This is a genomic window from Ruegeria sp. HKCCD7559 (assembly GCF_013110575.1).
Lineage (GTDB): Bacteria > Pseudomonadota > Alphaproteobacteria > Rhodobacterales > Rhodobacteraceae > Ruegeria.
Genome location: NZ_WVQU01000003.1, coordinates 1 through 113,798, shown reverse-complemented (window position 1 = coordinate 113,798; position 113,798 = coordinate 1). Strand labels below are relative to the sequence as shown.

Genomic DNA, 113,798 nt, shown 5'->3' with positions numbered 1-113,798 from the left:
CTGCTGGTCTATGCCCACTGCGACACCCGGTCCCTGCATGACCTGACAACCTGGCTGGACCTGCACGGGAAGATCGGGTTCGGGACGCTGATGCTGGACCTCTATCCCAAGGGCCCTTTGGGTGATGCGGCTTATGACCCGGACACCGACCCCACAAATCTGCTGTGCTGGTTCGATGCAGGACCGTATCGCGCGCAGCGGCAAAGCCCGATGGGCAATCTGTGGGTGCAGGGTGGCGCGCGGGAACGTATTTTCTTTACGCAAACCCGGCAAAGATCACCCACGCTGAACAAGATCCCGCTGATGCGCTGGTCGCGGCGCTATGCCTATGTGAACTCATGCCATTCTGCCCTGCCGCGCCGCCTGAACGAAACCTATGATGGCCCGGGCGGCGATACCCCGTCGGGCGTGTTGCTGCACACGAAGTTCCTGCCGGACGTTATCGAGAAATCCAATACCGAAAAGCAGCGACGCCAACATTTTCATGATCCGGACCAATTCGGGCCATACTACGATGGGATAATCAACCAGCCGGACATGTGGACCCCACAATCGGTGCGCTACACCGGGTGGAGCCAGCTGGAACAGTTGGGTCTGATGAACGGCGGAGGCTGGGATTGAAAACGAAAACAAGGGCATCAACCGCACGTTTACAGTTTGCGGGTTTTAAAGACGTTGCGTCAGAAGATGCAAAGATGGCATAAACCGGTAATGCCATGTCGTGCCAACTGTCACGGCTGGTTCGGGGAAAGCTCGCGTTATAAAAAGGTTGGGCAGTCACGTGAGCCTGTTTGAGTCCTACAAAATGAGATTGCGGCGCAAGCGCCGTATTCTGCGCTGCCTCAAACGACGCCGCGAGCTCAAGCCAGTCAGCAACAACACACAGGCCATACGGCGTGATGATATCCTGCTGATGAGCGTTGTGCGGAACGAGAAAATTCGCCTGCCCTTCTTTCTTGAATATTATCGCAAACTGGGCATCAACCATTTTCTGTTTGTCGACAACAACAGCGATGATGGCAGTTTTGAATTTTTGAAAGAACAGGCTGACGTTTCGGTCTGGCGGACGACGACCAGCTACAAACGGGCAAGCTATGGTCTGGACTGGTCGAACTATCTGCTGCGCAAATACGCGCACGATCACTGGGTGCTGAGCGTCGATCCGGACGAATTCTTCATCTATCCGTTCTGCGACACCCGTCCAATCCGAGCCTTGACGGACTGGCTGGATGGCAGTGCCGTGCGCAGTTTTGGCACGATGCTGATCGACATGTACCCCGAAGGTCCGGTGGACGCCGACCCCTATGCCGAAGGTCAGAACCCGTTCGAAATCGCGCGCTGGTTCGATCCCGGGAATTACATGATCACCAAGAACCCCGAGTACAAGAACCTTTGGATTCAAGGGGGTCCACGGGCGCGCGTGTTCTTTCAGGACAACCCCTCCAAAGCACCGGCGCTGAACAAGATTCCGCTGGTAAAATGGAACCGGCGCTATGTTTATGTCAGCTCGACCCATTCGCTTTTGCCGCGCGGGCTCAACCAGGTTTACGACGAATGGGGCGGCGAAAAGGCCAGCGGGTCACTGCTTCATGCCAAGTTGATCAATACTCTTGGGGAAAAAGCCCGCGAAGAATTGCAGCGTGGCCAGCATTACCGGGGCTCGGGCGAATACAAGGCATATGCAACCCGGCTTGAGGACAAGCCTGTTTTCTGGTGCGAATGGTCCGAGGCCTACATCAACTGGCGACAGCTTGAGATCCTGGGCCTCATGTCGAAAGGAAACTGGGCATGAGCGGTCTGGGTATTGTCATGTTGGTTCATACTTCGCTGGACCGCGCCGAGCAGGTCGCACGCCACTGGACAGCAGCAGGGTGCCCGGTGGTCATCCATGTGGATCGCAAGGTGCCAGACACTGTTTTTTCCCGGTTTGTTGCGTCCTGTTCGAACAATCCATCGATCGTGTTTTCTGACCGACATCGCTGCGATTGGGGTGGCTGGGGTATCGTTGCCGCCTCGCAAAGCGCGTCCGAGTTGATGCTGGAGCGTTTCCCCGAAGTTCGGCATGTATTTCTTGCCTCGGGGGCCTGCCTGCCCTTGCGACCGGTTCAGGAACTGATCGATTACCTGTCAGACCGGCCGCGTGTCGATTTCATCGAAAGCGCGACGACATCCGATGTCAGCTGGACCATCGGCGGGCTGGATCATGAACGGTTCACCCTGCGGTTTCCGTTTTCGTGGCGCAAGCATCGCAAACTATTCGACGCACATGTAAAACTACAGCGTCTGATGGGCTTTCGCAGGAAAATCCCCGACGGACTGGTTCCGCATATGGGAAGCCAGTGGTGGTGCCTGACCCGCCAAACGCTGTCGGCAATCCTTCAAGACCCCAGGCGCAAGCTGTATGACAAGTATTTCCGTCATGTCTGGATTCCGGATGAAAGCTATTTCCAGACACTGGCGCGCTTGTATTCCACGCATATTGAAAGCAGGTCCCTGACGCTGTCCAAATTCGATTACCAGGGCCGCCCGCACATCTTCTATGACGATCATCTGCAATTGCTGCGTCGATCGGATTGTTTTGTCGCCCGAAAAATCTGGCCCCGCGCAGAGCGATTGTACCAGGCATTCCTGACAGATCAGGCCGGGGCGATGAAACCGGCAGAGCCCAATCCGGGCAAGATCGATCGCGTGTTTTCCAAAGCGGTGGAACGGCGAACTCGTGGGCGCGACGGGCTGTATATGCAAAGCCGGTTTCCCCGCCATGGCAGTGAAAACGGTCTGACATCGTCACAATATTCCGTATTCCAAGGCTTTTCGGAACTGTTCGAGGATTTCGAACCTTGGTTGGCCGCAACCACCGGGGCCAGAGTCCACGGGCATCTATTCGGGCCGGAACGCGCCGAATTTTCGCAAGGAGAAGCCATAACAAATGGCGCCCTCAGCGACAGTGCGGCGCTGCGGGACTATAACCCGACCGCCTTTTTGTCGAACCTGATCTGGAATACGCGCGGTGAACGCCAGTGTTTCCAGTTCAGCCCGCGGGACACTCAGGAAATCAACTGGTTTCTGGCACGGGACAAGAACGCTCAGATTTCGGTCATCACCGGCGCTTGGGCGATCCCACTGTTCCGGTCCAATATGAATTTCTCGGAAATCCGAAGTGAGGCGGCGCGCCTGCAACAAATTGAAACCAAGCAGCTGGAGGTGCTGACATCGGTCTGGACCAAGGCGCGGATGCGCAGTTGGACGCTGGCCGACTTCATTGAATCTCCGATGGATGCCTTGCTGGGCATTCTAGAAGAAATCGGCATGCAGCAGACCAGCCATCTGACCGAAGTGCCAACCATGGTCGAACTGTCCGGATTCGGGAAGTTCCTGCAAAACCTCAAGAATCAGGGAATGCACCCATATCTGATGGGTGATTTCCCGGCGGACGATGTGTTCGGTCGCCAGGAAAAGCCATACCGAAAACCGTATCTGGTGCAGTGATTGCCCATGTCAGCCCATTTTGATTACTTCGTGATTCTGGCCGCCATGCGCACAGGTTCGAACCTGCTTGAGGCCAACCTGAACGCGCTGGAAGGGGTCACCTGTCACGGAGAGGCGTTCAATCCGCATTTTGCGGGCAGCCTGAAATCCGATCGTCTGCTTGGCCTGTCGCTGGAAGACCGGGATGCGGACCCCGTACGAATGCTCAAGGCGATCAAATCAGCACCGGGTGACATCAATGGCTTTCGATATTTCGAAGACCATGACCCACGTATCCTGAAACCCATGCTGAACGATCCGCGCTGCGCCAAGATCATTCTGACCCGCAACCCATTGGACAGCTACCTGTCGCTGAAAATAGCACAGAAAACGCAGCAGTGGCTGCTGAAGAATGTGAAACGCCGCGTCGACGCGCAGGTTGACTTCGACGCCGACGAATTTTCGGATTACCTGAACCAGCTGCAAGACCATCAGCTTATGGTGCAACGGCACCTGCAAAAGACAGGCCAAACCGGGTTCTTCATTCACTATGACGACCTGACCGAGCTGGAGGTCATAAACGGGCTGGCTGCATGGCTGGGGGTTGAGGGGCGGCTGACCCGACTGGATGATACCCTGAAACCGCAAAACCCGGCGCCGGCTTTGTCCAAGGTCACTAATCCTGATGAACTGAAACAAGCCCTGTGCGATCAGGATCGGTTCGGATTGCATCGGTCAACAAGCTTTGAGCCGCAGCGCGGCGCGGCTGTACCGCTTTATGTTGCCGCTGCAAGGTCTCCTTTGATGTATTTGCCCATTCGGGGCGGGATAGAGCCTCTTATCGTGCAATGGCTGGCTGATCTGGACGGATGTCAGACCGACAAGCTGATCACGGATCGAAATCGCAAACAGGTCCGGTCATGGAAGCAGGGCCATCCCGGTCATCGGCAATTTACCGTCCTGCGTCACCCTCTGGCCCGGGCACATACGGCGTTTTGCAGTCATATTCTGAACACGGGACCGGGCAGCTATAAGATGGTGCGGAATTATCTTCGCAACCGGCTCAAGCTGCCGATCCCGGGGCAAGTGAGGGACAACAATTATTCTGTCGAACAGCACCGCGAAGCGTTTTCGGGCTTTCTGAACTTTCTGCGCCTCAACCTCAACGGGCAGACACCGGTCCGTGTGGACGGCACATGGTGCAGCCAGTCCAGGACGTTGGAAGGGATCGCATCCTTCACTCTGCCGGATCTGATTCTGAGAGAGGAGGATCTGATGACCGATCTGCCGAATCTGGCGCGCAGCATGGGGCATTCAAACCCGCCTCAGCCTGGCTCCTGCACACCGGATGAACCCTACGCTTTGCAGCTGATCTACGACAAAAACCTCGAAGCGCTGGCGGTTGACGCCTATCAGCGCGACTATGAAGCATTCGGGTTCAGTGACTGGGCGCCAAAAACGGCCTAAGGGCGCAGGGTTATCAGCGTACCTTTGTTAACCATCGCGTAAATCTCTTCGATTTCGTCATTCTTGACCGCGATGCATCCAGCTGTCCAATCCCGCTTCTTTTTTGCGCGTCTCCGCTCAGAACGCAAATTGGGTTCACCGTGGATGAAGATATCCCCACCCGGATCAACGCCCGCAGCCTTGGCTTTGGCGACATCCTGCGAGTTTGGATAAGAAATGCCCAGCGATAGGTGGTACCGGCTTCTGGGGTTGCGACGGTCGATCAGATAGGTGCCCTCGGGCGTTCTACCGTCACCGCGCTGGTTCTTCGTTCCATTCGGGGCAAACCCCAAATCGACGTCATATTCCTTAAGGATCTTTTCGTTGTGCAACAAGTAAAGTTTGCGCGTGCCCTTGTTGACCACCAAAGAGGTCACCTCGGGTCCGTTGTAAGTCAGAAATCTTGGGCCGCTAGAGGCACAAGCCGAAAGGCTCAGCGTTGCCAACGCGCCTAAACCGAATACTCGACGATCCATGTTTCACTGCCTGCTCTGCTTTTTTTCGATCATTATGCCAAAAATTGGAAAAACTGAAATCACATTTTGATGTTCGACTGCTCGGCCAGTCTACGTTCAATGCTTTCCAGCCGTTCCAGAACCTCGTCGCGATAGGCATCGGTTTTAACCTCATCCTCGGCATGATGGGCATCCTGCATCGAATTGACGATCAGACCCACCAACAGGTTCACCACCGCAAAGGTCGTGACCATGATGAAGGGAACAAAGAAGACCCAGGCATAGGGATAGACCTCCATCACCGGGCGCACGATGCCCATCGACCAGCTTTCCAACGTCATGATCTGGAACAGCGTATAAGCAGACAGGCCCAGATCGCCGAACCAATCCGGGAACGATTCCGAAAACAGCTTGGTCGAGATTACCGAACCGATATAAAACAGAATTGCCATCAGCAGAAACACGCTGGCCATGCCCGGAAGGGCCGAGATGAACCCTTCGACCACGCGACGCAGACGAGGCGCCACGGAAATCACGCGCAACACCCGCAGAATTCGCAGGGCGCGCAGCACCGACAGACCCCCGGCGCTGGGAACCAGGGCAATTCCAACGATCAGGAAATCGAATATGTTCCAGCCATTTGTGAAGAACCTGCGCCCGGTGGCAATCAGCTTCATGGAAATTTCAGCCACAAAGATCGCCAGGCAAAGCCTGTCCAGCGCCACGATCAAAGGACCTGCCAGTTCCATCAGGGTCGGCGATGTCTCCATCCCCAAAAGAATGGCATTGAAAATGATCACGGCCGTTATGAACCGCCCGAAAACGGGCGCTTCGATAATATTCAGCAAACGCTGTTTGGACCCCATGTGTCAGCTTCCCCAGTAAGATCAAGATGCGGCGTTCAGAACAAACCGCGCAGCGAGTTCCGTATGTGACGACCACCGAAATTGGTCAACGACCTGTACCCATTCAAGGGTGTAACCCGCGTTAACCAGCGTTTTTGCATCGCGCGCAAAGGTGACGGGATTGCACGAGACATAAGCGATCACCGGGCGTTGCGCCTGTGCTATCTCGTTTACCTGCGCTTCGGCACCGGCGCGAGGCGGGTCCACAACAATGGCGTCGAAAGATTTCAGCTCGTCCGGCATCAGCGGGCGGCGAAACAGGTCGCGGGCCTCGGTCGTGACGCGTTTCAGCCCCTGTGCCCTGCGCCAGCCCTGATCCAACGCCTCGATCATGGCGGCCTCGCCTTCAACCGCGTGAACTTCGGCGCTTTCCGCCAACGGCAAAGAGAACGTTCCGCTGCCTGCAAACAGGTCAGCGATACGTTTCGCACCCCGTGTAGCCTCGGAAACTGCCTTTGACAGAGCCTTTTCTCCGTCCTTTGTTGCTTGCAAGAAAGCTCCGGGGGGTGGCGTGACTCCGGCTGCTCCAAAGCGCTGAACCGGCGCATGCCGCATGGCAATAACCTCATCATCCCAACTGAGCCGGGCCAGCCCATGTTTCTCAGTCGCCTGCGCCAACGCCAGTTCCAAGGGGCCGTCCAGCGGCTTGCCACCTGTTACGGCCACATCCAGACCAGCTTCGGACAGTGTGAGCGTGACAGCCAGAACGCCCTTGCGGCTTGCGCCCAGGGTGGCCAGCGCCTCGGCCACGGGAATGGCCACGATCAAGGCCGGGTCAAGCAAGCGGCAATCGGGTATCTCGGTGATCGTGCCGGATGCACGACCGTGAAACCCCGCCAATGTGCCCTTTTTCGTGCGCCTTACGGCAATCGTAGCCCGCCGACGTGACCGTTCGGGCGATGTGTGTATCGGGCGCAGGGGTGCTTCGAGGTCCTGCGCCGTCAGCGCCTTGCGGACGACTTGCAGTTTCCAGTCGGCCACAAATGCATCGGATGCGTGCTGCAACTGGCAGCCACCACACGCTTTGTAGTGGCGGCAAGGGGCTTTGACACGGTGTTCGGACGGTGTCTCGACCCGGATATCGGTCAATTGCTGGCCAACAAGGGTGCCGCTGACGATCTCGCCGGGAAGGGTACGAGGGGCGTAAACAGGGCCATCGGCAATACCGTCGCCCTGATGTCCAAGCCGTGTGATTATGAATTGCTGCGTCATAAGAGGCCTGATAGCCGGGCTTTCGCAGCAAAAAAACCCTTATTCCGCAGCTTCTGCCTGAATGAACCCGCCCGACTGGCGGTGCCAGAACCGCGCATACAGCCCACCCAGGTCCAGCAGCGCCTCATGCGTTCCGGTTTCGGCGATCCTGCCCTCGTCCAAAACAACAATCCGGTCCATTTCGCTGAGTGTCGACAGCCGGTGCGCAATGGCCAGCACCGTCTTACCCTGCATCACCCGATGCAGCGCGGTCTGAATCGAAGCTTCAACCTCGGAATCCAGCGCCGATGTCGCCTCGTCGAGAACCAGAATTGGAGCATCTTTCAGAATGGCGCGCGCCAGAGCGATCCGTTGTCGCTGCCCGCCGCTGAGTTTCACGCCCCGTTCACCCAGATGAGCATCATAGCCTTTTCGACCATGAGCATCTTCAAGACTCAGGATGAAATCATGCGCTTCGGCCTTTTTTGCGGCCTCAATCATCTCGGCCTCTGAGGCGTCCGGCCGGCCATACAGAATGTTCTCACGAGCAGACCGGTTGAACATCGCCGTTTCCTGCGTGACCATACCTATCTGTCGGCGCAGGCTGTCCTGCGTCACCTGTGACACGTCCTGGCCGTCGATACGAATGGCGCCACTTTCCCAGTCATAGAGCCTGAGCAACAGTGAGACGAGCGTGGATTTCCCCGCCCCGGATGCACCGACGATGCCCAGCTTTTCGCTCGGGTTGACGGTCAGGCTCAAGTCCGTGACGCCACCGATATCGCGCCCGTAAGCAAAGCTGACGCCTTCGAAAGAAATCGACCCTTCGGTCACGTCAAGGTCCTTCGCCCCGCGCATATCTTCGACCCGGTCACGCCTGGCCAGCGTTTTCATCCCGTTTTCGATTTCACCGACATTGGCATACAGCCCCATCAAGGTGAAACTGACCCAACCGGTCATCTGAGCAATACGGATCGAAACCGCCCCGGCAGCCACGATATCCCCGGCGGTCGCCATACCGCCCTGCCACAGCCACAAGGTCGCGCCCAGCAGCAAGACAGGCAGGACACCGGCCAGTGTCATGAGGATGAACCGGAAACTCGCCGACAACTTGCCGAAATCCAGCGATTTTTCACGCAGATCCACCATCGATTCACGCGCCGCCTGATCTTCGAATTCCGAGTGGGCGAACAGCTTCACGGTTTTGATGTTGGTGATCGTATCGACCACCTGCCCGGACACCATCGCCCGCGCCCCGGCCCGCGCGGCGGAACGTTTGCGGATGCGCGGCAGATACCAGCGCACCAGCATGAAATACACAGCCAGCCATGCCGCGAAGGGCAGCATCACCAAAGGATGAATAGACCCTAACAAAAGCAAAGACCCCACCAGAGACGCCAGGGCAAACACAATCGCGCTGATCGTTTCCGACACGACCGAAGCCATGGCGTTCGATGTCTGCATCTGCTTTTGCGCGATCCGACCGGCAAAATCATCGTCGAAATAGGTCACTGACTGACCCAAGGTCCAACGGTTCAACTTGGCCAGAACCAAAGGTGTGATGTTTGGCATGACAATATAATTGTTCGACAAGGATGACAGGCCAAACAGGATCGGGCGAAGCAACATGAAGAAGGCGACCGCACCGAGGATCATCCACATATTAGAAGCGGTCAGAAAATTCTCGGGTCCGCTGGCGGTCGCCACATCAATCACGCGGCCCAGTATCCATGCCGTGACCGCCTCCATCGCGCCTGCAATGGCCGAGAAGAACGCCGCAACAAACAGCATCGGCCACGCCCCGGAAAGGCTCCAGCGGATGAACGCCCCCAACGTCTGCGGTGGGGGCGTTTCGGTGTTCCTGAACGGATAGATGAGGTCGGCAATCCTCATTCAGCGGCCTCCGGGTTCATGAAGCCACCAGATTGCCGCGCCCAGAATTGGGCGTAAAGGCCACCTTGCGCCAGAAGATCAGAATGCGTGCCTTCCTCGACGATACGGCCTGCATCCATCACCAGAATGCGATCCATCTGCGCGATGGTACTAAGCCTGTGGGCAATGGCGATCACGGTTTTTCCTTGCATCATGCCGTAGAGAGTTTCCTGAATTGACGCTTCGACCTCGGAATCTAGGGCGGATGTCGCCTCATCCAACAACAAGATCGGTGCATCCTTCAGGATCACCCGCGCCAGCGTCACACGCTGCCGCTGGCCACCTGACAGCTTCACCCCCCGTTCACCGACATGCGCGTCGTACCCGGTGCGACCCTGCGGATCCTGCAAATCGAGGATGAACTCATGTGCTTCGGCCTGTTTGGCGGCGGCGATCATCTGTGCCTCGGACGCATCCGGACGGCCATAGAGGATGTTGTCGCGCACCGACCGGTGCAGCAACGCGCTATCTTGCTGAACCATGCCGATATGGCTCCGCAGACTGTCCTGCGTGACATCCGCAATGTTTTGATCGTCAATCAGAATTGCGCCACGCTCAACGTCGTAAAACCGCAAAAGCAGCTTTACTAGGGTCGATTTTCCCGCGCCAGACCGCCCGATCAAACCAATCTTTTCGCCGGGCCGGACGGTCAGGTCGATATGGTCCAAACCGCCGGCCTCGCGACCATAGTGATGCGAGAGGTCGCGGATCTGGATCTCACCCTTGCTGAGTTGCAGTGGCTTCGCAGTCGGTGCATCAAGCAAATCGATGGGCTGGGCAATGGTCTCCATCCCCTCGGACACGATACCAAGTTGGCGGAAAAAGCTGGTCAGGGCCCACATGATCCATCCGGTCATGGCATTCAGGCGCAGGGTCAAGGCCGTAGCCGCCGCAACAACACCGACCGAAGCGCTGCCTTGCATCCACAAGGCAATCGCCCAGCCCACAACACCCACGATCAGCATACCGTTCAAAGTGACCAGAACGGCATCCATAATAGTGAAAATCCGCATTTCAATCTGAAATGTCCGACGGGTTTCCTCGATCGCCTCGCGGGCATAGTCCAGCTCTTGCGGGCCATGGGCAAACATTTTGACCGAATGGATGTTGGTATAGCTGTCCACCACCCGCCCCGTGACCGTCGAACGCGCATCCGAGGCCGCTTTTGACGCCGGACCAACACGCTGAACGGTCCAGCGCACCAGCATGGCGTAGAATCCGAACCAGATCAGCAGCGGGATCAACAAACGCGGATCCGCCGCATACAGCAGGATCGCCGCACCGATCAAATAGGCCAGCGAAAAGGAAATCGCGTCAAAAACCTGAAAGACCACTTCACCCGCCGCCGGAGGTGTCTGCATGATCCGGTTTGCAATCCGCCCGGCAAAGTCGTTTTCGAACCAGCCAACCGACTGACGCAACACGTGTTTGTGCGCACGCCAACGGATCAGCGTACCGAAGTTCGGCAAAATCGTATTGTTCAGCAGAAGTACGTCGACCAAATGCAGAAGCGGACGCAACAGCAACACAAAGGCTGCCATCAGCAGCAATTCCGTTCCGTGATTTTGCCAGACCTCTGCCGGCGTGCCGCCCAACAGATCCACGACGCGACCCATGTAGTAGATCAGCCCGATTTCAACACCCGCGACGATTATGGAAACCAGCGCCGCCCAGAAAAATACCCGAATAAAGGGCCGCGAATAATCCAGCATGAAGGGCCACAACCGCGTCGGCGGAGTGTCAGCCTCACGGTAGGCAACAAAAGGGTCAACAAGGTTTTCGAAATAGCGAAACATGGATAGTGCTCCGATTGAGCAGGAAAATAGACGTGCGAAGAAAGATGGCGCCTGAACACCACCCTTTACGGGGCAGGTGTCCCGGCTTTAGCCGAACCAGATCCCGTAATACATTCGCATTCCTCCATCCATGTGACAGGCGCACCTAAGCACAAAGGATCCGAGATGTCATCCCCTTTTGAGACTTCGCGCTAATGTGCCAGCAACTCTTCGCGTGACAGCGCAAAACCGGACGCGATCCAGCGTTTTTCCAGCTCGGCCAGCTTCTTGCCCAGCGCCGGGCCGGTGAAGTTGGGGATCAGATCTCTGGCCTGGACAGGGAAACGCGCTGCTGCGCCTGCATGCAGATCGCGCCGCAAATCTTCGGACCAGGGTTGTTCCAGAAAAGCGCAGCGCAAAAGCGTCTCGTGCAATCCCCCTTCATCGCCATAGCGGTATCCCAGTTCAGCAATACTGGTTGTGGACTGTGCTTCTTCACGCATCCTGATCAGGCGTTGCAACTGCGAACGGCTCAACCGCAATGTCGCGGCATCATCGGGCGAGGCAATGGCTGCCAGACGACGCACCGGATCGGGATCGGCGCCAGCCGCCTGTTCCAGCGCGATCAAAGGGGCCAATGACCGATCGTCCGCCCGCGGCAGCACCCGGGCCAAGACACCGGTACTGCGCATGGTCGCAACGGCGGGGGCCGGATCAGGCGATGCCAGAAATTTCAGCAGCTCTGCCCCGATCCGCTCGCGCGACAACGACTCCAGCCCGTCAAGATTGGCGCCGATGGCGGCCAGGGCATCGGGGTCGAAACCGCCATCCGGATCCCCGTACCAGGCGTGAAAACGGAAGTAGCGAAGCGAGCGGAGATAGTCTTCGCGAATGCGGTTCTCGGCGGTTCCAATGAACCGCACCAACCGGGCCTCGAGGTCGGGAAGACCACCCAGAGGGTCCAGCACGGTGCCATCGGGTTGGGCATAGAGCGCGTTCATGGTGAAATCCCGTCGCGCCGCGTCTTCTTCGACATGATCGGCAAATGCCACCACCGCGCGACGGCCATCGGTTTCCACGTCACGGCGGAAGGTGGTGACCTCGTGCGGGATGCCCGCGCTGACCACCGTGATCGTACCATGCTCGATGCCGGTCGGAATGGCCCTGAGCCCGGCGGCCTGCGCCAGCTCGACGATCTGCCCGGGCCTTGCATCGGTGGCGATGTCGATATCCGACACTGGAGCACCAAGCAGCGCGTTGCGCACGCATCCACCCACGAAAAGCGCCTGAGCCCCGGATGAGGTCAGGGCCGAACAGACCTTTTGCGTCGCTGGTTCACTGATCCAAGCTTCGTCAATCAGCATCATTCATTCACCCGTGCAGCAAGCCCGCGCAATATGCGGGCGGTCGCGCCCCAAATGTAATAGGGGCCGTACGGAACTGCGTAGTATCTGCGTCTCTGGCCGCGCCATCGGCGCGACTCGACCAGATAATTCTCAGGATTCAAAAGATGGGCAAGGGGGGTCGAGAAAACTTCGTCCACTTCGCCGGGTTCAGGCACGGGTTGGAACCTGTCCCGCAAAACTGCGACAACCGGTGTTACTGTGAACGAGGTCACGGTCTCATGCGTCGGCAGAAATCCCAGGATCTCGGGCATTTCAGGGGGCAGGCCGATCTCTTCCTCAGCTTCCCGCAGAGCCGCAGCCGTAACATCAGCATCGGTTTCGTCCTGTTTGCCACCGGGAAAGGCGATCTGGCCCGGGTGATGCTTCAACGCGGATGAGCGTTTGGTCAGGATGACCTGCGGTGTGTCATCAGCCAGGGAAATGGCCACCAGAACACCGGCGGGTCGCAACCGTCGTCCGGGCGGCAGAACGGTATCCGGGTTCAAGTCAAAGTCGCTGGACCCGTGACCGGGGCGGCGCAGGGCCGCCCGGATCTTTTCAACCGGGTCATGCACCTTTGGGGTCTTCGGCATCGAATCCGACAGTTGCCGGGTCCAACACATAATGAGCCCCGCAGAACTGACAATCCGCGGTGACTTCGCCCTCGGGCGTGGTCATCTTTTCGATATCCTTGGCCGAATAGATCGACAGGCTCTGTCGCACACGATCCTCGGAACAGGTGCAGCCAAATTGCACGGACTGCGCATCATAGACACGCGGCTGTTCCTCGTGAAACAGGCGAACCAGAAGGTCGGTCGGCGCAACAGAGGGGCCGATCATCTCCAAATCCTCGACGGTATCCAGCAGGATATTGACGCGACCCCAGTTTTCACCTTCTTCGCCATCGACCAGATCGGCAGCGGTCAGGATGTCACCGGTTCCTTCACCCGACGCGGCAAAGGGCGACGCTTTGGGCATGTGTTGCAGCATGATGCCGCCTGCACGCCAATGCTCGCCCACACCCGGCTCGGTCGATTTGCCGAAGCTCAGCGAAAACCGCGTCGGCAGCTGTTCGGATTGCGCAAAATACGACTCGGCGCAGGCGCTCAGCGATCCACCGGCCAGCGGAGTGATGCCCTGATACGGCTGCGTGCCCTCTCCCTGATCGATCATGATGGCAAAATACCCTTCGCCCACCTGATCGAAAGGCGCAGAATTGGAAAGCCGGTCCCGGTCAAAGCTGGCATAAGCCCGTATCTGGGCGGGCTGGCCCTCTTCCTGCGGCGCATAATAGTCGGTTGCGATCATGCGCACCGCCCCTTTGGACTGTACCTGCAACGACAGTTTCCAGCGCAACGCAACCGTTTGGCCGATCAACGCGGTCAGCAAGGCCATCTCGGCCACAAGCGCCTCGACCTGCTCGGGATAGTCATGCTGTTTCAGGATACCATCCAGCACGCCATCCAGACGGGCCACGCGGCCGCGCATGTCGGATGCATCAAGTTGAAAGGGCAGGACGGTATCGTCCCACGCGATTTTTGTTCCAAGAGACATGGGGTTTCCTTACACGCCACGGGTTGGCATACCGGCACCATATAGGTCGTACAGATCGGGTTGAAAGGGGCCATACATGATCAGGCGGTTCGGTGAAACCCCCGAGACGGGGCGGAAATACACCCGAAGGGTGGGCGTATATGCCCTTTTGCCACGTGGCGGCCAATTGCTGTTGACCTGTCAGACCGAACCGGGCCCGGATCTGCAATTGCCGGGTGGAGGCATCGATCCGGGCGAATCACCAATTTCGGCCTTGCATCGCGAAGTCTATGAAGAAACCGGGTGGCACGTTGCCAACCCGCGTCGCATCGGCGCTTTTCGTCGGTTCACCTATATGCCCGAATACGATCTGTGGGCCGAAAAGGTCTGCCTGATCTACCGCGCCCGTCCCGTACGCCGCAAAGGCCCACCGAGCGAGGCATTCCACGAAGCACTGTGGATGGAAGCCGCCGATGCCGTTGAATTGCTGGGCAATGACGGTGACCGGCACTTTGCGGAAATGCATCTCAGTTCGCTTTAAGGCCCGTTATATTCAAAGAAAATGGCGGATACGTCATCCCCAATGCCATCTTTGGGCGAAATCTCCTGGGTCAATCGCCAGAACATGTCGTCCAGAAACTCCGAGCCGCCCTTTTCAGAAATGCACTGCTGGGCCATCTGTCGCAAACCGTCTTCCTCTAGCAAACCGCCTTCGGCAAGCTGACATTCGGTAAACCCGTCCGAATACACCAACAGTTTGTCGCCGGGTTTCATGTGAATCTCGATTTGCTGAAAACTCGCATCTTCGATCAGCCCGATCGGCAACCCGCCATCACCCAGAAATTCAGTGCTGCCATCCTGCCGCAGCAGAAGCGGATGCGGATGCCCGGCCTGCACCATCTTGAGATGCCCGTTTCGAAGATCCACAATGGCGTAGACCATCGTAAAATATTCCTCGATCCCCTCATCCGCCATCAATCGGGAATTGAGCATGCTTGCGACGTCTTCCGGAGGCAGCAGTGCATAGAATTTGTTGAACCTCTTTTCCATTGCGACATTTTGATCGAAATGCTTGCTGGAAAGATAACCGCCCAGACGCGCCGTCATCATGGCCGAGGTGATGCCATGCCCGGATACATCTATGCTGTAGAACCCCAGCCGATTGACCCCGGGCGAGAACATGCCAACAAGGTCTCCTCCGATATGGCCGCAGGGTTTCAACAACAGGCTGACCCGGGATTTTCCAAAGCTCCGCGTAAATTCCGGAACCAGCGATTCCTGGATTTTTCGGGCCTGCATGAGGTCCTTGTCGATCGCGTCATGCGCCAGCCTGAGTTCTTCCAGCGCGGATTCGATCAGGCGGTTTTTCTGTGAAAGCTCGCGCTGCATGTCCAGAATGCGCGCGCCTGCGGATATGCGCGCCCGCAACTCATCCGCCTCCAGGGGTTTGATCAGAAAATCGTCTGCCCCGGCATCCAGTCCGCGCGCAACCTCCTGCTTTTCACTTTTGGAAGTCAGAAGGATGAAATAACAATATTGATCGGTATCCAGGGCGCGAAACGCATTGCAGAATTCAAGCCCGCTCATCCCCGGCATGACCCAATCGCTGAGAACAAGATCAGGCGGATCGTCCAGACAATGCGCCAGGGCCGCATCGCCCGTATCGGCCTCGACCACCTCAAAGCCCCACTTTCTGAGCGATGCGACCAGTATGCGCCGCTGCAAACGGCTGTCATCAACAACCAGCACCTTACGGATCGCGCCGAAATCCAGATCTGATCTGGTTTCCTCAAGACTCGCCCTTGGCACCATTTACCCTCTGACCTGATGCGTTCATTCACACAGGGCGATCCTAGTGGCGACGGTTTTAACATCCGGTGAAGACCGAAGGCCGCAATCCCGCTTGGCTGTTAACCCGGTTTTTACTGGTGTTGCCTATTCCTGAAACCGCATGTTCAACAGCAGGTGACGCAGTATGATCCACTGGGGCAGAGTCCGACAATTGCGGGACGAGGTTGGCCCGGATGAGTTTGATGAGGTGGTCGACATCTTTCTGGAGGAAGTGCAGGAGGTCATCGCCCGCCTGCATCAGGATACAAGCCGGTCCGAGCTGGAACAGAACCTGCATTTCCTGAAGGGCAGCGCGCTCAGTCTTGGATTCGACCAGTTCTCGAAACTCTGTCAGGACGGCGAACGGCAGGCGGCCGCGGGTCAGGGCGAGGATGTCGATCTGCCCGCTATTCTGGCCGTATTTGACAGCTCGAAACAGAAATTCGAGGCTGAGCTGCGCCAGAATCTGGATTAAATCACGAACTGCGCCAGCGTTTCGTCTTCGGTTATATCCGTGTAGGTGAACCCTGCCTCATCCAGATGCGCGAACAGACGCATGAAGTTTTCAGGCTTGCGGGTTTCAATCCCGATCAGAACCGAACCGAAATTGCGCGCCGATTTTTTCATGTATTCAAAGCGGGCGATATCGTCCTCGGGGCCGAGAATACCCAGAAACTCCTTCAACGCGCCGGGGCGCTGCGGCAGGCGCAGGATGAAATACTTCTTCACCCCGGAATAGCGTTGGGCGCGTTCTTTGACCTCGGGCAGGCGTTCGAAATCGAAATTGCCTCCGGATGTCACGCAGACCACGGTCTTGCCCCGTACAAAGCTTTGAATATCGCCCACCGCTTCGATCGCCAGCGCGCCGGCGGGCTCCAGAACAATGCCTTCGACATTCAGCATCTCGATCATGGTGGTGCAGATTCGGTCCTCGGACAGAACCAGCACATCCGACAGATGGCGTGATTTCAACAATTCGAACGGTTTCTCGCCAATTCGGCCGACCGCAGCGCCATCGACAAAGGTATCCACATGATCCAGCGAAACAGGGTGCCCTGCAGCCAAAGCAGCGCGCAAACAGGCACCTCCGGCCGGTTCGACAAACAGACAATGGCTGCGATCCCCGAACCATGTGGCCACGCCAGAGGACATGCCACCGCCGCCAACCGGCAGAACGATATGATCCGGCACACCGCCCAATTGCTCTTCGATCTCGACCGCCAGTGAGGCCTGGCCTTCGATGACATCAGCGTCGTCAAAAGGAGACAGGAAATATCCGCCCTGTTGCGTGCACCAGGCTTGAGCGGCCGCCAGAGTATCATCGAAATAGTCGCCGGTCAGATGGATCTCGATATTGTCGCCGCCGAAAATGCGGGTCTTTTGAATTTTCTGCTGGGGTGTCGTTACCGGCATGAAGATCACGCCGCGCACGTCCAGATGCTTACACATGAACGCCACGCCCTGCGCGTGGTTGCCAGCACTGGCACAGACAAACAGGTCCTGCCCCTGCTGCTTGCGCATGGCATTGAACGCACCACGGATCTTGTAAGACCGCACCGGGCTGAGGTCTTCGCGCTTGAGCCAGATATCGGCGCCGTAGCGGTCAGACAGATGGGCATTCCGCTGCAATGGCGTCGCCGGAAACACAGAGCGCATCGCCTGTTCGGCTGCGCGGGCGCGGGTCATGAAATCAGTCATGCCCGTTTCCCTGCCCCATCATCGCGATAAGGGCAAGGAATACATATGTGTACGCCGCTCAGGACAGTTCGCGCTTTTCGATGAAGACGCCGTACATTGTGGTAAAGATACTGACGTTGATCATCGGAAGGATGAGCGTGCCGAAGAACACGGTCAGTAAAACGCCCAGCACCGGTATTATTGCCAAGGCGGCGAAAGCCAGCTGCACCAACACCTGGAACAGGAATGCAACGAGGAGCAGCAACAAGATTGCACCACTGACCCCGGATGTGTTGTTCCATGCCTCACCGAGCGATATGGGATTTCCTATCGCCGCCGCGGGCAGAATAATTGACAGGCGATAGAAGCATACGACCAGAAAAACGGAGTATGCAATCATCAGAATGATCGAAAGCCCTGCAAAACCTTCGCCTAATGCAGCAGCGACCAGACCCATGGGGATATACGCGATCACCATCAAAATCCCCAACATCAGGAAGCGACCGAAATAGGCAAGAATCCTGTCGAAACGGAATGTCGGAAGTATTCCCGTGGGGTACTCTTCCATCAGGATGAACCGGTGCCATGACACCGCGATCCAGAACATGGTGACGAACATTACCGCCAGCAAAACGACCACAAAAACAAAGGCTGAACCTGCGGTTACACCCGGTGGCAGATCGACTGCGTTTTCATCCAGCGCCTCAAGCGGAATACCAAGCGCCATGAACACGCCCACGATGATGATTGTCGCAATTAGGGCAGGGCCAACCGTAATCTGCAGCACCTGCTTGATGTTTCCAAATACCATCCGCACCGAATGCACAAATATTTGCCATCCCAACATTTGAAACCGCCCCTTCAACCAATGCTTGTTATTCTCTGCACCCGTTTCACCTCAATTCAGGTACTGCGTCAATCCTCACAACTTGCCCCCACGTCGAAAACCCGCTAGGGGCCAATCGTCTTACGCATAAGGGGAAGTCAGATGTCCGCGCCCAAGAAAGTTGTTCTGGCCTATTCCGGTGGCCTTGATACCTCGATCATCCTGAAATGGTTGCAGACCGAATATGGCTGTGAGGTCGTCACCTTCACCGCCGATCTGGGTCAGGGCGAAGAGCTGGAGCCCGCTCGCAAAAAGGCCGAGCTGCTCGGGATCAAGCCCGAGAACATCTATATCGAGGATATCCGCGAGGAATTCGTGCGCGACTTCGTCTTCCCGATGTTCCGCGCCAATGCGCAGTACGAAGGTCTGTACCTGCTGGGCACGTCCATCGCGCGCCCCCTGATTTCGAAACGTCTGGTCGAAATCGCCGAAGCCACCGGTGCCGATGCGGTCGCCCACGGTGCCACCGGCAAGGGCAATGACCAGGTACGGTTCGAACTGGCGGCCTATGCGCTGAACCCCGATATCAAAGTGATCGCACCCTGGCGCGAGTGGGACCTGACCAGCCGCACCAAGTTGCTGGAATTTGCGGAACAGAACCAGATCCCGATCGCCAAGGACAAGCGCGGCGAGGCCCCCTTCTCGGTCGATGCCAACCTGCTGCACACCTCGTCCGAAGGAAAGGTTCTGGAAGACCCAGCCGATATGGCGCCCGACTATGTCTATCAGCGCACCGTCCACCCCGAGGACGCGCCCGATCAGCCGGAATTCATCGAGATCGGCTTTGAAAAAGGCGACGCGGTCAGTATCAATGGCGAGGCGATGAGCCCCGCGACCATCCTGACCAAGCTGAACGAATATGGCGGCAAGCACGGCATTGGCCGACTGGACCTTGTTGAAGGTCGCTTTGTTGGCATGAAGTCGCGCGGCATCTATGAAACACCCGGCGGCACCATCCTGCTTGAGGCGCATCGCGGCATCGAATCCATCACCATGGACCGGGGCGCGATGCATCTGAAGGATCAGTTGATGCCGCAATATGCGGAACTGATCTACAACGGCTTCTGGTACTCGCCTGAACGTGAAATGCTGCAAGCCGCCATCGACAAGAGCCAGGAACACGTCACCGGCACCGTGCGGGTGAAGCTGTACAAGGGTCTGGCCTCGACCGTGGGCCGCTGGTCGGATCACTCGCTGTATTCCGAGGCGCATGTGACCTTCGAAGAAGACGCGGGCGCCTATGATCAGAAAGACGCCGCGGGCTTCATCCAACTGAACGCGCTGCGGTTGAAACTGCTGGCCGCGCGCGACAAGCGGTTGTCCAAGTGACCGAAGATGACGGTCTGAACGACGAACTGGAAATGTTCATCGAAGCGCAGGATACGGTCTGGGCCGATGTCCTGCGCGAACTGGAACAGGGGCAGAAGACCAGCCATTGGATGTGGTTCGTTTTTCCGCAACTGGCCGAGCTGGGCCAATCGCATATGGCGCAGCTTTACGGCATCGAAGATCTGGATGAAGCCAAGCGCTATCTGAACCACCCGGTACTGCGCCACCGTCTGACGCAAGCGGCCTCGTTGATGTTGCTGCATCAGGGGCGCGACGCCAGCGACATACTGGGCGGGGTTGACGCGAAAAAGCTTCGCTCTTCGATGACCTTGTTTTCCTCGGTGGCAGATGCTCCGGCCGAGTTCCAGGCCGTTCTTGACGCTTTCTACGATGGCGAGCCGTGCGCGCGAACCGTTCAGAGCCTTGGCGCATCGTGATCGGAAGTTCCAGTCGGGTCAGCCTTGCCTGTTCGATACCTGACGTTTTACGCATTCGGAAACTGCGAAAGGAACCCGGATGCTTCAGCATATCGCCAACGAAATTCAAAAAGGCCTGAACGGCAAAACCTTTGACGGCTCATTGAAATTCGATTGTGGCGAGGACGGCGTGATTGTTCTGGCCGACAGTCAGGCATCGACACGAGACCAGGAAACGGATTGCACGATCCGCATCTCGCAGGACAACCTGATCAAGCTTCTGACCGGAAAACTGAACCCGATGACAGGTGTCGCTTTGGGCAAGCTCAAAATCTCGGGCAATATGGGCGTTGCGATGAAACTGGGGCAGCTGCTGGGTTAAGCCGAAGGCAGGTTCACCGCGGAATTCCACCTCGCCGGGGCGCCCTGTCCCTCCGCCAAGACGGCCTGCGCAAGCTGTTCCACTGACATCCGCCGCCGATAAACTTGCCTCACCAGACCGTGACATCAGATGTCAGGCAATTGAATGTCATTCGGGTTCGGGTCACCTTGGTGCCGAAAGGAGACCCGACATGTCACGAACTGCTTTTCTGGAAGCCTTCAAACCGGCCATTCTTTTCACCCTGATCACGTTGGCTGCAATGTTGCGCGCTCTGCCCGCCCCCGCGGCAGGGGTCGAAACGCTGACAGTTGCGGGGGGCTGTTTCTGGTGTGTTGAGTCCGATTTTGAATCGGTACCGGGCGTTGTCGGGGCTGTGTCGGGCTATACCGGCGGCAATTCGGCCAACCCCACCTATGATCAGGTCTCCAAAGGTGGCACTGGCCATTATGAAGCGGTTCAGATCACTTTCGATCCGGCCCGGGTGTCACGTGAAACGCTGCTGAACATGTTCTTCCGCTCGGTTGACCCAACGGATGCCGGTGGTCAGTTCTGCGACCGGGGCGACAGCTATCGAACCGCAATTTTCGTCTCTAACCTGGGCGAAAAGGCGTTGGCGGAACAGGCGAAGAAAAACGCAGAGCGGGCATTGGGCCAAAAGGTGGTCACCCCGATCCTGAACGCGGGCACGTTTTACCCTGCCGAGGCCTATCATCAGGATTACTACAAAGGGAACAAGCTGATCTTTACCCGCTTTGGGCCGAAACGTCAGCAAAACGCCTATAAAGCATATCGCAAAGCCTGTGGCCGTGACGCGCGTGTCAAACAGCTTTGGGGTTCAGATGCGCCTTTCTCCGGCTCTTAATCGAAGGACGCGTCGCGCACTTCTCTCAGATCGGGAATGACATCCGCAGTCCCGTGCCGCGTGACCATCAGGGCAGCGGCGCGGTTCGCTTGCAGAATGGCCTGTTCCATCGGCATTCCCCGATCCATTCCAGCCAGTACGTAGCCGGTAAAAGTATCACCTGCCCCGGTGGTATCCACGGCCTGCACCTTGTGGGCCGAAAATTCCACCGGGTCATTGCCCTGCTGCAAATACCGGGCACCTTTTGAGCCCAGCGTGACAATGACATGCCGCACGGGCAGGTCAGCCGCACCCATCCCGGTTTCCTGCCGCAATTGTTCGGCCTCGATCTCGTTCAGGATCAGGAAATCCAGATAGGGCAGAACCGCCTGAACCGCCTGTGCCTGAAACGGTGCAGCGGCATAACACACGGTCAATCCAAGTTTGCGCCCGAATTGCGCAGCTTCGACCTGTGCGTTGGTTTCATTCTGCAAGATCAGCAGATCACCGGTGCTTGCCGATGATAGCGCCTGCCCCAGATGGCTGATATCCAAAGCATGGTTGGCCCCCGGATAGAGGATGATCAGGTTCTCACCCTCGGCGTCCACCGCAATAATCGCGTGCCCGGTCGGCAGATCCACCTCAGAGATATAGCGTGTGTCCACACCATATTCCGTCAGTCGATCCTTCGCCCAGCGCCCATCATGCCCGACGGCACCGATATGGCTGACGCGTGATCCGGCCCGCGCAGCCGCCACTGACATATTGGCACCTTTCCCGCCAAGGAACCGGTCCAGCCCGTGGGCGGCCAGAGTTTCCCCTGGCGCAGGCAGATGCGGCAAGTCATAGACCATATCCGCGTTGATCGAGCCGAGGTTCCAGATTGTCATGGGTTACCCGATGTCGCACGAGGCCAGAATGGCCATGTTCAGAATATCGTTCGCGGTCGAGACGGTCGAGCAAATCTGAATCGGCTTGTCGACGCCCGACAGGATCGGCCCGATCACGGTGGCACCGCCCATTTCCTGCATCAGCTTGGTCGAGATGCTGGCCGAGTGCCGTGCGGGAACGATCAGGATATTCGCCGGACCGGTCAGACGCGAGAACGGATAGGCCGCCTGCTGTTCGACGTTCAGGGCGACATCCACCGTCATTTCACCCTCGTATTCAAAGTCGACGCCGCGCTGATCCAGAACAGCCGGGGCGCGGTGCATCTTTTCAGCACGTTCTGACACCGGATAGCCAAAGGTTGAGAAGCTGACAAAAGCCACGCGCGGCTCCAGCCCCATATGCCGGGCAACTGCGGCCGAACGTTCGGCAATATTCGCCAGATCGTTTTCGTCGGGCCATTCATGTACCAAAGTGTCGCCAATCAGGACAATCCGACCTTTATGCAGCAAAGCTGTCACACCGGCGGCACCGTTGGCGGCATCGGCATCAAACACATGGTTGATCCGGTCGAGCACATGCGCGGACTTGCGGGTTGCGCCGGTGACCAGACCATCACCATGCCCATGGGCCAGCATCAGCGAGGAAAACACGTGCCGGTCCCGTGCGGCCAAACGGTGAATATCTTTACGGTCAAAGCCCTTACGCTGCAAACGCTCATAAAGGAAATTCGAATAGGTCTCGAGATGCGCGGTATTGGCCGCATTCACGACCTCGATTTCACGCACAGCGTCGCCCAGGCCCGTGGCTTCCAGTTTGGTCTTAACATCGTCTGGCCGACCAACCACAAGCGCCTTGCCGAAACCTGACCGCTGATACATGACCGCTGCACGCAGCACGCGGGGATCATCGCCCTCAGCAAAAATCATGCGGCTTTGCGCCTGTCGCGCCCGGGCGTTCAGCCCGCGCAGGATGCTGGCGGTCGGGTCCATCCGGGATTTCAGACTCAGCTCATACGCGTCCATGTCGATGATCGGACGGCGCGCGGCACCGGTGTCCATCCCCGCCCTGGCAACAGCGGGCGGGATACGGTGGATCAGGCGCGGGTCAAACGGCGTGGGGATGATATAGTCCCGCCCAAAGGTCAGCGACTTGCCATAGGCCATGGCGACCTCATCCGGCACATCCTCGCGCGCCAGATTTGCAAGTGCGTGGGCACAGGCGATCTTCATCTCATCATTGATGGCGCGGGCATGAATGTCCAACGCACCGCGGAACAGGTAGGGGAAGCCCAGAACATTATTCACCTGGTTTGGATAGTCGCTGCGCCCGGTCGCCACGATGGCGTCCACACGGACCTCGTGCGCTTCTTCCGGGGTGATTTCCGGATCGGGATTGGCCATCGCAAAGATGACAGGATTGTCAGCCATGCTGGCAACCATATCCTGCGTGACCGCGCCTTTCACCGAAACGCCCAGGAACACATCCGCGCCCTTCATCGCGTCTTCCAATGTGCGCAGGTCGGTTGTGATCGCATGCGCCGACTTCCACTGGTTCATTCCCTCAGTCCGGCCCTGATAGATCACGCCCTTGGTGTCGCAGACGATGCAGTTTTCATGGCGGGCGCCCATCGCCTTGAGCAATTCGATACAGGCGATTCCTGCCGCCCCGGCCCCGTTCAGAACGATCTTCACATCCTCGATCTTCTTGCCCGAGATATGCAGAGCGTTCAGCAGACCCGCCGCGCAGATCACCGCTGTTCCATGCTGGTCATCATGGAAGACCGGGATGTCCATCTCTTCCTTCAGGCGCTGTTCGATGATGAAACATTCGGGCGCCTTGATGTCTTCCAGGTTGATGCCGCCGAAGGTCGGCCCCATCAGTCGAACCGCGCGGCAGAACTCATCCGGGTCTTCGGTGTCCAGCTCGATATCGATCGAGTTCACGTCGGCGAACCGTTTGAACAAAACGGATTTCCCCTCCATCACCGGTTTCGAGCCCAGTGCACCAAGGTTGCCAAGACCCAGCACCGCCGTCCCGTTCGAGATCACAGCGACCAGATTGCCCTTGTTGGTATAGTCATATGCGGTTTCCGGCGCCTCGGCGATGGCTTCACATGGGACAGCCACACCGGGGCTGTAGGCCAATGACAGATCCCGCTGCGTGGTCATCGGGACGGTGGCCTGCACCTCCCACTTGCCGGGGGTCGGGTCGAGGTGAAAGGCCAGCGCCTCTTCTTTGGTGATCTTCGCTTTGGGCATCGGATATGTCGTTTCTTTACATCTGTTGGGCTTTTGCCTCATAGCGCAGGCAAAGGCGCGTCTCAACGACAATACGTTTTCACCTTTCGTCGCAGGGGCCGGGTTTGTAAGGTCGCGCCGGAATACGCCAGAGGGGAGCAGCCTTGTCCAACGTCACGCCGATGATGGCGCAATACCTGGAAATCAAAGAGGCCCACGCGGATGCCCTGCTGTTCTATCGCATGGGCGATTTCTACGAGATGTTCTTTGAGGATGCCGTGAACGCCGCCGAGGCGCTGGACATCGCCCTGACCAAACGCGGCAAACACAACGGAACTGACATTCCAATGTGTGGCGTGCCGGTTCACGCCGCCGAAGGGTATTTGCTGACACTGATCCGCAAAGGGTTCCGCGTCGCTGTCTGCGAACAGATGGAAAGCCCCGCTGAAGCGAAGAAAAGAGGCTCTAAATCAGTCGTAAAGCGCGATGTCGTGCGACTGGTGACACCCGGTACGCTGACCGAGGATGCCCTGCTGGAAGCCCGTCGTCACAATTTTCTGGCTACCTATTCCGAGGTGCGCGACGAGGCCGCGCTGGCTTGGGCAGATATCTCAACCGGGGCGTTTCACGTGATGCCATTGACCTCGGTCCGGCTGAGCCCCGAGCTGGCCCGGCTGGCCCCATCCGAGCTGATCGTGGCCGACGGGGTGGAACAGCCTTTGCAGGAAACGGTACGAGATCTGGGAATTTCGCTGACACCAATTGGACGAGCCAGCTTCGACAGCACTGCGGCGGAAAAACGCATCTGCGGATTGTTTCATGTGAATGCTCTGGACGCGTTCGGGTCCTTCGGGCGCGCAGAAGTATCGGCGATGGGTGCCTTGATTGGCTATTTGGAGATTACTCAAAAAGGCAAACTACCCCTGCTGCAAACACCACTCAAGGAATCCGAGGACCGTGTTGTGCAAATCGACGCCGCCACGCGTCGCAATCTGGAACTGACTCGATCCCTGTCCGGCGGGCGCGCCGGATCGCTGTTATCCGTGGTGGATCGTACGGTCACGCCCGGCGGCGCACGGTTGCTGGAGCAGCGCCTGTCCAGCCCTTCGCGTACCCTCGATGTTATTCACGGACGGTTGGACGCGGTCAGTTTTGCGGCTGAAGACAGCCTGATCGCATCGGACCTGCGCGAGGCTCTGCGCAAAACTCCCGATCTGGACCGCGCCCTGTCGCGCCTGTCGCTGGACCGAGGCGGCCCGCGCGACTTGGCCGCCATCCGCAACGGGCTGGCGCAGGCGCAGGCAATTTCCGAAATCTGCGAAGGTCAGGACCTGCCGGTGCTGCTGGCGACTGCGGTGCAGAACCTTGTGGGCTTTGACGATCTGCTCGACCTGCTGGATCAGGCGCTGGTCGCCGACCCGCCGCTGCTGGCGCGCGATGGCGGCTTCATCGCGCCGGGTTTCGACTCCGAACTGGACGAGGCACGCACCCTGCGGGACGAAGGCCGCTCGGTCATTGCCGGGTTTCAGCGGAAATATGCCGAACATACCGGCATCGCCTCGTTGAAGATCAAGCACAACAACGTGCTGGGCTATTTCATCGAAACCACGGCCACCCATGCCGAGAAGATGCTGAACCCGCCATTTTCCGAGACCTATATCCATCGTCAGACCACCGCCAACCAGGTGCGGTTCACCACGGTTGAACTCAGCGAGATCGAAACCCGCATCCTGAACGCCGGCAATTTGGCATTGGAGATCGAGAAGCGGCTCTATCAAAGGCTTTCTGACAAGATTTTGGCGCAGGCTGCCCGCATCAATCAGGCCGCGCGCGGGCTGGCCGAGCTGGACCTAACCACCGCGCTGGCCGATCTGGCGCGGGGCGAGAACTGGTGCCGCCCGCAGGTGGACGGATCGCGCGCCTTCGACATCGTCGCGGGCCGCCACCCTGTGGTCGAGCACGCGCTGCGCCAGCAATCAGCCGATGCCTTCATCGCCAATGACTGCAACCTCAGCGCCGAGGACGGCGCCGCCATCTGGTTACTTACCGGTCCGAACATGGCCGGTAAGTCGACCTTTCTGCGCCAGAATGCGCTGATCGCCCTGTTGGCCCAGATGGGCAGCTACGTCCCGGCCGAGCAGGCGCATATCGGCGTGGTCAGCCAGCTTTTCAGCCGCGTAGGCGCGTCCGACGATCTGGCGCGGGGCCGGTCGACCTTCATGGTCGAGATGGTGGAAACCGCCGCCATCCTCAACCAGGCTGATGACCGGGCGCTGGTGATCCTGGACGAAATCGGGCGTGGCACCGCCACCTATGACGGCCTGTCCATCGCCTGGGCCACGCTGGAACATCTGCACGCCGCCAACCGCTGCCGCGCGCTTTTCGCCACGCATTACCACGAGCTGACCGCGCTGGCCGGTAAACTGGAAGGCGTCGAAAACGCCACCGTCGCGGTCAAGGAATGGGACGGCGAGGTGATATTCCTGCACGAGGTCCACAAGGGCGCCGCCGACCGCTCCTATGGCGTGCAGGTCGCGCAATTGGCCGGGCTTCCCGCATCCGTGGTCGAACGCGCCCGCGTGGTTCTGGACCAGTTGGAGAAAACTGAACGCGAGGGCGGCAAGCAGAAGGCGCTGATCGACGATCTGCCGCTGTTTTCCGCCTCACCGCCCCCGCCGCAGCCGGTCCCGAAAGCGTCGCCAGTCACCGATATGCTGGACCAGATCCTGCCGGACGAACTGACCCCGCGCGAGGCCCTCGATCTGATCTACAAACTGAAAGAGGCGGCCAGATCCTGACCGCCCCTTCATCTTTTCCCAAATACTCTCGCCGAAGGCACGCGCCCTTGGGCGCGTTTCAGCTTGCCGGGGTTGACGACACGCCCACCTGTGCCGGGCGCAGCAGACGATCGTGCAACATGAACCCTTCGGCGGACACCTGAATGATGTCTCCTGCCTTGGTTCCGGGGACAGGCGCCTCGAACATGGCCTCATGCACGTTCGGATCAAACCGGTCGCCCACTTCGGGTGTGATCACTTCGATTCCGTGCTTCTGGAACACGTCCTTCAAGGCGCGCATGGTCAATTCGACGCCTTCCAGCAAACCAGCAGCCACTTCTTTCTGCTCATCCGTCGCAGCTTCCAGGGCGCGCTTCATGTTGTCATAGACGGGTAGCATATCGCGGGCCAGCTTGGATCCGCCATACTGTTCCGCATCGCGGCGCGCCTTGTCGCTGCGCTTGCGCATGTTTTCGGCATCCGCCAGCGCGCGCATGAACTTGTCTTTATAGTCATCCCGTTCGGCCCGCAGCGCGTCCAGTTCCAGTTCTTCTTCGCTGATATCCATCAGCTCTTCGGCCAGCTCTTCGGCCTCGGCGGTTGCGATATCGTCCAGAAAATCTTCGTTCTTCGGCTCTGCCATCTTTTACCCTCTAGCTCCGGTCGGATATCAGCTTGCCGACCAGTTGCGCCGTATAATCCACGATCGGTACGATCCGCCCATAATTCAGACGTGTGGGTCCGATAACCCCCACCGCACCGATTATCTTTCGATCAGCGTTCATATAAGGAGACACCACCAAAGAGGAACCCGAAAGTGAGAAAAGTTTGTTCTCAGACCCGATAAAAATGCGCACACCCTCGCCTTCCTCGGTCAATTCAAGGAATTCGGCGATGTCTCGCTTGCGCTCAAGGTCATCGAACAGGGTGCGGATGCGGTCAAGTTCCTCGGCTTGACCGGGTTCGTTCAAAAGATTCGCGCGCCCGCGCACGATCAAACGGGCCGAGTCGCTTCCGTCTCCGTCCCAAACGGCCATTCCGCTTTCGACCATCTCACGGGCCAGAGTGTCGATTTCCTGCTTGCGCGCATCGATCTGCGTCTGCATTTGCCGCCGCACTTCGCTGAGTGTCCGTCCCTCGATAAGTGCGTTCAGGAAGTTCGCGGCCTCGCGCATGGAACTGGGTGTTTGCCCAGGCGGCGGCGTGAACAGCCGGTTTTCCACATGTCCGTCCGAGAAAACCAAAACCACCAAAGCCCGATCATGGCCCAGAGAAACAAATTCGATATGTTTGATTTCCGATTCATGCTTGGGCGTCAGAACCAGCGAGGCCCCTTGTGTCACGTTAGACAAGGCAGAGCCGACACGGTCCAGCATTCCACCAACATCACCCGTGTTAGAGCCTAATGTCTGCTCCAGTTTCTGCCGGTCATCGGCACCCAGGTCACCGACCTCAAGCAATCCGTCCACAAACATTCGCAGGCCTTGCTGCGTCGGGATTCGGCCGGCGCTGACATGGGGGCTATCCAGAAGGCCCAGAAACTCCAGATCCTGCATCACATTGCGGACAGTTGCAGCGCTGACTTTTTCTGACAACGTACGCGTCAAAGTACGGCTGCCGACGGGCTCTCCGCTTTCCAGATAGCTCTCGACAATCAGCCGGAACACTTCGCGTGACCGGTCGTTCATCTCGTCCAGAATCTTGCTCGCTTCGCTCATCCGTGGTCCCCTGCTCGTTCGTCATTAAATAGCAGGCAAATGAAAGGTCAATCGGGGTTGCATCGTAACGCTGCGGGGCGTTATCCCCAACCCAGCAAACAAAGGAATTCCGATGCGACCCTCTGGAAGAGATTTAAGTGAAATGCGCGCCGTTTCAATCGAGACGGGAGTCACGAAACATGCCGAAGGTTCCTGCCTGATCAAAATGGGCGACACCCATGTTCTGTGCACCGCTACGATCGAAGATCGCGTGCCGCCGTTTATCAAGGGCTCGGGCCTGGGATGGGTCACAGCCGAATACGGCATGCTACCCCGTGCCACCAATACGCGGATGCGGCGCGAGGCGGCCGCGGGCAAACAAGGGGGCCGCACGGTCGAAATCCAACGCCTGATCGGCCGCGCCCTGCGCGCCGGTGTGGATCGAGTTGCATTGGGCGAACGTCAGATCACCGTGGACTGCGATGTGATTCAGGCCGATGGCGGCACTCGCTGCGCCTCGATCACCGGCGGTTGGGTTGCGCTGCGTCTGGCGGTGAACAAGCTGATGAAAGCGGGCGATGTAATCTCGGACCCCCTAGTGGACCCTGTAGCAGCTGTGTCCTGCGGAATTTATGCCGGTCAACCGGTTCTGGATCTGGATTACCCGGAAGACAGCGAAGCCGGCGTCGACGGCAACTTCATCATGACCGGATCCGGCAAACTGATCGAAGTGCAGATGAGCGCCGAAGGCTCGGTCTTCAGCCGCACCCAAATGGATCAACTGATGGATCTGGCGGAAAAAGGCGTTTCCGAACTGGCGGCCGCGCAAAAGGCCGCCACCGCATGACCCGCAAGTTCGACGGCGACAGATTGCTGGTCGCCACCCACAACAAAGGCAAGCTTGAGGAGATGACCCATCTGCTCGAGCCCTTTGGCGTGACGGTCGTGGGCGCGGCCGTGATGGACCTGCCTGAGCCGGAAGAGACTGAAGACACATTTGTCGGCAACGCCCGGATCAAGGCCCACGCCGCCGCACAGGCCACCGGACTTCCCGCCCTGTCGGACGATTCCGGGATCACGATCGACGCGCTGAACGGCGCGCCGGGTGTATACACGGCCGACTGGGCCGAAACCGGAAATGGCCGCGATTTTCTGATGGCCATGACTCGCGCCCATGATGAGCTCGAAGCAAAAAACGCGCCGCACCCTCGCACGGCCCAATTCCGCTGCACTCTGGTTCTGGCCTGGCCCGACGGGCACGACGAAGTGTTCGAAGGCGTCGCGCCCGGTCATCTGGTCTGGCCGATCCGCGGCAAGGATGGGTTCGGCTATGACCCGATGTTTGTCCCCGACGGCTACGACATTACCTTTGCCGAGATGGATCGCTGGGAAAAGAACAAGATCAGCCATCGCGGTCGCGCGGTGGAAATGTTCGTGAAAGGCTGCTTTGGCGGATGATTGGCGCAACGGGGGCTTTGGCCTGTATGTGCATTGGCCCTTTTGCGAGGCCAAATGCCCCTATTGCGACTTCAATAGCCATGTTTCCAAAAATATTGATCAAAAACAATGGCTTAGCGCCTATCTATCCGAACTCAAGCGATCTGCTGCCGAAACGCCCGACCGGGTTCTGAACACGATCTTCTTTGGCGGCGGCACCCCGTCACTGATGGCGCCCGAGACCGTGGCCGCCGTGATCGACACCGCCCGCGCCCTGTGGCGGCCCGCCAATGACATGGAAATCACGCTCGAGGCCAATCCCGGTTCGGTCGAGGCCGGGCGGTTCGCCGCCTATCGCGATGCGGGCGTGAACCGGGTTTCGATGGGCATTCAGGCAATGAATGACGAAGACCTGAGGCGGCTGGGTCGCATCCACACCGCGGCGGAGGCCCGCGCCGCCTTTGACATCGCCCGCAACTGTTTCAACCGGGTCAGCTTTGACCTGATCTATGCGCGCCAACACCAGACACTGGACGCCTGGCAAGAGGAACTGACCCAAGCGCTATCGATGGCCATCGACCACCTGTCGCTCTATCAATTGACGATCGAAGACGGGACGGCCTTTGGCGATCGATACGCCGTCGGTAAGTTACGCGGCTTGCCCGAAGATGACAGTGCCGCCGACATGTATCTGGCCACACAGGAAATCTGCGAAGCACATGGCTTGCCGGCCTATGAAGTTTCGAACCATGCCCGACCGGGCGCAGAATCGCAGCACAACCTGATTTACTGGCGGTATGGCGACTATGTGGGCATCGGCCCCGGCGCCCATGGGAGGATTACCCTGAATGGTCGGAAATACGCGACCGAAACCTATCTGAACCCCCAGCGTTGGCTTGATGCCGCGAATCAAGGCAATGGTGAAAAGAACCGCAGCGCATTGCCCCTTGAAGATCAGGCAAATGAATACCTTATGATGGGTATGAGAATTACTGAGGGACTAGATATGGACAGGTGGCAAGCCTTGTCTGGCCGCTCTCTTCCTTCTGAAGCCATAGATCATTTGACCGACATCAACATGGTTCGGCGCAGCAACGGGCGCCTCATCGCCACATCAGACGGGCGCGCCGTATTGAACGCAGTCATCCGGGAGCTGTTGGACTGAGCATGCAGTATCTTTGGGCCGGACTGGGATTGCTTTGTGTTGCTATGGCGGCTGTTGGAGTTGTCCTGCCCCTTCTTCCAACGGTGCCTTTTCTTCTGCTTGCCGCGTTTTTCTTCGCCCGCTCATCCTCGCGGCTGCACAATTGGCTTGTGACCCATAACCTTTTTGGGCCACTGATTCTTGATTGGCAAAGTTCCGGTGCCATTCGACCAGCCGCAAAAAAGGCGGCAACCGTCTCGATCGCCGCCGTTTTTGGACTCTCTGTTTTGTTGTCAGCACCGCCTTTTGTGTTGATCATTCAGGCGGTTGTACTGGGCGGTGTCATGATCTTTATCTGGTCACGGCCTAACGGCTGAGCTTGGCGCACAAGTCGTCCAGCTGATCCAGGTTTTCGTAGGTCAGAACAACTTGTCCCGTTTCCGTTCCGGCCTTGTGATTGATTGAAACTTTCATCGCCAGGATCGCGGAAAGGTCTTTTTCCAACGCACGTGTGTCTGCATCCTTTCCAGCATCCAGATTTCTGGAGCGCGGCGCAGAACGCTCGGCAGTACCTTGCTGCTGTTTTTTGACCAGAGCCTCGGTTGCGCGCACCGACAAGCCATCCTTGACGATCTGTTTCGCAAGTTCCGACGGATTTACCGCCGTAATCAGCGCCCTGGCGTGGCCCGCAGATAATTTTCCTTCAATAACAAGGGTTTGAACATCCAACGGCAAGGACAGAAGCCGCAAAAGATTTGCGATGTGGCTGCGGCTTTTACCCAGGGCCTCGGCGAGCTTTTCCTGTGTGTGACCAAACCGGTCCATCAACTGCTTGTAGCCGGCGGCCTCTTCCACCGCGTTCAGATCCGCGCGTTGGATGTTTTCGATGATCGCAACTTCCAACACTTCCGTATCATCGAATTCACGCACAATCACCGGGATATCATGCAGCTGCGCCATCTGTGCCGCGCGCCAACGGCGTTCCCCCGCGACGATTTCGTATTCATCGGACCCCGTCGAGCGAACGATCAACGGCTGAATAATACCTTTTTCCTTAACCGACGCTGCCAGCTCGTCCAACTGCTCGGGCATGAATGTCCGGCGCGGCTGGTTGGGGTTGGCTTTCAGCTTTTCAATCGGGACTTTCAGATCCGGTCTGCGTGCATCCGTTGAAATCCGGCCTTCTGATTCAGGATTCACATCCGCCATAAGGGCAGACAACCCCCGCCCCAAACCTCTGGACTTTGCTTTTTTGGCGCTCATGTCGCCCTCCTCGTTCCCGCTCAGGCAGCGGTCTTATTGTTCTTGTGCAAGATCTCACGAGCAAGATGCCGATAGGCCATGGCCCCAAGCGATCCCGAGTCATATTGCAAAACAGGCAGCGCATATGACGGCGCTTCGCTGACCCGCACATTTCTGGGTATCTTCGTTTTAAAGACCATCTCACCCAGATTGTCACGCGCGTCCTTTTCAACCTGACGGGACAAGTTGTTGCGGTTGTCATACATGGTCAACACAATACCTTCGATTCTCAGATCTGGATTCGCCGTTTGGCGGACCTCTCGAATCGTCAGCATCAGTTGTGAAAGCCCTTCAAGAGCAAAGAACTCGCTCTGCAGCGGAACAAGCACCGAATGCGAAGCAACCATTGCATTCACGGTCAACAAGTTTAAGGATGGCGGGCAGTCGATAAGCACGAAATCCAGTTCAAACGCATCTATGGCTGGCTGCCTCAAAGCATCATGCAAAAGATAGCTGCGTTTTTCGTTGGAGATCAGTTCAATATCGGCGGAACTCAGATCAACGGTCGCCGGAACAACGAAAAGACCTTCGATTTCAGTCTCCTGAACGACGGCTTCCAATGGCGCGTCGTCGAGGATCAAATCATAAGTTGTCCAGTCTCGATCTTCGACACCCAAACCTGTCGAAGCGTTCCCCTGCGGGTCAAGGTCAACCACCAGCACCCGACACCCGGATTCGGCCAATCCTGCTGCAAGGTTGATCGCTGTGGTTGTTTTTCCGACCCCGCCCTTCTGATTGGCAACAGCAATTATCCGAGGCCCTGAAGGTCGAGACAAATCAACCACGTGATACTCCATTTATCTTAAGGATAACGGCTTGAGGTTCAGTTAAACTTTTAATCGCCTCAGCCTCGAAATTCCATTCCTCACGTGCGTCTTCCAGCTCTTTTTTCCAATTTGCGCCTTTGGGCAACAACGCTGTCCCGTTGGTGTGTAAATGCCTGTCACAAAAGGACAACAGGGTGCGCAAGTCAGCCAGTGCTCGAGCAGAAATTATGCTTGCAGCCAAAGGATCAACCGATTCAATCCTTTTTGAGATCACCGTGCATTTTATGCCGCATTCCCGCGCAACACTGCGCAAGAAAGCTGATTTCCGCTGGTCGCTCTCGATCATATTGAATGCAGCGCCTGGGTTTTCTTCCGCAGCGATGATGGCGCAGACCATACCAGGGAATCCGCCTCCGGTTCCCAGGTCTGCCCAAGTGTCAAACCTGTCAGCGCACCGATAGACTTGCACCGAATCAAGTATATGCCGATCCCAGATATGCTCCAAACTGTTCTTAGACACGAGGTTGATCTTAGGATTCCAACGCTTCACCAGATCAACATAGGTCACGAGGCGATCGAATGTTTCACGTGAAACATTCAGGTCTTCAAACTTCGAATAATCAACCATCATGCCTGACGAGCTCTTTGATCCCGGCGCAGTTTTGCCAGAACGAGCGTCAGCGCTGCCGGAGTAACGCCCTCGACACGGCTTGCCTGAGCGATATTGGCGGGTTTCGCTTGCGACAGCTTCTGTTTCATCTCCGAAGACAGGCCGTCCAAGGCAAAATAGTCGAACTCATTCGGGATAACATAGGATTCATCCCGCTTCATTGCTTCGACATCCCGCTTTTGTCTGGCAATGTAGTTGGCATACAAGGCGTCCCTCTCGATTTGAAGCCTGATCTTTGGGTCAACGTCCTGCAAATCAGGAACGAGAGGCAACAAATCTTCAAATGAGGTATCGGGAAACGCCAGAATTGCCATCCCATCCCTTCGGTTTCCGTCCTGATTAACGTTTATACCGGCAGCGAGAACTTCCTTAGGCGTATAAGTGCGTTCCGTCAGCTTTGACTTCGCACTCTCAAGTTGGTTCATTTTATCTTCGAACTGAACCTTGCGCCCTTCTCCGACGCACCCCAATTCCAAACCAAGCGGAGTCAGCCGTTGATCAGCATTGTCGGCACGCAGAGATAGCCGGAACTCCGCGCGTGACGTGAACATGCGGTAAGGTTCGGCAACTCCTCGAGTTGTTAAATCGTCGATCATTACGCCAATATAACTGTCGGATCGTGTAAAATGGATAGGCTCCCGCCCTTGGGTCTCTAACGCCGCGTTGAGTCCGGCCACCATGCCCTGAGCCGCAGCTTCCTCATATCCTGTGGTCCCATTTATCTGGCCCGCTAGATATAGTCCGGGAACAGCCGGCAAGGATAAAGAAGCACTCAGGACGCGCGGATCAACATAGTCGTATTCGATTGCATATCCCGGTTGCAGAATCTCTGCATTTTCCAAGCCTTTGATCGACCGCACGTAGTCCAGCTGAACATCCTGGGGCAGAGATGTCGATATGCCGTTCGGATAGATTGTGTGGTCGTTGACCCCTTCGGGTTCAAGGAAGATTTGATGCGATTCCTTGTCGGCGAAGCGTACGATCTTGTCTTCGATCGAAGGGCAGTAACGCGGGCCTACCCCATCGATGTGACCGCCATACATGGCAGATTTCGAAAGATTCGCCGCAATGATCTCATGAGTTCGCGCATTTGTATGCGTAATTCCACAAGAAATCTGGGGCGCGACAACGGATTTCGACATGAAAGAAAACAGGGTTGGTTCATCGTCGCCGTCCTGCCTTTCAAGATCGGACCAATCAATGCTCCGCCCGTCCAGACGCGGTGGTGTTCCGGTTTTCAATCGCCCCATGGGAAGATCATATCCATCCAACCGCTCAGCCAGTTTGACGGAAGGCCGATCCCCCATTCTCCCGCCTGGGCGAGACACGTCACCGATATGGATGACGCCCCTTAGAAACGTACCGGACGTCAAAATAACGGCGCGCGCGGAAAGTTCTGATCCATCGGAAAGAACAACACCTGCAACCTTTTCGCCGTTCATCAGGAAATCGACAACCTCGCCGACAACGACGGACAGGTTATCCTGCTTCTCCGTTACCTGTTGCATGGCAAGACGATAAAGGGCGCGATCCGCCTGCGCTCTCGGCCCCTGAACGGCGGGCCCCTTTCGACGGTTCAATAATCGAAACTGAATGCCCGCCTGATCCGCCACCCGACCCATGACGCCATCCAAAGCGTCAATCTCACGCACAAGATGGCCTTTCCCCAAACCGCCAATCGCTGGATTGCAGGACATGACGCCAATGTCCGTTGCGGACAGCGTCACCAGCGCAGTTGTAGCACCCATTCTGGCTGATGCATGAGCGGCTTCGGTTCCGGCGTGACCTGCGCCGATGACGATGACATCAAACTTCGAATGTTTCACGTGAAACACTCCTTATTTTCCCAAACAGAAGCTGGAGAAGATTTCATCCAGCAGAGTTTCCACGTCAATTCTGCCCACCAAGGATTCAAGGGCGCGTATGGCGGTTCTCAGCTCCTCTGCCGCTATATCATACAGGTCTGGGCCTGATTCCAGAACCGAGATTGCAGATGTGAGTGAGTCCAATGCTCTGGTGATTGCAATGCGGTGACGTTCCCGAGTTGCAATACCATGGGTAGTGGTTCGCTGGCGCAAAACACACGATATCTGGTCTACTAACGCATCTATTCCCTGGCCAGATTTCCCTGAAACACCCTTTTCCCCGATCCCTCTAAGATCTGCTTTGGGCAAAACATGTATATCATCTTCCCGCATCTCCACCCCCAGGTCCTTCGGTGTTTCAGACAGGAAAACGCGAAGGTCGGCGGCCTCTGCTCTGCTGCGCGCAAGCTCGATACCCAGGTTTTCGACATGATCTTCGGTCTCTCGCAGGCCTGCCGTATCCAGCAAGGTCACCGGTAAACCAGCCAGATCCATTCGAACTTCGATCACATCGCGCGTGGTCCCGGCATATTCCGAAGTAATGGCCGCCTCACGGCCTGCCAAAGCATTCAAAAGAGTGGATTTTCCCGCATTTGGAAGGCCGACGATCGCAACCTCGAACCCTGTACGAATTCGCTCGGCAATCTTGACGCCATCTGCTTCGCGATGAAGGTCCGACATGACGCCTTGGATCAGCTCGCGCACTTCCGGCGTCACATCGGTTGGAACTTCTTCATCCGCAAAATCGATGACAGCCTCCAACAGGGACGCAGCCCGTATTAAATCCCGACGCCACCGTTCAGCCAACGTGCCCAGCTCGCCCGCCAGAATGGTCTGAGCCTGCTTACGTTGTGCTTCCGTTTCTGCATCGATTAGATCGGCCAGGCCTTCGACCTGAGTCAGGTCCATCTTGCCGTTTTCCAGCGCCCGTCGTGTGAATTCACCCGGTTCAGCGATGCGCAATCCTTCCGTATCCGACAGGCAACGCAGAACGGCGTTGACAGAGGCGGTGCTTCCATGAATCTGAAGCTCGGCCACGTCCTCACCGGTAAAACTGGCCGGGGCCTGGAAGGTCAAGACCAATCCGTCGTCCAAACGTGCTCCGCCATGATCGGTCAGAGTGCGCAGGACCATGCCACGCTTTGGCAGCGCACCACCCGTCAGGCGCGCCGCAGCTGAATGAGAGTCCGGACCCGAGAGGCGGATGACCGCCACCCCGGCTTTGCCCTGCGCGCTGGCCAAGGCGAATATCGTATCCATTCGAAGGCCTCGCTAGAGTTAAAGACCAGTGTCAGGTGTTCATGGAATCGAAGAATTCGCTGTTTGTCTTTGTCTGCTTTAACTTGGACAACAAGAACTCGATTGCGTCGGTCGTGCCCATCGGGTTGAGGATACGCCGCAAAACGAAGGTCTTGGCCAGATCGCCCTTGTCGACCAGCAGGTCCTCTTTCCGCGTGCCGGATTTCAGGATGTCGATGGCCGGGAACACACGCTTGTCCGCGATTTTGCGATCCAGAACGATTTCCGAGTTACCAGTACCTTTGAATTCTTCAAAGATGACCTCGTCCATCCGGCTGCCGGTATCAATCAGTGCGGTTGCGATGATCGTCAGCGAGCCACCCTCTTCAATATTCCGCGCCGCGCCAAAGAAACGCTTGGGCCGTTGCAGGGCGTTTGCGTCCACACCACCGGTCAGAACTTTACCCGAGGATGGGACCACTGTGTTAAATGCCCTACCAAGTCTTGTGATCGAATCAAGAAGAATAACAACATCTCGTTTATGTTCGACCAAACGCTTGGCTTTTTCGATGACCATTTCCGACACAGCCACGTGGCGCGTCGCGGGTTCATCAAAGGTCGAGGATACCACCTCGCCCTTCACCGAACGCTGCATGTCGGTGACTTCTTCGGGGCGTTCGTCGATCAGCAGGACGATCAGGTAGCATTCCGGGTGGTTGCGCTCGATCGAGTGCGCGATGTTTTGCAGGATCACCGTCTTACCGGTGCGCGGCGGCGCCACGATCAACGACCGCTGGCCCTTGCCGATCGGCGCGACCAGGTCGATCACCCGTGCAGACTTGTCCTTGATGGTCGGATCCTCGATCTCCATCTTCAGCCGCTCATCCGGATAAAGCGGCGTCAGGTTGTCGAACAGGATCTTGTGCCTGGCCTTTTCCGGGTCTTCGAAGTTGATCTTGGTCACCTTTGTCAGCGCGAAATAGCGCTCATTCTCATCCGGGGCTTTGATCTCGCCTTCCACGGTATCCCCTGTCCGCAATGAGTGCTGGCGGATCATCTCGGGTGAGACGTAGATGTCATCCGGGCCGGGCAGATAGTTCGCCTCGGGCGAGCGCAGGAAGCCGAATCCGTCCTGAAGCACTTCAAGCACGCCATCGCCACCAACGGTCCAGCCTTCATCGGCGCGTTCACGCAGGATCTGGAACATCATCTCGCCCTTGCGCATGGTCGAGGCGTTTTCAATCTCCAGCTCTTCGGCCATCGCCAGAAGGTCTTTGGGGCTTTTGGCTTTCAGGTCAGCAAGATTCAGGGATTCGGTTGTCATGATATATACCTTCACCGCTGACAGCGCGGCACGAAGTGGAATTTCAGTATGGAAGATACGCCGCCCGGACGGGCGTGTTGACCCCTTCATAAGCGCAGTGAGGGGCGGAGTCAAACATGCCCTCAGAACTTCAGAACAACCGCTAGAACGATGGCAACCATCAAAACGGTCGGGACCTCGTTCATCATGCGAAACTGTCGCCCACTGAGCGTGTTTCGGCCTTCCAGAAAATCCTTGCGTCGCGCCATCAGCCAGTGATGAAACCAGGTCATGCCGATCACGGCAGCGCCCTTGACCCAAGGCCAGCTCCAATCCCATCCCACGATGCCCGGCGTGAACACCATGATCAAACCACAAACCCACGCAACGATCATCGCGGGTCTCATGATCACACGCAGCAGCTTTTCTTCCATTTCAAAGAAAATGTCCTGTGCGCCTTCGACGGCCTGCGCCTTTTCGACGTGATAGACGAACAACCTGGGCAGGTAGAACAGGCCGGCCATCCACGAAATCACCGCCATGATATGGAGTGACTTCACCCATGGGTACAAAGTGAACAGAAGATCGGTCATTTCGGCTCCGGGCGTTGTTCGGGACCCTCCCTAATAAAAAAATAAGAAAAGAAAAAGGATGATGGTTTTGTAGGGTGAGTAAAATCCGTGGATTACTTTTTTACACAAGTGTTTTCCCCAGGTGGACAGAGCACGGAATTTTTCAGGCGATTCTGTTGGCTGATATTTTTATTATTTAAAATCAATAGTTTAATAACAGTATTCCTTGTTCCGCTTGGGGATAACTGGTAGGAGAATTTGGGATATCGGGGTTTTCCAGAGAAACCGACTTATCCTTGTCCGGACGGGATGAGATTTGAGCGACTCTGGGATCTCTGGCGCGAAATCCCCGGGGTTGCGTGTCAACCGGAAAACCATACAAAGCACCCCTGAACTCTCAATGATTTGCGCACGGGGTTTTCCACATGTCTGTCCCCATTCTTCTTGCTTCCGGGTCCGCCATTCGCGCGCAGCTGCTTGAAAATGCAGGCGTACCGTTTGTGGTTCAAACCGCGCGCGTGGATGAAGAGACGGCCAAACGTGCCCTGCTGGCTGAAAACGCATCACCACGGGACATTGCCGATACACTCGCAGAAATGAAGGCGCGGAAGGTCAGTGACAGAAATCCCGGTGCCATGGTCCTGGGATGCGATCAGGTTCTGGATTTTGACGGTCAGCTGATGTCAAAGTCGGAAACCCCCGAACAGGCGTTGGCCCAGCTGAAAGCCATGCGAGGCAAGCGTCACATGCTTTTGTCCGCAGCGGTGATCTATCAGAATGCTCAGCCGGTCTGGCGGCATGTGGGGCAGGTACGATTGCGGATGCGGGCCAGTTCCGACGCCTATCTGAAAGATTACGTCGCGCGAAACTGGGACAGTATCCGCCACGCCGTCGGAGCTTACAAGCTGGAGGAAGAAGGTGTCCGCCTGTTCGCCACCATTGACGGCGACTATTTTAACGTTTTGGGTATGCCCCTGTTGGAGCTGCTCAACTTTCTGGCTGTCAAAGGGGTAATCGATCAATGACGGACTATCGGGTTCCTTTGGCCGGTGTGATTGGACATCCCATTGGTCACTCACGATCCCCCAAACTGCATGGTCATTGGCTGAAGACATACGGTCTTGCCGGTCATTACATCCCGATGGATGTGGCACCCGCCGACCTGGAAACTGTGCTGCGCACCCTGCCCAGGGCGGGTTTTGTCGGCGCCAATGTGACCGTTCCCCACAAGGAAGCCGCCTTGAAGATCGCGGATCATGCGTCTGACCGCGCAACAGTGATAGGTGCGGCGAACACTCTGGTGTTTCGTGAAGATGGCTCGATCCACGCGGATAACACTGACGGGTACGGGTTCATGGAGAATCTTCGCACTGGTGCTCCGGACTGGAATGCAAAGGACGGACCGGCTGTTGTCTTCGGGGCCGGAGGGGCCGCGCGCGCCGTGTTGCAGGCATTATCTGACGCGGGTGTTCCGGAAATCCTGCTGACCAACCGAACCCGCGCCCGTGCGGATCATCTGAAAGAGGAATTCGGTCAACGTATCCGCGTGGTGGATTGGGTTCAGGCCGGAAATGTCATCGAAAACGCAGAACTCGTGGTGAACACCACCTCGTTGGGCATGCAGGGCCAACCGGAATTGCGGGTTCCGCTTGATGGGTTGCAGCCCGGTGCCGTGGTGACGGATCTGGTTTATGCGCCATTGAAAACCCGCCTGTTGCAAACCGCTGAACAGGCAGGATGCACCGCAGTCGATGGGCTGGGCATGTTGCTGCATCAGGCAGTGCCCGGTTTCGAACGCTGGTTCGGCGTGCGCCCCGAAGTTGATGCTGATGCACGTGCGGCGGCCTTGGCATGAGTTTCGCGCTTGGCCTGACCGGTTCTATCGGCATGGGGAAAAGCACAACGGCGCAGATGTTCGTCGAAAAAGGTTGTGCCTTGTGGGATGCGGACGCGGCGGTGCATCGCCTGTATTCCAGGGGGGGCGCGGCCGTTGGCCCCATGGAACGATTGTTTCCGTCGGCCATTCAGGACGGTGCGGTCAACCGGGAGGCGCTAAAACAGATAATTGCCGCCGATCCTGCTGCGCTGAAGGCCATCGAAGCCATCGTCCACCCTCTGGTCGCTGCTGACCGCGCGGCATTTCGTGATTGCGCGACACGTGACATCCTGGTGTTCGACATTCCGCTTCTGTTTGAAACGGGCGGTGACGCGGCGATGGACGCGGTGGCTTGTGTTTCGATCCCGGCCGACGAGCAAAAGCGGCGTGTCATGGAACGGGGCACAATGACCGAGGCGCAGTTCGAGCAAATCCGCGCCAAGCAGATGCCGAATGAAGAAAAATGCGCGCGGTCGGATTACGTCATCGTGACCGACACGCTGGACCACGCCCGCGCGCAGGTGCAGGATGTGGTCAGGCAGATACGGGCGGGGATGGCAGATGCGTGAAATTGTACTCGACACCGAAACCACGGGTTTCGATCCCGAAAGCGGTGATCGGATCGTGGAAATCGGCGCCGTTGAACTGTGGAACCACGTCGCAACGGGTGAGACGTATCACGTCTACATCAACCCCGAACGTTCGATGCCGGAAGAGGCATTTGGCGTGCATGGCATCGGCCCGGACCTGTTGGAAAACCCACGCCCGCCCGAAAAGGGTGAAGTGACGCTGAAAGACAAACCGGTTTTTGCCAAGATCGGTCACGCTTTTCGCGAATTCGTCGGCGATGCGCGGCTGGTGATCCACAATGCATCTTTCGACATGAAGTTCCTGAATGCCGAACTGAAATGGATGGGTGCCCCGCTCATCCCGATGGAACAGGCGCTGGATACGCTGGCAATTGCGCGCAAACGGTTTCCCGGCTCTCCGGCCTCACTGGATGCGCTTTGCCGTCGCTTCAATATCGACAACTCGAACCGTGTACTGCACGGCGCGTTGCTCGACTCTGAAATCCTGGCCGAGGTTTATCTTGAGCTGATCGGAGGACGACAGCCCGATTTTGGACTGTCAACATCTGCATCATCCGTGGCAGGCGGCAGCGATGATTGGCGACCGGCACCACGAGCAACGCCACTGCCGTCTCGTATTACCGAGGATGAACGCGCGGCACATGATGCATTCATAGAAAAACTGGGCGACAATGCCCTGTGGACCCGCACCTGAACCCGTCAGGCACGGGCCAAACCCTCAGGCGTCTGTCTTCTGGGACTGTTCGGCCTGACGACGCATCAATTCGTTGCGGTACAGGGCGACGAAATCGATATTGTCCAGATTCACCGGTGGGAAACCGCCGTCGCGAGTGATGTCGCTGACGATGCGGCGCAGGAACGGGAATAGCATCCGCGGGCATTCGATCATCAGGAACGGGTGCAGCTGGTCTTCCGGCACACCTTCCACGTGGAACAGGCCGCAATAGTCCAGTTCACACAGGAACAGAACGTCTTCCAGGCCCTTGGCTTTGGATGTCAGGTTCAGCTTGATCGACACTTCGAACTGGTGGTCAGCCGGGCGCTTCTTGGCGTCCAGATTCACCTGAACCGCGATTTCGGGCTGTACGTCACCGGAAACACCCTTCTGGGCCATCACGTTCTCAAAGGACATGTCGCGGATGAACTGCCCCAGAACGCGCATCTGAACTTGCGGGGCGGCTTTGGCCGCAGTGTTTTCTGCAGCTTTTTCTTCGGCCATGGATCTACTCCAAAAATGAAATTCGCCACTGCTTATCAAGTTGGGCGCGGCACCTCAATGCCGGTGGGGGCCTTCCACCCATTTAGACGGCTTTGACGGATCATTTTTCGGGCGGACCTCGGTAAAGTCACCATCTATGATGTCACCCTGATCGAACGGGTTTCCGCGAGATTGAAAACCGGGGCCTTGACCCATCTGAAACTGGGTAACGGTGACTTTCGATCTGAGATACCTGAAAACCGCGACCCGCACGCCGGGAACAAGCAACGCAAATCCAACGGCATCAGTAAAGAATCCAGGTGTAAGCAACAAAGCGCCCGACAACAGGATCATCGCACCATGGGCCAGCGGCTCGGTCGGGTCGTCCAGTTCGGCAAACGACCGTTGCAGGTTTCCCAACGCCATGCGACCTTGTGTCCGCACCAAAACAGTGCCCAAAACCGCCGTTAGCACTACGATGGCAAGGGTTGGCCACAAGCCGATCAACCCGCCAACCTGAATAAACAGCGCGATCTCGATGATGGGCACCAACAAAAATGCCAAGAACAGATACATTTGCGTTATCCTTTCCCTTAGGCCGGGCTGTGGACTTGCCACCTACGGTCACCTACATAGTGGCATGAGGCCGCGTATACAAAGCCGCGGTTCTGAAAAGAGGATGAAATGAACGAACCCATGATCCAGTTGCTGGTCCTGGCCGGAATTGCCGTTTTCCTGATCCTGCGCCTCAAGAGCGTGTTGGGCACGCGTGAAGGTTTTGAGAAACCACCTGTGCAGCAGCAGCCCGAAGCGCATAAGTCGCGCCGCGATTTCGAAGTGATCGAAGGCGGCCCGGATCATGACATCACAGACCATGTCCCGGAAGACAGCGAGCTGGCACAGACGCTGGCGGCGATGAAACGCGTTGAACCCGGTTTTTCCGTCACCGAGTTTGTTCAGGGTGCCCGCGGTGCCTATGAAATGATCGTGATGGGGTTTGAGAAGGGCAACCTGGACGAGATCCAGCCATTCCTGTCGGAAGAAGTTTTCGAATCCTTCGTTGCGGGCGTCGCCGCACGAGAAGATCAGGGCCTGACGATCGAGGCCGAGTTCATCGGTGTCCGAGAGACGACCCTGACGGATGTGAAATTCGACAAGGATACCAATCAGGCCGAGATCACCATGAAATTCGTGGGTGAACTGACTTCGGTCGTGCGGGATCGCGGTGGCGATATCGTCGAAGGCAGCCCCAACACCGTGAAACGCCAAAAGGACAGCTGGACCTTTGCCCGTGTGATGGGCAAGGACGATCCGAACTGGCTGCTTGTTGCCACGGACGCATGATTGCCACGCTCCGGTCGCTTTTACTGGTGGGTGCAATGACCACTGCCAGCGCTGCCGGGGCCGAGGCAACGCGATCCATTCTGTCGTTCGATGATCTGCGTGGCTGGGCCGAGGATGACCACGGTGCAGCCCTGTCCGTTTTTCTGAACACCTGCGGGGATCTGAAGGATCCCGATTGGCGGGCCCTGTGCGGTGTGGCAAGAACCTATGATGCCGAAGCGGCACGGTCGTTTTTTGAGCTCTTTTTTCGCCCTGTTCTGGTCGAGGATGGTGAGGATGCCCTGTTCACGGGGTATTTCGAACCCGAACTTGATGGTGCGCGTACCCGGACGGATCGTTTCAAATACCCCATCTACAAGATGCCGCCCGAGGCCCGCGCTGAGGGGCCCTGGCTGAGCCGACGAGAAATCCTGACCGGTGATGTCATGCAGAGCCGCGGGCTTGAGATTGCCTGGGTCGATGACCCCGTAGAGTTGTTTTTTCTGCAAATCCAGGGTTCGGGCCGCGTTCGATTGCCGGATGGCGGCGCTTTGCGCGTCGGGTATGGCGGTGCGAACGGGCATCCCTACAGGTCAATTGGCGTGGAACTGGTGCGGCGCGGCATTCTTGGCGCGCATGAGGTCAGCGCGCAGATGATCCGCGCCTGGGTGCGCAAGAACCCCGAGGCCGGCGCGGAACTGCTTCTCCACAATCCCTCATACGTGTTTTTCCGCGAAGTTTCACGTGTCGCGCCCGAGCTTGGGCCGTTGGGCGCCATGAACCGATCTGTCACCACGATGCGCAGCATTGCGGTTGACCCGGCCTATACCCCGTTGGGCGCGCCGGTTTGGGTGGAAAAAGACGGCAAGAAACCGATCCGCCGCCTGATGATCGCGCAGGATACAGGTGCGGCCATCAAAGGCGCGCAGCGGGCCGATATCTTTTTCGGAACGGGGGACGAAGCCGGTCATGCCGCGGGTAAGCTGAAGGATCCGGGTCGGATGGTGCTGTTGCTGCCCATCCAGCGTGCCTATGCCCTGTTGCCGGATGAATTCTGATGACCCGGCGCAAACTGACAAGCGAAGAGATCGAGCTGTGGCGCAAGGTCGCCAAACAGGCCGAGAGGCTGCACCCCGAGATTCCGCAGACGATCCATCCGACCTCTTTGCCGAAACCCAAGCCCAAGAAAACGCCGAAACCCCGTTTTCAGGCATTCGAACTTGGACAGGCCCATCAGTCGAAACCGAAACCGAACGACCTGAAGCCTTCGGTGACGGATGCGTTGCGCAATGCACCGGTTCAGATGGACAACAAGGCCTTTGGCCGGATGAAGCGCGGCAAGCTGAAACCCGAAGGCAAGCTGGATCTGCACGGTATGCGGGTGGCTTCGGCCCACCCGGCGCTGATCCGATTCATCCTGAGCGCGCAAGCACAGGGTAAGCGTCTGGTTCTGGTCGTGACCGGCAAAGGCAAGGATCGGGACGAGCCCGGTCCGATTCCGACGCCGCGCGGTGTTCTGCGAAATCAGGTTCCTCATTGGTTGTCGATCCCACCGCTGGCCCAGGCGGTGATGCAGGTCACGCCGGCTCATATAAGCCACGGCGGAGACGGGGCGTATTACGTGTATCTCAGGCGCGTGCGTTAAAGGTCGCGACGGGCGCGGGAAATACCGACCCAAACAAGGCTGCATACCAGCACGAAGAACAGGCCAATCCAGAAAAACTGAACGCTCAGCGGGATACCAAGGTCAATCAGAACGCCGGTCAGACCGGGACCGATGGCTGACCCCAGTACCATGACAGCCGCAGCCAACGCCTTGATGGCCCCTATATGCCGGGTCCCATAGAATTCTGCCCAGAACGCGCTGGGCAACGTGCTGTTCGCTCCGACCGTCAGGCCAAGAAACACCAACCCGATCGTCGCGCCGCTGATTGATTCAGTCATGCCCAGAACCACAAACCCAACCGCCATCGGAAGCTGATAGAATGGCATGATGCGCGCAGTGCCCCACTTGTCCAATGCCCAGCCCGCAGCAAACATCGACAGCAGTGATACTCCGGTAAAGACCGGGAACAGAGCGACCAGTTGGATATGCTGCCAGCCTTTGACCTCGGCGAAATAGACCTGATGGAAGAAAAACGCGGTGATGAATGCCGATGGCGCAAGCACGGCGGGCACCATGAACCAGAACAAGGGGTCAAACAGCACGTCGCGACGGCTCCAGTGGCGACCCTGCATCCCAATGGCAGAGGATTCGCTGGCAAGGCTTTGCGGTGTTCGTTCCTCGCGCAACAGCCGCAACAGAACGGGAATTCCCAAGGCGGTCATCCCCGCCGCGACGACCCACAGCCAACGCCAGTCCAGGTAAACCATGGCCGCAACAAAGATCAGGGGCAGCAGGGCCTCACCGATGGCATAGCCGATGGATGCAATGGAAAGCGCCTTGCCCCGCGTGACCGTAAACCACCGCGCCATGGCGACCACGGCCAGATGTGTGCTCATCCCCTGACCCAGCAGGCGAAGCAGAAAAATCACCACTGGCAACAGGAGCAGCCAGGTATTCAGCGCCATGGCAAGGGCGGCTAGGGCCAACCCAGCCAGAACCGCCGGACCCAGCACCCGGACGCGAAAGATATCCGTCAGCCCTCCGGCCCAGATCATCACGATGGCCGACAGGGTTGTGCCCAATGTGTATAGCCCACCCCACGCACCGTGGCCGAGGCCGAATTCCGCGCGGATTTCACCGGCAAAGATCGAGATGAAGAATGTTTGCCCGAAGCTGGATAAAAACGTCAGAAGAACGCCGGCGCCAAGCCAGGTGGCATTGTCCAGAAGATACCGACGCAGCTTGAACCGCGTCACGGAGTGGTAACCTGTGCCTGCCCGGTTTCCGTCAGAACAATTTCAGTGGCTCCGTCTGGATTGCGCTCGCTGGGAGGTACCAGAATATCAATGGCCGGTCGGTCTTCCCGCCCGAAGGTATTGTTGACACGCCGCAATGAGTTGAGGATCGACAACAAAGCCGGAGAGGTCGCGGCAACGAAATGCGAGGATGCCGCGTCACTGTTGAAAGCAGTCGTGTCGATCACGCTGATCGGGAATTCCTCGAGCGAGTCAACCGAACTGATGTTCCCCAACCGCTGGCCCTCATCCGTGCCACGCAAGCGGCCCGAGATGTTCAGAATCTTGTCCTTTTGGGACACCATTACGATGAACGGATCGGGGGGGTTGTCGATACGTTTCATCTGCGATCGAAACAGATCAAGATCAAGATCAGGCGAGATCAGAACGACCCCTTCGATGTTTCGCTTGGCCCAGCCGGGTTCCTGCAATTCGGTTTGCCGTATCATCTCCATCGTCAACGCACCGCCCATGGAATGTGCGACCAGAACAACGCGTTTGACACCCATGGCTTTCAGTTCGCGGATGGTCTGTTCCAACCCGTCGCGGGCGAACAGCATACTGTCCAGATCATAGGCATATCCATAGCCCGTCGCGCGGCTGGGCCAGGAATACACCAGCGTTGATCCGGGGAGGCCGATGTCATGTGTCAGCTGCGCCGCGCGGAAGATCGTTTCGGTCTGGGTCGAATTGTAGCCGTGCACAAAGATCGTGACATCATCCTGTCCTCGCAGGTGTTTGCGCAGCCCCTGCGGTCCATCCAACTCGGTCACGTCCGCCAGAACGAATTCTTTCCGCGGATTCGGGTTCGCGTAGGAGAAGCGGAGCGTACCCGGAGTATGTGTGGGTGGAATAGAAACCGTCGTTTCCAGGAACCTGAGCGTTTCACCGCGTCGGAATCCATAGGAGCCATCGGCCTCACGCGCGCGGGTCGTGCTTGCGAAGATGGTTTCAGGTGTTCCGATGTTCACGGCACCGGGCACGACCTCGGACACCGTCCGGTCGACACAGGCGCTGAGCGAAAGGCATATGAACAGAATGACGAAATATCGCAGCACGGGCCAGACCTCGGGGTGACTTGTGCACACGCTATCCTATTCCTGCGCGACGTCCAGCATGGCAAGACCAAAACAACGGCAAAAAACGGCTGGCCGTGTTACAAAACGTAACGGCTCAGATCAGAGGACTTGGTCAATTCACCAAGATTGTCGCTGACGAACTGTGCATCAACGGTGATCTCCGAACCGGCTTTGTCCGGTGCAGCGAAGGACAGTTCTTCGAAAACCCGCTCCATGACCGTGTAAAGCCGCCGCGCGCCGATGTTTTCGATGCTCTGGTTCACGTCAGCTGCAATCTTCGCCAATGCCGCGATGCCGTCCTCGGTAAAACTGACGGTCACGTCTTCGGTGCCCATCAACGCCGTGTATTGCAAGGTCAGGGCATTGTCGGTTTCGGTCAGGATGCGCACGAAGTCTTCTTCGGTCAGGGCGCGCAGTTCGACACGGATCGGCAGGCGCCCCTGCAATTCCGGCAACAGATCCGACGGTTTGGCGATGTGAAACGCACCCGAGGCGATGAACAGGATATGGTCGGTTTTGACCGGACCGTGCTTGGTGCTGACGGTGGTTCCCTCGATCAAGGGCAGAAGGTCGCGCTGCACGCCTTCCCGGCTGACATCGCCGCCGCGTGCGTCAGAGCGGGCGCAAACCTTGTCGATCTCATCCAGAAATACGATGCCATTCTGTTCGACGGAGTCCAGCGCGGTGCGGGTGACGGTTTCATCATCTAGCAGCTTGTCGGCCTCTTCCCCGATCAGCGCATCATAGCTTTCGGCGACGGTCATGCGTTTCTTGACGGTCCGTCCGCCAAAGGCCTTGCCGAAGATGTCGCCCAGATTCATCATGCCCATCTGACCACCCGGCTGCCCCGGAATGTCGAACATCGGCATCGGGTTCGTGGTGTCGGACAGTTCCAGCTCGATCACCGTGTCGTCCAGTTCGCCGGCTTTCAGCTTTTTGCGGAACATCTCGCGCGTGCCTTCGCGCGCATCCGCGCCAGCAATGGCTTCGATCACGCGGTCTTCGGCGGCCTGATGCGCTTTGGCCTTGACGTCTTCGCGCATGAACTCGCGGGTTTGCAGGATGGCCGCATCCGCCAGATCGCGCACGATCTGTTCTACGTCTCGGCCGACATATCCGACTTCGGTGAACTTGGTGGCCTCGACCTTGATAAACGGCGCGCGGGCCAGTTTGGCCAGACGGCGGCTGATTTCGGTCTTGCCGACGCCGGTAGGGCCGATCATCAGGATGTTCTTGGGATATACTTCCTCCCGGATGTCGTCCGGCAATTGCTTGCGGCGCCAGCGATTGCGCAAGGCGACGGCAACGGCACGCTTGGCGTCCTTCTGCCCGATGATGAAGCGATCCAGTTCCGAGACAATCTCGCGCGGGGTCAGGTCGGTCATGTTTAATTCTATCCGTTTGTTTCGCAACGGAACCTAATCATAAGACACGAAAACACAAGCTGATCACGGAAAACTCACACCAACTCACACGTAGCACACGGAAATTGGTGGCGATGTGAATCGTCACGGAACGGTGTGTGCCCCATAGTCTTGCGTGACGGGCAGGTCGCCCGCGACATTCATATGGAGATACCTTATCATGATGACTCGTCGTTCGCTTTTTGCGAAAGCTGCCGCCACGGGCGCTGCTCTTGCTTTGGTTGGCACCCGGGCTGCTTTGGCCGGAGGTGCCAAAAAGAAAGGCACGTTTGAAGGCAGGTCGAACCACATCACCAGCGGATCGGTGAAGCTGGTCAAGGACGGCGAGCGTTACATCGTCGAGTTGGGCGATGATTTCTGGCTGGACGGCGGCCCTGACCCACGGGTGGCCTTCGGGAAAGATGGGACCTATGCGCCCGACACCAAGCTGGGCGCGCTGTTGAACTTGACCGGCAGCCAATCCTATGCCGTTCCGCCGACCATGGATGTTTCTGGCTACAATGAGGTGTACATCTGGTGCGAGGTCGCGGGTGTGCCGCTGGGTGTTGCGTCGCTGAAGTAATTCTTTCGGTCAGCGGCCGGGTCCTCCGGTTGCTGACGCACCGTTAGGTAACAAAGTCGTCGTCTGTTACACTTGTCCCAAGGCATTGGAGCCGGGGACGAATTTAATGACGAGAATTGCCAAGATTACCCTTCTGTTTGTGGTGTTTGTGGATCTGATCGGACAGGGGCTGGTCTTTCCCATCATCAACTCGCTGATCATGGAAACGAAATCCGGGTTTCTGCCCGAAAACACGCCCGAGGGGCGCAGGCATTTCTATTACGGCCTCGTGATCGGGTGCTTTTTCCTGTCGTGGTTTTTGGGCGTTGTCTATGTCTCGAAAGTATCGGATTCGATCGGGCGCAAGAACGCTTTGCTGGTGTGCCTGGGCGGTGCTCTGGCCGGTTATGCCCTGACCATTGCCGCGCTTTATCTCAACAACCTTCTTCTGCTGATCGTCGGGCGTTCGATCACCGGATTCACTGCGGGCAACCAACCCATTGCGCAAGCGGCGATGATCGACGGCAGTACCGACGCGACAGACCGGGACCGGAACATGGGCTATATCGTGACGGGCGTCAGCTTTGGTCTTGTGGGCGGGCCGATCATCGGCGCGGTCTTGTCTGACGCCGCCCTGCTGGGCGGCTTCGCCACGCTGAGAACGCCCTTTTTCGGCGCATTTGTCCTTGTGCTGATTGCAATTTTTCTGGTCCTGTTTTTCTTCCAGGATACCCGAACGGATCGCGCGCCCTTTGTTTTCCGTCCCCGTGACATAACAGACAGCCTGATGGCGGTGCGTGGTCATCCGATGGTGTTGAAGATCCTGCCGGTCTATTCGTTCTTCATGATCGCCAATGTCACCTTCTACGTCTTTGTCGACAATTTCCTGACCAGCGCCTTCGGATACGGAGTCATCGGCGGCAGCGTGGCGATGGTCGTCATCGGTGTGGCGCTGGCCTTCTCCAGCACGTTTTTGGTGAAACCCGCGCAGGAGAAATTCAGCAAACATGCGATAATCCGCACATCGCTCATCGTCATGGTGATTTGCGGCTTCGCGTTCGCCTTCAGCCCAAGCGGCGTGTTCAGTTATGTGCCGGTCTTTTTCTTCTATTTCCTGTTCGGAATCGCCTACCCCACCATGCTTGGGCTGTTCTCTTCCAGCGTCAGCGAAGCGGATCAGGGCTGGGTCATGGGTGTGACCACTGCCGTGTTCTGCCTTGCGGGCGGGATCATGTCGCTGATCGGGGGCGGATTGATGAGCATCGATATCCGCGTGCCCTATTACATCGTCATCATCGCAGCGATCATTGGCCTGATCGGCATGCATCGCCGCTGGAAAGGCAAGGAGATCTCGGCGCTGTTAGCCTGAGATCGTCTCAACCGTCAGCTTGCCATTGGTATAGACACAGATATCGGCCGCGATGGCCATTGCCTGACGCGCGACCTCTTCCGCCGACTTGTCACTGTCCATCATCGCGCGGGCAGCGGCCAGGGCAAAATTGCCCCCGGATCCGATGGCAGCCACGTTGTGTTCAGGTTCCAGCACGTCACCCGCCCCGGTGATTACGAACATGTCCTTGCCGTCCGTGACGATCAGCATCGCTTCGAGCTTTTGCAGGTATTTGTCGGTGCGCCAGTCTTTGGCCAATTCCACAGAAGCACGGGCAAGTTGGCCCGGTGTCGCCTCGAGCTTGGCCTCCAGCCGTTCCAGCAACGTGAAGGCGTCGGCCGTCGACCCGGCAAAGCCGGCGACAACTTCGGACCCTCCGGGAGACAGGCGACGCACCTTGCGGGCCGTGCCCTTGATCACGGTTTGACCAAGGCTGACCTGCCCATCACCGGCTATGACGATCTGACCGTCTTTCTTGACGCCAATGATCGTTGTGCCGTGCCAACCGGGAAAGTCGTTGTCTGCCATGATCGTCTCCGTTTTCGCTGGCGGTATATATGGGCTGGGTCGCAGGTTGGCGCAACCCGTTCTTCAGTTGCTTAAAAGATATGCAAAAAACGCATTCCGGGGTTACCGGACCAGCAATTGTGAGTCCGGGCATGCAGGACTACATGAGGCTCACAACCGACAACGGGTCGGCTGTTTCTTTACAAAGGACCGCGCACATGGCAACCACAGCTAACATTCATGCGCCGCTCGGAGCAGCTACCATCCTGCACGTAGTGGACGCGTTCACCAATGTCGTCAACACCGTTGTCGAATGGAAAGAATCCCGCAAAACCCGCAAACTCCTGTCGGAACTCAGCGACGCCCAGCTTGACGATATCGGCCTGAGCCGCGCAGACATCGCCGATCTCTGATGTTCCCGCAGATCGCCAATTCATGACAGCCGCACGGATTTCCGAGCGGCTTTTTCTTTTTTCAGCCTTGCACGTATTTTCCGGAAAGATCAGGCAGAAACGCCTCGATCGCCGCAGTTGCAACCACGTGCCGCGTTCCCGCTTCTTCGTCGACAACGTCAAGCCCACCTTTGACTGCACGAACCTCGGCCCTGCCCCGCGGCAGATCCGCGGCAACCAGATCGCAATCCACCTGTTCAGGATCCTGCACACCGATCGTGACGCTGACGCGCATTTCGGAATGGTCGATCCCCAGTTTTGAAAACAACGTGATAGATGAATGGTGCAAAGCGTCCTGCACCGCGCGGCGGGCTGCCTTGGTATAGTCCCGGCCATACAGGTCGTTACCTGTTCCCATCTCCAGAATGATGCGTTTTTCACTCATTGTGTGGGCTCCATGTCGAAGGAAACGATCAGGGCAGCGTTGGCGATGACCGTGTGCCCGTCACTGTGGGGCTTTGCGATGTCCAGCCCGCCTTTGGTGACAGTGATATTCGGATGACCATAGGGAAAGACAGCTTTCAACGCTTCGGTGTCCACCTGATCCGGCTGCTGAACCCCAATTTCGGCATCAATGATCATCGCCTCTTTCGGAAACCCGAACAGTTCCGCCATGTTGACCGAGTTGTGCCAAAGCGCATCCTTGACCGCCCGCAGTGACGCCTGGGTATAGTCCATCCGGCGCAGGGATGTGCCCATCCCGAATTCCACAAGGACCCGCGTTTTTGCCATTGGTGTCTCCGATGTCTTCAATAGAAAAGGCGCCCCGATCAGAGGCGCCTTCGAGATAATCTGTTAGGACCAGATTAGATGGATTCGTCGATCCAGCTTTGCAGGGCGGCTTTGGGCGCCGCGCCCGCGCGGTTGGAAACGACCTGACCGTCCTTGAAGATGAACAGCGCGGGGATGCCACGCACGCCCATGGCGGCGGCTGAGTTCGGGTTGCTGTCCACATCGACCTTGGCGATTTTGACCTTGTCGCCATACTCGGCCGCCAGCTCTTCCAGCGCAGGGCCGATTTGCTTGCAGGGGCCGCACCATTCGGCCCAGAAATCCACGACCACGGGAACGGTCGAATTCTTGACTTCGGCGTCAAAGGTGTCGTCGGTTACGGCTACGGTCGACATATTCTGTCTCCTGAATGGGGTAAACTTGGGAACAGAACGTATGTGCCGCATCGGGTAAGGTCAAGATATCCGGGTGCGGGCCAAAGCATCTGTCACAAGATCGTGTGGCAACCACATCAGCCGCGCCGTGCGGGTCCACAGAATGGCGGTACGAATGCTGCGATCCGGATAGATCTGCGCCAGCGCCTGCGCGTATGCCCCCATCTGTCGCAACAGGCCTTCGGGGCAGTCTTCCGCGCGGTCTGGAACGGTGGCATTTGATTTGAAATCAATCACATGCACTTCCGATTCCGATAGGATTAGACGGTCAACAACCCCATGCATCCGCTGCCCGTTCAGAGCGGCTGTAATGGGCACTTCGGCCAACGTGTCAGGCGCGAAGACGGGCTGCAAACCTTCCGCTATCAGCACAGTTACGGCTTCGCTCAATATCTCTTGCCGGTCCGTTTCGTGCATATCGGGCAGCAACCGCGCGCAAAGCTCTGGCCAAAGGTCTTTCTCGGCGACGGGAAGGTGTTCCAGCAACAGGTGCAGGCGGGTTCCGCGCAGTTTGGCCGCATCTTCATCCAGGCCGGCATCGCCGGGCAACGCTTTAGGGCCACCCAGATCCGAAGGGCTGAGCGTGACGGCAGGCGCAACCGGATCCGGTGCCGGATGTTGGAACATGTCCGGCAATTCGACCTGCTGAACGACAGTGTTCGGTTGATCGATCAAGGGCAGCGCGTCCCAATCCCCGTGGGACAGACGGCGGATATCGGTACCCGGCACCTGAGCGGCCCCGGCCCGATCCATCGCCGCCTCGACCATCTGATACCAGCTGTTGCCGTCTTTCCCCAAATCACCTGCCGCCGCCACGATCAGCCACTTTTCCGCCCGTGTCAGAGCCACATATAGCAGCCGAAGCCGTTCGTTTTCCTCACGGCTGCGCGCCTCTTCCCGCGCCTGCGAGATCAGGTTTGGTGATGCGTCCGCCGACACTTTCCACAGGGGTGTTCCGCCGGCCAGCATGATCTCTGCGTCACGCGGAGGCTGGCGCTTGCCGGTATCCGGCAGGATGACGATCGGCGCCTCCAACCCTTTTGAACCATGAACGGTCATCACCCGGATTCTGTTGCCGACGCCGCTCATCTGTCGTTTGATCTCCAGATCGTCGGTCTGCATCCAGACCAGAAATCCCGTTAGGCTGGGGATATCCGTTCGCTCATAGGCCAGCGCCTGCGACAACAGCGCGTTGATACCGTCTTCGGCTTCCGCCCCCAACCGCCCCAACAGCTTGCGCCGTCCGTCATGGCGGGTCAGGATACGTTCGATCAGATCATAGGGGCGCAGAAAGTCGATCTGGCTGCGCAGATCATTCAGCACAGACAGTGTTTCCGGAAACTCTTCCGCGCGGTTGCGCAGTGCGGCCCAAAGGAACTGTTCCTTCCGACGGTGCGCCAGATCGAAAAGCTGCTGTTCGGACCATCCGAACAAGGGGGACTTGAGAACCGTCGCCAGAGACAGGCTATCTTCGGGCGTGGCCAGAAAGCTGAGCAGGGCCGCAAGATCCTTGACCGCCAGTTCAGCGCCCACTTTCAGCCGATCTGCTCCGGCGATGGGCAGGTGCAGCGCCTTGCAGGCACGGATGATCTCGGCAAACAGGTCCGAGCGGCGTTGCACGAGGATCAGAAAATCCCCCGGCTGCACTTTTCGACGAACGAATTGGCCGGATTTGCCATCTTCCGGGATCGTCTCGCCCCGTTCGATCATGTCTTTGATCGACTGTGCAACTTTCTCGGCCAGAATGACGGTGTGATGCCGTGCGCCCGGACGATCGACCGGATCGGTCCAATCCCCGTCTTCGGCATCCGCAACTTTTTCGACAACGGGCCAAAGATCAACACGACCCGGCAGATCGGCCTTGAAAGCACGGTGCTGACTGTCCTTGTGAAACCCCGCATCAGAGCGGTTATCAAACAGGATATCGACCACGGTCAGGATCGCGCTGGAGGATCGAAACGAGTATTCCAACGTCGAATCCCACAGTTTAGAGCCTGATTCAGACAGTTTCCGGCCAAACTCTTCCTGCATTCTGTCAAAGGCCTGTGGATCGGCGCCCTGAAAGGAATAGATCGATTGTTTCTTGTCGCCGACGACGAAGATCGTGCGCTCGACCCCGGATCGGGCCCCTTCCCCGCTGGTGAATTCCTGTGCCAGTTTCTCGATCACGTCCCATTGATCGGGGCTGGTGTCCTGCGCTTCGTCCACAAGAATATGATCGATGCCACCGTCCAGTCGGTACAGCACCCATTCGGCCACTGCCGGATCGTTCAACACCTGCCGCGCGCGCAGGATCAGGTCGTCGAAATCCAGCCAGCCGCGCAACTGCTTGCGCCGTTCATATTCCGGCAGGAAGGCTGCGGCAAAGCGGTGCAGAACCGCGGTTTTCTGCGCCGCGACCAGCGCCAGACGTTGTTCACGCGCGGTTTCGATCCGCTGCATGAAGGCCTCGATCTGCGGCATCCGGTCGGCCAACACACCTTCGCGCAGGGGTTTGGTGGGAAAAGCGTTGAGTTTGGCCGTGAAGGGTTCCTTTGCGCCCTTCCCTGTCAGAAACACGCTTTCCAACATGGGTAGATGTATCAATCTGGCTTCGTTGAATGCGGCCAGTTTTGCAGCGGCCTTGGCATTGTTGCCTCCGCTTTCGGTCAAAGCGGGCAGTATGGACTGGATGAGTTCGACTTCGCCACCAAGAAAAACCCGGGCAAGCAGCGCTGTTTCGTCAAAACCGGCGGGCAGACCGAAGCGTTGCAGCAGATCGGACCATTCGAGCGGCTGCGCAAAAAGACTGCGTTTTTGCGTGATCGCAGCGGTCAGTTTATCAAACCCCGTGTCCGTGACGAACCGGGCCACATCTTCAATCAACCCGGCCTGCGGGCCCGCGGCGAAATCCTCGACAATTTCCTCTTGCAGCAAGGCTGCTGCGCGGTCTTCCATTTCGGTGAACTGCGGGCTAACGCCAGCCTCCAGCGGAAAGCGTCGCAACAATGACGCGCAGAACGAGTGGATGGTCTGGATTTTCAGACCACCCGGCGTTTCGATGGCGCGGGCAAACAGGGTGCGTGCTTGCGCCAACCGGTCCGAGCCGATTTCGCCGGGTACACCAAGGTCGGTCAGCTCCACCAACAAGGGGGTATCATCCAGCATGGCCCATTTGCCAAGGCGCTTGAACAACCTATTCTGCATCTCGCTGGCGGCGGCCTTGGTGTAGGTCAGGCACAGAATGTGCTGAGGCTGGACCCCGCCCAGCAGCAGACGCGCCACACGGTCGGTCAGAACCCGGGTTTTGCCGGACCCGGCGTTGGCCGCCAGCCAGGTCGAGGCATCGGGGCGCGCGGCCTGTACCTGCCGTTCGGTTGCGTCGTTGCGCGGGCTCATGTCAGATCCTCGGGGTGTGTTTCCGATGTCCGGTCCCATTCGCCGAACCGCGCCAGGTGATCATAATCACCCATATCCGTATCCTTGTGCAGCATGCGCCGGGACGAAAACCCCTGATCAGGCTCTAAATAGGCGGAAATCAACTCTTTCAGTTCGGCAAGAACCTTGTCGGTCGGTTCTTTCGCCAGGGGCGCCGCAACCTCCTTATAGCTGCCACCCATACCGATGAAGATGGCTTCGGCCACGCTTGTCGGGTCAAGGCCCTCAATCCCGCCCTGCTCGGCCATGGCCGCCTCGATCAGCAACTGCTTGTCAAATTTGGATTGCTGGCTTTCCGTCGGTGGTGCGCCGGTTTTATAGTCGATGATGCGCAACGCGCCCCGGCTGTTGCAATCGATTCTGTCCGCGCGCCCGACAATGGTGAAATCCAGGGGGCGCAGCGCCAGTTTCATCACCGCCTCAAACGCCACGGGGCCACCATCCTTCCGGCGCGCGAGCTCTGCCCCGAGGAAATCATCCGCGATCCGCTCAAGCCGGGCCAACCACAGTTTACGGGCCGTCGGCCAGGCGACGTGTTGATCCAACAGAGCATGCGCCCGTTTCAGGAAATTGTCCCGCGTCAGCAAAGCGCTGTCGAGGACGCTGTCCTTGATGAAATGCTCGAGGATTTCGTGAATCACAATGCCTCTCAGCAAGGCATCGGGTGCCTGTACAAGCGGATCTAGCGGTTTCAGCCGAAGCACATGTTTGGCGTATATCGCGTATGGATCGCGGATCAGCCTCTTTATCTCGGTCACAGACAGACGGCGCGGACGTGCGGCGGCCGGTGGGCGCGGAGAAGGACGCGGTGCGGGGTCGATCGGCGGCGCATCTTCCAGTGCCTCGGACCAGTTCAACCATTTTTCGCCGTGAGCGCGCATTTTGGCCAGAGCTTCGGGGCCTCCCTGACCCGGCAAACCCTGCAAAAGGTTGGTCAGTCGGTTCAGCCAGCGCGACGGAACCGTCTCGGCATCATCCGAGCGGATCGCGCGGGTCAACCATACTTCGGGTGCCCCGATGGCCTGCTGGAAGTCATGCGCAGACAGGCCGATCCGGCGTTCGGGCAGCAACAAGCCGGCTTTGTCACGCATCTGCCGGTTCAACCAGGGATCGGGCGTTGGCGCCTCTGGCCAACTTCCTTCATTCAACCCGCCAAGGATCAGCAGGTCGGCGCCCTGCACCCGTGCCTCGAGCGTGCCCCAGATCATGATATGCGGATGCGGCGCATCCCGGTCACGAACCTCTTCACCCGCAAGCAGAGCACCCAGCAGATCGGCAAAGTCATGGGCCGTCATCAGGCCGCCATGCTGCGCCTCTGCACTGAGAGAACTCAGCACCTCCAGCGCCTTTTGGCCTGCGTTTTTGTCCCACAGAGTGCCCGTTTCACCCGTGCTGCCGGCCGAAATCGCCTCGGCCAGTGTCATCAAACGCTCCACCCAGTCTGCGAGGTGTAGTTCACTGGTGATCTGCTGTTCGCAGAAATGCTGCACGACCCATTTCACCCAGCTTTCCTGGGCCTCTTTACGCACCGCAAAAGCCGCAAGGCTTGCACTGTCAGGAAAGGGCGGGCCGTGACGGCGCAAGTCAAGTTCCAGGTCACGCGTGTGCAGCAAATGAATTCCGCGATCACCGCCATCATGACATAGCGGGTGCTTCAAAAGGGTCAGCAGCGCCTCGCCTTCCAGACGGCGTGTGAACAGGTTGGCCACATGGCGCAGAAAACGTCCCGGCGGGGAAAGTTGTAGCGGCAGGCCCGCACTGTCGTCCGGCACGATGTTCCACCGATCCAGCGCGGCGCTGACCTGGCGGGTCAACATGCGATCCGGCGTGATCAGAGCGGCGGTCTGTCCTGTTTCCGCCGCTTGCCGCAGGCGCAGGGCGATGGCCAATGCCTCGGCGCGAGGCGATTGAGCCTCGACCAGCGTCAGGCCGTCGGTTGCGCCTTTTATATCGGACAGTCCGGGGCCTTCGGTCATCCAGGCGTCAGTGACGGGCGCCGGACGTAAAGATAGTGATATCAATCGGTTACGCGAGGGTGAGGGGGCCGATAAGTCCGTCCATGGGGTGATCTGACCCGGTGCAAGTTCCAGCGCGCGCATCAACTTGCGGAAACGGTATTGTGGGTGATCTTCAGACGTCAACGCATCATCCAACCCCTGCCAAACGTGATCCGGCTGGTCGAAATCAAATCCGGGCAGCACCAATGCCCCTTGCGGCAGGCGCGCGATGGCTTCCATCAACATCAGGGTGGTGCCACGGGACCCGGTAGAGCCCGCCAGAATGACCGGGTGTTGCGGGGGGGCAATCTGCCATCGCGTGATCAGGTTTTCGACCACGCGGCGCTGGCGGGCCTGTGCATCCATCGTCTGCCTGCCGGTGTCGATGAATTTATCCGCGATGCCGATAAAGGCTTGTGCCCGCGACCAGTGTCCGGACATGTCGCTGACGTCCAGCTGCCGGATCGCTTCGGGCGATACGCCTTCGCCCTGCATTTCGTCAATCAGCGCGGCCAGACTGTCGGACAGGTCAAAGATCGATGACCGGGCGGCAAGGTCCGGCTGTTGCTCCAACAGTTTGGACACAAGCTGAGTCAACTCAAGACGCCGCCGCAGAGGCGGGATAGCAGGCGGGATCCGCGCCAGATCAACCCTTTCACCCAAGTCCGTCACCAACGAGAGACGGGGCAGAAGGCAAGGTGGCCCCTGATTGAACAGATCGCGGACGCGCCGTTCCATGCGTCGTGTGTTCAGCACCAACTCTACCCGCGCCAAAGCGTCGGGCGGGCCCGAACAGCGCTGCCGCAGGCCATCGACCAATGCCTTGGGGAAATCCGTGCCGGGAGGCACGGCAAATACACGGGGTAAGGTGCCGGATTCAAACATCAGCCAGCAAACCCTCGGCCAGCGCGATGCCTTCCGGACGACCTACATCGCACCAGCGTCCCGGGTATTCGACCGCAAAAAGCCGACCTTGATCAAGCATCTGGTTCCAGAGCAGGTTGAGTGAAAACGCAGTTTGCGAGAACGAATGCAAACCCTGGGCCCTGAGGATCTGGGCCCCGCCGTAAACCAGACCAGGACCGCGCGTGATCCGTCCATCTTTTCCAGCGGTGAAATCACCCGATCCAATATGACCAACGGTTCGCGCAACTGGAACACACATCAGCAGCGCATCCATACGACCCGGGTCCCAGGCGTGCTGCAACAGGGTCAAAGGGTTTGGTCCGGACCAGATCGCGTCCGTGTTCAACGTGAATACGGGGTCGGTGCCCAGCATCGGCAAAGCTGCCCGCAATCCGCCACCTGTTTCCAGAATTTCAGGGTCTTCCCGAGACAGCAGAACGCCCTTGGGGCCGAGATGCGCCGCGAGTTGATCAGCGTGATAATGCAGGTTGGCAACGGTACGGACGGGATCAAGATCTTCGACAAGACCCAGCGCATGATCAATCAGTGGTCGCCCCGCCACTTCGATCAATGGCTTGGGCCGGTCTTTGGTCAGCGCGCCCATACGGGTGCCGAACCCGGCTGCGAACAGCATTACGGCAAATGGCGATCCGGTCATTGCGTTCTCAACTTGGCCAGGTTTTCCGGTGTGGGTCTGGGCAAAGCTTCGTGCAGCAGGGACGCCACCGAAACCAGGGCAGGGTGATCCAGATCGCGCATCAGATGTGCCCAGACGGCCGGGATCATGTCCACATAGTGAGGCTTGCCATATTCCGTCGCCAGACGTGCGAAGACGCCAAGGATACGCAGGTTTCTCTGGGCCCCCAAAACACTGTAGGCCGTGCGGAATTCATGGTCGTCCATACCTGACGCAGAGATATAGTGGTTGATCATCTGCATTTCGATCCCGGCCGAGACATCTCGGCGTACATCCTGTAGCAGAGACACCAGATCGTAGGCCGGGTGCCCCAGCATGGCCAACTGAAAGTCCAGCAACCCGACGCGCTTCACGCCTTCGCGCTGCGGCAGCCACAACAGGTTTTCTGCGTGATAATCCCTGAGAATGACCACTTTCGAACCGGATGTTTCACGATGCAGGATATCCGCGAACCGGTGCTCGAACCGGGACAGGGCGTCTTCATCACATATTCCCAGGATACCGGCCGCATACTTGGTGAAAGCCAATGCCGCCAGTTCCGTCATCAGGGACGGATCATAAGACGGCAATGCAAGAGAAGGCGCCCGATGCAGGTGGAGCAGCACGTCGGTGGCGGCGCGGTACAATTCGCGCTCTTTGCCCGGGTCTTTTTTCAGGACGCGCGCAAAAAGGTCATCACCCAGATCTTCCAGCAACAGAAAACCGTACTGGGCATCTTCGGCGTAGATTTCCGGCGCGCTCAGACCAACCGATCGGAGGTATTCGGCGACCCGCACAAAGGGTTCAACATTATCACTTTTTTCAGGTGGCGCGTCCATCAAAACCGCAGTGCGCCCGTTAGTTGGATCAATCAGCCGTTCGTATTGCCGGTTCGAGGCATCGCCTGCCAGTGGCGTACGTGTTGCCCCGGCCCAGGGTGTTTGTGCAATCAGGGCCTCGGCCAGGACCGTCCTGTTGGTCATGCAGTTCTCTCCAGTTTTTCCGCCCATTTCGGAGCAGTCCAAGACAGGGTCACACAGCGGAAATCGATATTGTTAGGGTCTGTTTCAAAGGTCAACGTCAACGCGCCTTGGGGCGCCAACGGGCCCAGCTTGTCCGGCCATTCCACAAGGCAGATTGCGGTATCGAAAGCGTCCGTCAGGCCCAGTTCGTCAACTTCTTCGGCCGCGCTCAGACGATACAGGTCGCAATGCCATATTTCCCCTGATGGCGTGTCGTAAGCCTGGACCAAAGTGAAAGTTGGCGAGGGCACATCTTCGGGTTCTGCCATCAATGACTGAATGAGGTTGCGCGCGAAATGCGTCTTGCCGCTGCCGATCGGGCCCTCCAGCAGAACAACATCGCCCGGGCGCAGTGATGTTCCCAGTTGGCGTGCGAAAACTGCGGTTTCTTCGGGCGATTTGAAAGTCAGAGATCGGGCGGTCTGTGTCATGCCGCCACAATGGCCTTGCGCCTGACCGGCTGCAACCCGGTTCAGGCGCTGATCTGTTCCATCGCGGTGGATTTCGAGGGAAATTCGGATTGCGTAAACCGCACGATTGTCGCGCCGTTATGAACCGGTGTGACGGTGCAATCCACGGTTATGCCGGTTCTCATCTGGATTTCAGCTGTCCATTCGGCGCGGTTTTCCCGCATTTCGACAAAATCCCGCACCTCACCCAAAACCGGCGTCGCAATACAAAGGTCTTGCCAGCGTCGCGTGACATCGGTGACCGTTTCGCTTTGGAACCCGACCTCGTGCGCGTCTCCCCACAGCTTTTGATACGCATAGTTGGTGAAGGCCAGCGTACCGTCATCTGCAAAGACGGCAATCGCGTCCGCCAGTTTGTCCAGGATGGACTGCATCAGATCCATTTCTGATCGAAAGCGCCGCGTCAGGGTGATTTCGGCGGTGATATCCTCGAATAGAAACGCCACTGCGCCGTCCGGGTGAGGGCGGCCGCTGACGGAATAGACCGATCCGGATGGCAGCGACCACGTCTCGTGGTAGTTTCCATCTTCAGCCGCTTCGAGAAGGTCGTTCATCTGACGCCGCCAGCTGCGGTAATTCTTCGGTTCGGGCATCATGTGTTGATCCCGCAAGCGGTCGAAGAAACTGCTCAGGCTGGGGCGGCAACTGAGGAAATCGGGCGGCAACGTGGTCAGATCGATCAGGGCCGGGTTGAACAGGGCCAGTTGCCGATTGCGGTCAAAAATGGCGAGACCAATGGACAATTGGGCAAAGGTCTTGGTCATGGTCTGCACGAATTTGCGCTGGGCGGTTTCCGCCTCGACAATCGCGTTGACGTCAACGGCATAGCATAGATGACCGTTCTCGTGTTCGATCCGAGTCAAATCGAACCAAAGCTTGCGATCAGTATCTGCAACATCCACCGACACGCGGGTTTTTCCGGTAGGTCTTGTGGCATCCTCCGGGCATTCAAAAAGCGGCGCAGTCAGATCGGCGTCCTGATCACGCGCCTTTTGAACAAGTGCGACATAGGCGGCATTGCACCATTGCACCCGATTGTCGTTATCCGCCAACCATACAGGGTAAGGGGCCAGATCCATTGCCAGACGAGTCGGTTCGCCTGGGGTAACCGATCCGGCCGAGGAGGTCCTGGCGCATTCGCAAAGTCGAACGCGGACGATACCGTCGATCCACTCACACACGACTTCTCGTTCAATCGTGCAGTCAATGGCCGATACCAAGATTTTGCCCTGATCGCGCACTTTGTCGGAAGTTTCGGGAAAGGTGGGGAAATCCCTTTGCAACAAGCGCCGCAGGTCCAGCCAGTTTTCAATATGCTCAAACCCGGCCAGTGCGAAATCAGAATGGCTGATCAGTTGGTTGCCATCGAACAGGAATACGGCATCAAACAGCGAGGTGTTCGAAAACAAACCAAAAGCCTTGTCGCGCTGAGCCCGGCGTGGCAACAGCCACAGAACGGCGAAACAGCACGAAACAAGACTGATCGCGGCCAGAATAATCCAATCGGCCATCAAATTCCCCAAGCCTGAACGATACAAGGACAGACTATGCGTGGGATTGGTTAACGGTCTCTTAATTCACACCTGGATGCGCGTGTTGGATCCCGACGGGACCGGGGTGTCACCCTTCTGTGCATCGATCAGTTTGCGTGGCCAGGTCACCTTGACGATTGCCCCGCGCCGTTCAGGATTGTCGGTCAGATGCTGGTAGGGGTCCGAACCATTGGCGAATTCCAGTTCGGCGCCGCTGCGTTCCAGCAGGGTTTTGGCGATGAACAATCCCAGGCCCATCCCTTCGTATTCCGGGCGTGCTCTCTGATCGGATTCTGCCCGTCTTCGGCGCATAAACGGATCGCCGATGCGTCCGATCATGTGGGGCGGATATCCCCGCCCGTCATCCATGATGCTGACGGTGATCCTGCTGTCGGTCCATTCGGCCTCGACCCAGACATTTGCGCGGGCGAAATCCACGGCATTCTGAATCAGGTTGCGCAAACCGTGAATGATCTCGGGTTTGCGCAGGATCGAGGGCTGCTGAACATCCCCGTCCTGCGCGGGGCCTTCAGAGAAATGAACCTCTTTGCCGCGACCGACATGTGGTTCGGCCGCTTCGTTCACCACTGTCGAAAGCGGTGCCTGCCGCAGGTGCAGATCATCTTTGCCCGCCCGCCCCATGTCGCGCAGAATGTCACGGCAACGGTCTGCCTGCTCGCGGATCAAAGCGGCGTCATCTTTCAGGTCCGGGCGGTCGTCCAGTTCTTCGATCAGTTCCGCGCTGGTCAGTTTTATCGTCGCCAGAGGCGTGCCCAGTTCATGCGCGGCAGCGGCAACGACGCCCCCCAGATCGGTCAGCTTCTGTTCGCGCGCCAGCGCCATATGCGTGGCGGCCAGCGCTTCGGACATGGATTGGACTTCGGAACTGACGCGGTGGGAATAGGCGCCGATGAAGACGATGGCGATGATGATCGCGGCCCAGTTTCCAAACAGAAGGATATCGGGGATATCCAGAACAAGCCCTAGACTTGTCCGCAACGGAAGGTGAAATTCCGCCAGCACAGTTGTCAGAACGATTGCGACGGCGCCGACAATCAGGGTTGATCGTGTGCTCATGACATTGGCTGAAATCGTGACCGGGCCCAGCAGAAGCAGCGCAAACGGATTGTTCAGCCCGCCAGTCAAGTACAGCAGAATTGACAATTGCAGCAGGTCGAACAGAACCATCAGGAAGTTTTCAAACTCGGTCAGGCGCTTGTTTTGCGGAAACAGCAAAATGGCGGTCAGGTTGCCCATGACCGAGATTCCGATGGCCAGGTAGCACAGGCCCAGTTCCAGCTGCACGTCATAATATCGCTGGGCCACCGTGATTGCGGTGAGCTGGCCGATGATGGCCACCCATCGCAAAAGGATCAGGGTTCGCAGGCGAATCCAGCTGCTGCGTTCCTGGCCGCGCCAAAAAGTCTGATTGGATTCTGCCATCGGTCGCTTATGTCCTGTTGCATCGGCTGGTCATCTTGATAGGTGTCCCGGCCGGAACGATCAACAACCCCCTGAGACCGGATAATCGAAATGACCCGCCTTCTCGCAATTCTCGCAACTCTTGTTCTGGCTATCGGACTTGGGGCCATGTGGATTCTGACACGGGGTGGCGGGTCCGATGACAAGTTCGCACAATGTCGGTCCAGCCAGATCGCCGGGGGTGCCGCCGCAATTGGTGGACCATTTGAACTGGTGAACGGTAAAGGCGAGACGGTTACGGACAAAGATGTGATTACCGAACCGACGCTGGTTTACTTCGGATACACGTTCTGCCCGGACGTTTGCCCGTTCGACATGTCCCGCAACGCCGAGGCTGTCGATATTCTGGCTGAACGCGGGCTGTCGGTGACACCTTTGTTCATCTCAATTGACCCGGATCGCGATACGCCCGAAGTCATGGCCGACTATGCTTTCAATCTCGGGGGCAAGACGATCGCCCTGACCGGCTCGCCCGAACAGGTCAAGGCGGCCAGCAAGGCCTACAAGACCTATTACAAAGCGCATGACAAAGGCGACGAATTCTATCTGGTTGACCATTCCACCTTTACGTATCTGGTTACACCCGAAAATGGATTTCTGGAGTTCTTCAAGCGCGAAGACACGGCCGAACAGATGGCGGACAAGGTTGCATGCTTCCTGGAACAGGCCGCGTCGTAACAAGGTTGTTTGACCTTTGTTCCCGCGCTGCTATTACTCATGTTCGAGCCAAAGGCATGAAATAGCGAAAGACCTAACATATGGCAGACACTTCTCAGCTTGACATCGGCCCTGACAAATCCCTGCTTTTGGTTGATGATGACGAGCCGTTTCTGAGACGTTTGGCCAAGGCCATGGAAAAGCGTGGCTTCGAGGTTGAGACAGCAGGATCCGTCGCGGCAGGGCGCGCGATATCCACCGCCCGGCCCCCGGCTTATGCCGTCGTCGATCTGCGGTTGGAGGATGGCAACGGATTGGACGTTGTCGAGGTATTGCGGGAAAAACGCCCCGACAGCCGAGTTGTTGTTCTGACCGGATATGGTGCGATCGCGACCGCCGTCGCGGCAGTCAAGATCGGCGCGACCGACTATTTGTCAAAGCCTGCGGATGCCACCGACATCACGAACGCATTGCTGGCAAAGGGTGACGAGATGCCCCCGCCGCCGGAAAACCCCATGAGCGCGGACCGTGTGCGCTGGGAACATATCCAGCGCGTCTATGAGCTGTGTGACCGGAATGTCTCCGAAACCGCGCGACGGTTGAATATGCATCGGCGGACGTTGCAGCGGATACTGGCGAAACGCAGCCCGCGTTAGGTCTGCCGGCCGCTCGATGACGGTTTAGTGACTTGTAACCTTGGACCCTGTCGAGGACTGTTCGGCACATCTGGAATCTTTTGTCAGAACAGGACCACTTTATGATCGGATATGTAACCGTTGGCGTTTCGGACATGGCGCGCGCCAAGGACTTCTATACCAAGCTTTTCGCGGACAAGGGCGCGAAAGTGGTTATAGACGCAGGCCGGATCGCGTTCATCGGCAACAAACCCGACGCGCCGATGCTGGCGGTGTGCGAGCCCTATGACGGCAATGTCTGCGCCGCCGGAAATGGCAACATGGTCGCCTTTGCAGCCGACTCCAAGGATGAGGTCAAGGAACTGTATGACAAGGCAATCAGCCTGGGTGCGGTGGACGAAGGCGAACCTGGTCAACGCGTCCCCGACAGGTTCTATGGTGCCTATGTGCGTGACCCGGATGGCAACAAACTGTGCTTCTACGTCTTTGGCTGAAACAGGGCGAACACAAACCCTGCCCAAGTTTCAGACAGGTCTGCGGGCAGCGGTGCTGACCGTGCCCATTCAGTAGCTTCAGGGTGAGCAGGAGATTTCTGCGCAGAGCTGCCGCGCCAGCTGACGATATCCGGTTGCGTTGGGATGCAACCCGTCCGATGTCCAGTCGGCGGTTTTTTCGGCGAACCCGTCCGGCGGGGTCAGAAACGTGCAGTTCGCCATATCCTGACAGGCCTGTTGTGCAGCCGAATTGAAGGCCGTTCGAAACGCCTCTTGTTCCGCGGTCCAGTTAGCACCGGTGACGGGCAACACAGCACGCCAGATCAACCTGTCAGCAGGTATGAACAGGGCCTTCAACTGTGCGACATAGCCTGCAATCTTCTCTGGCGGTGTGGCCGTCAGAGCGTCATTGACCCCGATTCCCAGATACCATGTCGGGACATGGGCAATCAGTTCCGGTTTTGCTCTTGCGATCAGGCCCGGGGTGGTGTCGCGGCTGATCCCAAGGTTCAGCGCGTTGGGCAGGACGTTGCTGGTCAACCACCCTTCGATTATGGAATCGCCGATGAAAGCGATCTGAATATCCGGTGAGGTGAGCGCCTGAGAAATCGGCCGCTCGTGCAGCCAGACCATGAGCTTGTAGTGATCGGTTTCCGTGACCGGGACATATGTGCCCGAGATTTTTCTGAGCGCCTTCGAGACATACCCGGTTTCGACCAACGCCGCCGCAAGACCAAAAGTCAGCACGACGTTGACGACAAGCAAAACTCGGGTTCCGGTCTTTGTTTTCATCATTCTTCCACCAGTTTCCCCGTACCACTCACCGCATTCGGAAAGCGCCTCTCAGATCTGAGCGATCAATTCTGCGTGCCGCTCCGTAAAGGCGTGCCGCACCTCGACCGGGGGGCGCAGCCTGATCTGTAAACCCGCCATGATCCCCCTGTCCGGGCGACCAAAGAATTTCGTGGCTTCGGCCTCGGAAAACCCGGCAATCTGTGTCGCCTCCATCCAGGCGCTGATCTTGTCGGCCTTCTTGATCTGGCGTTTCACCGTTTTCGGCACCTCAGCCGGAAGTCCAAACCGTATATGGATTGCTGCCGCCAGCCGGTCGTCCAACGCGCCATAATCTGGGCCGACGGCGGATTTCACGGGCGAGATCATATCGCCGATCACATATTCGGGCGCGTCATGTAACAGGGCCGCCAAACGCCATTTCATGGGTGTTTTTGGGGCAATACGGCCAAAAATCTCTTCAACCAGCAGGGAATGTTCGGCCACGGAATAAGCGAAATCGCCGTTTGTCTGACCGTTCCAACGAGCGACAAAGGCAAGGCCGTGTGCGATGTCTTCAATCTCGATATCCACCGGTGTCGGGTCCAGCAGGTCCAGCCTGCGACCCGACAGCATCCTTTGCCACGCTCTGGGTTGTGTTGCCATTCTGCCATGCCTTGTGAAGTTGGACACGTTCAATTCGCGTTTTTATGGTATGATGTACCTGTCTGGATCACACGCTGCCAACATTTTCTTGAGCGTTCGTGCTTTGAAACGGCGCGGTATGATCCCGACATTAAAGACTGAGGGGGGTGCATTCTCCTCCCAGTGTGCCCCTCTCGAACTGAAACACGTATCGAAAGGAGCACCCTATGTTCAAACGTTTATTCGCAATCGCACTGACCTTCGGAATGGCCGCCACCGCGCCGCCTGCCTTTGCCCAGAATTGTGCGGCACGGGATCACATCATATCCAGATTGCAGGAGAATTATGCCGAGGAATTGGCCTTTGGCGGCCTGCAAAAAACACGCGGCGCGCAATCGGTGATGGAGGTTTGGACCTCGAAAGAAACGGGAAGTTATACCGTTTTGGTAACCAATGCGAACGGTATCAGCTGTATTGTTGCCGTTGGCACCGATTTTTTTGAAGCGATACCAAAGATCGAAATTGAAGGCACACCAAGCTGATATTGGCCATATCGTTTCCGATCACAGTCTTCAAAGTTGCCACCTGCCCCAAGGAATGCTAGGGGCAGCCGGGACTGTGATTTACCGGAAAATGGAGCACCTGATGGCCGGGGACTATATCGTTAAAGACATTTCATTGGCTGGCTTTGGCCGCAAAGAGCTGGACATAGCCGAAACCGAGATGCCGGGCCTGATGTCCCTGCGCGCGGAATACGGCGACAGCAAGCCGTTGAAAGGGGCGCGTATCGTCGGGTCGTTGCACATGACCATCCAGACGGGCGTTCTGATAGAAACGCTGGTGGCGCTGGGTGCGGATGTGCGCTGGGCGTCGTGCAACATCTTCTCGACCCAGGACCACGCCGCCGCCGCGATTGCCGAGGCGGGTATTCCCGTCTTCGCCGTCAAGGGCCAGACACTGGAAGAGCACTGGGATTATCTGGACAAATCCTTCCTGTTCGAGGAAGGCCCGAACATGATCCTGGATGATGGCGGCGACGCGACACTGTACATCCTGCTGGGTGCCCGTGCCGAAGCGGGTGAGGACATCATCCCTGTTCCGGGTTCGGAAGAGGAAGAGGTGATCAAGAAGCAGATCGCCAAGCGTATGGCGGCAAGCCCGGGCTGGTTCACAAAGATGCGGGATCAGATCAAGGGTGTTTCCGAGGAAACCACCACTGGTGTGAACCGCCTGTATCAGCTGGTCAAGGAAGGGCATCTGCCGTTCCCGGCGATCAACGTGAATGACAGCGTCACCAAGTCGAAATTCGACAACAAATACGGCTGCAAGGAATCGCTGGTCGACGGTATCCGCCGCGCCACCGACACGATGATGGCCGGCAAGGTTGCAGTGGTCTGCGGTTACGGTGATGTGGGCAAAGGCTCGGCCGCGTCGTTGCGCGGTGCTGGTGCCCGTGTGAAAGTCACCGAAGTCGACCCGATCTGCGCCCTGCAAGCCGCGATGGACGGGTTCGAAGTGACCCTGCTGGAAGACGAAGTTGCCACCGCGGATATCTTCATCACAACCACCGGCAACAAAGACGTGATCCGCATCGAGCATATGCGCGAGATGAAGGACATGGCCATCGTCGGCAACATCGGCCACTTCGACAACGAAATTCAGGTGGCCAGCCTGAAAAACCACAAATGGACCAACATCAAGGAACAGGTGGACATGATCGAGATGCCCTCGGGCAACCGCATCATCCTGTTGTCCGAAGGCCGTCTGCTGAACCTGGGCAACGCCACCGGGCACCCGTCCTTCGTGATGTCGGCCTCGTTCACCAACCAAGTTCTGGCCCAGATCGAGCTGTTCACCAAGGGTGACCAGTACGAGAACAAGGTCTACATCCTGCCCAAGCATCTGGATGAGAAAGTGGCCCGCCTGCATCTGGATCGCATCGGCGTGAAGCTGACGCAGATGGATGCGGATCAGGCCGCTTACATCGGTGTCAAACCGGAAGGTCCGTACAAGCCGGAACACTACCGCTACTGATCGCAGTCTGGGTATGACGCAGAAATCTGGGCGCCGCCGGTATTTGTACCTGGCGGCGTCTTTCTTTTTCAGGCTGGCGGTTGTTGTGATCCTTTTGGGCGGTGGTGTCTGGTGGGTGTTGGCGCATCTCGAAACGCCGATACCGTCACATTGGAACCCGTTGCGTGATCTGAAGGTAACCGCCCCGATCACACCCGTCACCAAGCTCCAGCTGAACCGCGCATTGGCGAGCGAAGCACAGTGCCGGGCCGCTCTGGAAGACGCAGGTGTTCGGTTTGAGGCGATGGCGGACCTGGTTGTCGATCAGAATTGCGGCATCGCTGGTCGGGGTCGTCTGACCAAATTGGTGACATCAGGGATCGAGGATGTTGAAACCAGTTGCGCCACGGCTTTGCGCCTGACCATGTGGGAATACCACGTCGTGCAGCCCGCCGCACGCGATCTGCTTGGGTCCAACGTTTCCCGATTGCGCCACATCGGCAGTTACAATTGCCGCCCCATGCGCACCGCGCAGGGTGAAAACGGTGGGTGGAGCAGCCATGCCCGCGCGGATTCGATAGATATCGTCGGTGTGGATACCGATGACGGTCGGACGCTGACCTTGTTGTCAAACTGGCAGGGCTCCGGACCGGAAGGCGCCTTTTTTCGACGGATCTGGCGCGGGGCCTGCGGTTGGTTTCGCGTGGTTCTTGGACCCGATTTCAATCGTTTGCACGCGGATCATTTCCACTTGCAAGGCCCGGGGTGGGGCTATTGCCGCTAGGCTTTTCAGCAAGAAACGTGCAGGCTGCGACCAAGGGGGAGAAATCGCAAATTTTTTTCCTTTTGGAAAAGCCTGCGACGCGGCTAGTCTTTCGATCATCGGTAAAAGGTGCCGGGTAAACGGATCAAGGAGACTAGGATATGGGCAAGCGCGACGAGCTGATCGCCAAATACGCAGAAGACCTGAAAACCAAATGCGGGATGGACCCCGATATGGACCTGCTGACCAAGGTCACCATCGGTTGTGGTCCGGCGATCTATGACGCAGATGCGGCAACTGTCGCGGCCAGCCAGGACTCGGAACTGGAAACCGTCAAGAACAACTTCCTGATCAAAAAGCTGGGTCTGGCAGATGGCCCCGAGCTGATGGAAGGGATCAACAAAGCCATGGAAACCTATGGCATGTCCGAGCGCAACAAGTACCGTGCCGTTGTCTATTATATTTTGACCAAGCATTTCGGAAAAGAATCCGTTTACAGCTGACCCGGTCGATTCTGCCAAGCGCCCGCCGAGATTCTGGCGGGCGTACTTAATTTGAGTTTCAATTTAAAGACTTGGCATTTGAAACCAAGGGTGCGGTTGCGCTAAGTTCAACCTGTGACCAGGACGGTCAGAACCAGATATTTCCATACGCGTGTGGTGAGTAGGGAGCACGCGGGGGTAGGGAAGGTTCTGTATCGTCAGAGCCTTCCCTCGTTTCTTATCTGAGTTCGCCAAGAATACGCGCAATGAAATTGTCGAATGCCGTGGGCCTTGGGTCCGAATTCCTGGATGACGCGCCACCGCTGCCTGCCAAGTAGACTTCTATCCGCCCCGGACGGGTCTTGCTGCCCGAATTCGTGAAGTCCCTCAATATTCCGCCAAGAGCATCAGCTGCCAGCGCCGCGTTTTCAGCGTCGCTTGGATGGTAGAAACGAACCTGTGTTTCTCTGACCCGAAAACCCACGCGGTCTGTTGACACAACCGTCGCGCGGCCCTGTGTAAGCAGTTCCAAAGCCCGGCTGCTGGCGTCTTGTGACACTCTCAAGGGAACAAAAAGCGAGACTTCCAGATCAATGGGGGATTGTGCGGGCGAAAGCGGTTTAACCTCTGCATAAGACGGGGCTGCAGAAAAAGTGATCTCTTGCTGGACAGGGTCCAAAACCATCAAGGACGTCTGCGAAAAGCTGTCTTTGTTCGACCGGTTGGTGTGGCGCCACGGAGGTTCGGCAGAAGCTGGAAACAGGGTTTGAATATCCGCAGAAGAAGCGGTGGCCAAGATGGGTTCGAGCTGTGGCGGAATGAATATGGCTGGCGGGGACAAAGACACGACCGGTTCCGCTTCTGGGGTTGGGGGTCTTGGTTCCACCCTGTCTTGGTCATCCGCAGCCGAAATGCCTTCGGCAGGAACGGGTGGCGTCACGAGCGCCTCAACCGAGACGCTCTGGTCGAGAGATGCGCCTGTGATCGCACCCTCGGCCTCTTCGATGGTTGCGGGGGTGGAAACGGGCGCGACTTCGGAAGACGCTGAATCGGCGGGGTTCTCGGCTGCTTGTGTGTCTCGTGTGGTCGGTGACTCAGCGATTCTGACGGTGGGCGCTCTGTCTGAAAGCAGCTCCTCGATTTCAGGAAGAGTTTCCGTCGCCGCATCCAAGCTGACTGGGGGCGTTCCACCGGTAGAGCGCCAAGTTCCGGCAATATGTGTGACCGCCCATTGCAGGAACGCGCCGCAAACCAAGGCGGCCAGAACAATACCTGCTCTAACCAAGGGTTTTTTCTTGGTTTTTGTTTCTTCCAAATGCAAAGAACGGACCCGGTCTGATACGATCTCTTCGATTTTGGTTTCGTCTGGCCGGGGCAGGTGCTCTGTCTCGGAAAGTTTCAGGGCGGGTTTTTCCTGCGCTTCACCCTGCGCCCCGCTGAGCACTCTGGCACGCTTTTCACGCGCCTCTTTCAGGCGCGCTTCCCAGTTTTTTGAATTCTTCGCAGCAACGGCGTCTTCGAATATCCCATTGCCGCCTTCGTCGTCAGACATGGGTTTTTGCTTTCAAGAAAGACCGATCTTTATTCGAACACCACCAAGCAATTTCAATCGCGGAAAAACGCGACCGACATGTTCTCACCCGGCAAAGCCCAAGGAAAGATAGCATCTTGCCAGGGGTTTGAGAAGTTCTGCGCCCGGCGCCATTTTCCCGTTCAATCAGGCTGGGTTTCACCCAGCATGCAAATCACCCGCCAGTCATCCTCGGTCACGGGTTGCACCGACAAGCGAGAATTCTTCACCAGCACCATGTTGGCCAGACGCTCGTCCGCCTTGATCTGGTCCAGCGTTACGGGTTTGGAAAAGGGCCGCACGGCTTTGATGTCGACACACTCCCACCGTTCATCATCGGTGGTGCTGTCGGGATGGGCCTCGGCACAGACTTCGACAATGCCAACAACGGACTTGTCCTTTTGCGAATGGTAGAAGAACCCCCGGTCCCCAACTTTCATCTGACGCATGAAATTGCGCGCCTGATAATTGCGCACTCCGTCCCATTCCTCGCCCGCGTCGCCCTTTGCGACTTGCTGATCCCAACTCCAGGTCGACGGTTCTGACTTGAACAACCAATAGGCCATCAACCGATCACCTTTTTCCACGGGATCAGCTCAACCGATTGGAACAATCCTGCCTTTGCGTAAGGGTCGCCGTCGGCCCATGATTGTGCTGCGGCCAGGTCCTCCACATCGAGGATTATCAATGAACCGATCATGGCGTCACCGTTCAGCAACGGTCCGGCCTGTGACACCACCCCGGTTTCTTCGATATAGGCCAGGTGGGCCGAGCGGTTGTCCAATCGGGTTTGCAACGCGTCTGGTTTGTCACGAGCGATGAGGGCGATCAGCATGTTATTCCTCCTTGAGGGGTCGATTTAGCAGGTTTTGAATGGCCTCGGTGACACTGTAGGCGCCATGGCTCAGGTCCGCCACCGTGGCGCTGATGGGCATATCCAGCCCCTCCCTGGCGGCAATGTCCGACATGGCACGGGCAGTGGCGACGCCTTCGACCGTCATTTGGCTGTCAAAGGGCTGATTCAGACCCAAACTCAGGCCAAAACGATAGTTTCGGGACAGTTCGGAAGAGCAGGTCAGCACAAGATCCCCCAACCCGGACAAACCCATCAGGGTGTCTGGGCGCGCGCCGCGCATCGCGGCAAAGCGCTGCATCTCGGCAAACCCGCGGGTCATCAAGGCCGCCCGGGCGCTGTCTCCCAGACCTGCGCCGATGGCGGCGCCGCAGCCAATGGCCATGACATTCTTCAGCGCGCCGCCAAGTTCGGCGCCGATCGTGTCTGTGGTGCGGTAAAGGCGCAGGTTCGCCGTTGTCAGTTCGGTCTGAAGCGCCTTGCCAAGTTCCGTATCCTCGCAAGCCAGCGTCAGAGCGGTGGGCAGGCCATGTGCAATGTCATCTGCAAAACTGGGCCCGGTCAGAAGCGCGACGCTGGCATCCGGCACGCCCTCTTTGATGACCGCGACAGGTCCAAGCCCCGAGGTCAGTTCAATTCCCTTGCAGCAGGCCACCAGAGTCTTGCCGCGCAGGGCCGGGGCGTGATCTTGCAAAGCGCTGCGCAATTTCTGCATTGGCACAGCCAACAAAAGCGTGTCAGCCCTGAGCGCCTCGGCGATATCCCCAGTCACATTGATGTCCCCGGGCAAGGTTATGTTGGGCAGTCGGGTTGCATTTTCGCGCGTCTCGCGCATCTGCTGCGCCCGATCGGCGTTTCTTGACCACAGTGTCACTGGCCCGTTGCCTGCCAGCGAGATAGCCAGAGCAGTGCCAAACGCACCGGAACCCAGGACGGATACGCTCATGCCTTGGCCCCTTTCTTGCCACCGCCCAGCATGGCCGGGCTGTGCTGATCCAGAGGCCAGCGAGGGCGGGCGGTCAGGTCCAGCCCATCCCGCGCGTCGGCACGAAAGCGTTCCAGGCCAGCATAGGCAATCATCGCCGCATTGTCCGTGCACAACGCCAACGGGGGGGCGGTAAATTGGGTATTTTTTTCAGCACAAACAGACTCTAATGCGGACCGAATGGCCGAGTTCGCGGCAACCCCTCCGGCAACGGCAATCACGGGTTCAGACGGAGAGGTTTCCAGATACAAATCAATCGCACGCCGGGTCTTTTCGGCCAATGTGTCCACAATAGCCTGCTGGAATCCGGCGCACAGATCTGCGCGGTCCTGGCGCGTCAAACCACCCTTTTCGTTCACGATCTGGTCGCGCATCCGCATCAAAGCCGTTTTCAATCCCGAAAAGGACAGATCGCAACCGGGCCGGTCCAGAAGCGGCCTTGGAAACCGGAATCGTTTGGGATCACCGGCGCGCGCCTCGGCTTCGACGGAAGGGCCACCAGGTTGCGGCAGGCCCAGCAGGCGGGCGGTTTTGTCAAAGGCTTCACCGGGCGCATCGTCGATGGTGCCGCCAAGGCGGGTAAAATGTTCGGGCCCGTAGGCGATCAGGAATTGGCAGTGGCCGCCCGACACCAGAAGCATCAGGTAGGGGAAGGCAATGTTGTCCGTCAGTCGCGGTGTCAGCGCATGACCGGCAAGGTGATTGACACCCAACAGAGGCAGACCGGTTGCCGCGCTGATCCCCTTGGCGCACATGACGCCCGACATGACCCCTCCGATCAGACCCGGCCCGGCGGTGACCGCAACGGCGTCCACGTCTTTCAGGGAAAGACCAGCGGTGTCCAGTGCTTGCAGAACGCAGACATCCAGCTTTTCCGCATGCGCCCGGGCCGCGATCTCGGGCACGACGCCACCAAAAGGACTGTGCAGTTCGGTTTGGCCATGCACCACGGATGACAGGATTTCGGCCTTGGCGCCCGTCGTTTGGCGCACGATGGCCGCGGCGGTATCGTCGCAGCTGCTTTCCAATCCCAGTACGGTAAGTGTTTGCACCATCACCCTGATCCGTTGCATCATGATCTAACGGCGGGGTATCACCCTGCGCGGATGCAAACAATCCTGAAGGGCCAAGGGGCCGCACGTTGTATTTGTTGATGACCCGCCCGCGCGCCGCCTCTGAACGGTTCGTCGCGCAGCTGCCGACCCGCACCAAATCCCGGGTTCAGGTCATCTATTCTCCGATCATGGAAATCCGGCCGTTGCCGGTCGAGGTTGAGACCGAGGGTGTGCAGGGACTGATTTTCACGTCGGCCAATGCGGTGAATGCGGCAGCCCTGAAAGGTGTGGACCGCAACCTGCCCGCTTTCTGCGTCGGACCGACTACGACCAACACAGCGAAGGGTTGCGGCTGGCAGGCCGAAATGGTCGGGGTCACGGCGGAAGAACTGGTGGGACATCTGCTTAAGCGGAGGCCCAAAAGCCCGTTGTTGCATTTGAGGGGTGAGAACACGCGCGGCAATGTTGCCGGTCGACTGACCGAATCCGGCCTGACCGTGGGGGAACTGCCAGTCTACCAGCAATTGCTGTTGCCGCTAACATCCGAAGCGACCCGGGTGGCAGATCTGGATTCGCCGGTAATCGCACCGATTTTTTCGCCAAGAACGGCGCGACATTTTGCCGATATTTGGACCGGATCCGCGCCTTTGTGGTTGGCCGCAATCAGTCAGGCCACGGCGGATCCCCTTTATTCATTGGACTATGCGCGCCTGAAGATCGCAAAGAAGCCGACACCAAAGAAAATGCGTAAGGCTGTCAAAAAGCTTGTGAAACATGCGTTGCGGGTTGAGGGCGGCGCGGTCCCCGATTAACTTGAGTGGGGCTGTTATTCATCTGAATTTGGATTCGATAAGGGGAATATTGCGGTGGCTGGTAAGAAAAAGTCCGAAGAAAAGCCGGTGGAAACCCCCAAGGCAGATGACGTCGTCGAACCCGAACTGCAACAGGAAGATACACCTGTTGACCCGACTGAGGCCGTAGAAGAAGAACTTTCCGAAGCCGAAGCCGAAGCCGAAGCCGAAGCCGAAGCCGAAGCCGAAGCCGAAGCCGAAGCGTCGACTGAAGATACTGCCCTGGTCGAAGAAAAAGTGGTCGAGCGTGTCGTTGAAAAGCGTGGCGGATTTGTTCCCGCTTTGCTGGGCGGTGCCATCGCTGCCGCCGTCGGGTTTGCGCTGGGCAATGGCGGGTTGTTGTCAACTGGCTCGGACAGCTCGGATACCTTGGCAGCGTTGGAATCCAAACTGGCAGACCAGTCCGACCAGATTGCCAAGCTGTCTCAGGCGCTTGCAAACAGTCCGGATGTTGCTGGTTTGACGGATCAGGTCAAAGCGCTGTCCGACAAATTGACACCCGTGGAAAGTGACCTGAGCGCGATCAAATCCACAGTGGATACGCTGTCAGGCCAGATCGGACCATTGTCAGAGCGCATTGCGACGCTTGAGAAAACCCCGATCGAATCCAGCGTGTCGCCCGAATCCATGGCCGCCTTCGAAGCTGAGCTGAAGAAGCTTCAGGACTCGCTGGCCTCGCAACGGGCCGAGGTTGAAAAAATGGTTTCCGACGCTCAGGCGCTGGAGGCGAAAGCAACAGCCGATGCGCAGGCTGCGGCCAATGCCGCTGTTCTGTCCCGCTTGCATGGGCAACTGGATGCGGGTCAACCCTATTCCGATCTGGTTGCAGAACTGAAAGCAGGCGGTGTGGATGTACCGGATGCCCTGTCCGGGCCGGCTGAGAAGGGTGTTGAAACACTCTCTTCTCTGCGCGATAGTTTCGCGCCTACGGCCCGAACCGCGCTGGCCCAAGCCCGTGAAGCCGACAAGGGCACCGGCCTGATCGCATTCCTGCAACGTCAAACGGGTGCACGCTCGGTCACGCCACAGGAAGGGGATGGACCAGATGCCATCCTGTCACGGGCACAGGCTGCGCTTGCGGACGGAGACCTGGCCAAAGCCTTGAGCGAACTGAAATCACTTCCCGAAGCGGCACAGGCTGCAATGTCCGATTGGGAACAGGCGGCCAAAACACGGGTCGCCGCCGTCGATGCGGCGAATACACTGGCTTCCAGCCTGAACTCGAACTGAAGGACCTGCCATGCTGTGGTCACTGTTTAAGATCCTCGTTTTTGTTGCGATTATCGGCCTGCTGGCGTTGGGCGGTCACTTCCTGATGCAAACCAGTGGCGGGGTTCAGATCACCGTCGCGGGCACGGAATTCACGCTCGGGCCGCTTCAGTCAGTGATCGCGCTGGCTGTGTTGGTTTTTGCGGTCTGGCTGTTTTTCAAGTTGCTCAGCCTGCTGATCGCAACGCTGAAATTCCTGAACGGTGACGAAACGGCCCTGTCTCGGTATTTTGACCGCAATCGCCAGCAAAAGGGATACCAAGCGCTGGCTGATGGTCTGTTGGCGCTGGCCTCGGGCGAAGGGCGCGTGGCGATGACCAAAGCCAGCAAGGCCGAAAAACTGCTGAACAAGCCCGAGCTTACCGACCTGCTGGTGGCACAGGCCGCCGAGATGACCGGGGACACGAAAAAGGCATCGGACACTTATAAAAAACTGGTGACCAACAGCGCCACCCGTTTCGTTGGCGTGCGCGGGATCATGAAGCAGAAGCTGGCCGAAGGTGATGATGAAACGGCCCGCAAACTGGCCGAGAAGGCCCTGGCGATCAAACCACGTCATGAAGAAACGCAGGACGTGCTGCTGAACCTGCAAACCAAGGCGCAGGATTGGGCCGGTGCACGTTCGACTCTGACGACCAAGTTGAAGGCCGGGTACTTGCCGCGCGATGTCTTCAAACGGCGTGACGCGGTTTTGGCCTTGTCCGAAGCCAAGGGAATTCTGGACGAAGGTGCGACGGTCGAACAGCAGGAACGCACGATTGAAGCCAATCGCCTGTCGCCTGATCTGGTGCCAGCCGCTGCCATGTCGGCCCGCGCGTATATCGCCAAAGGCAAACCCCGGGCCGCAACCAAGATTCTGAAAAAAGCATGGGAGGCTCAGCCGCATCCGGATCTGGCCCATGCCTTTGCCGACATCGTGCCGGATGAAACCCCTGATCAACGGATCAAGCGGTTCACCGCGCTGACCCGGATTCACCCCGAAAACATGGAAACGCGTCTGATATTGGCCGAACTGAACATCGTGGCCGAAGACTTCCCAGAAGCCCGCCGTGCGCTGGGCGATGTGGTCGAAACGCAGGGAGATGCGCGCGCCTATACGTTGATGGCCGCTGTCGAACGGGGCGAGGGGGCCTCGGACGCCATTGTGCAAGGCTGGTTGGCCAAAGCGCTGAATGCGCCGCGTGGTCCGCAATGGGTGTGCACCAATTGCCATGATATCCAACCTGAATGGGGACCGGTCTGCCAGAACTGTGGCAGCTTCGACACGCTCAGCTGGCAGACACCACGAACACCCGAAATCGCAAGCGCGACCGGCGTACATATGTTGCCTTTGATCGTTGGTGCGCTCGAAGATCAATCCGAAGAGCCAGAAGTCATGGAGCCCGCGGACGAGGATGATGTGGTCGAAGTGACACCAGAGTCGGCAGAGGTGGCAGACGAAGGCGAGGTTCAAAAGCAGGCCTGAGCCCTGCAACGCCTTTTTTGCAGCCGGCCTGATCCTCCGCATTCCAAGGGTCAGGATGTTGGTGACGGCGTCGGGCCGTCAGGCATTTCTGGGCAAAACACATGATCCGCCACAGCGGTGCCATTGACAGTGTTGGTGCCTCTTCGCCGGTCTTTCGCGGTTTTCGGCCCAGATCCTGACGGTACGTGCATTTGTTCGTAGTCAGCGCCTCTGGCTGCGCTGATTGCGCGCCCTCTTTCGCCGCGTCGTCCCTGCGTAGGGTTGATACAGCTCTTCCCAAAAATGGGTTTCCGCCGTGACAACCACCCACTTGTCCGTTGGCGGGACGTCCACGACTCCGAACATGATCACATCTCTTACCAACCCGCCGTGATTTCGCTGATTGTATGCTGACTTCGTCAACTCCAGCCCAAGCAGGTCAAGTGAGAGAAGGCCGCGTGTCGGGCCGAAGCTTTGTATCCGCGTCAGTTCGATTGCTTCCTTCAAGCATGTTTTTGCCTGGTTCCATTCATTGAGATTGATGTGGTGCCGCGCTTTTTGGTGAAGCCAAACCGGAAGCCAGCGGTCCGAAGGGTCAAGTTCTTTCGTCTCACTCAGCAGTTTGTCGACGCGTGCCTTGTCGCCCTTCTGACGAGTCGCTTCAAGCGCGTCCCGGAACCAAACGCCCTCCAGCGCAGTTCCCTTTGCGATTGCCGCGAGTCGGTTCGTCGAGGCGGCCCGGATCACGTCAGGAACGTTCGCATCCTGCGCAAGATTGTTCAGAAACCAAAGGCGCGTTTCCCTTTCTATTTCTTCCATGGCAGCCTGACGATCCAGTCTTTCACAATGCCACTGGTGATCCTGAAATTCGGTCACGACGTTTTTTAATGACTGGTTTTCGCGTTCAAAGATTTTTCTGAACGCGTCGCGATCCCCGGAACCGGGGATGTAATCCTGTAGTCGATCACCATCTTGTATCTCGGAAAAGCGTCGGCTCAGGCGTTCACAGATACCTGCGCGTGTTGCATCCGGATACCGGAAATTCGAGGGCAAGATTGTCGCAAGCGCACTCACCATCCAAGGAACGCAAGCCTTCAGTTTGGCCTCGAAATGTTGGTCCTGAGCCCATATTCCCTCCCCAGCCGTGTTGCGATGGGCTTCCAGCGTCAGGTTGTAGACCAGCTTGAAGATGTGGGTCAGTTCCAGAATGCGGTTTTCACGGGGATCGGCGCATGTGGGCTGAACATCCGGGCAAAGCAGTTTGAGAAGGCGCAGGTAACCGTCCTGCATCGCGCGCGCGAACAACAACATTTGGCGAATGGTCTTCATGCTGCGCCGCGCGAAGCGCCGACTTACAAGAAAGGGAAATCTTGCCTTTTCGTCCTCCGGCGGATGCCCATTCAAGGCGCGGCTCAGGGCGTCTTCTGAAATGTCCAGGTCAAAACGCAACCGTGGGATGGTAAGATTCCGGGCCTGAATGAAATTCCGGGCCGACTGGTAGTTGTATTCCAGATCTTGGCCCGTGTCGTATTCCCAGCATCCGGAAAACGGTAGTCGGGATCCCAAGTTTGATCCTGTATCCCCGGACTTAGTCAACCTGTCGGGAAATGTGCGTGTGATACTGTCTTGGTCAGGAAGAGCCATGCCTTGTTGCCAGCGATAAAGGGCCCCGCGCGATTTTTGCTTTGGGGTCTTTGTCCGGGTTGCAGATTTCATTTTCGATATGATCTTCCGCCAAACGAACAGCGTAGCCCTCAACTGACAGACCGATCAGATCGAAGGCCCAATCCAGAACCTGTTGAACCGGAAGCCGAAGCCTTGATGGGTCTGCGGGATCCGGTTCCGGCAAAAACCAAAACCGCCCGTCCGGCAAACCGTCATCCGAACGGTCGTCGATCATCCAGAATGCGGCCCGTCGGGCAGCGCCCGGCACGTACAGGTGAATCAAAAGCTCCCAGACAATATGTTGGATCGGCGCATCGAATGCCCAAAGCTCCTGCTCGATCCGCCAAAAGAACATTACCACTTCCCAGATATTTTGTTCGGCATCCCGGACCGCGCTCTCATCAAACTCAAGAGCAACAAAGAGCTCCCTACAACTTCTACGACTCTCTTTTTCGATCTGCTTCATCGAAAGCTCTCGCCGAAGAAGGCGCGTCTTTTCGCGCTTGCCCATTACTGAGCCAAAGAAAGACCGGGACAGTTCGACAAAGATGGCTTCTGGTGGAGGTACAAGTGCCAAGAGAACCCCCGTAATCAGCGTAAATATTTGGCAATAAATGTTATTATTTAGTAGTGCAATTCCGGAAAATTGGTTTGCACGCTTCATGTCAGATATTTTGAAGCGCGCCGATGGCAGGTTCGAATCATGTAATGAACATGGAGAACCTAACGTGGAAACTTCCCTGAAACACAGCATCGACCAAATGGTCATCAATTGGCACGTCAACGAAACTTGCAACTACCGGTGCGTGTATTGCTATGCCAAGTGGGAACGACCGCCTTCAGTGCGCGACGTGATCCGCCAGCCGGAAAACACAGCCAATTTGCTGAGATCGCTCTGGGCTTTTTTTGATCCTGCAAATTTGAAGAACCCTTTGAAGGACACTTTGACTTGGCGGCGTGTCCGTCTCAATTTTGCAGGGGGTGAGCCATTGTTGTGTCGCGCTGACTTGATCCGTGCCGTTGAGCTGGCCGCCCAGATCGGGTTTGATGTTTCGATCATTACCAACGGCAGCAGGCTTGATTCAGAAACCATGTCTGCCCTGGCGCCGCATCTCGATTGGCTTGGAGTAAGCCTGGATGCAGCTGACATGCGCACGAACAAGGCGATCGGCCGCGAAGATCGTCGCTCTCGGCAGTTGGATCCAGAGGCTTTGAGGGACAGCGTCGCAACGGCACGCTCAAACAACCCTGACCTGAAGCTGAAGATCAATACGGTTGTGAGTTCTCAGAATCACGAGGCGGACTTGACTCGAGTCATTGCGCGACTGTCACCCCACAAGTGGAAGATCCTCCGGGCGCTGCCAATGACAACCACGGCCGGCATGGTGACGGATGAGCAGTTCCGGGCCTTTGTGCACAGGCACCGCTCGTTGACGGACATCATACGCGTTGAAGACAACGCAGACATGCTGAAGTCGTACCTGATGATTGATCCCAAGGGCCGTTTTTTTCAGAACCACAATGATGCCCTGAAGGAAGGGTACCGATACAGCAGACCCATACTGGATGTTGGGCCGGGTGCGGCCTTGGAGTCCGCCGGATTCTCGGCGTTCGGTTTCGCCAACCGTTATCGATGAGCTTTTCGATGCAGGAGTATTGCAGCGTTAAGGATGTAAACAAGGTGATCGGGAAGCTTCCGGAGGCTGACAGGGCCGTCAAACGCGGCCGGGTTCATGGCCGGCAATATGCGCGTTCTGCTTGAGCAATTAACCCGACAGATAACGGCAGATGTGATGCGTTCCTTATCTTCTCAGCCCGTCAGCGGCGACCAAGCTGCTGAATCTGCGCGCAAATGATGGGTTGGCATTGACGCCTCAGCAAAGGTGGGTTTGTCCGGTTTCACCGTTCTTCGAACCGGATCAACCTGCCAAAACCGTCAGATGAATGCTTCGAGCCCATGACGGAGGTGCTGTGGCGCCACTTTTGGCCAACACAGAACTCTATCCACTGAAGTCCCGCACCGTCGTGCTGACCACAAAGCGGTTGATCTTTCGGCTCAGACATTCAACGTGCACCTGCTCGCGCCAAGAGCCTTGGCAAGACCTGGCCCGTCGACTGAAGGCCAGAAACTCAATCAATTGTAATCGCGCATTTCGTATCGTATTCAAAGGGCATCATTCCAGATGCGGGGCAGCCGGTATGAGAGACTTGCATGAAAGCTTCAACGAACTGACCGATGCCGATTGGCTTCAGCTATGGCTGGCTAAAGCTGAAAACAAAGGAGGCGAGCTTGCAAGCGCTCTGCCCGACTTTCCTCCAAATGATATTCAAGTCGAATATGTCGGAAGCGCGCTTTCCAGTGCAATCAGAGAAGCGTATGGTTTTTACGTGCACGCAAAGCAGATGTTTTCAACGCACGGCGAAAACCCGAGCAAGAACGATTGCTTTTTGGATTTCGGATGTGGTTGGGGACGGTATATTCGCCTGTTTTCTAAAGATTATCCAAGTCGATCAGTATTCGCGGCGGATGTAAATGCCAACATCATTGATGAGTGCCGGAAAAGAGATCTGCCAGGCGAGTTCATGCAAATTTCGCCATTGGGCGCGTTTTCGCTGCCCGACGGCAAGATTTCGTCTGCAATGGCGTATTCAGTTTTCACGCATCTGCCAGAGGATGTTCATTTGCATTGGCGTAACGAGCTGGCGCGCGTTACCAAACCCGGCGCTGTACTGGTGATCACGGTCCAGCCGAGGCGGTTCCTGAGATACATTGAAAATCGCGGACGCGAAATATTGGGCCCGAGAATACTTGGAAACAGAATAGGTTTGCTTCGTCACTTCCAACTTGGAAAACGAAGAGGTTCGAACGCTTGGCACAAGCTACTCGCAGAGTCCGCAGACAGGGTGCCCGAGTTTGCCGCGCGTTATGACAGCGGCGAACTGGTCTTCATGGAAGGTACCGATGGCAACAAGACTTACGGCGATGCGATCGTGCCCGTTTCCTATATCAAGGAGAACTGGGCCCCGGACTTCAAAGTTGTTGAGGTCATAGATGACAAATCCAGGTTTGCTCAATCGGTCATCACGCTCAAACGGATTTGAACGCCAAGCAATTCACACAGGTTTTCGATCCGGACAAAGCAGTCAGATCCCGGGTTGCAGCGTTCAACGCGTGCGCAAAAGCAATTGCCGAGAAAACAATCTTCGGCGTTGTCCCGCGTTGCAGGCATTCGCCCAGGCCTCCTGACCGGTAAACCGGCTGCTGGTGCGGCAGGACGTTGCCATGCGTTCGACAAATCCCCAGATGACGATAATTCCATTCCCATAGTCCTGAGCCACTTGGTTTCGCCAATGCGAACAAGCCGCCAGCATCAGCCAATTTGAATGGCTTTGGACTTCGCCATGCCGTTCGAATCTAGAGATCGGAAAGTGCCATTGGGGGCATCAAGCTCGTGTTTTTGGGGTAAAGCCCCAACCAAACCCTCACATGTCGTGTTTTTTGCGGGTATCGAGCGTTCCACCACGTTCCGGGCGATAACCGAGAATCGGTAAAACACTCAATGAAATTGAGCGTTTACGGCCATCTATGTTCGGAAGAGATGGTGCCCAGGAGAGGACTCGAACCTCCACGTCCATACGGACACTAGCACCTGAAGCTAGCGCGTCTACCAATTCCGCCACCTGGGCAGGTGTCGTGGAGGGGCGTTTAAGCCTAGTCGCGGGGGGCGTCAACCAGATTCGGTGAGATTTTTTAAAGTTTTTTGAGTTCGGTTCCCGGCCGGTGTTTTTCGCGCATGGTTTTCAACACCGTCGCGGCGAATTAGCGCCTTGTTTGACTGGCCTGCGGGCGCTAGTTCTAGGGCGCAATTTCTCAGCAGGAGCCCTCTCATGTCGAAACTGGTGACGATTTTTGGCGGATCGGGATTTGTCGGTCGCTACATCGCGCGGCGCATGGCGAAAGAGGGGTGGCGTGTCCGGGTGGCTGTACGTCGTCCGAACGAGGCCATGTTCGTCAAACCCTATGGTGCCGTGGGTCAGGTCGAACCGGTGCTGTGCAATATTCGGGATGACGCCTCGGTGGCGCTGGCGATGCAGAGCGCCGATGCGGTTGTGAACTGCGTGGGTGTGCTGAACGAACTTGGCAAGAACGGGTTTGATACCGTGCAGGCCGAAGGAGCTGAACGCATCGCGCGTTTGGCGGCCGAGCAGGGCATCAAGCGGATGGTTCATATCTCGGCCATCGGTGCGGATGCGAATTCAGCCAGCGCGTATTCCCGGACCAAAGCACATGGTGAAGCGAGCGTGTTGAAACATATGCCAGACGCCGTGATCCTGCGTCCTTCGGTGATCTTTGGCACCGAAGACCAGTTCTTCAACCGTTTCGCCGGAATGACCCGCATGGGACCGTTCCTGCCTCTGGTCGGGGCCGACACAAAATTCCAGCCGGTTTACGTAGACGATGTGGCGCAAGCTGCCGTCAAAGGCGTTCTGGGGCAGGCAGAGCCGGGTATTTACGAGCTTGGTGGCCCCGAGGTTAAGACCTTTCGTGCCTTGATGCAGCAGATGCTTGAAGTGATTCACCGTCGCCGCGTCATCATCGGCCTGCCGTTCTTTGCCGCGCGGATTATGGCGGGTGTGCTGGATATCGTTAAATTTGTCAGCTTCCAGCTGTTCCCCAACAACATTCTGACGCGCGATCAGCTTAAGAACCTGCGTTACGACAATGTTGTCGCCGAGGGCGCAAAGTCTTTTGCAGACCTTGGGATCGTGCCGACCACGCTGGAATCGGTGTTGCCGGAATACCTGTGGAAATTCCGCCCCTCGGGTCAGTATGACGACATTCAGAACTCGGCCAAAAACCTGCGTATCTGATCAGCTGTAGGCCATGATCAAAAGTATCACGCCAAGAATGACGCGGTAGATGACGTAGGGTGTGAAACTGACGCTGCGCAGAAGCCGCATCATCAGGCTGAGCGCCAGCAGGGCCGAAAGAAAGGCAAACAGCGCTGCAACGGCCCCATCCCGGGCCAGTTGCATATCGGCGTCGCGCACCACATCCAGTGCCAGAAGTGTGCCCGACGCCAGGATTGTCGGGATCGACATCAACATCGCGATCCGCGCGCCGTCTTCACGGGTATATCCCAATTGCCGCGCGCCGGTTATGGTTATCCCGGAACGGGACGTGCCTGGGATCAGGGCAAGAACCTGCCACAGACCCATGATGAGCGCGTCGCGTATTCCCCAGTTTTCGGCCCCTTTGGTTTCAGGAGCCCTCTGATCCACCCAATACAGCAGCAGACCGAAACCCAGCATTGTCCATCCGATGACCGTGATCGAGCGCATGGCCTGGCTCAACCCGGTGGCATGCAGAATGAGGCCCGCGATCACGGTAGGAACAGTTGCAACGATCAGGCCCAGAGCAAGCCGGGCCTGCGGTGTGTCGCCCCGCCCGGTCAACGCGCGCGGCAACCCGGCAAGGGCCTGTTTTACATCCGACCAGAAATACAGCACCACGGCGCCCAGGGTTCCCACATGCACTGCGACATCAATGGCTTGTCCCTGATCTTGCAAGCCCGACAGGTTGGGCAGCAGGATCAGGTGACCAGATGAGGATATGGGCAAAAACTCAGTGATTCCCTGAATGATTGCTACGAGAATCAGGTGAAACAAACTCATCTGCCCTGCCGTGCTGCTGCCACGTGTTCTTTGTGGGTTATGGGTATAAGGGCGATGAAAAAAAGGAAAGCGCGCATATAGGTCCGAATCGGATCTAAAACTTCCAATTATTTTCCACTTTTCTTGAAGGCACGCTGCATTTTTTCAATTTAGGTCAATATAATTGACTTTTCATCCAAAAGCGCATCCCGTAAAGAAGCGGAACCTAGCCAATTCATGGAGTCTGACCCGTGGCCAAGCAACCGATGCTGAAATTTGTGCAGATCGACCGCGTCATGCCGGAAAAGCGTGCTGCCAATGACCGCAAGGACGACTTTGACGAGATCTATTCCGAGTTCGCCGCTGAAAAAGCAGCCGAGCAGGCGAGTCGGTGCAGCCAATGCGGTGTTCCTTACTGCCAGTCGCATTGCCCGTTGCACAACAATATTCCCGACTGGTTGCGCCTGACTGCGACCGGACGCCTGGAAGAAGCCTATCAGGTAAGTCAGGCCACCAATACTTTCCCTGAGATCTGCGGGCGCATCTGTCCGCAGGACCGCCTGTGCGAGGGCAACTGCGTGATCGAACAGTCGGGCCATGGAACGGTCACGATTGGTTCGATCGAGAAATACATAACGGATACCGCATGGGAAAAAGGCTGGGTCCAGCCGGTTGCTCCATCGGCCGAACGCGCTGAAAGCGTAGGTATCATTGGTGCAGGCCCTGGTGGATTGGCCGCTGCGGACACGCTGCGCCAGGCTGGTATCCAGGTCACGGTATACGACCGCTATGACCGGGCCGGTGGCCTGCTGATGTATGGCATTCCGGGGTTCAAACTGGAAAAAGACGTTGTTCAGCGCCGCAATGACCTGTTGGCTGATGGTGGGGTCGAGTTTGTTCTGAATTGCGACGTGGATGCGGCCAAGTTCGAAGAAATCCGGGCCAGGCATGATGCCGTTATCATTGCGACCGGTGTCTACAAGTCGCGCGACCTGGCAATGCCGGGCAGCGGTCTGGCCGGGATCGAAAAGGCGATCGACTTCCTGACAGCCTCGAACCGGAAAAGCTTTGGCGACGAGGTCGAAGAATTCGACAACGGTCGCTTGAACGCCGACGGCAAAAAAGTCGTCGTGATTGGCGGCGGTGACACTGCGATGGATTGCGTGCGCACTTCGATCCGTCAGGGCGCGACTTCTGTCAAATGTCTGTATCGCCGGGACCGGGCCAACATGCCGGGGTCACAGCGTGAAACGCAGAATGCCGAAGAAGAAGGCGTGATATTCGAATGGCTCAGCGCACCCAAAGGGTTCACGGGTGAAGACACGGTCAAAGGTGTTATCGTTCAGAAGATGCGCTTGGGACAGCCAGACGCATCCGGTCGTCAGGCCCCCGAAGTGATTGAAGGCGCGGACTATGTCGAAGACGCCGATCTTGTGATCAAGGCGCTTGGATTCGAACCTGAAGACCTGCCGACGCTGTTCGGACAACCTGATCTGCCAGTCACCCGCTGGGGTACGATCAAGGCGGCGTTCCAAACCGGCGAGACCGAAATGGACGGAGTCTATGCAATCGGTGACATCGTGCGCGGTGCCTCGCTGGTGGTCTGGGCGATCCGGGACGGTCGTGACTGCGCTGATGCGATCATCGAACGCTTCAATGCTAAATCTGCCGTTGCGGCCGAATAATCCCGGCGATCAGGAGGCTTCGAAATGCCTGAATTGCAAGGCCAATGCATGTGTGGCGCAGTTACAGTGACGGCAACTCCGGCGCGGGATGCGCTGGGGGCCTGCCATTGCGACCAGTGCCGGCGCTGGACCAGTTCCATGCTGGTGACGTTTCAGGCCGAAGAAGGCTATGCCGCGCTTGGACCGGTCAAAACTTTCACTTCCTCTGACTGGGCCGAGCGCGCCTTTTGCGCCGATTGCGGCTCGGCGCTTTGGTATCGGATCACGCTCCCGGGCGAGATGCACGGCCAGACGCAAATGGCGGCAGGTCTGTTTGACAACGCCGCAGGCAACCCGCTGAAACTTGAACTTTACATCGACAAAAAGCCCCAGGGATACGCGTTCGCAGGCGAACGCCGGCAGATGACCAAAGCCGAGGTCGAAGCCATGTACGCCCCCTCTGACGAAGGAGACAGCCAATGACCAAATATGATGCCGATTGGGTGCGGGCCGAAGAAGCCAAGCGCAAATGGATGGCTGAAAATGGTCTCTATTCCGAGGAAGAAGAGCATTCTTCCTGCGGTGTGGGTCTTGTTGTGTCCGTGGATGGGAAAGCGTCGCGCAAGGTCGTTGATGCCGGTATCGACGCGCTCAAGGCGATCTGGCACCGCGGCGCGGTTGATGCTGACGGCAAGACCGGTGATGGCGCGGGCATTCACGTGCAGATTCCGGTCTCGTTTTTCTACGATCAGATCCGGCGCACGGGCCACGAGCCCAAATTGGACGAACTGATCGCTGTTGGTCAGGTTTTCCTGCCGCGCACCGACTTTGGCGCACAGGAACAGTGCCGGACCATCGTGGAAAGCGAAGTTCTGCGCATGGGCTATTACATCTATGGCTGGCGTCACGTGCCGGTCGATGTCACCTGTCTGGGTGAAAAAGCCAACGCCACCCGGCCCGAGATCGAGCAGATCCTGATCTCGAATTCCAAAGGTGTGGACGAAGAGACCTTCGAGCGCGAGCTCTATGTCATTCGTCGCCGTATTGAAAAGGCCGCCTCGGCTGCGGGTATTTCCGGGCTGTACCTGGCGTCGCTGTCGTGCCGTTCAATCATCTACAAGGGCATGATGCTGGCCGAGCAGGTTGCCGTCTTCTATCCCGACCTGATGGACGAACGGTTTGAATCCGCCTTCGCAATCTACCACCAGCGCTATTCTACCAACACTTTCCCGCAATGGTGGCTGGCGCAGCCTTTCCGCATGTTGGCCCATAACGGCGAGATCAACACGCTGAAAGGCAACATCAACTGGATGAAAAGCCACGAGATCCGCATGGCGTCCTCGACGTTTGGGGATTATGCCGAGGATATCAAGCCGATCATCGCCGGAGGATCGTCGGATTCGGCCGCATTGGACTCGGTTTTCGAAGTTCTGGTGCGCGCGGGCCGCTCGGCGCCCATGGCGAAAACCATGCTGGTTCCGGAAAGCTGGTCGAAACAGGCGGTGGAACTGCCGCAGGCCTGGCGCGACATGTATTCCTACTGCAACTCGGTGATGGAGCCGTGGGACGGCCCCGCCGCGCTGGCCATGACGGATGGCCGCTGGGTCTGTGCTGGACTGGACCGCAACGGCCTGCGTCCGATGCGTTACGTCGTGACTGGCGATGGTCTTGTCATTGCGGGATCCGAGGCCGGCATGGTGCCGATTGATGAGTCCACAGTGACCGAAAAAGGCGCGCTGGGCCCCGGTCAGATGCTGGCTGTCGACATGAAAAAGGGCAAGCTGTATCGCGACACCCAGATCAAGAACAAGCTGGCGAGCGCATTGCCGTTTGGCGAGTGGGTCGGCAAGATCAACGATCTGGACGAGGCGCTGGCAGGTGTGACCGAAAAGCCGATATTCTCGGGCGAAGATCTGCGCAAACGCCAGATCGCGGCAGGCTATTCGGTCGAAGAGCTGGAGCAGATTCTTGCGCCCATGGCCGAAGACGGCAAAGAGGCGCTGGCGTCCATGGGTGACGATACGCCCTCGGCGGTTCTGTCCAAGCAATACCGCCCGCTCAGCCATTTCTTCCGCCAGAATTTCTCTCAGGTCACCAACCCGCCGATCGACAGTTTGCGCGAATACCGCGTCATGTCCTTGAAAACCCGGTTCGGGAACCTGAAGAACGTGCTGGATGAGGACAGCAGCCAGACCGAGATCATCGTTCTGGAAAGCCCCTTTGTCGGAAACGCACAATGGAATGAACTGGTTGGGCACCTCAACGCTCCGCTGGCCGAGATCGATTGCAGCTTTGAGCCCGGTCAAGGTGCGCTGAGCGCTGCTTTGGCCCGTGTCAGAGCCGAAGCTGAAGAGGCTGTCCGGTCTGGTGCCGGGCATCTGGTGCTGACCGACATGAACTCGGGTGAAGATCGGGTGGCGATGCCGATGATCCTTGCCACCAGCGCAGTGCACTCACACTTGACCCGTCAGGGCCTGCGGACGTTCTGTTCCTTGAACGTACGCTCGGCTGAATGTGTGGATCCGCATTACTTTGCGGTTCTGATCGGCTGTGGCGCGACCGTTGTGAACGCCTATCTGGCCGAAGACTCGCTGGCCGATCGTATCGATCGTGGGTTGCTGGACGGCACCCTGACCGAAAATGTCGCGCGCTATCGCGAAGCCATTGACCAGGGCCTGTTGAAGATCATGGCCAAGATGGGGATCTCGGTGATCTCGTCCTATCGCGGCGGCCTGAATTTCGAAGCTGTTGGCCTGAGCCGCGCGATGGTGGCCGAGTACTTCCCGGGTATGACCAGCCGTATTTCCGGCATCGGCGTCAAGGGTATCCAGGCAAAGGCCGAAGAAATCCACGCCAAGGGCTGGAACAGTGGTCTGGACGTGTTGCCGATCGGTGGTTTCTACAAGGCACGGAAATCGGGTGAAACCCACGCGTGGGAAGCGACCTCGATGCATATGATGCAGATGGCGTGCAACAAGGCGTCCTATGAGCTGTGGAAACAGTATTCTGCCAAGATGCAGTCGAACCCGCCGATCCATCTGCGCGACCTGATGGATTTCAAACCATTGGGTAAACCGGTGCCGATCGAAGAGGTTGAATCGATCACCTCGATCCGCAAGCGCTTTGTCACGCCGGGCATGTCGCTGGGCGCGCTGTCGCCTGAGGCGCACAAGACGCTGAACGTGGCGATGAACCGGATCGGTGCGAAATCCGACAGTGGTGAAGGGGGTGAAGACCCGGCGCATTTCGTGCCGGAGCCGAATGGTGACAACCCCTCGGCCAAAATCAAGCAGGTGGCCTCGGGCCGGTTTGGTGTGACCGCCGAATATCTGAACCAGTGCGAAGAGCTGGAAATCAAGGTTGCCCAAGGGGCGAAACCGGGCGAGGGCGGTCAGCTGCCGGGCATGAAGGTCACTGACCTAATCGCGCGTCTGCGGCACTCGACCAAGGGCGTTACGCTGATCTCGCCGCCGCCGCATCATGATATCTACTCGATCGAGGATCTGGCTCAGCTGATCTATGACCTGAAACAGATCAACCCGCGCTGCAAGGTGACGGTGAAACTGGTGGCGTCTTCCGGCGTTGGCACGATCGCTGCCGGTGTGGCCAAGGCGAAGGCCGATATCATCCTGATCTCGGGGCACAATGGCGGTACGGGTGCCTCACCCGCGACCAGCATCAAATATGCCGGTCTGCCATGGGAGATGGGCCTGACCGAGGCGCATCAGGTTCTGGCGATGAACAACCTGCGCGACCGGGTGACTCTGCGCACTGATGGCGGCCTGCGTACCGGGCGCGACATCGTCATGGCGGCGATGATGGGGGCCGAGGAATACGGCATCGGCACCGCCGCCCTGATCGCGATGGGCTGTATCATGGTGCGTCAGTGCCAGTCGAACACCTGCCCGGTTGGTGTCTGTACGCAGGACGAATCCCTGCGCGCCAAGTTCACCGGCAACGCCGACAAGGTGGTGAACCTGATCACCTTCTACGCGCAGGAAGTGCGCGAGCTGCTGGCCAGCCTTGGCGCGCGTTCCGTGGATGAAATCATCGGTCGGGCCGATCTGCTGGCGCAGGTTAGCCGGGGTTCGGCGCATTTGGACGATCTGGATCTCAACCCGCTGCTGATCACCGTCGATGGTGCGCATAACATCGTGTACAATCGCGACAAGGATCGGAACGCGGTGCCCGACACGCTGGATGCCGAGATCGTGCGCGATGCGGCGCGGTTCCTGAAGGATGGCGAGAAGATGCAGTTGTCATATGCCATCCAGAACACGCACCGCACCGTCGGAACCCGCATTTCCAGCCACATTGTGCAGAATTTTGGCATGCGGAACACGTTCCAGGATGACCACCTGCACGTGAAACTTCAGGGTTCGGCCGGTCAGTCCTTGGGGGCTTTCGCGGCTCCGGGTCTGAAGCTGGAAGTGTCGGGGGATGCCAATGACTATGTTGGCAAGGGCCTGTCTGGCGGCACGATCGTTGTGCGCCCGCCGCAGGTCAGCCCGCTGAAGGCGGACGACAACACGATCATCGGCAACACGGTTCTCTACGGTGCAACTGACGGCCATCTGTTCGCGGCTGGCCGCGCGGGTGAACGATTTGCCGTGCGCAACTCGGGTGCCAAAGTTGTGGTTGAAGGATGTGGCTCGAACGGGTGTGAGTACATGACCGGCGGCGTGGCCGTGATACTTGGTGACATCGGGGCCAATTTCGGTGCCGGGATGACCGGTGGCATGGCATATCTGTATGATCCCGAAGGCAAGGCCGAAGCGTTGATGAACAAGGAAACGCTTGTGACCTGCCCGGTCACCGTGGACCATTGGGTGGAGCAATTGAAAGCCCTGATCACGCGTCACGCCGAGGAGACCTACAGCCGCAAGGCCGCGGATATTCTCCAGCATTGGGACGTGGAAAAGGGCAACTTCCTACAGGTTTGTCCCAAAGAAATGCTCAACAAACTCAGCCACCCGCTGAGCGAAGAAGTCACGGCAGTTCCGGCCGAGTAAGCCTAAATTCCATCAAAATACTGGCCCCGCGTGCTATTTACAGCACGCGGGGCCCTGATTATTGTGAGGTTTCAGTGGAATTCTTGCCTGCTCTCCCGAATTTCGCCATGCTTTTTTCACCTTGTAGTGTTAGCCATGGCCTGTTTCGGTTTCTAATGGTGACAGAGTAGGGGCAACAGGATGCCAACGACATATCGCGATCAGTTCTTCACCTTTGATCCTGCAAGCCCGCCACCAGCGGGGACGGCCGTCGCGGTCAGCAATTTCACCCTGACTGATGCGAATGATGACAATCTTATTGACGCACCCAGTGGTGACACGGTCAACGGGCAAGACGTTACAAATTCCTGGCCAGGCGATACTGTAACGATCAACGTGTCAGGCGTTGGGAACGTGACCTATACAGGAACCACTTTCTACCTGGCCGATGGGTCTCGGGCTTTCACCCCCACAGACGGCCAGGTGCTGCAGCCCGGAACGCTGGTGTCGACCACTTTTGTTAACACGTCAGGCCCGCTGAATGTCGGTAACCTTGGGCCGCCGTGCTTTACGGCTGGGACCATGATCGCCACACCGGAAGGTGAGCGCGCGGTTGAGGATTTGAAGGTTGGTGATCTGGTCATCACGGTGGATCACGGACCACAACCCTTGATCTGGGTTGGGTGTACAACCGTCGCAGCCGAAGGCAAACTGGCTCCAATCCGTTTCGATGCCGGGGTGTTCGGTCTGGATCGCCCCTTGCTGGTTTCACCGCAGCACCGGATGCTGATCGAAGACTGGCAGGCGTCCTATCTGTTCGGCCATACCGAAGCGCTGGTTCCGGCGCATACTTTGGTCAACGATGACACCGTGACACGGGTCGAGGGCGGTGAGGTTGAATATTTCCATCTGTTGTTCAAACAGCATGAGATCGTTTTCGCCAACGGAGCGAAAAGCGAAAGCTATTATCCCGGGCACGCGTTGTCGGCTTCGGATCGCGAAACACAAAGCGAAGTGCTGCACTTGTTTCCCGAGTTGACCGGGCTTGATCCGATGTCGCTGAAAACCGCGCGCCCGATCGTTCATCCGCGCGAGGCGCGCGCTTTCGCGATTTAGGCCGTTTCAAACCGGAACCTTGCGTCGTATAGCTGAGACATGGCGAAGAAAGCAGCCCGCAAATCCGGCGGAAAAAAACGCAAGGCATCCAGAAAGAAGGAACCAGTGGCGCGGCAGATTCGCCGCTGGGCAACGCGAGCGGTCATGGCGGTTCTGGGCCTCGTGGTTGCTCTGGTCCTGATTTATTCGGTGGTGAACCCTCCTGTCACCCACACCATCTGGTCGGAATGGCGCCGGCTGGGAAAGGTTGAACGCGAATGGGTTCCGATCGAAGACATGGCACCGATCATGGCAAGATCAGTTGTTGCAGCCGAGGACGCAAATTTCTGCCTGCATTGGGGCTTTGACGTCGAAGCCATCCGCGATGCGCTTGAGGATGGCGGCAATCGTGGTGCCTCGACCATCACGCAACAGGTGGTGAAGAATGTGTTCCTCTGGCAGGGTCGCAGCTGGGTGCGCAAGGCTTTGGAAACCTCGATCACGCCGGTGGTTGAAATATTCTGGAGCAAACAGCGTATTCTTGAGGTGTATCTGAATGTCGCCGAAACCGGAAATGGCGTATTCGGGGTCGAAGCTGCGGCGCAACGCTATTTCAACACCAGCGCGGCAAAGCTGACTTCGGTTCAAGCGGCGCGGATTGCGGCAATCCTGCCGTCCCCGCGCAACCGATCGGTCACGGATCCGACTGCGCGCACCCGCAGACGGGCGGCTTCGATCCTCGATGGGGCGGCCACCATCCGCGCAGATGGTCGCGCAGATTGTTTCGAGGATTGAAACCCGCTATCTGCCAAGGCTAAATCTGTCGGGTATTCACTGGTTCGAATGGAAGTTCATGGCGCGTCTGTTTCACGTTCCCCTCTCTCCGTATTGTCGTAAGGTCCGTCTGTCGCTGGCGGAGAAGAAGATCGAGGTTGAGCTGGTAGAAGAGCGATACTGGGAACAAGATCCTGATTTTCTGCGGCGCAACCCGGCGGGAAAAGTGCCCGTATTGCGTCTGGACGGGCAGATCATGTCGGAAAGCGCGGCTATCTGCGAATACATCGAAGAAACCCGCCCAGAGCCACCTTTGATGCCGAAAACCCCCGAAGCCAGATTCGAAGTAAGACGCCTTGTCGGGTGGTTCGACGACAAATTTCACCACGAGGTGACATCGAAGCTGTTGTATGAGCGAGTGAACAAAAAGGTGACAGGACAGGGGTATCCGGACAGCAAGAATGTCAAACAGGGTGCCAAGGCGATCAAATACCATCTGGATTACATGGCGTGGCTGCTGGATCACCGCCGTTGGTTGGCGGGGGATCAGATGACATTGGCGGATTTTGCGGCCGCGGCACATCTGTCTTCGCTGGATTACATCTCGGACGTGGACTGGAACCGCAGCCAGGTGGTCAAGGACTGGTATGCCAAGATCAAGTCTCGACCGGCATTTCGGTCAATACTGGCGGATCAGGTGCCAGGGTTCCGACCGCCGCCCCATTACGCTGATCTGGATTTCTGATAGGGTGCGCAAGGGGGGCTGTCTGCCCCCCATCGCGCCATGGGCGCGATTCCCCCCGAGGATATTTTTGGCCAGATGAAGAGCGGATCGGATCTTAAGGAAAAGCTGGTGCAACAAGCCCAGGCAGAGGGGTTTGTTGCCTGTCGCGTGTGCCGCCCTTGGGATGTTCCACAGGTGCCGAAACGCTTGCGGGCCTATCTGGACGCCGGGTACCACGGGCAAATGGGATGGATGGCCGAGCGCACGCATTGGCGTGGCGATCCTGCCGCCCTTTGGCCCGCGGCGCAATCGGTGGTCATGTTGGCCGAAAGCTATACGCCGGAACATGACCCGACGGAGATCTTGAATCACCCGGATCGTGGTGCAATTTCCGTCTATGCGCAGAACAAGGACTATCATGATCTTGTCAAGAAGCGGCTGAAGCGGTTGGCGCGATGGCTGATTGCCGAAGCCGGAGGCGAGGTGAAAGTATTTGTCGATACCGCGCCAGTTCCCGAGAAGGCGCTGGGATATGCCGCCGGATTGGGGTGGCAGGGCAAGCACACCAATCTTGTAAGCCGCGAATGGGGAAATTGGGCCTTTATAGGGTCTGTTTTCACTACTCTGGACCTGCCGACAGACAATTCAGAGATCGATCATTGCGGGTCGTGCCGCGCCTGTCTGGACAGCTGCCCGACCGATGCGTTTCCGGCCCCGTATCAACTGGATGCACGGCGGTGCATTTCATATCTGACCATTGAACATAAGGGCCCGGTGGACCATGAGCTGCGCGGTAAGTTGGGCAATCGGATCTATGGCTGCGACGATTGTCTGGCGGCCTGTCCATGGAACAAGTTTGCCGTCGCAGCGAGCGATATGCGCTATGCCGCCCGTGACGATCTGAAAGCGCCCGGCTTGGAAGAACTGGCGGCGCTGGACGATGCCGCTTTTCGCGCAAAGTTTTCGGGCTCGCCGATCAAACGTATCGGCCGGGACCGGTTCGTGCGCAATGTTCTGTATGCCATTGGAAACTCGGGACAGCCAAAACTGAAAACAGTGGCTCAGCGTCTGTTGGAGGACCCGGATGAGACCGTGGCAGAGGCGGCGCGCTGGGCGGTGGAACAACTGTCATAATTGCCGCAAACGGGCTGGACGTGTCGTGCATAACCGCTAAACCCATCCACAGCGAACAGACAGGAGGACCCGATGACGTTGTCTTTGGGGGTAGATACGGGCGGGACCTATACCGACGCGGTGTTGATCAGGGATGAGAAAGAGGTCATCGCCTCGGCCAAGTCGCTGACCACTCGGGCAGATCTGGCGATTGGTGTGGGCAAGGCGATCTCGTCTGTGTTGGCAGAGGCGCAGGTCACACCGGATCAGATCTCGATGGCGTCATTGTCGACGACGCTGGCCACGAATGCTCTGGTCGAGGGGCAGGGTGGCCGTGTCGCGTTGATCTATATCGGGTTCAAGGACAGTGATCTTGAAAAACACGGGCTGAAAGAGGCGCTGAAGGGCGATCCGGCCCTGGTGATTGCCGGTGGGCATACCCATTCCGGTGGGCAAGCTGCCGCTTTGGATGTCGCAGCGCTTGAGGCCTTTTTGGATTCGCATAAGGGAATTTCCGGCTTTGCGGTTGCTGCTCAGTTCGCCACCCGCAACCCGGTGCATGAGTTGGAAGCGGCGCGCATAATCTCGGAAAGGACCGGGGCGCCGGTAACCTGTTCGCATCACTTGTCCGCCAAGCTCAATGGTCCGAAACGCGCGGTGACGGCTGTGCTGAATGCGCGGCTGATCGGGATGATCGACCGATTGATCGGGCGTGCACAGGATCAGCTGCATGCGCTGGGAATATCGGCGCCGATGATGGTGGTGCGTGGCGATGGCGCCCTGATGAGCGCGGAACAGGCCCGGGAACGGCCGATCGAGACTATTCTGAGCGGGCCTGCGGCTTCTATCGTCGGGGCGCGATGGCTTACCGGAGCGGACAATGCGCTGGTCTCGGACATCGGGGGAACGACCACTGATGTGGCGCTTATCCGGGACGGAAAGCCCGCGATCGATCCGGCCGGGGCGCAGGTGGGTGGGTTTCGCACCATGGTCGAAGCCGTGGCGATGCGAACCCACGGTCTGGGCGGAGACAGCCAGGTGCATGTTGTGGCTGAAGGGTTGCGGGGCGGTGTGTTCCTGGGCCCGCGTCGCGTGTTGCCCGTTTCGCTGATCGCGTCAGAAGCGCCCGACGTTGTGCATTCAGTACTGGATGAACAATTGCGGGCCACGACTGTGGGCGAGCATGATACGCGTTTTGCCCGCCGCGTGCCCGGCATCCATGCCGAAGGAGTCGGTGCGCGGGAAGAAAGCCTGCTGGAGAGGCTGGGAGATCGCGTTCTGCCCCTGAGCGCCTTGCTGCGGTCGCGGATGGAGAACGGGGCGCTGATGCGCCTGGTCGATCGCGGAATCATCCAGGTGTCTGGGGTTACGCCATCTGATGCCAGCCACGTGTTGGGGCGGGTTCGTGCCTGGGATGTCGATGCGGCGCGCAAGGCATTGGAACTGATGGCACGCAAACGGGTCGGGTCAGGGGATATGTTGGCAAACTCTCCCGAAGCGTTGGCACAGATGATCGTGGATCAATTGACGGAACAGACCAGTTTGACCTTGTTAGAGGCTGCTTTTGACGAAGAGCAGGTTGGTTTTGGTCTGCCTTCGCAAGACTTGGCGCGTCATGTGCTGACACAGCGCGGGTTGGCACAACACCGTGGGTTGCTGTCGCTGAGCGCTGCTTTGAATGTGGATGTGGTTGGCCTTGGGGCGTCGGCCCCCAGCTATTACCCTGCGGTGGGTGAACGGCTGCACTGCCGAATGATCTTGCCGGAACATGCGGGCGTGGCCAATGCGATTGGTGCTGTCGTGGGGCGGCTGACCCTGCGTCGCTCGGGCACGGTCACATCCCCGGCGGAAGGGCGATATCGTGTGCATCTGGAGGATGGCCCGAAGGACTTCGCCGCGTCAGAGGACGCCTTGGCCCTGTTGGAAAAGGTTTTGATGTCCGAAGCAGAGGGCGCAGTACGAGAAGCCGGCGCAGAAGACATTCGCGTGATCGTGGATCGTGACATCAAAACCGCGCGAGTCGAGGCAAAGGACGTTTTTGTCGAGGCCCTGATCACGGTCGAGGCAAGCGGGCGCCCGAGGGTGGCCGCAGGCTAGCCCCCCTGAAAGCTTCAGAGGGGCCGGGCAGGTGGTGCTTTATTCTGCTGCGCTTGAGCGTTTGGGCAGGACCCAATCCTGACGCGGGAAGTGGCAGGTATAGCCGTTCGGAATCCGCTCCAGATAATCCTGATGCTCTGGCTCGGCTTCCCAGAAGTCTCCGACAGGTTCGACCTCGGTCACGACTTTTCCGGGCCACAAGCCGCTGGCATTTACGTCGGCGATGGTGTCCAAGGCCACCTGTTTCTGGGTGTCATCCACGTAGTAGATCGCGGATCGATAGCTCATGCCGATATCGTTGCCCTGACGGTTGACCGTGGTCGGGTCATGGATCTGAAAGAAGAATTCCAGCAGGTCGCGATAGCTGATCCGAGACGGATCGAACCAGATCTCGATCCCTTCCGCGTGGGTGCCGTGATTGCGATAGGTCGCGTTGGGCACGTCACCGCCGGTATAGCCGACACGCGTACGCGACACGCCCGGCAGTTTGCGGATAAGGTCCTGCATCCCCCAGAAGCAGCCCCCGGCCAGTACAGCGCGTTGCTCGGTCATCAGATATCCTCCACATGAATCAGGTATTCGCCATAACCTTCGGCTTCCATCTCATCCCGATGAATGAACCGAAGCGAGGCAGAGTTGATGCAGTACCGCAAACCGCCATGTTCACGCGGACCGTCCGGGAAGACATGCCCCAGGTGGCTGTCGCCGTGTTTCGAACGAACCTCGGTCCGGATCATGCCATGCGTGGTATCGCGGAACTCTTCGACATGTTCGTGCACGATCGGCTTGGTGAAACTGGGCCAGCCACACCCGGATTCGTATTTGTGGGTCGAGGCAAACAGCGGTTCACCCGATACGATATCCACATAAATGCCGGGTTCCTTGTTGTTCAGGTATTTCCCGGTGCCCGGACGTTCCGTACCACTGCGCTGGGTGACGTGAAACTCTTCGGGCGAAAGCGCAGCAATGGCCGTGGGGTCTTTGGTATAGCGAGTCATGGATCCTCCGGCTGAAATAGTGTTTGCGCCATTATCTGGGGGCTGCGGGGTGGAAAGCAAAGCGATATTTCAAACCGCTCTCGCAGTCGTGCAAGTGATCTGAACAGCAAAGTCACGCGTATCTGAATAAAAGGGAGGACAAGACATGATGAGATTGCTGCTTTTGACTGCCCTGATCTTGCTGGGCCGCGCCATTCAGGCGGCGCCGCTGACCGGTGAGTTCGACTCGATCGACGGAGGCACATTGGCCATCGAAGAGTGGCGCGGCCAACCTATCCTGGTGGTCAACACCGCGTCCCAGTGTGGGTTTACCGGGCAATACAAGGCTCTGCAAAGGGTGCATGAGGACTATTCCGGCAAAGGGCTGGTCGTTCTTGCGGTTCCGTCGGATTCGTTCAATCAGGAACTTGGGTCCGCGGAAGAGGTGAAACAGTTCTGCGAGATGAACTATGGGCTGACCCTGCCGATGACGGATATCACTCCGGTCAAAGGGGCTGACGCTCACCCGTTCTACAAGGCCGTTGCCGCGCAGACCGGGTTCACGCCCAAGTGGAACTTCAACAAGATCCTGATCAATTCTGAGGGTGAGGTCGCAGCGACCTTCGGGTCAAATGTCAAACCCGATTCCCGCAAACTGCTGTCTCAGGTCGAGGCCTTGCTGCCTTGAACGGGTTGGCGTGAAAGCTGAACCGCAAGAATGCCAAGGGTTGTAACGGTGACGCCAACCGCATCCATGGCGCCGAGTTTCTCGCCCAGCAGGATCGCCGCGATGGTGACCCCGAATACGGGGTTCAAAAAGTGGAAGGTGGCGGCTCGTACGGCTCCGATCCGGTCCAACAGCAGGAACCAGATCAATGTCGCCAGCAAACCGGGGAAAAGGGTTGTGTAGGTAAAGGCCAGCGCCAGTGGCAACGTCGGGTGGATGTAAATGGTTTCAAAGACCGGAGCAGCCGCAAACAGCGCGGCTGAACCAACCAGCATCTGCAGGCCAACGACCATCATGAAATTCCCGCCGGATGTTGCACCGCGAACGGCCAAGGTTGCGAAGGTCAAGGCAAGAGCACCCACACCGCAAAGCGCGACGCCGAACATATCAACGCCCGCGCTGATCCGGCTGCTCATGATAAGGGCGACTCCGGCGAAACCGGCGAACAGACCCAAAACACCCAGTGGCCGCAGCTTTTCGCCGAAAATCAACCACCCCGCCAGCGCCACCAACAAGGGCATGGTGGATGCGATTATGGCCGCGACCGATGCCTCGACCGTTTGCATCGCATAAAAATTTAGACCCAAATACAAGGCATTTTGGCAGATCCCGAACAATATCGTTGCGCGCCACTGGTTTCGGGTCAGGTGCCAGCTTTGCCCCATCGCGCGGGCAATCATGACCCCCAGAACACCGGAGATCAGAAACCTCAAGGCCAGCGAAAACAGAGGGGACGCATCCGCCACGATAATACGCGCCGAGGTAAAGGCAGATGACCAGATCAGGGCAAATGTCAGCCCCATGGTTATGGCGCGCAGATCCATGGAGACCCCCTGTCACTTTGCGCGGACTGTTCCTGATTTTGGGATCGGTCGCAAGCGGTGCGCGTCAAAAAAGACACATGCGTGATGCAAGAAAAGTCTTGCGCATGTTTATATTGATTGACCAGCCAATTAAAGATATCGGCGGCAGGACCTGACATATCAAGGGAGGTTTGTCGGTGCTTCTGGAGTACATTCTATCGTTCGGCGTCCTGCTGGCATTGGGGCTGGTCGCTTTCTTCGTCGTGAAATGGTGGAACCTGCGCTGTGTCGGCGTGACACCGGTTCATCTGTTCACGTTCATCGCGATTCTGTTCACATCCGGCCTGGATGTCGGCCTGATCATGTTTCCACTGACCGAATTCGGAGGATACGCCGATGACCCGGCCTATGCCTTTGCCAACCCGCTGGCGATCGAGTTCGGATTCTGGGGTTTTCTGATCTGGGCCTTCTATTTCCTGACGGCCTTCTACTTCTGCGTGATCGAACCCCGCGTGAAGTTCTTTGAGATCCCGCTGGTCAAGCTGATCAACAACGTGGTGATCATTGGCACCTGTGCCTTCACCGCCAGCCTGTTCCTGATCTACCTGCCCGGCTATCTGCCCGAGGTCGGCGATGGTGAATCCGTCGTTACCACCTTCTACATCATCGTGTTTGTCGTCATTCTGGCGGCGGCCTATTCCTCGACCGATCTGAAATACGTTCGCATCCTGTCCGTCGGTTCGACCTTTTTGTTCCTTGCCCTGATTCTGGGCATGTGGGCAGCCGCAGGTATGGGCGTGACCGGGTTCGTGGAAACCGGCAGCAATATCGGCGCCTATTTCGCCAACCTGCACAAGTTCGTCCTGCCATTGACCGACTATCACGCGTTCTACCTGTTCTGGTGGTTTGCATGGTCGATCATGATCGGACAGTTTACGTCGCGCTTTGTGGGTGGCCTGACCACGTGGCAGTTGCTGGCGGCGCTGTTGATCTTCCCGTCGATCCCTCTGGGGATCTGGTTCACCGTTCTTTACTATTACCACCTGAACGACATCAGTACCGCTGGCATCACCAACATTGCGATGGTGATCGTGGGTGTGACGTTCGTGATCAACTCATTGGACTCGCTGATCCGTCTGTACACAGACAACCTGAACCTGACCGTCGAGCGGTTCGGAAAGGCGATCTACGTGGCGGGCAACGTCGCACTGCTGTTTGTCCTGACCCTGTTGTTCCAAAGCCAATGGCTGCAAATCCAGTGGATTGGAGCAGTCGTGGTTGGACTGTATCTGGCTTGCGTCGTCTATATCCTGATCACCAAACGCCAAGAGGTATTGAGCATCGACTCGATGCCAGAAGATCGTGATCTGGACTTCCACAAGGTTGAAACGGTCCACTGACCGGACCAGAGACACGGAACAGAAACGGGCACCTCTGGTGCCCGTTTCTATTTTTACCGACAATATCGCAGCTTTGGACAATCTGCGGGCTTTTCAACCGCGCGACATCCCAACCCGGGCGGCGGCTGCCTTTACGGTACGATCAAAAGGAATGTTGCCCGCGCTGCGATCAACTCGCCCGTGAAATGAAGTTGGGCAAGGCTATTCGTCAACCGCCGGATAGATGAACCCGTTTACCGGGTAGGGATTGCCGTAGTGGCCCGGTTGGCTTTCAACCCGAACCAACGTCCAGTCATTGTTTTTGGAGACGTCCCTGACGCCCATCTTCAACGACACCTTGTTTCGGTGCCAGTTGGCATGATTCACGATGACTTCCCGGTCGGTGACGATATCGGATACGACAGCCACATGGCCCAGGGGCATTCCTCGGGTCGCCCGAAACGACATAACCGCACCAACAACCGGTTCCTTGCCGCGCTCAAACACTTGCTGCGCCCGTCCCCACCAGTCTTTCGCATTGCCGCGAATTTCAATACCGCTGAGGTCTCGGGCGTAGGGCACGCACCATACTCTTTGACCTCTGGCCCGCTTTTTCGAGACCTCTTGCAGCGCCATCAACTGGCGTTCAGGGTCGAGATTCGCATTGGTGGTGTTTTGCGCGCAGGCAGAGACAAGAGTGATAAGACCCACCGCAATCGCGGAACGGGCGCTGCCGGACAAGCGCGGCCAAGTTGTTTTCTTTTTACAGACGCTGTTTTGCAAGATATTTCATTGCCGGTTCGAAGACTGACGAAGTTGTAAGGTGATCAGACAAGTCTTGAAAAGAGGCCCGCAAACACCATGGCAAGATTTTGCCAGTTCTCTGACCCAGGTTCAGGTCAATGGCTGCCCTTGAAGGCGCATTCTCACCTTGGTGGCGAATACCGGGCCGAAATATGTTGTGCGAAACGGGTTCAAAACCCGCAGGCACAGAATATTCAAGACGATAGAAAAAAGAGCCCCCCAAAGGCGGCCCTTTATCGTTGGCTAAAAAGTTGAAATCAGCCGTTTACGCTGTCTTTCAGTGCCTTGGCGATGGTCATTTTCACAACCTTGTCGGCTTCCTTGGTGAAGGTTTCACCAGTGGCCGGGTTGCGGACCTGACGCTCGGGCCGCTCGCGGCAGTAGATTTTGCCGACGCCGGGCAGGGTCACTGCGCCACCGGCCGAAACTTCGCGGGTAATCAGGCCGGTGATGGCCTCCAGCGCAGAGTTTGCGGATTTCTTGTCGGTTCCCATTTCCTCAGCGAGAGCAGCAACCAGCTGAGTCTTTGTCATAGGCTTTGCCATTTCTTGGTCTCCTTAACGTGCCCGATCTATAGGGCCTCACCGCGTAACTGTAACGGGATATTGTGGCCAAACACAACGAATAGTAGCGCTGAAACCCCTAAAAATATGGGGAAAACGTTGCTTTTTTGCGTCAGAGGAAGGCCGTTTCGTCGAAGGAGCGCAGTTTCCGGCTGTGCAAACGCTCCAACGGCATGCCGCGCAGATGCTCCATCGCTTTGATGCCGATGGCCAGATGTCGGCTGACCTGAGTGGTATAGAACGAAGACGCCATGCCCGGCAGCTTCAATTCTCCGTGCAGGGGTTTGTCCGACACGCACAGTAAAGTGCCATACGGAACGCGGAACCGATAGCCGTTCGCGGCAATGGTGGCACTTTCCATATCCAGCGCGATTGCCCGGGATTGGCTGAGTCGCTGGACCGGGCCGGACTGATCACGCAATTCCCAGTTTCGGTTGTCGACCGAGGCCACAGTGCCCGTCCGCATGATCCGTTTAAGCTCATACCCTTCCAGCTCCGTCACCTCGGCCACGGCGTGTTCCAGCGCCACCTGAACTTCTGCCAGAGGCGGGATCGGCACCCAGACGGGCAGATCGTCATCCAGGACCTTGTCCTCGCGCAGATAGGCGTGGGCCAGAACGAAATCGCCCAATGCCTGCGTATTGCGCAACCCGGCGCAATGGCCAACCATTAGCCACGCGTGCGGGCGCAGAACGGCGATATGGTCGGTGGCGGTTTTTGCATTGGATGGGCCAACACCGATGTTCACCAAAGTAATCCCCGAACCATCTTTGCGCTTCAGGTGATAGGTCGGCATTTGCGGCAGTTTCAACGGTTGTTCGATAGGTGCTTTGGGGTCCGTGATTTCGGCATTGCCGGTTGAAACAAAGCTGGTATAGCCGCTGGCAGGGTCCGCCAATTGTTCTCGGGCGTAGTTTTCGAATTCCGAGACATAGAACTGGTAGTTCGTAAACAACACGTGATTCTGAAAGTGACCTGCATCGGTGGCGGTGTAGTGCGCCAATCTGGCAAGCGAATAATCCACGCGCTGGGCGGTGAAAAGGGACAAGGGCCCAACAGCATCCTCATGGACATGCACGCCATTGACGATGTCATCATTGGTGGTTGTCAGGTCCGGAACATCAAACACATCGCGCAGGGTGAAGTCGGCTGCGCCCTGATGAGGCACGACCAGATCGGGATTGTTTGCCACGGCAAAATGCACCGGAATCGGTGTGCCCGACGCCGCAATTGTCACAGGCTGACCATGGTTCTTGATTAACAGGGCAATCTGTTGGGTCAGGTAGGATCTGAACAGATCCGGGCGCGTCACCGTCGTGGCATGAACACCAGGTTCAGACACATGGCCAAAGCTCAGGCGGCTGTCGACTTGGGAATAGGTCGAGGTTCTGATGCGAATTTCCGGATAATAGGCTCTGAATCGTGCGGCAGGTGCCCCATTTTCCATGGCGTCCGCAAAGCTGTCGCACAGGAAATTGGTCGCCTGCACGTACAGCTCTTCCAACCGGGCGACAGCGGCGGCGGGATCGGTAAACTGTTCTGGCGCGGGTGCTTGTGGTGTCAGGAGTGTCGTCATGCCAATGGTTCCAGAAGTTCTATTTTTTCGAATGTGCGTACGTCGACCAACCCGAGATCCGATATTCGAAGCTCGGGAATCACGACCAGCGCCAGCAATGAATGCTGCATGTACGCGTTGTTCAGATGACAGCCGCAGTCCTGCATCGCCTGCACCATCCTGTCGGCCTTGGCCGCGACTTCGGCGGCGGGACTGTCGGACATCAGGCCTGCGATCGGCAGTTCGACCAGCGCCAGTTCCTGCCCGTCCCGGAACAAGGTGATGCCACCGCCCACTTTGGCCAGACGGTTGGCGGCCAGCGCCATCTGATCGCGGTCCGTACCGACGACGATCATGTGATGACTGTCATGCGCCACGGTCGAGGCCATGGCCATTTTTCCCTGATAGCCAAAGCCCGAAACAAAAGCGTTGGTGACGCCCCCGGTGGCCCGGTGCCGCTCGACCAGCGCGATCTGGCACACCTCGCCTTCGCCCTCGACCAGCCCGCCTATGATCGGCAATTCGGCCTTCAACGCCTTGGTCGGGGCCTGGTTTTCCACCACGCCGATGACGTTGGCCTGAACTTTGTTGGCCCCTTCCGGTGCCTTGATCTCAAAATCGGCCGACGTCAGCGCATGCCCCAGATGAACGGTATGGCGCGATTTTTCGGGCCAGTTCAGATGTGGACAATCCACTTTGATTGCACCGTTTTCCGCGACAACCTGCCCGCGGGCTATCACCATCTCAACCGGCAGTTCGGCTAGATCCGAGCTGAGGATGATATCCGCCCGCCGCCCCGGAGTAACGGAACCGATCTCGCGTTCCAGCCCGAAATGCGTTGCCGTGTTGATCGTGGCCATTTGCAGCGCGACCAGGGGGTCGCATCCGCAAGCAATGGCATGGCGCACGACGCGGTTCATATGCCCGTCATTCACCAATGTGCCGGAATGACAGTCATCTGTACAAAGAATGAAGTTGCGCGGATCCAGCCCTTTTTCTGTCACGGCCGTAATCTGGCTTTCCACATCATACCAGGCCGATCCCAGACGCATCATCGAGCGCATCCCCTGCCGAACCCGTGCAATAGCGTCGGCCTCGCATGTGCCTTCGTGATCATCCGCCGGGCCACCCGCCACGTAAGCCGCAAAATCAGGCCCTAAATCAGGCGAAGCATAGTGCCCTCCGACCGTTTTCCCGGCCCGTTGAGTGGCTGCAATCTCGGCCAGCATCTTGGGATCACCATGGATCACGCCCGGGAAATTCATCATCTCGCCCAGCCCGATGATACCCGGCCAGTTCATCGCCTCGGCCACGTCTTCGGGCGTGATCTCATAGCCCGTCGTCTCCAACCCCGGTGCGGAAGGCGCGCAGGATGGCATCTGAGTGAAAATATTGACCGGTTGCATCATGGCTTCGTCATGCATCATGCGCACGCCGTCCAGACCCAGCACATTGGCGATCTCATGCGGATCGGTGAACATGCTGGTCGTTCCATGCGGGATGACGGCACGGGCGAATTCGGCTGGGGTGAGCATCCCGGATTCGATATGCATATGCGCATCACACAAGCCGGGCAGAATGTAGCGCCCTTGTGCTTCGATGATTTCCGTATCCGGCCCCACGCAATGCGAGGCATCCGGTCCGACGAATGCTATGCGCCCGGCAACAATCGCCACAGAATGATCCGGCAGCAATTCGCGGCTGTGTACGTTCACCCAGGTTCCGCCCTGAATGACCATGTCCGCCGCCTCGCGTCCGGCTGCAACTGCGATCAATTTGGGGGCGACATCGGGCCAGCTTGGGAAAGGTGTGTATTCCATGGCTCAACTTTCACGAATGCGTCAGCGGGTGCAACCCCGGTTCTTCGATGTTGGGGATTCCTCATACATGTTGGGCACGTCTTTTGGTTCTGGCGCGTGCGTTTCCCATTACACCTCAGACCCGATCTCACGCCGCACCCAGTTGGCAAAGGCCACAGCGCCGGGTGTGTCCTCGGCCTGCGGGGACAGCAGCAGATAGTAGGACTCGGGCATTCGCGCACGGTGCTTGAACGGCGCGACCAGCTGACCGCGCTTGATCAGATGACTGGCGATCGTGTCATGTGCCAGGCAAAGACCACCGCTAGCCATGACCGCTGACAGGCAAACCAGATAGGTCGTCGCGTAGGTTATCGACGGATTTTCCCAATTCAGACCCTGATCTTCCGCCCAGCTTGGCCAGTTGGACAGCAAGTTGGAGCAGTCGAACAGTGGCTGTTCCTGGAGGTTTTCCAAGCATACCGGATAGTCTGGTGCGCAGACCGGATAATAGTGTTCGGTGCGCAGAATTTCGGTTCGGACCGTGTCGGACGGACGAAGCGAAAACCGAATCTCGACCGCTGCGCCTTCGGCCATTTCGCGCGGTTCCCAAAGCTCGGTGAAGACGTTCAATTGAACATGTGGATGTTCCGCCCGAAATGCCGGCAGGCGCGGGGCCAGCCAGTTGACGGCAAAGCTGATGTTGCATTGCACTTGAACCGCGTTTGGTTGCGCACCGGTAACCGCCCGGGTTCCGCGCATCAGTGTCCGGAAAGCCTCTCGCACGACTGGCAGATAGGTGATTCCGGCCTCGGTCAGTTCCAGAGCTTTGGGGCGGCGCAGAAACAGTGGCTGCCCCAGATGCCCTTCCAGAGATTTAATCTGCTGGCTGACGGCGCTTTGCGTCATGTTCAGGTCTCGTGCCGCGCCGGTAAACGAGAGATGGCGCGCGGCGGCTTCGAAAGTGCGCAACCAGCCCAGCGGAGGAAGCGAGTTCTGCATCTACATAACCTCGGCATAAGTTCAGCTAATGGGATAGTTGCGTTTTTTTCGTTGGTCAAACTGCCAGGCCCCATGCAGGTTTGGCCACGACCAGCCGCGAAAGGAGCCAAGCATGAGCCTCACCAGTCTTCGTCCCAATATCGACCATTGGTCCGAGCGCGTGGATATGGCCGCCACCTTCCGCTGGACTGCCCGGCTGAACATGCATGAGGCGGTTGCCAACCATTTCAGCCTGGCGGTCAACGATGACGGCACGCAATTTCTGATGAACCCCAATCAGGTGCACTTTGCGCGCATTCGTGCCTCGGATCTATTGTTGCTGGATGCCAATGACCCGAACGTGATGGAACAACCTGGCGCGCCGGACCCGACGGCCTGGGGGCTGCACGGTTCAATCCACCGCCACTGCCCGCATGCGCGTTGCGTCATGCATGTGCATTCGATCTTTGCGACTGTTCTGGCCTCTTTGGCCGACAGTTCATTGCCGCCGATCGATCAGAACACGGCGACCTTTTACAACCGTTACGTGGTAGATGAAGAATTTGGAGGTCTGGCCTTTGAAAGCGAGGGTGAGCGCTGCGCCGGGATGCTGTCCGATCCCAGGAAGAAGGTCATGATCATGGGCAATCACGGTGTTCTGGTCATCGGCAGCGACCCTGCGGATGCCTTCAACAGGCTGTATTATTTCGAACGCGCGGCCGAAACCTATATTCGTGCCTTGCAGACCGGGCTGCCCCTGCGCGTCTTGTCGGATGAGATTGCCGAAAAAACAGCGCAAGAGCTGGACGATTATCCCGATCAGGCCGAAGCGCACCTGCGTGAGATCAAAGCGATCCTTGATTCTGAAAGTTCGGACTACGCGACCTGAGGCAAAGCGATGCGCATGGTCGAGGCGGGTGGCCTGATTGTATCCGAATAACCGGATTCAAACCCGTTCAAACAAAGCGATCAAAGCGGTGTCATCCTTGTTGGGGCCAGCCGCGAGATCTCCGTATATGCGGACTTCGGGCAGGGTCAGGTTGCGAATCTGATCCTGTTCCAATTCACGGAAAGCGTCGGCAAAACCCAGTTCCTTGAAATGGCGCGCATTGATCGAAAGCGTAAACTGCGCCCCGTGCCGCGCCACGCGTAACAGCGCGGGCAACACCTCGGGGCCCAAATGACCATGTGTGAACGTGCCGGATGAAACTATGCCGGAATAGCTGTGGCGCGGAACGGGGATGCCCTGTGTCAGATCAGCCTCGATCGCGTCCCGGTAAATATCCTTGCGCATCGCCTGATCCAGCATCTCTGCGCTGATGTCGGTTGCATCAATGGGTCCGACGCCAAGCGCCGACAGCACCGCGCCGCACAAGCCGGTTCCTGCTCCGACATCCAGAACGGGCCCCTGACCGCCCGCGCCGACAAATGCCCGTGCCGTGTGGGTGTGAAGCTGATAATCTTCGCGCGCGGCGAAACCGTCATCATAATCTCCTGCCCATTCCGCATAGAGCTGTCTGTTCTCGTCCGGAGAACTCAGCGCATAGGCCGAATGCAGGTCAGGTTTTTTTTTGCTCATGGCCAACAGAAAGGCGCAATCGAAGATTCGATTCAAGTGCGTCCATGCGGCGCTTGCATCCCGGTACGACGCAGATCATCAAAGGGGCATGACCAAGACGCTCTTTTCATTCGGCCATGGCTATTCTGCCCAGGCCCTGTCCCGAAACCTTGCCCCGAAGGGCTGGAAAATTTTTGGCACGACGCGAGACCGTGAAGGGACGGATGCAATCCGGGCCTCTGGCGCCGAGTCGCTGATCTGGCCGGGTGAGACACCGAACCTTGATGGGGTGACCCATTTGCTGATCTCGACGGCGCCAGATGAAGCGGGTGATCCAGTGTTGGCGGTGCTGGGCGATGAAATCGCCAAGCGGTCCGGTCAGTTCGATTGGGTGGGCTACTTGTCGACAACGGCCGTCTATGGCGACCATCAGGGTGGCTGGGTGGATGAGGACACGCCGCCCACACCGACCGCCAAGCGCGGAAGATGGCGTATGCTGGCCGAGGAGCAATGGTCGGCCATTCCGGGCCTGCCTGTTCACATCTTCCGTCTGGCGGGTATCTATGGGCCGGGGCGCGGTCCGTTTTCCAAGCTCAAGCGTGGTGGATTGCGGCGCATTATCAAACCGGGGCAGGTGTTTTCGCGCATTCATGTGGAAGACATCGCGCAGATCCTGGAAGCCTCGATGATGAAGCCGAATCCGGGAAGCATCTACAATGTATGTGACGATGAACCGGTCCCGCCGCAGGATGTCATAGGATACGCAGCCGAGTTGCAGGGTTTGCCCCTGCCTCCTGCGGTCCGGTTCGACGACGCCGATCTGACGCCGATGGCGCGCAGTTTCTACAACGAAAACAAGCGGGTTCGAAACGACCGGATCAAGGAAGAACTGGGTATTGATCTGATCTATCCCAATTACCGTGTCGGGCTGGAAGCCCTGATGAAAGGCAAGTAGCGTCTTTACATCGCCGCCGCTTTGATCATGTCCGCCGCTTTTTCGGCAATCATGATGGTGGGTGCGTTTGTATTGCCCGACACCAATGTCGGCATCACCGAGGCATCGACGACCCGCAGGCCTTCAAGCCCGCGGACGCGAAGCTGGGGGTCGACGACCGCCATTTCGTCCACGCCCATTTTGCAGGTGCCCACGGGGTGATAGATCGTGTCGGCGCGGGCGCGGATGTGCTCCTCCCAATCCTGATCGGTCTGGGCGGTATCAGTGCCGAACAGTTCTTTTTGCCGGTACTTGGCCAAAGCCGGCGCGTTGAGGATATCCCGCGCCATTCGCGCTCCTTTGATCATGGTTTCCAGATCGCGTTTGTCCGACAGAAACGCCGGATCGATGGCGGGCGCCGCCGTGGGGTCTGCGCTGTTCAGGCCTACGGCCCCCCGACTTTCTGGCCGCAGCTTGCAAACATGGCAACTATACCCGTACCCGTAATGCAGTTTGCGGGCATGGTCATCGACCATAGCGATGGTGAAATGCAGCTGAATGTCGGGACGCTCCAGATCGGGCGTGGTTTTCAGAAACGCTGCGCCTTCGGCAAATGGCGTAGCCGCCATCGAGACGCCCGTCTTGCTCCACCGTTGAATATGTCGCAACAACCGCGCTGCCCCTGCCGGGCCGATACCAAAATTGTCGGTGTCTGTGGTTTTGAAGATCAACGCGAAATCCAGATGATCCTGCAAGTTTCGTCCCACGCCAGGCAGCTCGTGGTGAACCGCGATTCCGTGCGGATCAAGGTCGCTTTTTGCGCCAACACCTGAAACCTGAAGCAGTTGCGGCGTTTTCAAGGCCCCTGCGCACAGCAGGACTTCGCGTTTCGCCCGAATTGTGATGTCTGCGCCTTTGCCTCTCACACGGTATACAACGCCCGTTGCGCGCTTGCCCTCAAAGCACAGCCTTCTGGCATGTGCATGCGTGATGACCGTCAGGTTCGGTCGGTCGGAAACCGGGAAAAGATAACCAGCTGCCGCGGAACACCGTTCCCCATTCTTTGCCGGGTCGTGAAACTGGGTAACCTGATATAGACCGACGCCTTCGTTGTCGCCCCGGTTGAAGTCTTCGGTATGGCGGTGTTGCAACTGCTGTGCGGCTTGAATGAACGCATGGGTGATTGGACGAGGCTCTTTTTGCCGTGAAACCTGCAACGGCCCGCTGTCACCATGCACGCTGTCGGCGCCAAGCTCATTGTTCTCGGCCCGTTTGAAGTAAGGCAATACACTGTCCCAGTCCCAGCCGCCGCAGCCCAGATCGGCCCAGCCATCATAGTCCTGCCGCTGACCTCTTACATACAACATGGCGTTGATCGCGCTCGAGCCGCCGAGTGCCTTGCCGCGCGGTTGATATCCTCTGCGCCCGTTCAGACCGGGCTGCGGGACCGTTTCAAAGGCCCAGTTGTTGATTCTGGGACGCCCCGGAAGTGCGGTAACAACAGCCGCAGGCATTCTGACGAAAAGGCTTTTCCCACCGCCACCTGCTTCAAGCAGGCAAACACTTGTGGATGGATCTTCGCTCAGGCGGTTGGCCAGAACCGATCCGGCCGAACCGCCGCCTACGATGATATAATCGAAATCCATGCTGCCTTGTGCACCTCTTGCGGCGTTTTTGTTTCTTTGACTGGTCGGGCAGGGTTACCACCTTCCTGGTGAGAGTGCGTTAATGGAGCAAAAAAACAACTGTGACCCAAAGTCAGTATTTGCGTAACCCAGCCTTTTCTTGTTGGTCAGATCCGGGCTGTACGCAAGGTGCAGTAAGGTTTTGCAGATCGTTTCTGTCTGCCGAACCCCTCGATTCCCCCGCAAGGGCAAGTTTTGGGGTTCCTTCCTGGGATATCCGCACGTTCCAGGCGGTCTGAAGATCTTGATTTGTTAATGTAACTTACTGTTTTAATTAACAAACACAAGAAATCGATGCGAAATGCAAAGTTTTTTGAAAATGGGGGTTGCAGGTCTCAGGCCTAATCCGTAAATACCCCTTCACCGGCGCTGCTGAGGCGCTGGGACGCGGCGGAAGCGGCGGTTACGCT

At 57.8% G+C, this 113,798-nt stretch carries 108 protein-coding genes and 1 tRNA gene (1 of these 109 running past the window's edge); 50 read left to right on the top strand and 59 right to left on the bottom strand.

What is annotated here, in order from left to right; all coding sequences use genetic code 11:
• The 4 genes from GS605_RS11050 to GS605_RS11035 all read left to right on the top strand — a co-directional run.
• Positions 1–621, top strand: the 3' portion of a protein-coding gene (locus GS605_RS11050; RefSeq protein ID WP_171724022.1) for a glycosyltransferase family 2 protein. It extends 423 nt beyond the left edge of the window; only the last 621 of its 1,044 coding nucleotides appear in the window; its start codon lies off the left edge, out of view; it ends in the stop codon at positions 619–621.
• Between the two features lie 184 nt (positions 622–805).
• Positions 806–1,792: a glycosyltransferase family 2 protein gene (locus GS605_RS11045; RefSeq protein ID WP_171635782.1), complete on the top strand. Its 987-nt coding sequence runs from the start codon at positions 806–808 to the stop codon at positions 1,790–1,792.
• Positions 1,789–3,489 carry a beta-1,6-N-acetylglucosaminyltransferase gene (locus tag GS605_RS11040; protein WP_171724021.1) on the top strand — a complete coding sequence of 567 codons (1,701 nt, stop codon included), beginning with the start codon at positions 1,789–1,791 and terminating at the stop codon, positions 3,487–3,489. Before GS605_RS11045 ends, GS605_RS11040 begins: the two co-directional genes overlap by 4 nt.
• Positions 3,490–3,495: 6 nt before the next feature.
• Positions 3,496–4,935: a nodulation protein NodH gene (locus GS605_RS11035; protein ID WP_171724020.1), complete on the top strand. Its 1,440-nt coding sequence runs from the start codon at positions 3,496–3,498 to the stop codon at positions 4,933–4,935.
• Here the strand turns inward: GS605_RS11035 and GS605_RS11030 are convergent.
• The 8 genes from GS605_RS11030 to GS605_RS10995 all read right to left on the bottom strand — a co-directional run bounded on the left by GS605_RS11030 (position 4,932) and on the right by GS605_RS10995 (position 14,171).
• Positions 4,932–5,450 (bottom strand): murein L,D-transpeptidase family protein, encoded by a 519-nt coding sequence (locus GS605_RS11030; RefSeq protein ID WP_171230125.1) that lies wholly within the window; start codon positions 5,448–5,450, stop codon positions 4,932–4,934. The genes GS605_RS11035 and GS605_RS11030 overlap by 4 nt on opposite strands.
• 59 nt (positions 5,451–5,509) lie before the next feature.
• Complete coding sequence (locus tag GS605_RS11025) at positions 5,510–6,295, bottom strand: ion transporter (protein ID WP_171635393.1); 786 nt, start codon at positions 6,293–6,295, stop codon at positions 5,510–5,512.
• Between the two features lie 21 nt (positions 6,296–6,316).
• Complete coding sequence (locus GS605_RS11020) at positions 6,317–7,546, bottom strand: class I SAM-dependent RNA methyltransferase (RefSeq protein WP_171724019.1); 1,230 nt, start codon at positions 7,544–7,546, stop codon at positions 6,317–6,319.
• Positions 7,547–7,585: 39 nt separating this feature from the next.
• Complete coding sequence (locus tag GS605_RS11015) at positions 7,586–9,418, bottom strand: ABC transporter ATP-binding protein (RefSeq protein WP_171724018.1); 1,833 nt, start codon at positions 9,416–9,418, stop codon at positions 7,586–7,588.
• On the bottom strand, positions 9,415–11,253 hold the full coding sequence (locus GS605_RS11010; RefSeq protein ID WP_171724017.1) for an ABC transporter ATP-binding protein: 1,839 nt from the start codon (positions 11,251–11,253) through the stop codon (positions 9,415–9,417). Before GS605_RS11010 ends, GS605_RS11015 begins: the two co-directional genes overlap by 4 nt.
• 191 nt (positions 11,254–11,444) lie before the next feature.
• Entirely contained in the window at positions 11,445–12,599 is a 1,155-nt protein-coding gene (locus tag GS605_RS11005) for a CCA tRNA nucleotidyltransferase (protein WP_171640419.1), read from the bottom strand.
• On the bottom strand, positions 12,596–13,210 hold the full coding sequence (locus tag GS605_RS11000; protein WP_152459591.1) for a CoA pyrophosphatase: 615 nt from the start codon (positions 13,208–13,210) through the stop codon (positions 12,596–12,598). The genes GS605_RS11005 and GS605_RS11000 overlap by 4 nt, the downstream gene beginning before the upstream one ends.
• Positions 13,185–14,171: an Hsp33 family molecular chaperone HslO gene (locus GS605_RS10995; protein ID WP_152459592.1), complete on the bottom strand. Its 987-nt coding sequence runs from the start codon at positions 14,169–14,171 to the stop codon at positions 13,185–13,187. The genes GS605_RS11000 and GS605_RS10995 overlap by 26 nt, the downstream gene beginning before the upstream one ends.
• A gap of 76 nt (positions 14,172–14,247) precedes the next feature.
• On the opposite strand from GS605_RS10995, the gene GS605_RS10990 reads away from it, so the two are divergent.
• Positions 14,248–14,691, top strand: a complete 444-nt coding sequence (locus GS605_RS10990) for an NUDIX hydrolase (RefSeq protein WP_152459593.1) — start codon at positions 14,248–14,250, stop codon at positions 14,689–14,691.
• Here the strand turns inward: GS605_RS10990 and GS605_RS10985 are convergent.
• Positions 14,688–15,962, bottom strand: coding sequence for a PP2C family protein-serine/threonine phosphatase (locus GS605_RS10985; RefSeq protein WP_171724016.1), 1,275 nt, complete (start codon positions 15,960–15,962; stop codon positions 14,688–14,690). The genes GS605_RS10990 and GS605_RS10985 overlap by 4 nt on opposite strands.
• Positions 15,963–16,125: 163 nt before the next feature.
• Here GS605_RS10985 and GS605_RS10980 point away from each other — a divergent pair, with 163 nt between their 5' ends.
• Positions 16,126–16,455, top strand: a complete 330-nt coding sequence (locus GS605_RS10980; protein ID WP_170345824.1) for an Hpt domain-containing protein — start codon at positions 16,126–16,128, stop codon at positions 16,453–16,455.
• On the opposite strand, the gene ilvA is transcribed toward GS605_RS10980, so the two are convergent.
• Both ilvA and GS605_RS10970 read right to left on the bottom strand, forming a co-directional pair.
• Positions 16,452–17,678 carry a threonine ammonia-lyase IlvA gene (gene ilvA / locus GS605_RS10975; RefSeq protein WP_171724015.1) on the bottom strand — a complete coding sequence of 409 codons (1,227 nt, stop codon included), beginning with the start codon at positions 17,676–17,678 and terminating at the stop codon, positions 16,452–16,454. The two genes, GS605_RS10980 and ilvA, sit on opposite strands and share 4 nt — an antisense overlap.
• Before the next feature lie 58 nt (positions 17,679–17,736).
• Positions 17,737–18,504: a hypothetical protein gene (locus GS605_RS10970; protein ID WP_171724014.1), complete on the bottom strand. Its 768-nt coding sequence runs from the start codon at positions 18,502–18,504 to the stop codon at positions 17,737–17,739.
• 141 nt (positions 18,505–18,645) lie between these two features.
• On the opposite strand from GS605_RS10970, the gene GS605_RS10965 reads away from it, so the two are divergent.
• The 4 genes from GS605_RS10965 to msrA (GS605_RS10950) all read left to right on the top strand — a co-directional run bounded on the left by GS605_RS10965 (position 18,646) and on the right by msrA (GS605_RS10950) (position 21,532).
• On the top strand, positions 18,646–19,872 hold the full coding sequence (locus tag GS605_RS10965; protein WP_152459598.1) for an argininosuccinate synthase: 1,227 nt from the start codon (positions 18,646–18,648) through the stop codon (positions 19,870–19,872).
• Positions 19,873–19,904: 32 nt separating this feature from the next.
• Positions 19,905–20,309 carry a DUF1810 domain-containing protein gene (locus GS605_RS10960; protein WP_171724165.1) on the top strand — a complete coding sequence of 135 codons (405 nt, stop codon included), beginning with the start codon at positions 19,905–19,907 and terminating at the stop codon, positions 20,307–20,309.
• Positions 20,310–20,388: 79 nt separating this feature from the next.
• Entirely contained in the window at positions 20,389–20,670 is a 282-nt protein-coding gene (locus GS605_RS10955) for an SCP2 sterol-binding domain-containing protein (protein WP_171724013.1), read from the top strand.
• Between the two features lie 259 nt (positions 20,671–20,929).
• A complete protein-coding gene (gene msrA / locus GS605_RS10950) occupies positions 20,930–21,532 on the top strand; it encodes a peptide-methionine (S)-S-oxide reductase MsrA (RefSeq protein ID WP_371807757.1) in 603 nt (200 codons plus the stop codon).
• On the opposite strand, the gene GS605_RS10945 is transcribed toward msrA (GS605_RS10950), so the two are convergent.
• A complete protein-coding gene (locus GS605_RS10945) occupies positions 21,529–22,401 on the bottom strand; it encodes a ribokinase (RefSeq protein WP_171724011.1) in 873 nt (290 codons plus the stop codon). The two genes, msrA (GS605_RS10950) and GS605_RS10945, sit on opposite strands and share 4 nt — an antisense overlap.
• A 3-nt stretch (positions 22,402–22,404) precedes the next feature.
• Positions 22,405–24,660, bottom strand: a complete 2,256-nt coding sequence (locus GS605_RS10940; RefSeq protein ID WP_171724010.1) for an NADP-dependent malic enzyme — start codon at positions 24,658–24,660, stop codon at positions 22,405–22,407.
• Between the two features lie 161 nt (positions 24,661–24,821).
• Here GS605_RS10940 and mutS point away from each other — a divergent pair, with 161 nt between their 5' ends.
• Positions 24,822–27,437, top strand: coding sequence for a DNA mismatch repair protein MutS (mutS, locus tag GS605_RS10935; protein WP_171724164.1), 2,616 nt, complete (start codon positions 24,822–24,824; stop codon positions 27,435–27,437).
• A gap of 58 nt (positions 27,438–27,495) precedes the next feature.
• Here the strand turns inward: mutS and GS605_RS10930 are convergent, their stop codons facing one another.
• Together GS605_RS10930 and hrcA are read right to left on the bottom strand one after the other, a co-directional pair.
• Positions 27,496–28,059 (bottom strand): nucleotide exchange factor GrpE, encoded by a 564-nt coding sequence (locus GS605_RS10930; protein WP_171116719.1) that lies wholly within the window; start codon positions 28,057–28,059, stop codon positions 27,496–27,498.
• A gap of 10 nt (positions 28,060–28,069) precedes the next feature.
• Positions 28,070–29,134 carry a heat-inducible transcriptional repressor HrcA gene (gene hrcA / locus GS605_RS10925; RefSeq protein WP_152459604.1) on the bottom strand — a complete coding sequence of 355 codons (1,065 nt, stop codon included), beginning with the start codon at positions 29,132–29,134 and terminating at the stop codon, positions 28,070–28,072.
• Positions 29,135–29,246: 112 nt separating this feature from the next.
• Here hrcA and rph point away from each other — a divergent pair, with 112 nt between their 5' ends.
• Genes rph through GS605_RS10905 form a run of 4 tightly spaced genes read left to right on the top strand, consistent with a single transcriptional unit; the run spans position 29,247 to position 32,071 of the window.
• Complete coding sequence (gene rph, locus GS605_RS10920) at positions 29,247–29,960, top strand: ribonuclease PH (RefSeq protein WP_171635367.1); 714 nt, start codon at positions 29,247–29,249, stop codon at positions 29,958–29,960.
• Positions 29,957–30,571, top strand: a complete 615-nt coding sequence (gene rdgB / locus GS605_RS10915; protein WP_171724009.1) for an RdgB/HAM1 family non-canonical purine NTP pyrophosphatase — start codon at positions 29,957–29,959, stop codon at positions 30,569–30,571. The genes rph and rdgB overlap by 4 nt, the downstream gene beginning before the upstream one ends.
• Positions 30,561–31,715, top strand: a complete 1,155-nt coding sequence (hemW, locus tag GS605_RS10910) for a radical SAM family heme chaperone HemW (protein ID WP_171724008.1) — start codon at positions 30,561–30,563, stop codon at positions 31,713–31,715. Before rdgB ends, hemW begins: the two co-directional genes overlap by 11 nt.
• A gap of 2 nt (positions 31,716–31,717) precedes the next feature.
• Positions 31,718–32,071, top strand: coding sequence for a YbaN family protein (locus GS605_RS10905; RefSeq protein WP_171724007.1), 354 nt, complete (start codon positions 31,718–31,720; stop codon positions 32,069–32,071).
• Here GS605_RS10905 and GS605_RS10900 read toward each other — a convergent pair.
• The 7 genes from GS605_RS10900 to GS605_RS10870 form a co-directional block, all read right to left on the bottom strand.
• Positions 32,061–32,957 (bottom strand): ParB/RepB/Spo0J family partition protein, encoded by an 897-nt coding sequence (locus tag GS605_RS10900; protein WP_171724006.1) that lies wholly within the window; start codon positions 32,955–32,957, stop codon positions 32,061–32,063. The two genes, GS605_RS10905 and GS605_RS10900, sit on opposite strands and share 11 nt — an antisense overlap.
• A 20-nt stretch (positions 32,958–32,977) precedes the next feature.
• Positions 32,978–33,781 (bottom strand): ParA family protein, encoded by an 804-nt coding sequence (locus tag GS605_RS10895; RefSeq protein ID WP_152459610.1) that lies wholly within the window; start codon positions 33,779–33,781, stop codon positions 32,978–32,980.
• A complete protein-coding gene (gene rsmG, locus GS605_RS10890; protein WP_371807756.1) occupies positions 33,774–34,391 on the bottom strand; it encodes a 16S rRNA (guanine(527)-N(7))-methyltransferase RsmG in 618 nt (205 codons plus the stop codon). The genes GS605_RS10895 and rsmG overlap by 8 nt, the downstream gene beginning before the upstream one ends.
• The gene (gene mnmG, locus GS605_RS10885; RefSeq protein WP_171724004.1) at positions 34,391–36,259 is read right to left on the bottom strand and encodes a tRNA uridine-5-carboxymethylaminomethyl(34) synthesis enzyme MnmG; all 1,869 of its coding nucleotides are present in this window, start codon (positions 36,257–36,259) and stop codon (positions 34,391–34,393) included. The genes rsmG and mnmG overlap by 1 nt, the downstream gene beginning before the upstream one ends.
• A gap of 12 nt (positions 36,260–36,271) precedes the next feature.
• Complete coding sequence (mnmE, locus tag GS605_RS10880; RefSeq protein ID WP_171724003.1) at positions 36,272–37,558, bottom strand: tRNA uridine-5-carboxymethylaminomethyl(34) synthesis GTPase MnmE; 1,287 nt, start codon at positions 37,556–37,558, stop codon at positions 36,272–36,274.
• A 31-nt stretch (positions 37,559–37,589) separates the two neighbouring features.
• On the bottom strand, positions 37,590–38,861 hold the full coding sequence (gene rho, locus GS605_RS10875) for a transcription termination factor Rho (protein ID WP_171635359.1): 1,272 nt from the start codon (positions 38,859–38,861) through the stop codon (positions 37,590–37,592).
• Positions 38,862–38,983: 122 nt separating this feature from the next.
• Complete coding sequence (locus GS605_RS10870) at positions 38,984–39,433, bottom strand: CopD family protein (RefSeq protein ID WP_171171524.1); 450 nt, start codon at positions 39,431–39,433, stop codon at positions 38,984–38,986.
• A gap of 404 nt (positions 39,434–39,837) precedes the next feature.
• On the opposite strand from GS605_RS10870, the gene GS605_RS10865 reads away from it, so the two are divergent.
• From GS605_RS10865 to dnaQ, 4 genes are read left to right on the top strand one after another with little or no spacing between them, the layout of a single operon-like run.
• A complete protein-coding gene (locus GS605_RS10865; RefSeq protein ID WP_171724002.1) occupies positions 39,838–40,437 on the top strand; it encodes a nucleoside triphosphate pyrophosphatase in 600 nt (199 codons plus the stop codon).
• A complete protein-coding gene (locus GS605_RS10860) occupies positions 40,434–41,267 on the top strand; it encodes a shikimate dehydrogenase (protein ID WP_171635358.1) in 834 nt (277 codons plus the stop codon). Before GS605_RS10865 ends, GS605_RS10860 begins: the two co-directional genes overlap by 4 nt.
• The gene (gene coaE / locus GS605_RS10855; RefSeq protein WP_171724001.1) at positions 41,264–41,857 is read left to right on the top strand and encodes a dephospho-CoA kinase; all 594 of its coding nucleotides are present in this window, start codon (positions 41,264–41,266) and stop codon (positions 41,855–41,857) included. Before GS605_RS10860 ends, coaE begins: the two co-directional genes overlap by 4 nt.
• On the top strand, positions 41,850–42,572 hold the full coding sequence (gene dnaQ / locus GS605_RS10850; RefSeq protein ID WP_171724000.1) for a DNA polymerase III subunit epsilon: 723 nt from the start codon (positions 41,850–41,852) through the stop codon (positions 42,570–42,572). Before coaE ends, dnaQ begins: the two co-directional genes overlap by 8 nt.
• A 24-nt stretch (positions 42,573–42,596) precedes the next feature.
• On the opposite strand, the gene secB is transcribed toward dnaQ, so the two are convergent.
• Both secB and GS605_RS10840 read right to left on the bottom strand, forming a co-directional pair.
• Entirely contained in the window at positions 42,597–43,097 is a 501-nt protein-coding gene (secB, locus tag GS605_RS10845; protein WP_152459620.1) for a protein-export chaperone SecB, read from the bottom strand.
• Positions 43,098–43,151: 54 nt separating this feature from the next.
• On the bottom strand, positions 43,152–43,652 hold the full coding sequence (locus GS605_RS10840; protein ID WP_171723999.1) for an FxsA family protein: 501 nt from the start codon (positions 43,650–43,652) through the stop codon (positions 43,152–43,154).
• A gap of 108 nt (positions 43,653–43,760) precedes the next feature.
• On the opposite strand from GS605_RS10840, the gene GS605_RS10835 reads away from it, so the two are divergent.
• The 3 genes from GS605_RS10835 to GS605_RS10825 are packed head-to-tail and all read left to right on the top strand — an operon-like array spanning position 43,761 to position 46,044.
• Positions 43,761–44,420 (top strand): Tim44/TimA family putative adaptor protein, encoded by a 660-nt coding sequence (locus GS605_RS10835; protein ID WP_152459622.1) that lies wholly within the window; start codon positions 43,761–43,763, stop codon positions 44,418–44,420.
• The gene (locus GS605_RS10830; protein WP_171723998.1) at positions 44,417–45,457 is read left to right on the top strand and encodes a murein transglycosylase A; all 1,041 of its coding nucleotides are present in this window, start codon (positions 44,417–44,419) and stop codon (positions 45,455–45,457) included. Before GS605_RS10835 ends, GS605_RS10830 begins: the two co-directional genes overlap by 4 nt.
• The gene (locus GS605_RS10825; RefSeq protein WP_171723997.1) at positions 45,457–46,044 is read left to right on the top strand and encodes a Smr/MutS family protein; all 588 of its coding nucleotides are present in this window, start codon (positions 45,457–45,459) and stop codon (positions 46,042–46,044) included. Before GS605_RS10830 ends, GS605_RS10825 begins: the two co-directional genes overlap by 1 nt.
• On the opposite strand, the gene GS605_RS10820 is transcribed toward GS605_RS10825, so the two are convergent.
• The 3 genes from GS605_RS10820 to hslU form a co-directional block, all read right to left on the bottom strand.
• Positions 46,041–47,261 carry an MFS transporter gene (locus GS605_RS10820; protein ID WP_171723996.1) on the bottom strand — a complete coding sequence of 407 codons (1,221 nt, stop codon included), beginning with the start codon at positions 47,259–47,261 and terminating at the stop codon, positions 46,041–46,043. The two genes, GS605_RS10825 and GS605_RS10820, sit on opposite strands and share 4 nt — an antisense overlap.
• Positions 47,258–48,388 (bottom strand): alpha/beta hydrolase, encoded by a 1,131-nt coding sequence (locus GS605_RS10815; RefSeq protein WP_371807752.1) that lies wholly within the window; start codon positions 48,386–48,388, stop codon positions 47,258–47,260. Before GS605_RS10815 ends, GS605_RS10820 begins: the two co-directional genes overlap by 4 nt.
• Positions 48,389–48,456: 68 nt before the next feature.
• Positions 48,457–49,764: an ATP-dependent protease ATPase subunit HslU gene (gene hslU / locus GS605_RS10810; RefSeq protein ID WP_171723995.1), complete on the bottom strand. Its 1,308-nt coding sequence runs from the start codon at positions 49,762–49,764 to the stop codon at positions 48,457–48,459.
• Between the two features lie 199 nt (positions 49,765–49,963).
• On the opposite strand from hslU, the gene GS605_RS10805 reads away from it, so the two are divergent.
• A complete protein-coding gene (locus tag GS605_RS10805; protein ID WP_171723994.1) occupies positions 49,964–50,365 on the top strand; it encodes a DM13 domain-containing protein in 402 nt (133 codons plus the stop codon).
• A gap of 106 nt (positions 50,366–50,471) precedes the next feature.
• Positions 50,472–51,713 carry an MFS transporter gene (locus GS605_RS10800; protein ID WP_171723993.1) on the top strand — a complete coding sequence of 414 codons (1,242 nt, stop codon included), beginning with the start codon at positions 50,472–50,474 and terminating at the stop codon, positions 51,711–51,713.
• Here the strand turns inward: GS605_RS10800 and hslV are convergent.
• Positions 51,705–52,262 (bottom strand): ATP-dependent protease subunit HslV, encoded by a 558-nt coding sequence (hslV, locus tag GS605_RS10795; RefSeq protein WP_171635337.1) that lies wholly within the window; start codon positions 52,260–52,262, stop codon positions 51,705–51,707. The genes GS605_RS10800 and hslV overlap by 9 nt on opposite strands.
• 197 nt (positions 52,263–52,459) lie before the next feature.
• Here hslV and GS605_RS10790 point away from each other — a divergent pair, with 197 nt between their 5' ends.
• Positions 52,460–52,654 carry a DUF1127 domain-containing protein gene (locus tag GS605_RS10790; RefSeq protein ID WP_152459629.1) on the top strand — a complete coding sequence of 65 codons (195 nt, stop codon included), beginning with the start codon at positions 52,460–52,462 and terminating at the stop codon, positions 52,652–52,654.
• 61 nt (positions 52,655–52,715) lie between these two features.
• Here GS605_RS10790 and GS605_RS10785 read toward each other — a convergent pair whose 3' ends face one another.
• The 10 genes from GS605_RS10785 to regB all read right to left on the bottom strand — a co-directional run bounded on the left by GS605_RS10785 (position 52,716) and on the right by regB (position 65,322).
• Positions 52,716–53,078: a Lin0512 family protein gene (locus GS605_RS10785; protein ID WP_171723992.1), complete on the bottom strand. Its 363-nt coding sequence runs from the start codon at positions 53,076–53,078 to the stop codon at positions 52,716–52,718.
• Positions 53,075–53,425 carry a Lin0512 family protein gene (locus tag GS605_RS10780; protein ID WP_171723991.1) on the bottom strand — a complete coding sequence of 117 codons (351 nt, stop codon included), beginning with the start codon at positions 53,423–53,425 and terminating at the stop codon, positions 53,075–53,077. The genes GS605_RS10785 and GS605_RS10780 overlap by 4 nt, the downstream gene beginning before the upstream one ends.
• A 74-nt stretch (positions 53,426–53,499) precedes the next feature.
• Positions 53,500–53,871: a thioredoxin gene (trxA, locus tag GS605_RS10775; protein WP_348539528.1), complete on the bottom strand. Its 372-nt coding sequence runs from the start codon at positions 53,869–53,871 to the stop codon at positions 53,500–53,502.
• Positions 53,872–53,880: 9 nt separating this feature from the next.
• Complete coding sequence (gene addA / locus GS605_RS10770; protein ID WP_171723990.1) at positions 53,881–57,237, bottom strand: double-strand break repair helicase AddA; 3,357 nt, start codon at positions 57,235–57,237, stop codon at positions 53,881–53,883.
• Positions 57,234–60,158 (bottom strand): double-strand break repair protein AddB, encoded by a 2,925-nt coding sequence (gene addB / locus GS605_RS10765; protein WP_171723989.1) that lies wholly within the window; start codon positions 60,156–60,158, stop codon positions 57,234–57,236. Before addB ends, addA begins: the two co-directional genes overlap by 4 nt.
• Positions 60,151–60,837 carry a nucleotidyltransferase family protein gene (locus tag GS605_RS10760; RefSeq protein ID WP_171723988.1) on the bottom strand — a complete coding sequence of 229 codons (687 nt, stop codon included), beginning with the start codon at positions 60,835–60,837 and terminating at the stop codon, positions 60,151–60,153. The genes addB and GS605_RS10760 overlap by 8 nt, the downstream gene beginning before the upstream one ends.
• The gene (locus GS605_RS10755; RefSeq protein WP_171723987.1) at positions 60,834–61,838 is read right to left on the bottom strand and encodes an aminoglycoside phosphotransferase family protein; all 1,005 of its coding nucleotides are present in this window, start codon (positions 61,836–61,838) and stop codon (positions 60,834–60,836) included. The genes GS605_RS10760 and GS605_RS10755 overlap by 4 nt, the downstream gene beginning before the upstream one ends.
• A complete protein-coding gene (gene tsaE / locus GS605_RS10750; protein ID WP_171723986.1) occupies positions 61,835–62,308 on the bottom strand; it encodes a tRNA (adenosine(37)-N6)-threonylcarbamoyltransferase complex ATPase subunit type 1 TsaE in 474 nt (157 codons plus the stop codon). The genes GS605_RS10755 and tsaE overlap by 4 nt, the downstream gene beginning before the upstream one ends.
• A 41-nt stretch (positions 62,309–62,349) precedes the next feature.
• A complete protein-coding gene (locus GS605_RS10745; RefSeq protein WP_171723985.1) occupies positions 62,350–63,858 on the bottom strand; it encodes a PAS-domain containing protein in 1,509 nt (502 codons plus the stop codon).
• Positions 63,859–63,924: 66 nt separating this feature from the next.
• A complete protein-coding gene (gene regB / locus GS605_RS10740; RefSeq protein ID WP_171635312.1) occupies positions 63,925–65,322 on the bottom strand; it encodes a sensor histidine kinase RegB in 1,398 nt (465 codons plus the stop codon).
• 90 nt (positions 65,323–65,412) lie between these two features.
• Between regB and GS605_RS10735 the strand changes: the two genes are divergently transcribed.
• The 3 genes from GS605_RS10735 (at position 65,413) to GS605_RS10725 (ending at position 67,147) form a co-directional block, all read left to right on the top strand.
• Positions 65,413–66,039: an SCO family protein gene (locus GS605_RS10735; RefSeq protein ID WP_171723984.1), complete on the top strand. Its 627-nt coding sequence runs from the start codon at positions 65,413–65,415 to the stop codon at positions 66,037–66,039.
• 80 nt (positions 66,040–66,119) lie between these two features.
• On the top strand, positions 66,120–66,674 hold the full coding sequence (locus GS605_RS10730) for an ActR/PrrA/RegA family redox response regulator transcription factor (RefSeq protein ID WP_152459641.1): 555 nt from the start codon (positions 66,120–66,122) through the stop codon (positions 66,672–66,674).
• 101 nt (positions 66,675–66,775) lie between these two features.
• Complete coding sequence (locus GS605_RS10725) at positions 66,776–67,147, top strand: VOC family protein (protein ID WP_171635307.1); 372 nt, start codon at positions 66,776–66,778, stop codon at positions 67,145–67,147.
• Between the two features lie 78 nt (positions 67,148–67,225).
• Here the strand turns inward: GS605_RS10725 and GS605_RS10720 are convergent, their stop codons facing one another.
• Both GS605_RS10720 and GS605_RS10715 read right to left on the bottom strand, forming a co-directional pair.
• Positions 67,226–67,942, bottom strand: coding sequence for a GDSL-type esterase/lipase family protein (locus tag GS605_RS10720; RefSeq protein WP_171723983.1), 717 nt, complete (start codon positions 67,940–67,942; stop codon positions 67,226–67,228).
• A gap of 48 nt (positions 67,943–67,990) precedes the next feature.
• Positions 67,991–68,584 carry an HD domain-containing protein gene (locus GS605_RS10715; protein ID WP_171723982.1) on the bottom strand — a complete coding sequence of 198 codons (594 nt, stop codon included), beginning with the start codon at positions 68,582–68,584 and terminating at the stop codon, positions 67,991–67,993.
• Positions 68,585–68,790: 206 nt separating this feature from the next.
• Between GS605_RS10715 and GS605_RS10710 the strand changes: the two genes are divergently transcribed.
• The 4 genes from GS605_RS10710 (at position 68,791) to GS605_RS10695 (ending at position 71,842) form a co-directional block, all read left to right on the top strand.
• The gene (locus GS605_RS10710) at positions 68,791–69,105 is read left to right on the top strand and encodes a hypothetical protein (RefSeq protein WP_171635301.1); all 315 of its coding nucleotides are present in this window, start codon (positions 68,791–68,793) and stop codon (positions 69,103–69,105) included.
• A 103-nt stretch (positions 69,106–69,208) separates the two neighbouring features.
• Positions 69,209–70,597 (top strand): adenosylhomocysteinase, encoded by a 1,389-nt coding sequence (gene ahcY, locus GS605_RS10705; RefSeq protein WP_171116646.1) that lies wholly within the window; start codon positions 69,209–69,211, stop codon positions 70,595–70,597.
• 13 nt (positions 70,598–70,610) lie between these two features.
• Positions 70,611–71,360 (top strand): extensin family protein, encoded by a 750-nt coding sequence (locus GS605_RS10700; protein WP_171723981.1) that lies wholly within the window; start codon positions 70,611–70,613, stop codon positions 71,358–71,360.
• A gap of 140 nt (positions 71,361–71,500) precedes the next feature.
• Entirely contained in the window at positions 71,501–71,842 is a 342-nt protein-coding gene (locus tag GS605_RS10695; RefSeq protein ID WP_171171577.1) for a DUF2853 family protein, read from the top strand.
• Between the two features lie 217 nt (positions 71,843–72,059).
• On the opposite strand, the gene GS605_RS10690 is transcribed toward GS605_RS10695, so the two are convergent.
• The 5 genes from GS605_RS10690 to tsaD form a co-directional block, all read right to left on the bottom strand.
• Positions 72,060–73,373, bottom strand: coding sequence for a hypothetical protein (locus GS605_RS10690; protein ID WP_171723980.1), 1,314 nt, complete (start codon positions 73,371–73,373; stop codon positions 72,060–72,062).
• Positions 73,374–73,534: 161 nt separating this feature from the next.
• Positions 73,535–73,957, bottom strand: coding sequence for an EVE domain-containing protein (locus tag GS605_RS10685; RefSeq protein ID WP_171723979.1), 423 nt, complete (start codon positions 73,955–73,957; stop codon positions 73,535–73,537).
• Complete coding sequence (locus tag GS605_RS10680) at positions 73,957–74,226, bottom strand: YciI family protein (RefSeq protein WP_171116638.1); 270 nt, start codon at positions 74,224–74,226, stop codon at positions 73,957–73,959. Before GS605_RS10680 ends, GS605_RS10685 begins: the two co-directional genes overlap by 1 nt.
• A gap of 1 nt (position 74,227) precedes the next feature.
• Positions 74,228–75,190, bottom strand: a complete 963-nt coding sequence (locus GS605_RS10675; RefSeq protein WP_171723978.1) for an NAD(P)H-dependent glycerol-3-phosphate dehydrogenase — start codon at positions 75,188–75,190, stop codon at positions 74,228–74,230.
• Positions 75,187–76,284, bottom strand: a complete 1,098-nt coding sequence (gene tsaD, locus GS605_RS10670; RefSeq protein WP_171723977.1) for a tRNA (adenosine(37)-N6)-threonylcarbamoyltransferase complex transferase subunit TsaD — start codon at positions 76,282–76,284, stop codon at positions 75,187–75,189. Before tsaD ends, GS605_RS10675 begins: the two co-directional genes overlap by 4 nt.
• Positions 76,285–76,370: 86 nt before the next feature.
• On the opposite strand from tsaD, the gene GS605_RS10665 reads away from it, so the two are divergent.
• From GS605_RS10665 to GS605_RS10655, 3 genes are read left to right on the top strand one after another with little or no spacing between them, the layout of a single operon-like run.
• Positions 76,371–77,096 carry a uroporphyrinogen-III synthase gene (locus tag GS605_RS10665; RefSeq protein WP_253283288.1) on the top strand — a complete coding sequence of 242 codons (726 nt, stop codon included), beginning with the start codon at positions 76,371–76,373 and terminating at the stop codon, positions 77,094–77,096.
• Positions 77,097–77,150: 54 nt separating this feature from the next.
• Positions 77,151–78,365, top strand: a complete 1,215-nt coding sequence (locus GS605_RS10660; RefSeq protein ID WP_171723976.1) for a COG4223 family protein — start codon at positions 77,151–77,153, stop codon at positions 78,363–78,365.
• A 10-nt stretch (positions 78,366–78,375) separates the two neighbouring features.
• A complete protein-coding gene (locus GS605_RS10655) occupies positions 78,376–79,869 on the top strand; it encodes a heme biosynthesis protein HemY (RefSeq protein WP_171723975.1) in 1,494 nt (497 codons plus the stop codon).
• Positions 79,870–80,070: 201 nt separating this feature from the next.
• Here the strand turns inward: GS605_RS10655 and GS605_RS10650 are convergent, their stop codons facing one another.
• Positions 80,071–81,414, bottom strand: coding sequence for a hypothetical protein (locus tag GS605_RS10650; RefSeq protein WP_171723974.1), 1,344 nt, complete (start codon positions 81,412–81,414; stop codon positions 80,071–80,073).
• Between the two features lie 64 nt (positions 81,415–81,478).
• Positions 81,479–82,177, bottom strand: a complete 699-nt coding sequence (locus GS605_RS10645) for a hypothetical protein (RefSeq protein ID WP_171723973.1) — start codon at positions 82,175–82,177, stop codon at positions 81,479–81,481.
• Here GS605_RS10645 and GS605_RS10640 point away from each other — a divergent pair.
• On the top strand, positions 82,176–83,150 hold the full coding sequence (locus GS605_RS10640) for a viperin family antiviral radical SAM protein (RefSeq protein ID WP_171723972.1): 975 nt from the start codon (positions 82,176–82,178) through the stop codon (positions 83,148–83,150). The genes GS605_RS10645 and GS605_RS10640 overlap by 2 nt on opposite strands.
• Positions 83,151–83,712: 562 nt before the next feature.
• A complete protein-coding gene (locus GS605_RS10635) occupies positions 83,713–84,615 on the top strand; it encodes a class I SAM-dependent methyltransferase (RefSeq protein WP_171723971.1) in 903 nt (300 codons plus the stop codon).
• Positions 84,616–85,113: 498 nt separating this feature from the next.
• Here GS605_RS10635 and GS605_RS10630 read toward each other — a convergent pair.
• A tRNA-Leu gene (locus GS605_RS10630) sits at positions 85,114–85,200 on the bottom strand.
• 201 nt (positions 85,201–85,401) lie between these two features.
• Between GS605_RS10630 and GS605_RS10625 the strand changes: the two genes are divergently transcribed.
• Entirely contained in the window at positions 85,402–86,385 is a 984-nt protein-coding gene (locus GS605_RS10625; protein ID WP_171635274.1) for a complex I NDUFA9 subunit family protein, read from the top strand.
• Here GS605_RS10625 and GS605_RS10620 read toward each other — a convergent pair whose 3' ends face one another.
• A complete protein-coding gene (locus tag GS605_RS10620; RefSeq protein ID WP_171723970.1) occupies positions 86,386–87,189 on the bottom strand; it encodes an undecaprenyl-diphosphate phosphatase in 804 nt (267 codons plus the stop codon).
• Between the two features lie 230 nt (positions 87,190–87,419).
• Between GS605_RS10620 and GS605_RS10615 the strand changes: the two genes are divergently transcribed.
• The 8 genes from GS605_RS10615 (at position 87,420) to GS605_RS10580 (ending at position 99,626) form a co-directional block, all read left to right on the top strand.
• A complete protein-coding gene (locus GS605_RS10615; protein ID WP_171723969.1) occupies positions 87,420–88,853 on the top strand; it encodes an NAD(P)-dependent oxidoreductase in 1,434 nt (477 codons plus the stop codon).
• Positions 88,854–88,877: 24 nt separating this feature from the next.
• Complete coding sequence (locus GS605_RS10610) at positions 88,878–89,315, top strand: GFA family protein (RefSeq protein ID WP_152459664.1); 438 nt, start codon at positions 88,878–88,880, stop codon at positions 89,313–89,315.
• Entirely contained in the window at positions 89,312–93,844 is a 4,533-nt protein-coding gene (gltB, locus tag GS605_RS10605; RefSeq protein WP_171723968.1) for a glutamate synthase large subunit, read from the top strand. The genes GS605_RS10610 and gltB overlap by 4 nt, the downstream gene beginning before the upstream one ends.
• Before the next feature lie 180 nt (positions 93,845–94,024).
• Complete coding sequence (locus GS605_RS10600; protein ID WP_171723967.1) at positions 94,025–94,939, top strand: Hint domain-containing protein; 915 nt, start codon at positions 94,025–94,027, stop codon at positions 94,937–94,939.
• Between the two features lie 39 nt (positions 94,940–94,978).
• Positions 94,979–95,713 (top strand): monofunctional biosynthetic peptidoglycan transglycosylase, encoded by a 735-nt coding sequence (gene mtgA / locus GS605_RS10595; protein WP_171723966.1) that lies wholly within the window; start codon positions 94,979–94,981, stop codon positions 95,711–95,713.
• Between the two features lie 58 nt (positions 95,714–95,771).
• On the top strand, positions 95,772–96,437 hold the full coding sequence (locus GS605_RS10590; protein WP_171635778.1) for a glutathione S-transferase family protein: 666 nt from the start codon (positions 95,772–95,774) through the stop codon (positions 96,435–96,437).
• A 75-nt stretch (positions 96,438–96,512) separates the two neighbouring features.
• Positions 96,513–97,550 carry a tRNA epoxyqueuosine(34) reductase QueG gene (queG, locus tag GS605_RS10585; RefSeq protein WP_171635259.1) on the top strand — a complete coding sequence of 346 codons (1,038 nt, stop codon included), beginning with the start codon at positions 96,513–96,515 and terminating at the stop codon, positions 97,548–97,550.
• Between the two features lie 72 nt (positions 97,551–97,622).
• On the top strand, positions 97,623–99,626 hold the full coding sequence (locus tag GS605_RS10580; RefSeq protein WP_171723965.1) for a hydantoinase/oxoprolinase family protein: 2,004 nt from the start codon (positions 97,623–97,625) through the stop codon (positions 99,624–99,626).
• Between the two features lie 39 nt (positions 99,627–99,665).
• Here the strand turns inward: GS605_RS10580 and msrA (GS605_RS10575) are convergent, their stop codons facing one another.
• On the bottom strand, positions 99,666–100,178 hold the full coding sequence (gene msrA, locus GS605_RS10575; RefSeq protein ID WP_171635256.1) for a peptide-methionine (S)-S-oxide reductase MsrA: 513 nt from the start codon (positions 100,176–100,178) through the stop codon (positions 99,666–99,668).
• Positions 100,178–100,624 (bottom strand): peptide-methionine (R)-S-oxide reductase MsrB, encoded by a 447-nt coding sequence (gene msrB, locus GS605_RS10570; protein WP_170345953.1) that lies wholly within the window; start codon positions 100,622–100,624, stop codon positions 100,178–100,180. The genes msrA (GS605_RS10575) and msrB overlap by 1 nt, the downstream gene beginning before the upstream one ends.
• A gap of 145 nt (positions 100,625–100,769) precedes the next feature.
• On the opposite strand from msrB, the gene GS605_RS10565 reads away from it, so the two are divergent.
• The gene (locus GS605_RS10565) at positions 100,770–101,291 is read left to right on the top strand and encodes a glutathione peroxidase (RefSeq protein ID WP_171723964.1); all 522 of its coding nucleotides are present in this window, start codon (positions 100,770–100,772) and stop codon (positions 101,289–101,291) included.
• Here GS605_RS10565 and GS605_RS10560 read toward each other — a convergent pair.
• Positions 101,267–102,154: a DMT family transporter gene (locus GS605_RS10560; RefSeq protein WP_171635254.1), complete on the bottom strand. Its 888-nt coding sequence runs from the start codon at positions 102,152–102,154 to the stop codon at positions 101,267–101,269. The genes GS605_RS10565 and GS605_RS10560 overlap by 25 nt on opposite strands.
• A gap of 182 nt (positions 102,155–102,336) precedes the next feature.
• Here GS605_RS10560 and GS605_RS10555 point away from each other — a divergent pair, with 182 nt between their 5' ends.
• A complete protein-coding gene (locus GS605_RS10555; protein WP_171724161.1) occupies positions 102,337–103,533 on the top strand; it encodes a BCCT family transporter in 1,197 nt (398 codons plus the stop codon).
• Between the two features lie 201 nt (positions 103,534–103,734).
• On the opposite strand, the gene GS605_RS21260 is transcribed toward GS605_RS10555, so the two are convergent.
• The 5 genes from GS605_RS21260 to GS605_RS10530 form a co-directional block, all read right to left on the bottom strand.
• Complete coding sequence (locus GS605_RS21260) at positions 103,735–104,094, bottom strand: CHAP domain-containing protein (RefSeq protein ID WP_348539561.1); 360 nt, start codon at positions 104,092–104,094, stop codon at positions 103,735–103,737.
• Positions 104,095–104,573: 479 nt separating this feature from the next.
• Positions 104,574–104,861, bottom strand: a complete 288-nt coding sequence (locus GS605_RS10545; RefSeq protein ID WP_117871130.1) for an HU family DNA-binding protein — start codon at positions 104,859–104,861, stop codon at positions 104,574–104,576.
• 130 nt (positions 104,862–104,991) lie between these two features.
• A complete protein-coding gene (locus GS605_RS10540; protein ID WP_171723963.1) occupies positions 104,992–106,455 on the bottom strand; it encodes an AMP nucleosidase in 1,464 nt (487 codons plus the stop codon).
• Positions 106,452–108,254, bottom strand: a complete 1,803-nt coding sequence (gene ade, locus GS605_RS10535; protein WP_171723962.1) for an adenine deaminase — start codon at positions 108,252–108,254, stop codon at positions 106,452–106,454. The genes GS605_RS10540 and ade overlap by 4 nt, the downstream gene beginning before the upstream one ends.
• A 108-nt stretch (positions 108,255–108,362) precedes the next feature.
• The gene (locus GS605_RS10530; protein WP_171723961.1) at positions 108,363–109,232 is read right to left on the bottom strand and encodes a LysR family transcriptional regulator; all 870 of its coding nucleotides are present in this window, start codon (positions 109,230–109,232) and stop codon (positions 108,363–108,365) included.
• Positions 109,233–109,344: 112 nt separating this feature from the next.
• On the opposite strand from GS605_RS10530, the gene GS605_RS10525 reads away from it, so the two are divergent.
• Positions 109,345–110,100 carry a class II aldolase and adducin N-terminal domain-containing protein gene (locus tag GS605_RS10525; RefSeq protein WP_171723960.1) on the top strand — a complete coding sequence of 252 codons (756 nt, stop codon included), beginning with the start codon at positions 109,345–109,347 and terminating at the stop codon, positions 110,098–110,100.
• Between the two features lie 57 nt (positions 110,101–110,157).
• Here GS605_RS10525 and GS605_RS10520 read toward each other — a convergent pair whose 3' ends face one another.
• Positions 110,158–110,790, bottom strand: coding sequence for a class I SAM-dependent methyltransferase (locus GS605_RS10520; protein ID WP_171723959.1), 633 nt, complete (start codon positions 110,788–110,790; stop codon positions 110,158–110,160).
• An 88-nt stretch (positions 110,791–110,878) separates the two neighbouring features.
• On the opposite strand from GS605_RS10520, the gene GS605_RS10515 reads away from it, so the two are divergent.
• Positions 110,879–111,724, top strand: coding sequence for an SDR family oxidoreductase (locus GS605_RS10515; RefSeq protein WP_171723958.1), 846 nt, complete (start codon positions 110,879–110,881; stop codon positions 111,722–111,724).
• A gap of 5 nt (positions 111,725–111,729) precedes the next feature.
• Here the strand turns inward: GS605_RS10515 and GS605_RS10510 are convergent, their stop codons facing one another.
• Positions 111,730–113,349: a GMC family oxidoreductase gene (locus GS605_RS10510; RefSeq protein WP_171723957.1), complete on the bottom strand. Its 1,620-nt coding sequence runs from the start codon at positions 113,347–113,349 to the stop codon at positions 111,730–111,732.
• Positions 113,350–113,798 lie beyond the last annotated feature (449 nt).

What these genes read in the sequence shown, in the direction of transcription:
- GS605_RS11045 (WP_171635782.1), top strand. Translation starts at nt 806, where the DNA reads ATGAGATTGCGGCGCAAGCGCCGTATTCTGCGCTGCCTCAAACGACGC.
- GS605_RS11040 (WP_171724021.1), top strand. Translation starts at nt 1,789, where the DNA reads ATGAGCGGTCTGGGTATTGTCATGTTGGTTCATACTTCGCTGGACCGC.
- GS605_RS11035 (WP_171724020.1), top strand. Translation starts at nt 3,496, where the DNA reads ATGTCAGCCCATTTTGATTACTTCGTGATTCTGGCCGCCATGCGCACA.
- GS605_RS11030 (WP_171230125.1), bottom strand. Translation starts at nt 5,450, where the DNA reads ATGGATCGTCGAGTATTCGGTTTAGGCGCGTTGGCAACGCTGAGCCTT.
- GS605_RS11025 (WP_171635393.1), bottom strand. Translation starts at nt 6,295, where the DNA reads ATGGGGTCCAAACAGCGTTTGCTGAATATTATCGAAGCGCCCGTTTTC.
- GS605_RS11020 (WP_171724019.1), bottom strand. Translation starts at nt 7,546, where the DNA reads ATGACGCAGCAATTCATAATCACACGGCTTGGACATCAGGGCGACGGT.
- GS605_RS11015 (WP_171724018.1), bottom strand. Translation starts at nt 9,418, where the DNA reads ATGAGGATTGCCGACCTCATCTATCCGTTCAGGAACACCGAAACGCCC.
- GS605_RS11010 (WP_171724017.1), bottom strand. Translation starts at nt 11,253, where the DNA reads ATGTTTCGCTATTTCGAAAACCTTGTTGACCCTTTTGTTGCCTACCGT.
- GS605_RS11005 (WP_171640419.1), bottom strand. Translation starts at nt 12,599, where the DNA reads ATGATGCTGATTGACGAAGCTTGGATCAGTGAACCAGCGACGCAAAAG.
- GS605_RS11000 (WP_152459591.1), bottom strand. Translation starts at nt 13,210, where the DNA reads ATGCCGAAGACCCCAAAGGTGCATGACCCGGTTGAAAAGATCCGGGCG.
- GS605_RS10995 (WP_152459592.1), bottom strand. Translation starts at nt 14,171, where the DNA reads ATGTCTCTTGGAACAAAAATCGCGTGGGACGATACCGTCCTGCCCTTT.
- GS605_RS10990 (WP_152459593.1), top strand. Translation starts at nt 14,248, where the DNA reads ATGATCAGGCGGTTCGGTGAAACCCCCGAGACGGGGCGGAAATACACC.
- GS605_RS10985 (WP_171724016.1), bottom strand. Translation starts at nt 15,962, where the DNA reads ATGGTGCCAAGGGCGAGTCTTGAGGAAACCAGATCAGATCTGGATTTC.
- GS605_RS10980 (WP_170345824.1), top strand. Translation starts at nt 16,126, where the DNA reads ATGATCCACTGGGGCAGAGTCCGACAATTGCGGGACGAGGTTGGCCCG.
- ilvA (WP_171724015.1), bottom strand. Translation starts at nt 17,678, where the DNA reads ATGACTGATTTCATGACCCGCGCCCGCGCAGCCGAACAGGCGATGCGC.
- GS605_RS10970 (WP_171724014.1), bottom strand. Translation starts at nt 18,504, where the DNA reads ATGTTGGGATGGCAAATATTTGTGCATTCGGTGCGGATGGTATTTGGA.
- GS605_RS10965 (WP_152459598.1), top strand. Translation starts at nt 18,646, where the DNA reads ATGTCCGCGCCCAAGAAAGTTGTTCTGGCCTATTCCGGTGGCCTTGAT.
- GS605_RS10960 (WP_171724165.1), top strand. Translation starts at nt 19,905, where the DNA reads ATGTTCATCGAAGCGCAGGATACGGTCTGGGCCGATGTCCTGCGCGAA.
- GS605_RS10955 (WP_171724013.1), top strand. Translation starts at nt 20,389, where the DNA reads ATGCTTCAGCATATCGCCAACGAAATTCAAAAAGGCCTGAACGGCAAA.
- msrA (WP_371807757.1), top strand. Translation starts at nt 20,930, where the DNA reads ATGTTGCGCGCTCTGCCCGCCCCCGCGGCAGGGGTCGAAACGCTGACA.
- GS605_RS10945 (WP_171724011.1), bottom strand. Translation starts at nt 22,401, where the DNA reads ATGACAATCTGGAACCTCGGCTCGATCAACGCGGATATGGTCTATGAC.
- GS605_RS10940 (WP_171724010.1), bottom strand. Translation starts at nt 24,660, where the DNA reads ATGCCCAAAGCGAAGATCACCAAAGAAGAGGCGCTGGCCTTTCACCTC.
- mutS (WP_171724164.1), top strand. Translation starts at nt 24,822, where the DNA reads ATGATGGCGCAATACCTGGAAATCAAAGAGGCCCACGCGGATGCCCTG.
- GS605_RS10930 (WP_171116719.1), bottom strand. Translation starts at nt 28,059, where the DNA reads ATGGCAGAGCCGAAGAACGAAGATTTTCTGGACGATATCGCAACCGCC.
- hrcA (WP_152459604.1), bottom strand. Translation starts at nt 29,134, where the DNA reads ATGAGCGAAGCGAGCAAGATTCTGGACGAGATGAACGACCGGTCACGC.
- rph (WP_171635367.1), top strand. Translation starts at nt 29,247, where the DNA reads ATGCGACCCTCTGGAAGAGATTTAAGTGAAATGCGCGCCGTTTCAATC.
- rdgB (WP_171724009.1), top strand. Translation starts at nt 29,957, where the DNA reads ATGACCCGCAAGTTCGACGGCGACAGATTGCTGGTCGCCACCCACAAC.
- GS605_RS10905 (WP_171724007.1), top strand. Translation starts at nt 31,718, where the DNA reads ATGCAGTATCTTTGGGCCGGACTGGGATTGCTTTGTGTTGCTATGGCG.
- GS605_RS10900 (WP_171724006.1), bottom strand. Translation starts at nt 32,957, where the DNA reads ATGAGCGCCAAAAAAGCAAAGTCCAGAGGTTTGGGGCGGGGGTTGTCT.
- rsmG (WP_371807756.1), bottom strand. Translation starts at nt 34,391, where the DNA reads ATGGTTGATTATTCGAAGTTTGAAGACCTGAATGTTTCACGTGAAACA.
- mnmE (WP_171724003.1), bottom strand. Translation starts at nt 37,558, where the DNA reads ATGGATACGATATTCGCCTTGGCCAGCGCGCAGGGCAAAGCCGGGGTG.
- rho (WP_171635359.1), bottom strand. Translation starts at nt 38,861, where the DNA reads ATGACAACCGAATCCCTGAATCTTGCTGACCTGAAAGCCAAAAGCCCC.
- GS605_RS10870 (WP_171171524.1), bottom strand. Translation starts at nt 39,433, where the DNA reads ATGACCGATCTTCTGTTCACTTTGTACCCATGGGTGAAGTCACTCCAT.
- GS605_RS10865 (WP_171724002.1), top strand. Translation starts at nt 39,838, where the DNA reads ATGTCTGTCCCCATTCTTCTTGCTTCCGGGTCCGCCATTCGCGCGCAG.
- GS605_RS10860 (WP_171635358.1), top strand. Translation starts at nt 40,434, where the DNA reads ATGACGGACTATCGGGTTCCTTTGGCCGGTGTGATTGGACATCCCATT.
- coaE (WP_171724001.1), top strand. Translation starts at nt 41,264, where the DNA reads ATGAGTTTCGCGCTTGGCCTGACCGGTTCTATCGGCATGGGGAAAAGC.
- dnaQ (WP_171724000.1), top strand. Translation starts at nt 41,850, where the DNA reads ATGCGTGAAATTGTACTCGACACCGAAACCACGGGTTTCGATCCCGAA.
- secB (WP_152459620.1), bottom strand. Translation starts at nt 43,097, where the DNA reads ATGGCCGAAGAAAAAGCTGCAGAAAACACTGCGGCCAAAGCCGCCCCG.
- GS605_RS10840 (WP_171723999.1), bottom strand. Translation starts at nt 43,652, where the DNA reads ATGTATCTGTTCTTGGCATTTTTGTTGGTGCCCATCATCGAGATCGCG.
- GS605_RS10835 (WP_152459622.1), top strand. Translation starts at nt 43,761, where the DNA reads ATGAACGAACCCATGATCCAGTTGCTGGTCCTGGCCGGAATTGCCGTT.
- GS605_RS10830 (WP_171723998.1), top strand. Translation starts at nt 44,417, where the DNA reads ATGATTGCCACGCTCCGGTCGCTTTTACTGGTGGGTGCAATGACCACT.
- GS605_RS10825 (WP_171723997.1), top strand. Translation starts at nt 45,457, where the DNA reads ATGACCCGGCGCAAACTGACAAGCGAAGAGATCGAGCTGTGGCGCAAG.
- hslU (WP_171723995.1), bottom strand. Translation starts at nt 49,764, where the DNA reads ATGACCGACCTGACCCCGCGCGAGATTGTCTCGGAACTGGATCGCTTC.
- GS605_RS10805 (WP_171723994.1), top strand. Translation starts at nt 49,964, where the DNA reads ATGATGACTCGTCGTTCGCTTTTTGCGAAAGCTGCCGCCACGGGCGCT.
- GS605_RS10800 (WP_171723993.1), top strand. Translation starts at nt 50,472, where the DNA reads ATGACGAGAATTGCCAAGATTACCCTTCTGTTTGTGGTGTTTGTGGAT.
- hslV (WP_171635337.1), bottom strand. Translation starts at nt 52,262, where the DNA reads ATGGCAGACAACGACTTTCCCGGTTGGCACGGCACAACGATCATTGGC.
- GS605_RS10790 (WP_152459629.1), top strand. Translation starts at nt 52,460, where the DNA reads ATGGCAACCACAGCTAACATTCATGCGCCGCTCGGAGCAGCTACCATC.
- GS605_RS10785 (WP_171723992.1), bottom strand. Translation starts at nt 53,078, where the DNA reads ATGAGTGAAAAACGCATCATTCTGGAGATGGGAACAGGTAACGACCTG.
- GS605_RS10780 (WP_171723991.1), bottom strand. Translation starts at nt 53,425, where the DNA reads ATGGCAAAAACGCGGGTCCTTGTGGAATTCGGGATGGGCACATCCCTG.
- trxA (WP_348539528.1), bottom strand. Translation starts at nt 53,871, where the DNA reads ATGCGGCACATACGTTCTGTTCCCAAGTTTACCCCATTCAGGAGACAG.
- addA (WP_171723990.1), bottom strand. Translation starts at nt 57,237, where the DNA reads ATGAGCCCGCGCAACGACGCAACCGAACGGCAGGTACAGGCCGCGCGC.
- addB (WP_171723989.1), bottom strand. Translation starts at nt 60,158, where the DNA reads ATGTTTGAATCCGGCACCTTACCCCGTGTATTTGCCGTGCCTCCCGGC.
- GS605_RS10760 (WP_171723988.1), bottom strand. Translation starts at nt 60,837, where the DNA reads ATGACCGGATCGCCATTTGCCGTAATGCTGTTCGCAGCCGGGTTCGGC.
- GS605_RS10755 (WP_171723987.1), bottom strand. Translation starts at nt 61,838, where the DNA reads ATGACCAACAGGACGGTCCTGGCCGAGGCCCTGATTGCACAAACACCC.
- tsaE (WP_171723986.1), bottom strand. Translation starts at nt 62,308, where the DNA reads ATGACACAGACCGCCCGATCTCTGACTTTCAAATCGCCCGAAGAAACC.
- GS605_RS10745 (WP_171723985.1), bottom strand. Translation starts at nt 63,858, where the DNA reads ATGGCCGATTGGATTATTCTGGCCGCGATCAGTCTTGTTTCGTGCTGT.
- regB (WP_171635312.1), bottom strand. Translation starts at nt 65,322, where the DNA reads ATGGCAGAATCCAATCAGACTTTTTGGCGCGGCCAGGAACGCAGCAGC.
- GS605_RS10735 (WP_171723984.1), top strand. Translation starts at nt 65,413, where the DNA reads ATGACCCGCCTTCTCGCAATTCTCGCAACTCTTGTTCTGGCTATCGGA.
- GS605_RS10730 (WP_152459641.1), top strand. Translation starts at nt 66,120, where the DNA reads ATGGCAGACACTTCTCAGCTTGACATCGGCCCTGACAAATCCCTGCTT.
- GS605_RS10725 (WP_171635307.1), top strand. Translation starts at nt 66,776, where the DNA reads ATGATCGGATATGTAACCGTTGGCGTTTCGGACATGGCGCGCGCCAAG.
- GS605_RS10720 (WP_171723983.1), bottom strand. Translation starts at nt 67,942, where the DNA reads ATGATGAAAACAAAGACCGGAACCCGAGTTTTGCTTGTCGTCAACGTC.
- GS605_RS10715 (WP_171723982.1), bottom strand. Translation starts at nt 68,584, where the DNA reads ATGGCAACACAACCCAGAGCGTGGCAAAGGATGCTGTCGGGTCGCAGG.
- GS605_RS10710 (WP_171635301.1), top strand. Translation starts at nt 68,791, where the DNA reads ATGTTCAAACGTTTATTCGCAATCGCACTGACCTTCGGAATGGCCGCC.
- ahcY (WP_171116646.1), top strand. Translation starts at nt 69,209, where the DNA reads ATGGCCGGGGACTATATCGTTAAAGACATTTCATTGGCTGGCTTTGGC.
- GS605_RS10700 (WP_171723981.1), top strand. Translation starts at nt 70,611, where the DNA reads ATGACGCAGAAATCTGGGCGCCGCCGGTATTTGTACCTGGCGGCGTCT.
- GS605_RS10695 (WP_171171577.1), top strand. Translation starts at nt 71,501, where the DNA reads ATGGGCAAGCGCGACGAGCTGATCGCCAAATACGCAGAAGACCTGAAA.
- GS605_RS10690 (WP_171723980.1), bottom strand. Translation starts at nt 73,373, where the DNA reads ATGTCTGACGACGAAGGCGGCAATGGGATATTCGAAGACGCCGTTGCT.
- GS605_RS10685 (WP_171723979.1), bottom strand. Translation starts at nt 73,957, where the DNA reads ATGGCCTATTGGTTGTTCAAGTCAGAACCGTCGACCTGGAGTTGGGAT.
- GS605_RS10680 (WP_171116638.1), bottom strand. Translation starts at nt 74,226, where the DNA reads ATGCTGATCGCCCTCATCGCTCGTGACAAACCAGACGCGTTGCAAACC.
- GS605_RS10675 (WP_171723978.1), bottom strand. Translation starts at nt 75,190, where the DNA reads ATGAGCGTATCCGTCCTGGGTTCCGGTGCGTTTGGCACTGCTCTGGCT.
- tsaD (WP_171723977.1), bottom strand. Translation starts at nt 76,284, where the DNA reads ATGGTGCAAACACTTACCGTACTGGGATTGGAAAGCAGCTGCGACGAT.
- GS605_RS10655 (WP_171723975.1), top strand. Translation starts at nt 78,376, where the DNA reads ATGCTGTGGTCACTGTTTAAGATCCTCGTTTTTGTTGCGATTATCGGC.
- GS605_RS10640 (WP_171723972.1), top strand. Translation starts at nt 82,176, where the DNA reads ATGTCAGATATTTTGAAGCGCGCCGATGGCAGGTTCGAATCATGTAAT.
- GS605_RS10645 (WP_171723973.1), bottom strand. Translation starts at nt 82,177, where the DNA reads ATGAAGCGTGCAAACCAATTTTCCGGAATTGCACTACTAAATAATAAC.
- GS605_RS10635 (WP_171723971.1), top strand. Translation starts at nt 83,713, where the DNA reads ATGAGAGACTTGCATGAAAGCTTCAACGAACTGACCGATGCCGATTGG.
- GS605_RS10625 (WP_171635274.1), top strand. Translation starts at nt 85,402, where the DNA reads ATGTCGAAACTGGTGACGATTTTTGGCGGATCGGGATTTGTCGGTCGC.
- GS605_RS10620 (WP_171723970.1), bottom strand. Translation starts at nt 87,189, where the DNA reads ATGAGTTTGTTTCACCTGATTCTCGTAGCAATCATTCAGGGAATCACT.
- GS605_RS10610 (WP_152459664.1), top strand. Translation starts at nt 88,878, where the DNA reads ATGCCTGAATTGCAAGGCCAATGCATGTGTGGCGCAGTTACAGTGACG.
- gltB (WP_171723968.1), top strand. Translation starts at nt 89,312, where the DNA reads ATGACCAAATATGATGCCGATTGGGTGCGGGCCGAAGAAGCCAAGCGC.
- GS605_RS10600 (WP_171723967.1), top strand. Translation starts at nt 94,025, where the DNA reads ATGCCAACGACATATCGCGATCAGTTCTTCACCTTTGATCCTGCAAGC.
- mtgA (WP_171723966.1), top strand. Translation starts at nt 94,979, where the DNA reads ATGGCGAAGAAAGCAGCCCGCAAATCCGGCGGAAAAAAACGCAAGGCA.
- GS605_RS10590 (WP_171635778.1), top strand. Translation starts at nt 95,772, where the DNA reads ATGGCGCGTCTGTTTCACGTTCCCCTCTCTCCGTATTGTCGTAAGGTC.
- queG (WP_171635259.1), top strand. Translation starts at nt 96,513, where the DNA reads ATGAAGAGCGGATCGGATCTTAAGGAAAAGCTGGTGCAACAAGCCCAG.
- GS605_RS10580 (WP_171723965.1), top strand. Translation starts at nt 97,623, where the DNA reads ATGACGTTGTCTTTGGGGGTAGATACGGGCGGGACCTATACCGACGCG.
- msrA (WP_171635256.1), bottom strand. Translation starts at nt 100,178, where the DNA reads ATGACCGAGCAACGCGCTGTACTGGCCGGGGGCTGCTTCTGGGGGATG.
- msrB (WP_170345953.1), bottom strand. Translation starts at nt 100,624, where the DNA reads ATGACTCGCTATACCAAAGACCCCACGGCCATTGCTGCGCTTTCGCCC.
- GS605_RS10565 (WP_171723964.1), top strand. Translation starts at nt 100,770, where the DNA reads ATGATGAGATTGCTGCTTTTGACTGCCCTGATCTTGCTGGGCCGCGCC.
- GS605_RS10560 (WP_171635254.1), bottom strand. Translation starts at nt 102,154, where the DNA reads ATGGATCTGCGCGCCATAACCATGGGGCTGACATTTGCCCTGATCTGG.
- GS605_RS10545 (WP_117871130.1), bottom strand. Translation starts at nt 104,861, where the DNA reads ATGGCAAAGCCTATGACAAAGACTCAGCTGGTTGCTGCTCTCGCTGAG.
- GS605_RS10540 (WP_171723963.1), bottom strand. Translation starts at nt 106,455, where the DNA reads ATGACGACACTCCTGACACCACAAGCACCCGCGCCAGAACAGTTTACC.
- ade (WP_171723962.1), bottom strand. Translation starts at nt 108,254, where the DNA reads ATGGAATACACACCTTTCCCAAGCTGGCCCGATGTCGCCCCCAAATTG.
- GS605_RS10530 (WP_171723961.1), bottom strand. Translation starts at nt 109,232, where the DNA reads ATGCAGAACTCGCTTCCTCCGCTGGGCTGGTTGCGCACTTTCGAAGCC.
- GS605_RS10525 (WP_171723960.1), top strand. Translation starts at nt 109,345, where the DNA reads ATGAGCCTCACCAGTCTTCGTCCCAATATCGACCATTGGTCCGAGCGC.
- GS605_RS10520 (WP_171723959.1), bottom strand. Translation starts at nt 110,790, where the DNA reads ATGAGCAAAAAAAAACCTGACCTGCATTCGGCCTATGCGCTGAGTTCT.
- GS605_RS10515 (WP_171723958.1), top strand. Translation starts at nt 110,879, where the DNA reads ATGACCAAGACGCTCTTTTCATTCGGCCATGGCTATTCTGCCCAGGCC.
- GS605_RS10510 (WP_171723957.1), bottom strand. Translation starts at nt 113,349, where the DNA reads ATGGATTTCGATTATATCATCGTAGGCGGCGGTTCGGCCGGATCGGTT.